Genomic DNA, 115,343 nt, shown 5'->3' with positions numbered 1-115,343 from the left:
CGATCGAAATTGAAGAACGCAGGGCGCGTAATGAGGCTTTGATTGCTGCAGCCAAAAACGAAGGCGGAAACGGCATGAATCTTTTGATGGGGATGAACCTTGGCCAAGCCTTAGGTGGAGAACTCCAACAACAAGTTTCGTCTTCTCAAGGCAAGGAAAAAACATTTTATATTGAGGTGGATGGGAAATATGTCCATGTCAAGAAAGATGAAGAAGGAAATATCGTTCCAGTAGACTGAAGTAAGTGTACGGTATGGTGAACAAGTCTGAAAATTTAGTAACTGCAACCAATTGGAGTTGATTGTTATTTGAGAATTATCAGGCTTTATGGTACAATAAAGAGTAAATTATTTATTAAAGAGGTAAAAATCACATGATTGAAGCAAGTAAATTGAAAGCTGGTATGACTTTTGAAACAGCTGATGGCAAATTGATCCGCGTTTTGGAAGCAAGCCACCATAAACCAGGTAAAGGAAATACGATCATGCGTATGAAATTGCGTGACGTTCGTACTGGTTCAACTTTTGATACAAGCTACCGTCCAGAAGAAAAATTTGAGCAAGCTATTATTGAAACTGTTCCAGCTCAATACTTGTACCAAATGGATGACACTGCTTACTTCATGAATACTGAAACCTATGACCAATATGAAATCCCAGTAGTCAATGTTGAAGATGAATTGAAATACATCCTTGAAAACTCTGACGTAAAAATCCAGTTCTATGGAAGCGAAGTGATTGGTGTGACAGTGCCAACAACTGTTGAATTAGTTGTAACTGAAACTCAACCATCAATCAAGGGTGCTACTGTAACTGGTTCTGGTAAACCAGCTACTCTTGAAACTGGTCTTGTCGTTAACGTTCCAGACTTTATTGAAGTTGGACAAAAATTGATCATCAACACTGCAGAAGGAACTTACGTTTCTCGCGCATAATATAGAAGAGGTAATCACTATGGCAACTGAACAATTAGGTGAAATTGTTATTGCGCCACGCGTTTTGGAAAAAATCATTGCGATTGCAACTGCAAAAGTAGACGGAGTTCACTCTTTTGCAAACAAGAGTATGTCAGATAGCTTAGCTAAGCGTTCTTTGAGTCGTGGGGTCTATCTTCATACTGCGGATAATGGCGATGTGACAGTGGATATTTATCTTTACTTGGAATATGGTGTAGGGGTTCCTACCGTTGCTATGGCTATTCAAAAGGCTGTGAAAAGTGCTGTCCATGATATGGCAGATGTAAGTTTGTCGGCTGTTAATGTCCATGTTGCAGGTATTGTTCCAGAAAAATCTCCAAAACCAGATATGGCTGATTTATTTGACGAGGATTTCCTCAATGAGTAAGGTAATGGTAGACTCAAGACGTGATTTACGTGAGCGCGCATTTCAGGCATTGATGAGTCTGGAGTATGATGGAGATATAGTTGAAGCTTGTCGCTTTGCTTATCTACATGATAAGGAAGAAGAGGAACAAGTTGAACTTCCAATCTTCTTGCTTAATCTAGTTAATGGCGTTATGCAATCCAAAAGTGAGCTCGATGATAAGATTACTCAGTATTTGAAGGCTGGTTGGACCTTGGATCGTTTGACTCTGGTAGAGAAAAATATTCTGCGTTTAGGTTTGTATGAGCTACTAGAATATGACGAGACACCACAGCTTGTTGCAGTTAACGAGGCTATTGAGCTGGCGAAAAAATTCTCAGATGAAAAATCAAGTAAGTTTATCAATGGGATTTTGAGTCAATTTGTTACAGAAGAATAAAAAAGCTGAGATTCTTATCTCGGCTTTTTTCTGTAAGGAATCTAAAAAGAATGCAGATGGAGCTAGTGGTGAAGTAATACAAAAGATCAAAACCCTTTTACGTGAAGCTAGTCCTTCAAAAAATAGCAAATTATTAGATGCTAAGCTAGGAGTCTTTCTTGACAATCATTATGAAAACGTTATAATTTTATTAGATTAATATTAGGAGGATGTTTTTTTATGAAAGCAACGAAAGCTACCGTAACCATTTTTTCTGCATTGGCATCAGTTATTATTCTGACGAGCTGTGCTCCGAAACCAACAGAAAATAAGACAACAGAGAGCAGTACATCGGATAATAAGATTTCGATGACCTATGAACAGCTTCGTTCGAGAGAAAATACCATGTCTACTCTTTGGTATCAAAAGGCGGCTGAAACCAAGGCTTTGTATTTACAAGGCTATAATGTTGCAACGAATCGTCTGAAAGAATTATTAAAAACACCGACAGAAAAACCATATTCTATCGTCTTAGACTTGGATGAGACTGTACTTGATAACAGCCCATATCAAGTGAAAAATGTAAAGGATGGCACGGCATTTACACCTGAAAATTGGGATGTTTGGGTGCAAAAGGCGGAGGCTAAAGCTGTTCCAGGAGCAAAGGACTTTCTCCAATTTGCCAATGAAAATGGTGTACAAATTTACTATGTTTCTGACCGCGCAGCTAGTCAGGTAGATGCAACCATTAAGAACTTAGAAAAAGAAGGCATTCCTGTTCAGGGGCGTGACCATTTGATGTTCTTGGAAGAAGGCGTCAAGTCAAAAGAAGGACGTCGTCAAAAAGTTCAAGAGACAACAAATCTAGTTATGCTATTTGGGGATAATTTAGTCGACTTTGCAGACTTCTCCAAAAAGTCTTCTGAAGAGCGTGACAAGAAATTGGACGAACTTCAAAAAGAATTTGGTGAAAAATTCATTATCTTCCCTAACCCAATGTATGGATCATGGGAATCCACAGTTTACAAGGGCGAAAAATTAGACGCCAAGGGTCAAGTTGAAGAACGTGAAAAAGCCTTAGAAAGCTTTGATAAATAGTCTGAGAGCTTTTTGAAAGATTAGACATAAAAAGACAACCTCTTTTTTGAGGTTGTCTTTTTTGGGATAAAAATCAAATTCTTTTTCCAGGTAATAGACTAACTGGTAGGAAATAACCAGTCGTTTGAACTTCGTTGCCAGCAATCTTTTTGAGGAGTAGGTCTACAGATAGACGAGCTATATCTCTCAGTGGTTGCTTGATCGTTGCCAGCTGTGGGTAGTAGTTCTCCACAAAGTAGGTGCCATCGTAGCCAATGATTTTTAAGTCTTCGGGAACCTTAATGTCCAGCTCTTGAGCGACCTTCATAATTAAGATGGCTGTCAGATCGTCTGATGTAAAAATGCCATCAGGTTTGGTCTGAGTCAGAATTTGCTTGATTTCCATTTCCTTTCGGACGGGAGAAAAATCACTGGACACATTGATAATAGGTGCATCAGGTAGGACGGAAGCAAAGCCAGCATGGCGCAGGCCGGTTGGTGAGTTGGAATTGTCATTGCCAGTAATCATGATGATGTTTTGCGCACCAGCCTTGACCAAGGTTTGAGCCGCCAGCACTCCGCCTCCGTAGTTGTCTGAAGAGACGACAGGGATATCCGGCGAAAGATTGCGGTCGAAGGCAATAATTGGCGCAGTCACGCGATTGTAGTCCTCAATGCCTAGATTGTGGCTGCCGGAAATAATGCCGTCCACCTGATTGGCTTCCAGCATCTCAAGGTATTCACGCTCCTTGTCTGAGTCATGCTCACTATTGCAGATGATGGTTTTATAGCCCTGTTTAAAGAGCTCGTGCTCCAATTTACCAATTAATTCTGCATAAAAGACATTGCTGATATTAGGGAAAATAAGCCCGATTAGCTTAGCTGATTTTCCTTGGAGGCTGCGCGCCAGATTGTTGGGTTTGTAGGCCAACTCTCGCATGGCTGCCTCAACCTTAGAAATCGTTTTGTCGGATAAATAGCCTTTTCTGTTGATGACGCGAGAAACAGTTGTGGGGCTGACTCCTGCAAGTTTTGCTACATCAGTTAGCTTTGCGACCATAATCTAATTCATAGTAAGTACCGGTTGGATTGCCCTTGGTAATAGCAATGCCTGTCTGGTCTTCTTTCGGGAAGACACGGCCGGAAAATACTTTCTCTCCTTTATTGATGAAAATTTCAAAAATTGATTTATCTATAAATATACTAGCATTTGTTGCTTCTTTGTCAATATTACAGCTTCGGCTGGTTCCAAAGTCTAGAGCAAATGGCTCACCCGCCTGACTACGATCAACCTTTACTAGACCTGCTTTGAGGTCAAAATTGATGCGTAACCCCTTGCCATCCTTGTCTGCAAAGAGAACGATTTCGTGTTCGGTATCCGCAGCGAGATTCAGTTCTAGTTCGTAGCTGTTCTTGCTTTCTGACAGAGCAGTGAAAGGCTGAGATTCTGCTTGTAAATCCTTGATAGCAGGCACTGGGTATTGGTAGAGCTTGCCGTCTTTCAGACTTAATTCCTTGACGAGAGAGAAAACACCTTGATGGTCGAAGCGGTCAGAAGGGTACTCCACATCAGGCAATCCCAGCCAGCTGACAGCGAGTGCACGACCGTCAGGTGCATTGAAGGCTTGGCTGGCATAGCAGTCGAAACCAAAGTCCAGATTTTGGATAGGGCTAGGATCAATCATAGCAGCTTTATTTATGTCAAACGATTGACCTATTTTATACATGTTTGGATAAATATTACCATAATCCAGTACGTTTTTAGACAAACCTTGAGGACAATAAAGCAGGACTGGTTGGCCATTAATAAATACTAGGTTAGGGCACTCCATCATATAGGCCGTTTTGTCATTGGCGAAGTCTAAATCGCCGACGATTTCCCAGTTGGTATAGTCGTCATCAACAGCCTTGTAAAGCTTGACATAGCCTTGCTTGTCTAGATTTTGTCCTCCGACAATGGCATAGAACTGCCCTTTGTAGTTAAAAATCTGTGGATCGCGGAAGTGGTCAGTGGCTTCAGCAGGTTGCTCAATCAAGACCTTATTAATTTTTTCCAGCTTACCTGATTTATCTAACAAGGCGCCAATCTGATAGGGGTGACGTACCCAATTCTCATCACGAACATTGCCGGTGTAGAAGAGAAAGAGCTTGTCGTCAAACTGCATGGCAGAGCCAGAGTAGGCACCGTGGCTGTCTAGTGCGGTGTCTGGCAGTACACGGAGCCCGGTTTCAGTAAAGTGAACTAGGTCATCGCTCTCCAGCTGAACCCAGCACTTGAGACCGTGAGCTGCTCCGAAAGGAAAGTTTTGGTAGAAAACGATCCACTTGCCATCAAAATAGGAAAAACCGTTGGGATCATTGAGTAGTCCAGTCTGAGGTTCCACATGGTAGCTGGCCCTCCAAGGGGATTTTGCAATATTTTCTTTAATCTGCTGTACTTCATCCTGAGTCCAGTCTTCGTAGCGTCTGTAGCGTTTTTCAGTCGTCCAAGCCAAACTTTATTCCTCCGTCATGTGTTTTTCTTACTACTATAGTAAACGTTTTCTGCCTAAAAATCAACTTTAAACATATAAAAAAATAAAATTTCTGCAAAACGCTTGACATATTTTTGGATCATGGTAAAATAATATTCGTAAAGGTGATAAAATCGCTTTCAAAAAAGTTTAATAAATTTAATAAGGAGATTTTTGCAAATGGATTATTCAAAAGTTGCAAAACAGGTTATTGATGCTGTTGGAAAAGATAATCTTGTGGCAGCAGCACATTGTGCAACTAGATTGCGCCTTGTGTTGAAAGATGACAGTATTATTAATCAAAAAGCATTGGACGATAATGCTGATGTTAAAGGGACTTTTAAAACAGATGGTCAATATCAGGTTATTATTGGTCCTGGTGACGTAAACTTTGTTTATGCTGAGATTATAAAAGAAACTGGTCTTAAAGAAGTTTCAACTGATGATTTGAAGCAGATTGCTGCTAGTGGGAAGAAGTTTAATCCGATTATGGCTTTGATTAAACTCTTGTCCGATATTTTTGTACCAATTATTCCAGCCTTAGTTGCAGGCGGTCTTTTGATGGCTTTAGGTAATTTCCTTACCTCTAAGGGATTGTTTGGATCTCAATCGCTGGTCCAAATGTATCCAGCTATTAAGGGCCTTTCTGATATGATTCAGCTCATGTCTGCAGCCCCATTTTGGTTTTTACCAATTCTGGTAGGTATTTCAGCAGCAAAACGCTTTGGTGCTAACCAGTTCCTAGGTGCATCTATTGGTATGATTATGGTTGCGCCTGGTGCAGCAAATATCATTGGTTTGACGGCAAAAGATCTTATTGGTAAAGCATCGACAATTGGTGCCTATACAGAATTTTGGGATATTTTTGGCATGCATGTTAAGCAAACAAGCTATATTTACCAAGTTATTCCAGTTCTAGCTGCTGTATGGATTCTATCTTACCTTGAAAAATTCTTCCACAAGAAGTTACCGTCAGCTGTAGATTTCACCTTCACTCCATTGCTATCTGTTATGATTACTGGGTTCCTGACATTTACAGTTGTAGGTCCAGTAATGCTATTGGTATCTAATGGTATTACAGATGCAATTGTTTGGCTCTACAACACAACAAGCTTTATTGGCATGAGTATCTTTGGTGGAACTTATTCATTAATTGTAATGACTGGACTTCACCAATCTTTCCCAGCCATCGAAACGCAATTGCTTTCTGCTTGGCGAAATGGTAGTGGACATGGTGACTTTATCTTTGTTGTTGCATCTATGGCCAACGTTGCTCAAGGTGCAGCTACATTTGCAATTTTGTTCTTAACTAAGAATGCTAAAACCAAAGGTCTTGCATCATCTGCAGGTGTCTCTGCCCTCTTGGGTATTACAGAGCCGGCTCTCTTTGGTGTAAACTTGAAATATAAATTCCCATTCTTCTGTGCCCTTATCGGATCAGCAGTAGGAGCTCTCTTTGCAGGTCTTTTCCAAGTTGTTGCGGTGTCTCTTGGTTCAGCTGGTTTTCTTGGCTTCCTTTCAATTGATGCTCATTCAATTCCGTTCTATTTCTTATGTGAAGTTATTGCTTTTGCGATTGCCTTTGCTTTGACTTATTTCTACGGTAAGACAAAAGCAGCAGATGTTTTTGCTGCAGAAGCTACTGTTGAGACAGCTGTTGAAACAGTAGAAAAAGAGCTTGTTGAAGAGCAAGTAGTTGAAAATGAAAATTCTCTCCAAAACGAAACAATTCTAGCTCCAGTTGCTGGGGAAGTTGTCGCTCTTGCAGATGTTAATGATCCAGTATTTTCAAGCGGAGCTATGGGGCAAGGTTTAGCAATCAAGCCAAGCGAGGGAGTTGTCTATGCTCCGGCTGATGCAGAGGTTACGATTGCTTTTGCGACTGGACATGCATTTGGTCTTAAAACTTCTAATGGTGCAGAAATCTTGATTCACGTTGGTATTGATACGGTATCAATGAATGGTGAAGGTTTCAATCACACTGTAGCACAAGGTGATAAAGTCAAAGCAGGTGATGTTCTAGGAACATTTGATTCAGCTAAGATTGCTGCAGCTGGTCTCGAAGATACAACTATGGTTATCGTGACGAATACTGCGGACTATGCTTCTGTAACTCCAGTAGGTCAAGGGATAGTAAGCAAAGGTGATGCTGTTATTGAAGTAAAAGCCTAAAATTTAAGTATAATATAGAAAAACAGATATTCAAATTTGGATGTCTGTTTTTTTGTATTTTTCTTTCAAAAATACAACCTTGTAGAAAAAAATAAGGATAGAAACTCAAGCGATTACATTTGTAAATTTTTTTAAAAAATTTGAGCATAATTTATTGACAATCCTTTTGTACCATGGTACAATTACAAATGTAAACGAAAATAAAAAACAAAATATCGTTTGCAATTCTTGAAAATGAAGAGGTATAAATATGAATAACAATTACAACAATTTTAATAATATGGATGACTTATTTAATCAATTAATGGCTGGAATGCGTGGTTACAATAGTGAAAACCGTCGTTACCTCATTAACGGCCGTGAAGTGACGCCAGAAGAATTTGCACAATATCGTGCTACTGGTAAACTACCTGGTCAAGGAACGGGTGAACAGGATTTACAAACTGCTGGTCATGGACCTAAGCAAGATGGCATCCTGGCTAAGCTGGGTCGCAATCTGACTCAGGAAGCGCGTGATGGAAAGTTAGATCCAGTCATTGGGCGTAATAAGGAAATCCAAGAAACTGCTGAAATCCTTTCTCGCCGGACTAAGAACAATCCAGTTCTGGTCGGCGATGCTGGAGTTGGTAAGACAGCTGTCGTAGAAGGTTTGGCTCAAGCTATTGTCAATGGTGATGTACCAGCAGCTATCAAGAATAAGGAAATCATTTCTGTTGATATTTCTGGTCTGGAAGCTGGTACCCAGTATCGTGGTAGCTTTGAAGAAAATATCCAAAACTTGGTCAATGAAGTCAAGGAAGCTGGCAACATCATCCTATTCTTTGATGAAATCCATCAAATTCTAGGAGCAGGATCTACCGGTGGAGATAGTGGCTCTAAGGGACTAGCGGATATTCTCAAACCAGCGCTTTCTCGTGGTGAGTTGACAGTTATCGGAGCTACTACTCAGGATGAGTACCGTAATACTATTCTCAAAAATGCAGCTCTAGCTCGTCGTTTCAATGAAGTTAAAGTCAATGCACCGTCTGCCGAAGATACCTATAAAATTCTTCAAGGTATCCGAGACTTGTACGAAAAGCACCACAATGTCATCCTGCCAGATGAAGTACTGAAAGCTGCTGTGGACTACTCTGTTCAGTATATTCCACAAAGGAGCTTGCCAGATAAGGCAATCGACCTTGTTGATGTAACGGCAGCCCACTTGGCGGCTCAACATCCAGTGACTGATGTCCATGCGGTTGAACATGAGATCGCTGAGCAAAAAGACAAGCAGGAAGCCGCTGTTGAAAAAGAAGATTTCGAAGCAGCTCTGAATGCCAAGACTCGTATCGAAGAACTAGAAAAGAAAATTCAAAACCACACTGAGGATATGAAGGTGACTGCAACAGTCAACGATGTGGCAGAATCTGTTGAACGTATGACGGGTGTACCAGTATCTCAAATGGGTGCTAGTGATATTGAGCGCCTCAAGGGCATGAATGACCGTCTCAAAGCTAAAGTAATCGGCCAAGACAAGGCTGTAGAAGCTGTGGCTAGAGCTATCCGCCGTAACCGTGCAGGTTTTGACGAAGGAAATCGCCCAATTGGTAGCTTCCTCTTTGTTGGTCCAACTGGTGTAGGTAAGACTGAGCTTGCTAAGCAATTAGCTCTAGATATGTTCGGTACTAAAGAGGCCATCATCCGTCTGGATATGTCTGAATACTCTGACCGGACTGCTGTTTCCAAGCTGATTGGTACCACTGCGGGTTATGTTGGCTATGATGACAACAACAATACTTTGACCGAGCGTGTTCGTCGAAATCCATACTCTATCATTCTCTTGGATGAGATTGAAAAGGCTGATCCGCAAGTGATTACCCTTCTCCTTCAAGTTCTGGATGACGGCCGTTTGACAGATGGTCAAGGGAATACAGTTAACTTCAAGAACACAGTCATCATTGCGACTTCCAATGCTGGATTTGGCTATGAAGCTGGCTTAGAAGAAGATGCAGAAAAACCTGATCTGATGGACCGACTCAAAGCTTACTTCCGTCCAGAATTCCTCAATCGTTTCAATGCGGTTATTGAGTTCTCTCATCTCAAGAAAGAGGACTTGATGGAAATTGTGAATCTCATGTTGATTGAAGTAAATCAAACCTTGAGCAAGAAAGAAATTGATCTAGCTGTATCTGATGCAGCTAAGGAATTCCTGCGTGACGCTGGTTATGACCAAGTCATGGGTGTTCGTCCACTCCGCCGTGTCATTGAGCAACAAATCCGTGACAAGGTGACCGATTTCCACTTGGATCATTTAGATGCTAAGCACTTGACAGCTGATTTGGAAGATGGTGTCTTGGTTATTAAGGAAAAGGAGGGGGCTGAGTAAGTCCCTTTCTCTTGAACTTTTAAAAAAGACCAGCTATTAGTGGTGATAGAAAAAGTCCTTTGAAATCGTCTTTAAAGCCTTTTGTAGTCAGGTCGAAAGAACAGTCCTCTCTTGTAAAAAAAGGAGAAATTTGTTATAGTAATGAAGACATGAAAAACGAAAGGAGACGACTATGGGATACCAAATGATTATCATGTTTGTGGTCATGGCTGGATTGATTTTCTACATGAACCGCACACAGAAAAAACAAGCGGAAAAACGCATGGAAAGCTTGAACAAGCTCCAAAAGGGTTATGAGGTTATCACAATTGGCGGTTTGTATGGAACTGTTGATGAAGTGGATACTGAAAAACGGACCGTTGTTTTGGATGTTGATGGCGTTTATTTGACTTTTGAATTAACAGCGATCAAGACAGTCTTACCACAAGCTGAAGCAGAAGTTGATCCTGAAGCAAAAGTAGCGATTGAGGCTGCTGGCGTGGAAGAATCTGCTATCGAAGAATAAGAAAAAGAATCTGAGGATCTCGGATTCTTTTTTTACCTTTTTATCAGAGTCTGTAGTTTGGGGACATTTCTTGAAAATTAAAAGAGGAAAGCCTATAATATAAGAAGGTAAGGCCTTTCAAAGGGGTAAGAGGTTAGAATGAGGAGTTTTACGAAGCTTCTTAGCCTAGTTTTGGGAGACTGATGTCAAAAAACTTGCTAAAACAACACTTTTATTAGATTTATGATATAATAAAATGATTAAAATTTAGGATAAAGCTATGTTTCACTTAAAAAAGAAGGAAAAAGTAACCATCCCCCTACAGGTGCCAAAGCATATTGGGATTATTATGGATGGAAATGGCCGTTGGGCTAAGAAGAGACTGCAACCACGCGTGTTTGGACATAAGGCGGGTATGGAGGCTTTGCAGAATGTCACCATTGCAGCCAAAGAGATGGGCGTCCAGGTTTTGACGGTCTATGCTTTTTCAACAGAAAACTGGTCTCGACCAGAAAAAGAAGTCAAATTTATCATGAACCTGCCTGTTGAGTTTTATGAGCGTTATGTGCCAGAATTGCACAAAAATAATGTGAAGATTCAAATGATTGGTGATGTGGCTAGATTACCTAAGGCTACATATGATGCCTTGGTTAAAGCAGAAGAGCTGACCAAACTCAATACTGGCTTGATTTTGAACTTTGCCTTGAACTATGGTGGACGGGCAGAATTAACTCAAGCCATTCGAAATATTGCTCAAGAAGTTTTGGATGCCAAGTTTAACCCAGGTGATATTAGCGAGGAAATGATTGGGGATTATTTACAGACTAGTACCCTGCCTCGTATTTTGCGAGATCCGGATTTGATCATCAGGACTAGCGGGGAATTACGCCTCAGTAATTTCCTTCCTTGGCAAAGTGCCTATAGCGAATTGTACTTTACAAAGACCTTGTGGCCGGATTTTAATGAAAAATCTTTAAAAGAAGCTATCGAAGAATATAGTAAGCGCCAGAGACGCTTTGGTGGTGTTTAGGAGAATATATGGATAAGGATTTACAGACGAGATTGATTTTTGCGGGAGTGGCTCTTGCAATTTTCCTTCCTTTGGTCGTATTAGGAGGGGTCGCTTTTCAGATTGTTGTAGGTATTTTAGCCATGTTGGCAGTACATGAATTGCTCCGAATGAAGGGCCTAGCGACGACAACTCTTGAAGGTATGTTGGCTATGCTGGCGGCCTTTGTCTTAGCAGTTCCGATTGAGTATTATTTTACCTTTTTGCCAATTGATGGCAATGTAATAGCCTATACTCTGGTCGTCTTTTGCTTATTGGGTTCTATTGTCGTTGGTAGCAATTATACTTTTGATGATGTGGTCTATCCGATTGCAGTTAGTTTCTATGTGGGATCAGGTTTTAATGCCCTTTTAGATGCTCGAGTTGCAGGCCTAAATAAGGTGCTTTTGGCTCTTCTAATTGTTTGGGCAACAGATAGTGGTGCATATCTCTTTGGTCGCCGTTTTGGTATGAAAAAGCTAGCTCCAACAATTTCACCCAATAAAACTGTTGCAGGTGCCCTCGGTGGTATCGCGTCTGCGATGGTAGTCACCTTCATTTTTGTTTTGATTGATGGAAGTGTGGCAGCTCCGCATAATCGCTGGCTTTTGGTTTTATATGCGATTTTCTTTAGTATAGCTGGACAGTTTGGAGACTTGGTGGAAAGCGCCATTAAACGTCATTATGGTGTCAAAGATTCTGGTAAGTTTATACCTGGCCATGGTGGTGTTTTGGATCGCTTTGACAGTTTGCTCTTTGTCTTCCCTCTGATGCGGATTTTAGGTTTATTCTAATCTGTTTAAGATGTGCAGAGTTGGAGATGAGTGGCTTCTTCTGCCTGGAATAAAATTTAATGAAAAACAGAGTACTGGGAGACACTCCCAGCCTCTTTGATTTAGACTCCAGTAGTCAAGATTTAGAAAGGAATGTGTGGTAAGGAAAGTATGGGAATTATGGGACTCCTCACCTTCATCATTGTTTTTGGTATTATTGTAGTGGTTCATGAGTATGGACATTTCTACTTTGCCAAAAAGTCAGGCATTCTCGTTCGAGAGTTTGCCATTGGAATGGGACCGAAAATCTTTTCTCATATTGGAAAAGATGGAACAGCCTATACCATTCGGATTCTTCCTCTAGGTGGCTATGTGCGCATGGCCGGCTGGAGTGACGATACAACTGAAATCAAAACAGGAACACCTGTCAGTCTGACTCTGAATGAAGAAGGCAAGGTTATTCGAGTAAATCTATCTGGCAAGAAAATTGATCAGACAGCCCTGCCAATGAATGTGACAAGTTTTGATTTTGAAGATAAATTAGAAATCACTGGTTTGGTTCTTGAAGAAAGTAGAACCTACTCAGTTGATCACGATGCAACTATTGTTGAAGCAGATGGGACTGAAGTTCGTATTGCGCCTTTAGATGTTCAGTACCAAAATGCAACAATCTGGGGCCGTTTAATCACAAACTTTGCTGGCCCTATGAATAACTTTATTTTGGGTATCGTGGCCTTTTGGATCCTAATTGCTCTGCAAGGTGGGGTTCAAAATTTGGACACAAACCATGTACAGGTTGCTCCAAACGGCGCCTTGGCTCAAGCTGGTGTAAAAAATAACGACCAGATTCTAAAGGTTGGTCAGACAGAAATTTCAAACTGGGATGATTTGACTCAGGCAGTTGAAAAGGAAACGAAGGATCAAAAGAATCCCAAACTTAATCTGACGGTTAAAAGCGGAAACGAGACCAAAGATGTGACAGTCAGTCCTAAAAAAGAAGGGGACCGTTACTTATTAGGTGTCACGCCAGGCATGAAGTCGGATCTGATGTCCATGATGGTAGGTGGTCTGACCATGGCCTGGGATGCGGCCTTCCGTATTTTGAATGCTTTGAAAAACTTGATTTTCCATCCTAGTCTTAATCAACTGGGAGGACCGGTTGCTATCTTCCGTGTCAGCAGTCAAGCGGCACAAGCTGGTCTGGATCAGGTGATTAGTCTATTGGCTCTGCTATCAATCAATATTGGTATTTTCAATTTGATTCCGATTCCAGCTCTTGATGGTGGAAAGATTGTTCTCAACATTATTGAAGCAATTCGCAGAAAACCGCTCAAGCGCGAAACAGAGACTTATGTAACCTTAGCCGGTGTAGCGATTATGGTTGTGCTGATGATTGCTGTGACCTGGAATGATATTATACGTACATTCTTTTAAGTAAGGGCAAGTGAAGATAAAACGTAGATTGCTAAAGGGCCTTCACTGCCTCCAAATGTAATTAAAGGAGTTTTTATGAAACAAAGTAAAATGCTAATTCCAACCTTGCGTGAAATGCCAAGTGATGCGCAGGTTATCAGTCATGCCTTGCTTTTGCGGGCAGGCTATGTTCGCCAAGTGTCAGCGGGAGTTTATTCTTACCTGCCATTGGCCAACCGAGTTATTGAAAAGGCTAAAAATATCATGCGCCAAGAATTTGAAAAAATTGGTGCAGTAGAAATGTTGGCGCCAGCTTTGCTAAGTGCAGATCTTTGGCGCGAGTCAGGTCGCTACGAGACCTATGGTGATGACCTTTTCAAGTTAAAGAACCGTGAGGGATCAGACTTCATTTTGGGACCAACCCATGAAGAAACCTTTACTGCCCTAGTGCGTGATTCAGTGAAATCTTACAAACAATTACCGCTGAATCTGTATCAAATCCAGCCAAAATACCGTGATGAAAAACGTCCTCGCAACGGTCTTTTGCGGACGCGAGAGTTCATCATGAAAGATGCTTATAGCTTCCATGCGAACTATGATAGTTTGGATGTGACTTATGATGAATACAAGTCTGCCTATGAAAAGATCTTTACTCGTAGCGAAATTGATTTTAAAGCTATCATTGGAGATGGCGGAGCTATGGGAGGAAAGGATAGCCAAGAATTTATGGCGATTACTCCTGATCGAACAGACTTGGATCGTTGGTTGGTATTGGATAAATCCGTTGCAAGCTTGGATGAAATCCCTGTAGATGTTTTGGAAGCCATTAAGGCTGAGCTAAGCAACTGGATGGTTTCTGGTGAGGATACTATCGCTTACTCTAGCGAGTCAAGCTATGCAGCTAACCTTGAGATGGCAACAAATGAATACAAGCCGAGCAATCGTGTAGCAGCTGAAACCGAACTGGTTCGTGTGGAAACACCAAACTGTAAGACTATTGATGAAGTTGCAGCCTTCCTACAAGTTTCTGAGGAGCAAACCATCAAGACCTTGGTCTACATTGCAGATGAAAATCCGGTAGTGGCTTTGCTTGTAGGAAACGACCAGCTCAATGAAGTCAAATTGAAAAACCACTTAGGGGCTGACTTCTTTGAAGCGGCAACAGAAGCAGAAGTCCAAGAATTGTTCGGAGCAAACTTTGGCTCTCTTGGTCCAGTTAATCTGCCAGAAGAAGTGACCATCATCGCTGACCGTAAGGTTCAAGACTTGTCCAACGCTGTTGCTGGAGCCAATGAAGATGGCTACCACTTGACAGGGGTAAATCCTGGTCGTGACTTTACTGCTGAATATGTCGATATCCGTGAAGTTCGCGAAGGAGAAATTTCTCCAGATGGTAATGGTGTTCTGAAGTTTGCACGTGGGATTGAGATTGGGCACATCTTTAAACTAGGGACTCGTTACTCTGACAGTATGAATGCGACAGTTCTAGATGAAAATGGCCGAGCAGTTCCCCTTGTGATGGGTTGCTATGGTATCGGTGTTAGTCGTCTGCTCTCAGCTGTCATGGAACAGCATGCCCGCCTCTTTGTTAATAAAACTCCTAAAGGTGAGTATCGTTATGCTTGGGGAATTAACTTCCCTAAAGAATTGGCGCCATTTGACGTTCATTTGATCCCAGTCAATGTCAAAGATGAAGAAAGCTTGGCTTTGACCGACAAGATTGAAGAAAGTTTAGTTGGAGCTGGCTATGAAGTCTTAGTCGATGACCGCAATGAGCGGGTCGGTGTTAAGTTTAGCGATAGCGACTTGATTGGTCTGCCAATCCGAGTAACCGTTGGTAAGAAAGCTGCTGAAGGTATTGTAGAAGTCAAAATTAAAGCAAGTGGCGATACCATTGAGGTCCATGCAGATAACTTGATCGAAACCTTGTCTATTTTAACGAAATAAGATAAACTGCCAGTTTTGCCTGGCAGTTTTCTTTTGCTTATTGGACTTGAAAATGCTATAGTAAGAAAAAATGAATCGGAGGACGAAATCATGGGATTATTTAGTGGTTTGCTGGGCAATGCTTCTCAAAAAGATATTGATAAAGTTGAAAGAGAACTAGAAAATATTTTAACGCCAACGGAAAATGTGGAACTGGCCTTCAGTCTTATTCGAGATTTGATTGTGTTTACAGATGGGCGCTTGATTTTGGTTGATAAGCAAGGGATGACGGGCAAGAAAACGGCTTATAAGTCTTATCCTTATCGCTCTATCAGTCGATTTTCAGTGGAAACGGCTGGCCACTTTGACCTTGACGCTGAGTTGAAAATCTGGGTATCCAGTGCTGAAGAACCAGCCGAAACCTTAACTTTCCGAAGCGATAAGAGTGTTATTGCTATTCAGAAGGCTTTGGCAGAAGCAGTATTAAGATAAATAAAGGCGGTTTCAACCGCTTTTTTTGTAAACAAAAACTAACCACAGCTGAATAGCTTGGTTAGTTGATCGTTAAAGACTGTTAGTCTAGAGAAGTAGCAATCTAGTTGTCTTCACTAGGGAAAGATTCACCAAAATGCAGTTCAGAGTATGGGGTCTCAAAATTACCTCCATCATAAGTTACCCTTACTGAAGTCATTCCGAAGTCAACGATTATTGGTTTTGCAGCTGTTATGAAGACGTAGCTATTACTGTTTTGTTTTATATCATAGAGTTTTACTGCTCCGTAAATGGAATCGGCAGAATAGCTATCTCCATTTTTAGTTGATTTGGTTATTTCAATGGTCTTCTTAGAAGGAGAGTAGGATAAATTATAGACTTCTTTTTTTCCGATGCCTTGAGTAATAAAAGTTTCGTGATCGTCACTTTTTGCTTGATAGTGAATAAAATTTTTATCAAAACTTTGCTGAGCGTTGTGCTTAACGAGAAATAAATTTACTCCCCATGCAGCTAAGCCTAAAATAAGAAGAGAAGCGACACCAATAAGAACAGTTTTTTTAGTTAAGTGCATAAAGACTCCTTGAAATTTATAGTAAAATAGAACAAAAGTTAATAACTGGTATTAGAAAATATACTAAAATTTATGAACAGGTATAAGTTTAAAAATTAATCAGAAAGCTTTTTTATTCTTCTTCGAGTCCTTGCCCCTTCAAATAATCAAAGACAACTTCTGGTTTATCTTGAAGTTTCCTGAAGAAAGTTTGACTACTTTCAGAGTCACTTGCTGATTGAATCAACTGTTCTTGATCTATTTTGCTGAGATCAAAGTCAAAAATGGCTATAGCGTTTTTCTTGTCTTCAGAAATTTTAAGATGAATTTTAAGTCCTTTTAGCTTTTCTTGATTTTCAATCATGGAACTTTTCTTAAGATCTTCACTATAAGATTTCTTTAATTCTTCAACACTCATTTTTTGACTTTCTTCAGGGATAGCCTGGCTGGAAATGAGTTGGAAAGATAGGATCTTGTCTTTAGTATAGAAAAGTTTGACTGAATTAGTATAATGCTCATCGATTTTTTTAGAAAAAGTTTTCGTCTGTGTCTTTTCTTCTTTGGTTTTACTTTGACTCTGACTTTGCTTGGGTGTATTTTCTTGCTTATTCTGACTGGTCGTGCTACAAGCAGTTAGGGTCAGTAGACAGATGCTAGCTAGTAAGATTTTCTTCACAGTTAAGACTCCTTTAGGTAAATGTTTTTTCTATTATATCATAACTTAGGATCAAGAAAAAAGTCTTGATAATTATATGGGGAGCTGAGCATTGCTCTGTCCTTTTTCTGTCGAAAAAAGTGCTGATTTATGGTAAAATAAGGTCACTACTGTACGAGGAAATGTCATGTCAAACAAGTTTGAAATTTTAATGAATCAGCTAGATATGCCACTGGAAATGAGAAATTCAGAGGCCTTTTTGAATGCAGAAATCGAGAAGGTTTTGCTCCACAAGGTCAGTCGGGTCTGGGAATTTCATTTTTCTTTTGCGGATATTCTACCCATTGAGATTTTTAGGGAATTGCAGAAGCGCTTAGATCAAGAGTTTTCGAAGACAGGCAACCAAGCTATTTTTGAAATTCATTGTCAGGCGCCTCAGATATCGGATGAGCTCTTGCAGGCTTATTACCAGCTGGCCTTTGAGGAAGGTCCATGTGCCAGCCATGGATTTAAGAGCCTTTATCAGGATTTGCAGGTTCATTTGGATGGGGACAAGTTGCTAATTGAAGGACCATCAACCATTGATACTGAGCATTTTCGCAAGAATCACCTACCAAATCTCAGTCGCCAGCTAGTCAAGTATGGTTTTCCTCAGCTGGCCTGTCAGGTTCAGCACAGCGATGAGTTAACCCAGCAACAGGCAGAGAATTTCCAGGCAGAAAATGACAAGATTGTTCAAGAAGCTAATGAAGAAGCTCTCAAAGCCATGGAATCTCTACAGCAAATGGCGCCACCGCCAGAGGAAAAACCAGCCTATGATTTCCAAGCTCGCAAGGCTGCGGCTAAACCAAAGCTGGACAAGGCAGAGATTACCCCTATGATTGAAGTTCAGACTGAGGAAAATCGTCTGGTCTTTGAGGGAATGGTCTTTGATCTGGAGCAGAAGGTTACTCGGACCGGCCGGGTCTTGCTTAACTTCAAGATGACAGACTATACTTCCAGCTTCTCCTTGCAGAAATGGATGAAAAACGAAGAAGAAGCCAAGAAGTTTGACATGATTAAGAAGGGTGCTTGGCTCCGCGTACGTGGAAATGTGGAGATGAACAACTTTACCCGTGACCTGACCATGAATGTACAGGATGTGCAGGAAGTTACCCACTATGAGCGCAAGGACTTGATGCCTGAGGGGCAGAAGCGGGTCGAGTTTCACGCCCATACCAATATGTCTACTATGGATGCTCTGCCTGAGGTAGAGGAAATCGTTGCAACGGCTGCCAAATGGGGCCACAAGGCTGTCGCCATTACCGACCATGGCAATGTGCAGAGCTTTCCCCATGGCTACAAGGCTGCCAAGAAGGCTGGTATCCAGCTGATTTACGGTATGGAAGCCAATATTGTAGAAGACCGGGTACCCATCGTCTACAATGAAGTGGATATGGAGCTGAGCGATGCGACCTATGTAGTCTTTGACGTGGAAACAACGGGTCTTTCAGCCGTCTACAATGACTTGATTCAGGTCGCTGCCAGCAAGATGCACAAGGGCAATATCATCGCTGAGTTTGATGAGTTTATCAATCCTGGGCATCCCCTGTCGGCCTTTACTACGGACTTGACTGGGATTACAGATGAGCATGTCCGCAATGCCAAACCACTGGAGCAGGTGCTCAAAGAATTTCAAGAATTTTGCAAGGACAGCATCCTCGTTGCCCATAATGCCACCTTTGACGTGGGCTTTATGAATGTCAATTATGAGCGTCATTGCCTGCCGAAAATTACCCAGCCAGTCATTGACACGCTGGAATTTGCCCGCAATCTTTATCCAGAGTACAAGCGTCATGGTCTGGGGCCTTTGACCAAGCGTTTCCAGATTGCTCTGGAGCACCACCACATGGCCAACTATGACGCGGAAGCGACGGGCCGTCTCCTTTTTATCTTTATCAAGGATGTGGCTGAAAAGCATGGTGTGACCAATCTCAAGGATCTGAATACGGATCTTGTCGATGAGAATTCTTACAAGAAGGCTCGGGTCAAGCATGCGACCATTTATGTAAAAAATCAGACGGGACTAAAAAATATTTTCAAGTTAGTCAGTCTGTCCAATACCAAGTATTTTGAAGGCGTACCGCGGATTCCACGGACCGTTCTGGACGCCCATCGTGAAGGCCTGATTCTGGGCTCTGCCTGCTCAGAAGGCGAAGTCTATGACGCTGTTGTCTCTCAGGGGGTGGATGCGGCTGTCGAAGTAGCCAAGTATTATGACTTTATCGAGGTTATGCCACCGGCTATCTATGAGCCACTGATTGCCAAGGAGCAAATCAAGGACCAGGAAGAACTGCAGACTATTATTCGCAATCTTATTGAGGTCGGAGACCGCTTGGGCAAGCCTGTCCTTGCGACGGGGAACGTGCACTATATCGAGCCGGAAGAAGAAATCTACCGGGAGATTATCGTCCGGAGTCTCGGTCAGGGAGCCATGATTAACCGGACCATTGGTCACGGTGAAAATGCCCAGCCGGCTCCGCTTCCTAAGGCTCACTTCCGGACCACCAATGAGATGCTGGACGAATTTGCCTTCTTGGGCGAGGACTTAGCTAAGAAGCTAGTCATCACCAATCCGAATCAGCTGGCGGAGACCTTTGAGCCGGTAGAGGTGGTCAAGGGCGACCTCTATACACCTTTCATTGATAAGGCCGAGGAGACGGTTGCCGAGCTGACCTATCAAAAAGCCTTTGAGATTTATGGTAATCCGCTGCCGGATATCGTAGACTTGCGGATTGAAAAAGAGTTGACCTCTATCTTGGGGAATGGCTTTGCCGTGATTTACCTGGCTTCACAGATGCTGGTGCAACGCTCCAATGAGCGGGGCTATCTGGTAGGCTCGCGTGGGTCTGTCGGATCTAGCTTTGTCGCGACCATGATCGGGATTACCGAGGTCAATCCTCTATCACCCCACTATGTCTGTGGCAAATGCCAATACAGCGAGTTCATTACGGACGGCTCCTATGGTTCTGGCTTTGATATGCCGGATAAGGACTGTCCAAAGTGTGGCCACAAACTTAGCAAAAATGGGCAAGATATTCCGTTTGAGACCTTCCTTGGATTTGACGGGGACAAGGTACCCGATATTGATTTGAACTTCTCCGGAGAGGATCAGCCTAGCGCTCACTTGGATGTGCGTGATATCTTTGGTGAGGAGTATGCCTTTCGGGCTGGTACCGTTGGTACCGTTGCAGCTAAGACAGCTTATGGATTTGTCAAGGGCTACGAGCGCGACTACGGGAAGTTCTACCGAGACGCCGAAGTTGAGCGTCTGGCGCAGGGAGCGGCTGGAGTTAAGCGGACAACTGGACAACACCCGGGCGGAATCGTTGTTATCCCTAACTACATGGATGTTTATGACTTTACACCGGTCCAATATCCAGCCGACGATGTGACAGCCGAGTGGCAGACTACCCACTTTAACTTCCATGATATCGATGAAAATGTCCTCAAGCTGGACGTTCTGGGGCATGATGATCCGACCATGATTCGGAAGCTTCAAGACTTGTCTGGTATTGATCCTACTGATATTCCTATGGATGATCCAGGTGTCATGGCCCTCTTTTCTGGAACAGATATTCTGGGTGTGACTCAGGAGCAAATCGGCACGCCGACTGGTATGCTGGGGATTCCAGAGTTTGGGACCAATTTTGTACGGGGCATGGTTGATGAGACCCATCCGACCACCTTTGCCGAGCTCTTACAGCTATCTGGTCTCTCTCATGGTACGGATGTTTGGCTGGGCAATGCTCAGGACTTGATCAAGCAAGGGATTGCGGACCTGTCTACCGTTATCGGTTGTCGGGACGACATCATGGTTTACCTCATGCACAAGGGCTTGGATCCTAAGATGGCCTTTACGATCATGGAGCGCGTGCGGAAGGGCCTCTGGCTGAAGATTTCTGAAGAAGAGCGCAATGGCTACATCGCAGCCATGAAGGAAAACAATGTGCCAGAATGGTACATCGAGTCCTGTGGAAAGATCAAGTACATGTTCCCCAAGGCCCATGCGGCAGCCTATGTTATGATGGCCCTGCGGGTGGCCTACTTCAAGGTGCATCATCCGATTTATTACTACTGCGCCTACTTCTCTATCCGGGCCAAGGCATTTGATATTAAGACCATGAGTGGCGGACTTGATGCTGTCAAGCGCCGAATGAGCGAAATCGCTGAAAAACGCAAGAACAACGAGGCTTCCAATGTAGAAATTGACCTTTATACGACTTTGGAAATCGTCAATGAAATGCTGGAGCGGGGCTTCAAATTTGGAAAGCTGGATCTCTACAAGAGCCACGCGACCGAGTTTCTCATCGAAGGAGATACACTTATTCCACCGTTCTCTGCTATGGACGGTTTGGGTGACAACGTTGCCCGCCAAGTGGTCAGAGCACGGGAAGAAGGCGAATTCCTCTCTAAGACAGAGCTCCGCAAACGCGGTGGTCTCTCTAGCACCCTAGTCGAAAAAATGGACGATATGGGAATCCTGGGCAATATGCCTGAGGATAACCAGTTGAGTCTGTTTGATGAGTTTTTCTAAAATAATTCAAAATGATTTTAAGTTGTCTATGAAGCGTGAACTTAAGGAAAACTTATTAGAAGAAGTTTTGAGTTTTCTGATTGTCAATCTTCTAACTACTAGCCCGGAAGCGCAAATCTTGTATCTGGATCAGGAGTAAGAAAGGGGAAAAAATGAGATTTAGTATTGTAGCAGAAGATAAACCAGCTCAAAAATCGTTTAGTTATCAATTAGAGCTAGACACGGATACGATCATAAAAGTAACCGGCTTGGTCTGCTCCACTGTAGTTATGGTAACTCTCTTGTCTCTCTTTAAAGATTAGATCAAAACCTCTATTTTCAAAAAAAGGAAAATAGAGGTTTTTAAGTTTTATAACCGCTTCTAGATGTTTTCATTGAACCTGGATTGTGTTACAATTTTTAGTGTGTAGAATTTCGTAAATGAGCTGATAAATCAGTGAGTTTTTATTGGTAATCAGAAGAAAAGAGGAGAAGAGTGTGGCGAAATATTTAGTAGGTCCTTACAACAATAGTTGGAATTTTATGGATGCTTATAACAAAGCTCAGAATGGGGACATCATCGAGTTTGAAGATGGATACGCTTTTCAATGGCCGACCAATCAGGAAATTGTAATTGATAAGGAGCTACATTTTGTAGGGCAAGTGGTTTCTAATCCAAATGGCAATGGCCAAATCTTTAAGAATACCATTGAAGCGGCTTTCCGATTTGTAGCAGGAGCAAAGGTCACCTTTGAAAATTTGTGTTTTAAAATCACGGGGAATTATTCTACCCTCCTGTTATGGAGTGGATCTGAAGTCACTTGTAAGCAGGTTTGTTTTGAAATTAGCACCCAAAACAATCAGAACTTTTTTCTATATGCAGACACGCATTCTAAACTAATCTTAACTGATATAGAAATGAAGGTTCCCGAAAAACACGATGCTTCAATCGGTATTGTGGCTTCAGAATTATCAATCAGTCATTCAAGGATTTTGTCTAGAATCGATCTATCAGATGGAGCTAGGTTGACCTTAGAAACCGTCGACCTTGAAAAATATGATATTAATACGATCAGTGCGACTAACTCAGAAGTGATTCTCAAAAACTCTACTGTTAAAGGTGGGAATCTTGAAATGGATTATCCACCAGTTTGGTTAGATAATGTAGTCTGGAAATCTGAGAACTGCAAAATCGAATTGCCTGGTGGGACTGCGGTTTGCCTTAATAATAACGTTCAATTCAATTCTGATTCGGATTGCATTACGTCCTTGAATTCGTACGGAAGTATGCTTCGAGCTCATCAAGCCACTTTCACAGAATTTTTATGCATTTATGACCTATCGTTCGCGGCTTTGACAGGAGAAACTACTTTCCTTGCGGAAAATGCTCAAAGAATTTCATTCGGTGCTTTTTCGGATAGTGTAGTGATGGCGGACCAGATGGTCTTCCATAAAATTGCCGATCCAAATATTCGACTTCAAAGTTCTGCCTATGTAAAGGCAGACGCCGTTACTTATACACAGGGAGATGCGCGTGATCTGATAACTGAGATTGAGGATGGCTGTGATTATCTTGTAGGCAGAGAAGTGGCTAAAGCTAATCCGCAAACACCTTCTTCAGGCACTGCATCTGATGCAACTGTTCCAACTACTACAGCAACTGCTTCTGAACAAGAAAAGAAACGCGATGCACTGGAAGAACTCAATAGCCTGATTGGTCTTGAGAAGGTCAAACATGAGATCAAAAAAATGATCAACATGGTAGAATTTAACAAAAAGCGGATCGCAAATGGCAAGGCTCCTGAAAAGCAAACGCTACATGCAGCCTTCATGGGAAATCCTGGTACAGGGAAGACGACCGTTGCCCGCCTCTTGGGAGAAGTTCTCTTTGAGGCAGGTGTCCTTTCCGGTAAGGAATTTCGTTTTGTCGAAGCGACTGAGTCAGACTTAATCTCCTCTAATGTTGGAGGGACAGCTGAGCAGACCCAGGCTCTTCTTGAAAAAGCTCGTGGTGGGATCCTCTTTATTGATGAAGCTTATAGTTTGGATAAAAAAGACAGTGATGTCGACTTTGGGATCGAGGCCATCAATACCATCCTTAAATTTATGGAGGACAATCGTGATGAGATCATGATTATTTTTGCCGGCTATACCAAAGAAATGGAGGAGTTCTTAAAGACTAATCCAGGACTCCGTTCGCGTGTCCCTAATAACTTCATCTTTGAGGATTTCACCGGAGATGAAATTGTCCAACTGGGTGAAATGATCTTGAACAAGGGAGACTATAAGCTCGAAGACCGCGATTACTATGCTCGTCATGTCAAGCGGGCCTACGATGGATCATTGGATAAGAGCAATGGTCGCTGGATTCGTAATCTAGATGAGCAATTGACCAAGACTATGGCAGACCGAGTGGTGGCTCAAGGTTCAGATGATATCGAGACCATCCTTAATATCGACATTGATGCTGTTCTCAATCAAGGCAAGTACCAGGTAGGGGCAGACAAAGAAGAAGATGGTATGGTAGCTCTCAACCGCTTGGTTGGAATTGCAAAAGTGAAAGAGCAAGTCGAACAGTTTGTAGCCATGGCTGAGTTCAATCAAAAACGAGCAGAGCAAGGTGGTCTTGTGGAAGATACAACGCTGCACTCGCTCTTTCTTGGAAACCCTGGTACAGGGAAGACGACTGTTGCTCGCATTTTGGGGAATATTCTCTTCCAAAAAGGGGTCATCAAGCAGAAGAAATTCATCGAAGTATCTAGAAGCAATCTGGTTGGTGGCTACCAAGGCCAAACAGCCTTAAAGACGCGTGAAGTCTTAGAAAGTGCGCTAGGTGGGGTCCTCTTCATCGATGAAGCTTACACGCTCTACACTGGTCAGAATGATGATTTCGGGAAGGAGGCCTTGGATGAAGTCCTCAAATTTATGGAGGATCACCGTCGAGATATCGTCATTATCTTTGCTGGTTATACTAGGGAGATGCATGACTTCTTGCAAGTCAATTCAGGATTGCAAAGTCGGATTCCAAATGTCTTTGACTTTGAGGACTATAATCCAGATGAGATTGTAGAGATCGGTCTCATGGGATTACGCAAGCAAGGCTACCAAGTCAATGAAGCTCTCTATGGAGAAATTGTGAAAGGAAATTATTTGCGTGCCAATGACCACAGTAACGGTCGCTGGGTTCGAAATCTCAACGAAAAACTTTTACGACAAGTATCAACTCGTGTAACACGTGAAGGAAGTACAGACTACAATTCCATTTTGGATCAAGATTTGGAAGCCTTGAGGGAGAATGGAAATTCAGAACATCCTCATATGGTAGATGACCAAGGCTATGTCATTCCCTAATCCTCAGCTTTCAAAAATCCAAACGTCTGAAACATTCTTGATTCAGGCGTTTTTCTCATCGTAGGAAGTCTTGTATAAGCTTTAAATAATAGACTTGATTTTTAATATTCTAGCAGAGAAAAAAGTATTCAAGGCAGAGAAAAAAGTATTCAAGACGGAAGGAAAGGCACTTTCTGTTGTAAGGATTCTGCAGGAGGCGTGTACTTATGGTATACTAGGAAGAGAATATTGCTTATTAAGGAGAAAAAAATGGTTTTACCAAATTTTAAAGAAAACTTAGAAAAATATGCTAAATTATTGGTGGCTAATGGTATCAATGTGCAGCCAGGGCACACGGTAGCGCTCAATATTGATGTAGAGCAGCGTGAATTAGCCCACTTGATTGTCAAGGAGGCTTATGCTCGGGGTGCTCACGAGGTCATCGTCCAGTGGGCGGATGATTTGAGTACGCGGGAGAAATTCCTCCATGCGCCGATGGACCGCTTGGACAACATCCCTGACTATAAGGTGGCTGAGATGAACTATCTTCTAGAAAAGAAAGCCAGTCGTTTGGGTGTCCGTTCATCTGACCCAGGTGCTTTGAATGGCGTGGATGCTGAGAAATTATCAGCTTCTGCTAAGGCCTTGGGACTAGCTATGAAACCGATGCGAATCGCAACCCAATCCAATAAAGTCAGCTGGACAGTCGCTGCAGCAGCTGGTACTGAGTGGGCTAAGAAGGTCTTTCCAAATGCAGCCAGCGATGAGGAAGCAGTAGATCTTCTCTGGGATCAGATTTTCAAAACCTGTCGGGTCTATGAGGATGATCCAGTTGCGGCTTGGAAGGCTCATGAAGAAAAACTCAGCTCAAAAGCGAAGATTTTAAATGAAGAGCAATTTTCTGCTCTCCACTACACAGCGCCGGGAACTGACTTGACATTGGGCTTGCCTAAGAACCATCACTGGGAGTCAGCTGGCAGTCTCAATGCTCAGGGCGAATATTTCATTGCCAATATGCCGACAGAAGAGGTCTTTACAGCACCGGACTTCCGTCGAGCTGATGGTTATGTGACCAGTACCAAGCCTCTCAGCTATAATGGCAATATCATCGAAGGCATCAAAGTGACCTTTAAGGATGGCCAGATTGTAGATATTACCGCTAAAAAGGGTGACCAGGTTATGAAGGATCTTGTCTTTGAAAATGATGGTGCGCGTGCTTTAGGTGAATGTGCCTTGGTACCAGATCCAAGCCCGATTTCTCAGTCAGGCATTACTTTCTTCAATACTCTCTTTGATGAAAATGCATCTAATCACTTGGCTATCGGAGCTGCTTATGCGACTAGTGTAGTGGGCGGAGAGAATTTCTCCGAAGAAGAGCTGGAGGCAGCAGGTCTCAACCACTCGGATGTCCATGTGGACTTTATGATTGGCTCTAACCAGATGGATATCGACGGTATCCGCGAAGACGGTAGCCGTGTAGCAATCTTTAGAAATGGAGACTGGGCAATTTAAGATGACAGGACTTATTTTTGTATTGATTTTCACTTTGCCGGCTTGTTTACTGACGACAGCTGTAGCAGTCATATTGACGCCGTTTGAGAAGCCCAAACAATGGAAATTAAAATTGTTGGTCAGCTTAATCGGTGCCCTTCTTGGCTTGGTTGTCTTTTTCCCTATCTTTAAAATTTTTGCTTCCTTTGTTGGCTCAGTAATTTCCTTGGCCATCCTTTGGTTGGTTCAACGATTTAAAAAGGAGGGTTAGGTCATGCTTGGAAGTATGTTAGTTGGTTTTATCATTGGTCTAATAGCTGCCGCAATTACCAATAGAGGCGAGCGGATGGGATGCATCGGCAAGATGATTTTGGGCTTACTTGGAGCATGGATAGGTCAAAGTCTTTTTGGGACCTGGGGGCCTCTTCTCCATGACACAGCTGTAGTACCCTCTATCTTAGGTGCAGTGATTCTATTAGCAATTTTTTGGAGTCGAGACAGTTAAACTTTGATTCAAAAATCCCTTGAAATTATTTCTAGGGATTTTTTGGTAGATATGAAATGTAGTAGATTACTTTATAAGAACCTTAACAAAAATCCAAAAAGAAGCAGAGAAAAATTTGGGATAGTAGGTACAGGTACTTTCTACGAACAGATTTTTACAAGAACACATTAAAAAATAGAAGAAAGGATTTGACTTCCTTCCTTCTTTTTTGTTGCAGAGCTTACTGTCAATCGAACCGTGAAATAAATGCGTAGAGTGTTTAATCTTTCTTTTCTTTAACGTATGCTTTGATTTTATCTTTTAGTCGATTTTGAGCTTTTATATTTATTATATCTGTTACTTCATCACTATCATAAGGATCGATGAAATCTATGAGAGCTAAATCGTCTGACCATTGTTTAATATTAATAGGTTCGAAGAATTTTAAAAATAGAGCTTCGAGCATGAGACTATTGATTTCTTCTTGTGTAGGAATTGGTGGTTCATATTGTTTTTCTATATATTTCTTATATTCATCAAGATCATAGTTTTCCATTGATAGTGTTAGTTTTGTTTCAACTTCATCTATATGTTCTTTTATAATATTTAAATTATTTTCTTGTGTTTGTTCTATTTCTAGTCGTTCGTGTTCTGGCAGGAGTTTCAATAAGTATGGGCGAACTGCTTGATGTAGTTCGTATAATTGAGCGTTGGTGAATACTTTGGTTTTAGATCGATCAATTAATCTTGTTTCAGCTTTCTCCCAAATACCTAGTTCTTTTAATGTTCTAACGAACTTAGTTCTCATTTTCATCAGTGTTTTTTGATCTTTTTTTAAATTTAATTTTGTACATTGTTCATCTATAAATTGGGTTAGTGTTGTATATTGCATTTTGCTTTTCTCCTTATTTTTGTATATCGATATAGATAAATTATATATCGAAACCACATAAAAGTCAATCAAAACAACGAATCGATGAACAAAAAAGTCTTGACAAGATGTATTGTGTGCTGTATAATGTTAAATATAATAAACTAGAAAGTGAGGTGAAAAAAATGAACGTCCTTAGAATGACGAATATTGAGTTAATTAGAGAAAGAGATGTTCTTTCGGAAGCTCTAGAATCAACTATTGAAAATCGTAAAAACTCAGATAATAATGTACGTAAATACTATAAAATGAACGATTTATCCGAATCAAAAAAATGGGCAGATAAACGGGATGAATTTATTAAAGAAGCCCGTCGTTTGAGAAATCAACTGTTAACTGTGCTAAATGAACTTTCGAATCGAAGATTGAATTGATCATTCAAACATGATATAATAAAAACATCCAATGAATTAATAAAAATCCAAAACAACCATATAGAATTGCTTCGTTTACACCTGAATAAATAAGTTTTTAATGTCATATTTCTATCCTTACTTAAAAATTCCAAATATTTCTTCACCAATTATTTTTCTTTGATGCTTAAGCGCAATATAAGATAATAAAATTTCTATTTTCGTCTGGTTCTCCTTATATACGATATTTACACTATTCACTATTAGTGAGTTTTTTAAAAAGTATTATATCATAATGTACTAGACAAGAGGGAATTCTTAATAAATTTGATGAAGCAAGAAAAGTTTTATCATTACTCGCTACAAAATTTGGTACAAAAAACAAATTGACATCAAAAAAGCCTTGGTTTACAAGGCTTTTTTTCTATATTTCTATGCCCCCTGCATGAATTTGTAAGAACTTTTCATATTGAAAATAAACAAAAATGTTGAAATATAGCTGATTTTAGGGAAATACTTTTAGGTATTTTCAATGTCAGGATTTAAAAATGGGGCAAAAGTGGGGCAAAAACAAATTAACGAAAAAAATATCGAGTTCGTGCATCAAGTAAATGATAAATTGCAAGAATAAGTGCAACATTTACTCGAACTCATCCTCTAGAGCTTCACTAGCAGTTCTGTAAGCTAAACATTTTCGTGGTCGGTGATTGATATCATATAAAGCCTTGGTTCCCAAAGCTTTTTTATGTTATAAACTCATTAAAAGAACCCCCAGTTAGATTTGGAATATTTTTTATTCTGTGTCACATAAAAATAAATAAAATGAATGGCTATAGCTAGAGCGAAGATGGTTGCAATACTCAACACTGTTATAGGATTAGAAGCGAAAAGCAAAGAGAGAATCAAGGCAACCAGATAGAGTGTCGCTTGAGCACAGTAGTAACTTCTCGGATAGCGAAGATAGTTTTTGTTATAGGGCCCATTTGCTAGGACAGCAGCTTGGAAGAGGCCAATTCCGATATAAAAGAAGCTGATTGCAACGAGAAGATTAGCCTCGGGATTCAGGAGATAACCCATCGAAACTGTCATCAACATAAGCCCGATGAAAATAGGATAGTGACTATAAATTACAAATAATCCCTTTTGACTAGATCCTTCATCAATAGCATGGTCAAATTCGCCAAAATAAAACAAGAACAGGGAAAGCATGATAACGAAATTGAGAACCGAATAAATCGAGAAATTCTCGACTGTAAAGAAGCTAGCTAGCCCAACAACCATCTCTCCAAACGTAATAATGACAAGAAGGGAGACGCGCTCGATTAAATGGGGAAGATTTACCTGGAAATGCTCATCTTTAGTAATCAAGAAAATTGGCACAATAAATGTTAGCAGAATACTAGCAATAAAGATATAGACTCCAACGTAAATAGGAAAAAGAGCTGCCAGATAGACTCCTAAACTTCCTAGACCTGTTAACCATAGAAAACCTTTGATACTTTCCCGATCAGTATTATCGGTTGATTCTCTAAAAAACTCAACCAAATATTGAAAAAATAAGGTAAGGGTCAATGTACCAACAGCCCAACAGGTATAATAGAACCATTGTTGCCAATTGTATCCAATCATATTGGACATAAAGAGCATAAGTCCCATGTTGATAAACATGATTACCATGTTAAATAACGAGTTTGTTCCATAGCGATTGGTATAAATGGTTTGAATCATCCAGGAATTGATGATAACCATGACAGAGATGAAGAAATCAAGTAAAGAATCCCAAGCCACAACACCGCTATGAAGAGGGTGAATTAAAGCAGTTGCTTTTGAAATTGCAAAAACAAACACTAGGTCATAAAATAGTTCTGAAAATTCTACACGTTTATGTTTAATAAGAGTTGTCATCTTAAGTCCTTTCTATTCTAGAAGTACAATTTATTATAACAGAAAATGGTAATGAGAGAAAAAGGATATGCTTAAATAATTTCATGTGGCGCGAATTGTAAAAACCTTGGACACATTTACCTCATGTACCAACTTACAGGCGGAGTGTTTGATGATTGGTAATAAAGAATGGGTGTTGAAACATTCAAGTTATTATCATACTGAGAAAGATGGAACAACAAAACGAGTTGAGTTCAATGCAACTAAGCAACCGGAAGAACTGAAGAATAAGATTATACAATAGAAAAAGCGAGCCTAAAACTCGCTTTTTTTATTTAATCTAATAGCTCCTTATTTTCAATTAAGAGTTCTAGTGGAGATTTATCTCTTGCTTCAATAAAACCAGGTTCATATTGGGTATGAAGTGTTCTTTTCTGAGAAGTTGGATCAATATACAACTCTTTTCCATCTTCTGTGTATAGTTGGTTGCCTCTTGTTAGGTAAAGTAAATCCTCTAAGTACTGTCCATCAGTATGTAGGAAATGCTCGATGTATTTAACAGCTTTTAAGATTTCACTTACTTTATCAGAGTATTCATTAGATTCAAGAACACTCTTTTCTAACTCAATCTCTTTACTCGTTCCAAAGAGTTGGGTTGGAGTTGCATTAAAATATTCTGCTATCTTATCCAAATTTGCAAAGGTAGGATAGCTTTTTTGTTTTTCGTAATCAGAGATGGACTGTTTACCGATTCCTAAATCTTCAGCTAGTTGAGTTTGGCTTACTCCTTTTTCTATGCGTAGTCGTGCCAAATTGGGTCCAAAATTTTGAATCATAAAGGTCATGGGAAACTCCTATTTTTATTTTTAACTTATTTTATCACCTATAAACTTACAAATCAAGTTTTTAGTTGACTAACTAAAATATTTTTTATAAAATATATTTATAACTTAAAAATAAGTTATAAACGATAAAAATAGCTCATAAGTTTAGGAACAGTGAGTGAGGAGGAAGTTGAGGACGAGACTATGACTTACGACTATTCGAAGCCTTGGAGCTAGAAATTGTGTGGACAAGGACAAGGGACGAGCCTGACGGGAAGTCAGGCGAAGTCCTGCAGACTGCCGTCCAGACAATTTCTAGCCAAGCAAAAGCTGGCTATTCTAACAGCCAGCAAAAAGGGACACTTAGGGCAACGCCCAAAGAACGACGGAACGAGCAATCGTTGATTTGACGGTGTTTCTGAAACCTAAAAAATCTAAAAGAAGGGGGGACAATTTTGTTGGTTTCTATACAAGATTTAAGAAGTATTCAAGAACGATGTGATGTAGGAGAATTAGTACAGCGGTTAGATGTCAGTATTGATAGATTAACGGTTATCTGGGATACAGACATTGGTTCCCTAAGACAAATTTTTAAAAATCTGAAACAGGCAATAAGTACAAGAGTTGATTCATTTGAAATACATGATAACGTACGAGATGATGTATTTACTTTAGCTAAAGATTTTAATGAGTATGATTCAATCAATATTATATTTTTTCAATTATCCACTTATGGAAATGAACAATTGATTCGAATTGATTTCAATCCTAATACTTTAAAAGAATTTGATGGAATGAAAGTATGGAGGCAATTAATGTACTTTGCTAGATTGAATTCATTGACAGTACGTTTGTCTCGTTTTGATTTGGCATTTGACATTTTCAATAGGCCTGAAATCGTTAATTTGCAACATATTAAAGGTGGTGTTACCCATAAGGTCTTCTATGGTAGAGGGGGTGAATTAGAGACGAAATATTGGGGTTCTAGCGGTAGTAATGTACAAGTTAGGTTATATGATAAGAATAAAGAAATCATTGCTCACAAGCGCGATGAGAAGCTAGATTTGGCTGTAAATCCGTTTTGGTGGAGACTGGAATTCCAACTTAGAACCAAAGCGATTGGTGAGGAGATGGTCCAAGATGTTATGAATCGACTTGATAATTTCGGATTTTATAAGCTAGAACATATTCGAGTGGAGCAAAGAGCATTTACAATTATCTTTCTCAACAATCCTGAACTGTTATCATTGGCTTTTCCAAATTTAAAATCAGACAGCATCAAAAAGAAAAAAACAAGAGTCCGCAAACTATTGAGAGAAGAAACGAACCAATTTGCGGAAGAATTAAAAGAAGTATTAATACAGAATCTCCCTAAATTAAATGCAGAATTACAACTACTTGTAGGCGAGTTTCTGAATTTAGAAAATAAATAAGGAGGATAACTATGGACAATAATTTAATTAGTAACAAAGAATTAATTGAAATGGGCTATCGCCCTCATACAGCAAATGATATCATTCATCAGGCAAGAGAATTACTTGTCTCACGAGGCTATACATTTTATAATCGCAAACGTTTGATGGTTGTTCCAAAAAGTGTTGTAAATGAGATTCTAGGAACTGAGGTGGCGTAATATGGCAAGTGTTCGTTATCGAAAGCGAGGAGATAGTAATTTATGGACCTATGAAATTCGTAGCGAAGGGAAAACTGTTGTTCATAATAGCGGTTTTAAAACAAAAAAACTTGCAGAGTCAGAAGCTGAACCGATTCTGCAAGAACTTCGTTTAGGAAAAAGAATTTCTAGAGATATTTCTCTTGTAGATCTGTATCAAGAATGGCTTGAACTAAAAATTCTACCGAGTAGTAGGTCGGAAGAGACAAAGAAAAAATATCTTCTCCGTAAAAACACAATTGAAAGATTATTTGGAAATAAAAAAGTCACTCAAATTCGTGCGAGTGAATACCAAAGAATTATGAATAAGTATGGACAAACAGTTGGTAGAAATTTTCTTGGTAGATTGAATACTGGGATTCATCAGAGCATCCAAATGGCAATTGCAGACAAAGTTCTAATAGATGATTTTACACAACATGTCGAGTTATTTTCATCCAAAGAACAACAGATGACAGAAGAGAAATATTTACATACAGAAAAGGACTATCTGGATTTACTTTTAGCAGTAAAGAGAAAATTTGATTACCAACGTTCAATTGTTCCTTATATTGTCTATTTTCTATTAAAAACAGGCATGAGGTTTGGAGAGTTAATAGCGTTAACTTGGAATGAAGTTGACTTTGACAGAGGACTGCTAAAAACATATAGGAGGTTTAATACCCTTTCTCATAAATTTGTTCCTCCAAAAAATAAAACGTCTATTCGGATGGTACCGATAGACGAAGAATGTATTAAGATATTACAAGTCCTAAAAATTGAACAGGAGAAGGCTAATAAAGAGCTAGGAATCAAGAATAGGTATAAAATGATTTTTCAGCATTATGGATATATTCACTTGGTACCAGATATTGCAAGTGTCAATAAAGCTTTGAGTGTTCTTTTAAATGAATTAGATATTTATCCAATTATCACGACAAAAGGAGCACGTCATACCTATGGAAGCTACCTCTGGCACAAAGGATTTGACCTTGGAGTTATTGCAAAAATTCTAGGGCATAGAGATATTTCAATGTTAGTAGAAGTATATGGACACACTTTAGAAGAGAAAATTTTTGAAGAATTTAATCAAATTAGAGATGTTTGGAAAGATTGCTCATAAAAAAATGTGGGGCAAATGATGGGGCAAATCAGTTATAGACAAGCAAAAAAGCCTTATAAATCAAGGCTTTTTCCTGTTGATTTAGATGCCCCCTGCAGGGCTCGAACCTGCGACCCATAGATTAAGAGTCTACTGCTCTACCAACTGAGCTAAGGAGGCAACAGAAAAAGCTGTATTGGTGCCGGACCTTCACGATTTGTATTGAACCCGCGCAATTAAGCAGGTGGGCAACTCGCTCTAACTGAAGCTGCTTCCGCGTGATACGGCCTGCATGCTGTTAGAAGTCTTTTGTTTCCCTAATAATACAAAAAATAGTCGGTCAACACTTAAGTGTGAAGTCGTACACCACAGCGTTTCTATAATTATAATACCATAAATTTTGAAAAATTCAAGAGAAAAACATGATTTTTTGCAAACGATACCATCATTTTTTGAGCTGATCAATCTTATCCTTTGTCATTCCAAGGGCTCGCTCGTATTTGCCGTTTTCGTTAGGCGTGAAATAATTGGCGTCTTTTATCTTATCGGGCAGGTAGTCCTGCTTGACCCAATTGCCAGGATAGGAGTGAGGGTAGAGATAGTCCTGTGCGTTGCCTAATTCCTTGCTTCCGGCATAGTGGCCATCACGTAAGTGGCGTGGGATGGGCAGATTTCCATTCTTTCTTAGGTCGGCCAAGGCCTTGTCCATAGCCACGTAGGCTGAGTTGGACTTAGGAGAAAGTGCCAAATCAATGACAATATTGGCAATAAGGATACGGGCTTCAGGAAAGCCAATCCGCTGAGCCGCTTCTAGAGCTGTAACGGTATGGACTTGGGCGTCAGGATTTGCTAGGCCAATATCCTCGTAAGCAATAACGGTCAGGCGTCGAGCTAGGCTAGGCAGATCTCCTGCCTCAACGAGCCGAGCTGCGTAGTGGAGGCTGGCATTGACATCGGAGCCACGGATGGACTTCTGCAGGGCAGAGAGGACATCGTAATGGCCGTCCCCGTCCTTATCCATGGTGATGTAGCTCTTTTGTAGGCTGTTTTCCATGACATCAAGTGTGATGTGGCGAATGCCCTTGTTATCTTCTGGGGTAGAGAGTACGGCTAAATCCAGTGAATTATAAGCAGAGCGCAGGTCTCCGTTGGTAGAGATGGCAATGAAATCCAGAGCATCATCGTCTAGCTCCACTGGGAAATCAAATCCTCTTTCCTTATCTGTCAAGGCTAGCTGAATGGCTGTCCGGATGTCGTCGTTGCTGAGGGGTTCAAGCTCAAATATCTGAACCCGACTTCGGATGGCTGGGGTGACAGAAAAGAAAGGATTTTCTGTCGTCGCTCCAATCATGATGACCAGACCGCTTTCTAATAGTGGCAGGAGAAAGTCTTGCTTGGTCTTGTCCAAGCGATGAATCTCATCCAGTAGGAGCACCAGTCCGCCGGAAAATTTCGCTTCTTCAGCGATCTCTTGCAGGCGCTTCTTGCTATCTACCGTGGCGTTAAAGGTCCGAAAGGCGAACTTGGTTGTGCCGGCAATAGCTGAGGCGATGGAGGTCTTGCCGATGCCGGGTGGCCCGTAGAGAATCATCGAGGACAGGCGGTTGGCTTCAACCATGCGACGGATGATTTTCCCGGGTCCGACCAGATGTTGCTGGCCGATGATCTGATCAATATCGGTAGGACGCATGCGCAGGGCGAGGTTTTCTGGCATAAGATTTCCTTTCTGCAAGTGTTTTTCTTGGCTTTTTGTGTTACTATTGTAGATAGTAATATTTTATCACAATGAAAAGAGGAAATCATGGCTAAGTACGGTTTTTTGGAGATATTGGACGAGGAAATGGGGAAGAGCTTTCCTTTTGACTATGAGATAAACTGGGACAAGAAGAATCATGCAGTCGAGGTCGCCTTTCTCCTTGAGGTGCAAAATCCAGGCAGGATTGAGACGGTTGATGCTGAGGGCAATGCCTCGGCTGAGGATATTTACTTTGAGGAAGCCGTGCTTTTCTATAATCCGACCAAGTCTCGTTTTGAGGCAGAGGATTATCTGGCTGCCTTGCCCTATGAGCCGAAGAAGGGGCTGTCACGGGAGTTTCTGGCTTATTTCGTGGATTTCCTAACCCAAACAGCTGAGTCTGGCCTAGATGCACTCATGGACTTCTTAGCAGATCCAGAGGCGGCAGAGTTTGAGATAGCTTGGAATGCTGAGGCTTTTGAAAATGGCAGAGCAGATTTGATTGAGACGGATTTCTATTCATATCCGAGGTATTAGGAGGCGCTGATGGCAAATGCAAAAGGGCTAGATTTATTGCACAAACAGCTGGAGTTTTCTGGCTGTAAGATTGCCTTGCTTTGTGATAATAGGCTACTGACCATCTTGCGAGACGATATTTCAACCATCCCTTGGCCCAATATGTGGGAGCTGCCGGGTGGTGGCCGCGAGGGCGAGAACCCCCTTTGAATGTGTCCAAAGAGAGGTTTTTGAAGAGCTTGGTCTGAAGCTTGAAGAAACGGATATTGTCTGGGCTAAGGAATATCAAGGAATGCTTGATCCAGACAAAACCTCTATTTTTATGGTGGGAACCATCACTCAGGAAGAATGTACCAGTATCGCCTTTGGAGATGAGGGACTGGCTTATCAGATGATGGATGTAAGCCAGTTTTTAGCAGATGAAAACGTTATTTCGCAGTTGCAGGACAGGTTGAGCGATTATTTGGAGGTGCGAGTATGATTCATATTGAGCGGGCAGGAGCTGAGGATCTTGAGACCATTATTGCCATTCAGAGAGCGAGTTTTAAGGCCGTTTATGAGAAATATCAGGATCAATACGACCCCTATCTGGAGGAGCGTGAGCGGATTCGCTGGAAACTGGTTGAGAGTCCCAATAGTTTTTATTATTTTGTCAAAGACGACGAGAAGATTCTTGGCTTTATTCGCTTGAATACAAATGATGAACAGACAGCGGGCTGGATTGGAACAGTGGCGATTTTGCCAGAGCACCAGAATAAAGGATATGGCTCTGAGGGGCTCTCTCTGATTGAGGGGACATTCTCTACCATTATGAAATGGGATTTGTGTACGGTTTTCCAGGATAAAGGCATGGTGGCTTTTTATGAGAAAAATGGCTATCATCAGACCCATACTGAGCCCGAAAAAGAGGGCATGGATATGGTCTATATGACGAAGACAATGAAATAAACAAAGAAAGGATTGTTCAGTTAAATTTCTAAACTGAACCCGCCCTAAATACTGTGCCAAAAATAAAAGTTTCTCTTAGACGCAAATGTCGTCAGAGAATTTCCTATTTTGGCTTTGTGTTATACGGGCCTGGTATTTTTAATGATGGAAACTTGGCAGGAATTAACGATTGAAGTGAAGCGTGAGGCGGAGGAAGCAGCCTCGAATATTCTGATTGAGCTGGGCAGTCAGGGTGTGGCTATCGATGATAGCGCAGATTATCTGGGGCAGGTTGACCAGTATGGTGAGCTTTTTCCAGAAGTTGAGCAGAGTGAGCGAGTGAAGATTACGGGCTACTACCCAGATTCGGTGAATATAGAAGCTGTTGCGGCCCAGGCCAATGAGCGACTGGCTGAGCTGGATGGCTTTGGCTTGGAGACAGGAGATATTCAGCTGACTCGGCAGGAACTGGCTGAGGAAGATTGGGCGGACAACTGGAAGAAATACTTTGAGCCGGCTCGGATCACCCATGACTTGACTATTGTGCCGTCCTGGACGGAGTACGAGGCAACAGCTGATGAGAAGATTATCAAACTGGATCCTGGTATGGCCTTTGGTACGGGGACTCACCCGACGACCAAGATGAGCCTCTTTGCTCTGGAGCAGGTCTTGCGGGGCGGAGAAACGGTGTTGGATGTGGGTACAGGCAGCGGCGTCCTTTCCATTGCCAGCTCTCTCTTAGGTGCTAAGGATATCTACGCCTATGATTTAGATGAGGTAGCGATGCGCGTGGCTCAGGAAAATATTGAGCTCAATCCTGGTATGGAGAATATCCATGTGGCGCCGGGAGATCTTCTTCGAGGTGTAGAAATCGAGGCGGATGTCATTGTTGCCAATATCTTGGCCGATATTCTCATCCATCTGACAGAGGATGCTTATCGCTTGGTCAAGGATGAGGGTTATTTGATTATGAGTGGGATCATTTCTGAGAAGTGGGAAATGGTGCGCGAGTCAGCAGAAGCAGCAGGATTTTTCTTGGAAACACATATGATTCAGGGCGAATGGAATGCCTGTGTCTTTAAGAAAACGCAGGACATTTCAGGCGTGATAGGTGGATAGATGCAGCAGTATTTTATAAAAGGAAACCCTCAGTCTCCTCTGGTGATCACGGATAAGGACACGGCCAAACACATGTTTTCGGTCATGCGGCTCAAAGAGAACGATCAAGTCACACTGGTCTTTGATGATGGCGTGAAACGACTGGCTCGGGTGCTAGACCCCAGTCAGCAGAGCTTGGAAATCTTGGAGGAGCTAGCGGATAATACCGAGCTGCCGGTTCAAGTGACCATTGCTTCAGGCTTTCCCAAAGGAGATAAATTAGAGTTTATCACCCAAAAGGCAACGGAGCTAGGAGCCAGTGCTATCTGGTCTTTCCCAGCTGACTGGTCGGTGGCCAAGTGGGATGGCAAAAAGTTGGCTAAAAAGAGTGAAAAGCTGGAGAAAATTGCTCAGGGAGCAGCAGAGCAGAGCAAGCGCAATCGGATACCAGAAGTTCGGCTCTTTGATAAAAAGGCAGACTTTCTAGCTCAGCTGCCTCAATTTGATACCATCGTCGTGGCCTATGAAGAATCGGCCAAAGAAGGAGAATCTGCAGCTCTAGTCCGAGCTCTGTCAGGCTTATCAGCCGGCGCAAAAGTTCTATTTATCTTTGGACCTGAGGGCGGTTTATCGCCAGATGAAATAGACGCCTTTCATCAAGCAGGTGCTGTATCAGCAGGTTTGGGTCCACGTATCCTGCGGGCTGAAACAGCTCCGCTTTATGCCTTGACCGCAGTCAGTGTTTTGTCTGAACTAATGAACTAAAGGATACTGTATCTCATCGGATGAGGTACAGTATTTTTGATTTCTGCTGTCTTTTTATTAAAACAAGCCAGGCTCTTTGTACTGACCCCAAAAGTTAGATTTTTTCTGTCTAACTTTTTGGGGTGCAGTTCATCTTTGCATAAGTGTTTTCTTATTGCCTTAAAAATGATAAAATAATAGGCAAGAAATTGGAGAGAATGAATGCCAAAAGAAGTGAATTTAACGGGCGATCAGGTCGTCGCTTTAACAAGGAAATATTTAGCAGCTGAGGATGTGGCTTTTGTTCAGAAAGCCTTGGTATATGCAGTGGACTGTCATAGCGGGCAATTTCGCAAGTCGGGAGAACCCTATATTGTTCATCCTATTCAGGTAGCTGGGATCCTGGCCAAGCTTAAGCTTGATGCAGTTACAGTTGCCTGTGGTTTTTTGCATGATGTGGTAGAAGATACAGATGCTAGCCTAGATGATTTAGAGCGTGAGTTTGGTCCAGATGTCCGGACGATTGTAGACGGTGTGACCAAACTGGGGAAGGTCAAGTACAAATCCCACGAGGAGCAGCTCGCTGAGAACCACCGTAAGATGCTGATGGCCATGTCGGAGGATATCCGGGTTATCTTGGTTAAGCTGGCTGACCGTCTGCATAATATGCGGACGCTCAAGCATTTGCGCAAGGACAAGCAGGAGCGGATTTCGCGCGAAACCATGGAGATCTATGCGCCTTTGGCTCACAGACTGGGGATTTCCAGTGTCAAGTGGGAGTTGGAGGACTTGTCTTTCCGCTATCTCAATGAAGTCGAGTTTTACAAGATTTCTCACATGATGAAGGAAAAACGCCGTGAAAGAGAAGCCTTAGTCGAAGAAGTCGTGAGTAAGATTGAGACTTATGCAGCTGAACGCCATCTACATGGAAAGATTTATGGGCGACCTAAGCATATCTATTCGATCTACCGTAAGATGCAGGATAAGAAAAAGCGATTTGATGAAATCTACGACTTGATTGCTATTCGTTGCATTTTGGAAACACCAAGTGATGTCTATGCTATGCTAGGCTATATCCATGAGCTCTGGAAACCAATGCCGGGCCGCTTTAAGGACTATATTGCCAACCGCAAAGCCAATGGTTACCAATCCATCCATACGACGGTTTATGGGCCTAAGGGACCAATCGAGTTTCAGATTCGGACCAAGGAAATGCACGAAGTCGCTGAATACGGGGTTGCAGCTCACTGGGCCTATAAGAAGGGCATCAAAGGCAAGGTCGATAGCAAAGAATCTGCTATTGGAATGAACTGGATTCAAGAATTGATGGAATTGCAGGCAGAGTCTGGCGATGCTAAAGAATTTGTGGATTCGGTCAAAGAAAACTATCTGGCTGAGGAAATCTATGTCTTTACGCCTGATGGCTCTGTACGTGCTCTACCCAAGGATTCAGGGCCAATCGACTTTGCTTATGAGATTCATACCAAGGTCGGGGAAAGGGCAACAGGTGCCAAGGTCAATGGACGCATGGTTCCATTGACGACCAAGCTTAAGACAGGTGACCAGGTTGAGATTATCACCAGTGCTAATTCTTTTGGTCCCAGTCGGGACTGGATTGGCCTGGTTAAGACCAGTAAGGCTCGCAATAAAATTCGCCAATTTTTCAAAAACCAAGATAAGGAATTATCCATCTCTAAAGGTCGGGAACTTCTGCAGGCTCAATTCCAAGAAAATGGCTATGTAGCCAATAAGTACATGGACAAGAAGCATATGGAAGAGGTCCTGCAAAAGACCAGCTATAAGACAGAAGAAGCTCTGTTTGCGGCTATTGGTTTTGGTGAAATAGGAGCTATTTCGATTTTCAATCGTCTGACGGAAAAAGAGCGCCGTGAAGAGGAACGGGCCAAGGCTAGAGCTGAGGCTGAGGAATTAGTCAAAGGCGGCGAGGTCAAGGTTGAAAACAAAGAAACTCTCAAGGTCAGACATGAGGGAGGTGTAGTCATTCAGGGGGCATCTGGTCTACTGATTCGGATTGCCAAATGTTGTAACCCTGTTCCAGGTGACCATATTGTTGGTTACATTACCAAGGGTCGTGGTGTGGCTATCCATCGCTTGGACTGTATGAACCTTAAGGCTCAGGAAAATTATGAGCAGCGCCTGATCGATGTCGAGTGGGAAGAAAATAATACGACCAAAGAATACACAGCCCACATTGACATCTATGGATTGAACCGGACTGGCCTTCTCAACGATGTGCTACAGGTCTTATCGAATACAACTAAAAATATCTCTACTGTTAATGCCCAGCCGACCAAGGATATGAAATTTGCCAATATCCACGTTTCTTTTGGTATTGCTAATCTATCTATGCTAACGACGGTAGTGGATAAGATTAAGAGCGTGCCGGAGGTCTACTCAGTTAAGCGGACCAATGGATAAGTATGCGGACGAAGTTGCTGTGTAGGATAGAGGATATCCAGATGGAAAGGGAATAGAAGCAGAGAAATGAAAATTGTCATTCAACGTGTAAAACAAGCTCAGGTGTCGATTGAAAACCAAGTACACAACAAAATTTCGTCTGGCTTGCTTCTCTTGGTGGGAGTCGGGCCTGATGATGGTCCAGATGACTTGGACTATGCTGTTCGTAAAATCGTTCATATGCGGATTTTTTCCGATGCTGAGGGCAAGATGAACCTGTCTGTTAAAGATATTGAAGGGGAGATTCTCTCTATCTCTCAGTTCACCCTGCATGCGGATACTAAGAAGGGAAATCGGCCGGCTTTTGTCAAGGCGGCGCCACCCGAATTAGCCAGTCGTCTCTATGACGAATTTAATCAGCTACTGGCGCAAGAAGTACCAACCAAAACGGGTGTTTTTGGAGCAGACATGCAGGTAGAGCTAATCAATGATGGTCCAGTAACTATTATTCTGGACACGAAAAATCGCTGAGAAGAAGTATGAAAAGGAGTTTGAACACTAGTGTTCAAACTCCTAATTTTTTTGCTTCTGTAGCAATGAATGTATAATTTCCTAAAACATTTCTAAAAACCATCAATCATTTCTTGAGGAATGATTTCTTTGATGGTCGTCACTAGCTGGTTGATAAGCTTTATGGCTTCAGCGGGCTCAGTGTAGAGTTTTTCAAAATAGGCATGTATAGTTTCTTCAAAATGCTGAGGTAATAGCGGGCAGTTGGTTTTTGCATACTCCAGCATTCTCTTTTCTCCAGGATGCGTCTGTTCGTTTAGGGAGAAGAGCAAGTCAAAATAGGAAGCAAAAAATTCACTGCTGCGGTGATTGATACTGAGCAGGTCTTGACGCTTGAGCGCTTTTTCTATTTGTTTGGAGAAAGCTGGCATGGCTTGATCGAGTAGAAGGAGCTGCTTCTTAATAATATTCTTTTTCAGTTCAGCTGGATAAGGTCGTCTGTACTTGTTTTGAAGCGCCTCATAGCGACCATTTCGGTCGTAGATGATTTTGCTGTGGAGCAGATTGTGCCACATACAGGTGGTATAGGCATTCTGAGCTTGGTGGTCTATAACTACAGTCTGCAGGTCTTTATCGAAGCTGTCCAGTGTACGGTAAATGAGCTCGATTTCGATGTTATTCTTCAGCACACAGTCATCTTCTAGTTCCCAAAACTGATTGCCGATTTCCATGTAGGAGCAGTACTTGCTGAGGATATTGCGTCGAGTCAGGGGAGCAATGGAATCTGTCAAGTAGATATAAACATCATAGTCTGAGTCTTTGTCAAAATGCTGTCCAGCACGAGAGCCGCCGAGAACAATAGCTTCCACTTGATCTAGCTGGGCAAATTCTTTAAAAAGTTCTTGTGGCATGATTTTTCCTCACTGATTTTTGACATCATTTTAGCAAAATGTAAGTGGAATGGCAAGAAAATGGAAGCAGTAAAAATCTTGGGTTTTATACCTTTAAAATCTATCTTTTTTTAGAAACAATTTAGAATTACTTAATAAATAATTGAAGTTTGTTTTATATAATGATGGTAAAGAAATGAGAGAAAGGAGTTTCTAATGATGGTAAGTCTTATTCAACAAATGACGAATGCTCTGATTCAAATTGTTTTGTTTATGTTGCTTCCTTTTATTTGGTGGTTTGTGACAGCTAGAAGAAAAAGTTCATTTTTAGATTGGATAGGCTTTAAGCCACTAAAAGATACTGGCAAGCATAAGATGTGGCTCTGGATATTTCTTGGTTTGCTAAGCTTCACTATCTTTTCATATTTAGTACTGTATACTATTGTAAAAGATCTTAAAACTGCAACTTCAAGTTTTTCTGGCCTCGGCTTCCAAGCCTTGCCAGCTGTTCTGATTTATAGTCTTTTTCAAACTTCCCTGCCAGAAGAACTACTATTCAGAGGTTTTCTTTTAAAAAGATTCTCTACCTGTTTGCCTTTTGTAGTGGCCAATACCATACAAGCTGCTCTTTTTGGGCTCCTTCATGGTCTTATGTTTATAACAGAGGTTTCTTGGTTGCAAACCCTAGTCATTATTTTGTGTACTGGTGGCATTGCAGCTTATCTAGGTTTTGTCAATGAAAAGAAATCAGGCGGTTCTATTTTAGCCAGCTGGATCATGCATGCCTTAGCCAATGTGGTTACAGGTATGCTATCGGCTTTCTTGTTAATTTAATTGGCTAAGAATTTCACCACAAATCAAAAGTTCCGATTTATTTCATGAATCGGAACTTCATTTTTTAAGAAAAGCGAGTGCAGTCTTTTGAGGGAAAAGTCAATTAAGTATAGTTGTTTCTAGTTATTTATAGGACGGTCGACCTTCATTTGATCAAAAACATAAAGGAAGAAGTCCTTCGAAACTTCGAAATGTCCGTATCTTAGCTGGGAGGCGTATTGACGCCACTGAGGATGCTGGCGGACTTGCTCAATGAGGCAGTCTTTGACCGGCTGATAGTAGCTGACATCTCGCCGAAATGGGACAAAGCCTTCAAACATCTCTACTTGGTAGGCAGTATCATCTAGGATCTTACCAACTGCTGTAAAGGCCTGCAGTTTTTCTTGATCATTCATCTGATATTTAGGACTGTAGTAGAGAAGGTAGTCTCCTTTTTTCATTCGGTTTAGTGGTGCTTTCTTTCCATGGCAGACTTGACAAAAACCACCTTCCACACCTCTTAGTACATGTTCTTTTGATACGACGCCAATCCAAAATCTAGTCATTTGCGGTCTCCAGTTCTATTAAGAGTTGATTCAATATCTCTGTTTTATCTTCTAATTTTCCAAAGAATGCCTGATCAATACCTTCAACTAGAGGAAGGGCTTGATTGACCTTTTGCAGCCCCTGTTTTGTCAGAAGTATGATGTTGGCACGGCTGTCCTTGGGATGGACTTCTCGCATGATTAAGTCTTTTTTGACCAAGAGGCGGATGATTTGGGATACAGTCATGACATCCATGTCAGAAAAGCGGGCGATATCGGTCTGACTCACCCATTCTTGCTGACGCAGGAGTGCTGCAAGAGTAGTCAAAACGACAAACTGGGGATGGGTCAGATCAATTGTTTTCAGTTGGCTTTTAATCAGCCCATGCCACTTGTGGTAGGCGCGGATAAAGAGGAGGCCAGTAGACTGTTGGGAATCATTTTTATAAATTGAATTAAAATCAAGTTCTCTCATTTTTATATCACCTTCAAAATAGTAAGCATACTTATTATATACCTTTTCTATTATCTTGTCAAAAAAAGCCCTTTGAATTTCAAAGAGCTTTTAGATCTTTTCTACATAAATCTGTTGGGCAATAGGTTGAGCTAGTTGGATTTCTTGCCCATCCACTTCAAGAGAATAGAGGTGGCTAAAGTCATCATAGCCTAGAAAACGAATTGTTTTGCCTACTTGAAGGCCATTTCTTTCCAGATAGGTCAAGAGATCGAAGTTATCATGAACACGGGCCAGTATATAATCGCCTTTTTCTTTTGCCTTTTCTAAAGTAAGTTTATGTTTTTCAACTAGGAGTTCTCCCTTAGCTGGAATGGTTCCTCCATGGGGGCAAGCTTTGGGATAATCCAACAACTGGTCCAGCCTTTCAACAAAGTGGTCGGAAACAGTGTGTTCTAAAACCTCGGCTTCCTCATGGATTTCCTCTGTGGTATAGCCTAGATGGTGGACTAGAAAAACTTCAATTAGCCGGTGTTTACGATAGAGGTCTGAAACTAATTTTAGACCCAAATCGGTTAAGAGGTAACCAGCTTTTTTGTCCTTGATGAGTAATTCTTCAGCTAGTAGCTTCTTCATCATCTCTGTTACGGCTGGTGGAGAGACTTGCATGAGCTGGGCGATTTCTTTATTAGTGATTTTATTGTGTCTGGTTCCAAGTTCATAGAGACATTTCAGATAATCTTCTTTATTAGGTGTCATGTTGTACCTCGAGTTTTCTTATTATTAGTATAGCAAAAAATGGGGCAAGAATACAGTCAAGTGGTCCTTAGGTAGAAAAAGGAACGACTTTAGAAAAAATTCTGGTATCCTATAGAAAGGCAGTCTTCTAGTTTGACGGAAGAAATAAAAAATGCATATAATAGATAAAAAAGACGGGAAGGAACTTGCCAGTGGCAAATAAAGTAGAGAATCAAAAAAAGTGGCTGGAAGAGCTGGGCTGGTCACATGAGGCAGTGGAAGAGATCTGCCGAAACATTGGGAAAGCGAATGTTCAAGTTCCTTGGCAAGAAGCTAAACTTTTTGGTAGTGAACTCTTTAAAGAGTTGTGGAAGTTGGAAAGTCGCCAGGCTTCTCCTCTCCAAGCTCAGAAATTACTGGGGATTGCCCTAGCCTGTGTGGAAATGCCCAAGGAGTTAGAAGGGGAGCCGGATGAAGTAGTTTCGCTTCTAGAGAAGTTCAGTCCGGATTTGGCACCTCATGATAGTTTTTGGGGAACTTTTGCTAAAACGGTACAGACTGCCTTTCCAGCGGATGATTTCAGTCAAACAGATGGAAATCAGGAATTAAAAAGCCAGATCCATCAATTTCGCTATCTGATTTCCTGCCAACAAGCCCAGTGGGTGCGAGAGCATTATAGAGCAGAGGGAATGACAGATGCAGAAGCCTTGGCCAGCTATTTTAAGTCTCGGCCAAGTATGCCTTATAGCTTCAATGAGTCCTCTCGTTTGCATAATAAAGCCTATATAGATAAGCTTTCGGGCCGGGTATTTTACCCAGATGGTCAAAAAAGCCAAGTCAATATCAAAATTTTACTTGATTTTCATACAGAATTTATTTTAGATCAGCAAGGTCGCTTCCTCAATATTCTAGACCCAGAAGGGGCTAGCCAAAATGGCCTTGTTAATGGTGCTAGCTTTAACTATGGCAATCGCAATCGGCCAGGCAATCGGGCTTCCCATACTCGCTATGATGTTAAAACACCTGCCGTTTGGGACCCTCTTTTCCGCAGAAAAGCGATGGCTAATGGAGGCAAAAAATTTAAGGCACCACAAAATAATCGTGGATCAATGGGGTATCTCTCAGCTAAAAGTGTCTATGTTCCAAGGAAAGAGAGTATTCAAAAGGAAGTCAAAAAGGAACTTGCCCGTTTTAAAAGCCTCTTAAATCGACCAGCCTTCTTTGTCCGTTGCTGGGCTTGGCTACGCCAGTTTTGGAAAAATATTTTCAGATCATAAGAACCAAATGATAGAAAATTTTATAGGGGGATAAAGGAGAGCTGTTTTCAAAAGAAAATTCTTTGTTCAATCAATAAGGATAAGGCATCTTAAATTGACTTGTCTGGAAAGGAGCAATCCTTCTCAATTGTCCCTCTTAAAAGAAGCATACCAAAGCTTGGTAGGCTTCCTTACTTGCGAAACTTTCTATTTTTGTTTATAGTAGTTCTATAAGCTTTCTTGGAGGCGTTTGCATGAACAAAAAACTTTTGAGCTTGAAACTATTGGGAAGCCCCAGTGTTTTTCTTGATCAGGAGGAAGTATTCTTCCCTTTTGCTAAAATAAATGCCTTGATTTACTATCTTCATATCAATGGAGCAGTTAATCGAGAAGAAATTGCAGGAATCCTCTGGGAAAATAAGGACAATCAGTCTGCTAAAAAAAATCTACGTAATACCATCTACCAGGCCAATAAACTCTTAGGTGGGGATTGGATTATTGCGCCCAACAGGACCGTTTTGTCTCTTAATCCAAACTTCAAAATTGAAAGTGATGTGGAGACTTTTATAGCTAAACCAGAAGAGCATTTGTCTCTCTATCAAGGCGATTTTTTGCAGGGATTCTATCTCAAGGATAGCGAAGCATTTGATTATTGGGTTTCCAAAATGCGGAATCAGTATGAGCAACTTTATGTCCAAGCTTGCTACCATCAGCTTGAAAAAGAAAAGGACCGGCTGAATCTAGAAGAAGCCGAGCAAAATCTGCGTCGTTTGATTAGCATGGATGAGTTTGATGAAAAGAATTATCACCTGCTCATGAAGTTCTACCGAGACAATGATCGTCCAGGTAAAGTTATTGAGACTTACTATAAACTAGTGAATCTCTTGGATAAGGAACTGGGAATCAGTCCCAATGAGTCTATTCAACAGCTCTATCACGAAGTTCTTGCTAAAGACCGGAGTGAAAGAAAAACCAAACAGTTTCTTCGGAATACGGACCATTTTTTTGGTCGAGTAAGTGAAATCCAGCGGTTGGAATCTTATTTTTCTAAGATTTTAGGAGAACAGGAGGCGCGTGCCCTAGTTTTAGTGGGGGGTACTGGCATAGGGAAGCGGACAGTGACTCGTCAGGTGTTAGCCAATCAGACCAAGTACTTTCAAATTGTTATGGCTGAGTGTTTTAAGGAAGAAATGGAGTCTGAGCTTCAGCCTTGGCGTGGTCTACTGGATGGTTTGGGTGATTTGGTCATTCAGCATCAGATTCTTACAATTAGTCAGTGGCAAGTTATTTTGGAAAGCTATTTTCCAATCTTAACAGGAGGAATTTCTGGAGTTGAGTTAGATGCAGACAAATTAGCTCAGTTTGTAGTCGATATTCTGCAGAAAATTTCCAAGAAGAAAGCTCTGGTAATTTTAATTGAGGATTGTCACTGGATGGATGCAGCTAGTACTGCAGTCTTGGAACAGGTCATGAACCATATGTATGATTACCCAGTGGCCTTTGTGTTGACAAAACACCTCAGCACTCCTTCTTATTTGGAACATTTTTTCAGTCATTTGCTGGTTCGTGATAAGATTGATTTTATTGAGCTACAGCCCCTCAATTTTCAAGATAGTGTAGCTTATCTACAAGCTCAAAAGGGCATAGAAGCTCTTTCTGAGGAAAAAGTCAAAGACATTTATCGAGTTAGCCAGGGGATTCCATTCTTCCTGTCAGAATATGCTGAGCAACTCTTGAGAGGAGAAAAGTTTCAGCCATTGACGCCGGCTATTAAGGCTAAGCTGTCTTTGAAACTGGATCATCTTAGTAGTGGGGAAGAGGAGCTACTGGACTATCTAGCTTGTTTCAGAGAACCTGCGTCACTTTCCTTTTTGACCAAGTTACTTGCTTTGCCTGTGGAAGACTTGGTTGAAATTATTGAGGCTTTGAGACAAAAGCGACTCTTAATTGAGGTGGAAGAAGAGGACAGACTGGTAGTGAATTTTAGCCAGGAGCTCCTACAAATCTATGCTTATGAGCGTTTGTCAATAGCCAAGCGTCGGATGTTGCATCATCAGATTGCCCAGAGTATGGAAGAATGCTTGGGAGAATCTCTTTATCATTCCCAGTTGCTCAATGAAATTGCCTATCATTATAAGATGTCTAAGCAACCGATCAAGTCTTTAGAGTACGAGTTGCATTATTTGGAAGCTACTTTACAGTTTCACCATGAGCTCTTTCCAATTTACTCACGGGAGTTTGGTTTTATTGAAAAGACTGAGGATAACAACCAGGCTGCTGTTCTGGAGCAATTTGATCGAATTCGTCAGGAAATAAAGGACTTAGAAAGCAAACATCAAAACCATAAGGATTTTCAATTGCTAGTGCTTCGTTTCCTCTATCTGGAAGGGCGCTATGCTATTCGGACAGGAAATTACCAGCAGGGGATGGACAATATCCAGCAGGTGATTGCTTCGGCCAAGGAACTACAACAAATGGAGTTCCTTCTGGAAGGTTATCGGCAGATGATCTATTACTGTATTCAGACGGAGAATATTCCTGAAATGCGTTATTATACGGAGCGTGCTCTGGATGCTTCAGTCCAGGCCAATAATCACGAAGCCATTGCTGTCAATCTTCGGCTGAAGGGGCTATATCATCTCATGATCGGAGATGAAGAACAGTCGCTTCACCATCTCTATCAGTCTATTGATTGTTTCAGCCTAACAGACTCGCTTCGCTCCAAATATTCGATTCAGATTGCAGCAGCTCTAGATTATCTGGCGGAGATTGAGCAGATTCGCGGGAATTTTACAACAGCCTTGGCCCACCAGAAAGAAGCAATTGATCTAACAGAAAACAAAATAGCAGAGCCATCAATATTTGCCTTCTATATTGGATTAGGCATGACCTATTATCAGCTGAGAGATTATCAACAGGCAGAGGCAATCCTTTTGAAAGCTAAAAAAGCTATGGAATCTCTTAGTTTTCCTTGGAAGGAGACTCAGTTAGAAGTCTATCTAGGATTGATTAGTTGTGAAAAAGGAGACTATCAGCCAGTCTTGGACTTGCTGAAAAAGAAAGAAGAATTGATTAGCCGATATGGCAATCCGCGAGACAAGGGCTTAATTTACTACCTGATGGCAGTGATTAAGTATCAACTTCTGGTAGGGGATTTGAAAGAAAGTAGTTTTGAAGAGCTACTGAATCGGGATTTTGATTATTACTATGATACGGCTAAAAGCCATCTTAATTTTTATCGGGACCGACATCAGTTGAAAGAACTGGAAAGCTTGCGCTTGAGACTGTCTCAATAATCAAATGCAAAATAAAAGGGGATGAAAGTCATTTTCATCCTCTCTTTTTATTCTGATAAAACTATTAATCATGTATTTGAGCCCAGACCTGGGTCAGATAAAAGATAAAGCTGGCAGCTAGGTTGGCTGTATGGTTGTCAATATCGTGGGGTGGAGAAACTTCTACCACGTCAAAACCAATTAGTTTTCCTGAAGCAGCGATATGCTGGAAGACCAGAACGGCTAAATTTGGATCTACGCCCAGCGACTGAATAGCACTGACACCAGGAGCGGCACCAGCAGCAAAGCAGTCAATGTCAATGGTCAAATAGACTTGTTCCTTGTCTGCAAGAAAGGCATCAACAACCTTGCAGACTTCCTTGTGGCCCATTTGGTAGATATCTAGTCCAGTCAGGAACTGGATGGCTTTAGACTTGGCTACAAAATCAAAGAGAAAGAGGTTATTATTGTGTTCTTGGATACCTAAAATGAGATAATTAAAGACTTGTTTTTGAGCTAAAGTTTCGTCAAACATCTGGCGAAATCCAGTACCGGAATTGGGACCAGTCTGGTCATAAGGGCGAAGATCAAAATGGGCATCCATATTGATGACGGCTAATTCTTGCTCGGGTTTTAGTGAAGACTTGAGTCCGAGATAGTTTCCGTAGGCCGTTTCGTGTCCGCCTCCTAGTACGATGGGACGAAGATTGAGCTCCCGCAGGCGCTTGACAGCTTTTGCTAGACTGCTTTGGAGTTGTTCAAGAGACCGATTGGGGCCATCGATATCACCGACATCAAAGACACGGACGTTTCGACCTAGATGCCAAGGCAGTTTGGCCAACTGAGTACGGATAGATTGTGGTCCTTCAACTGCTCCAACCCGACCGTGGTTGATATAGACTCCTTTGTCGCTCTTGAAACCAATTAAGGCAAAGTTGACTCCCTCAAAAGGTTTTAAGTTTGGGTCATTTAAATTCAAGAATTCGATAACCATACCCCATTTTGCAGCGTATAAATTATCTTCGACCCCACGTTGATAATAGCTGTTATCTAACTGATAATAATCTTCTAACATAATCTTTTCCTTTTCCATAACGATATTGCGATTTTATTATAAGAGTTTCCACTAAGGCTGTCAATGACTTTCTGCGGGGAAAGGAGCTTAGTGGAGAGGGAATTGTTTACAAGAAAGCCACTATAATGGCGAGAAGTAATGCAGTCCATGTAGCGTAGCGTATCTTAGCGTTAGACCGGTAGCCCTCTCTAACCTTTGGCCTTTTCGAAAAGAGATAAGCAATATAAGCTGCAATTGAAAGAAAATAAGCATATGGTGTCCATCCAGAGCTAAGGATTCGGCCATTTTTAACCGTTGGTACAAGCAGAATTAAAGCTGTAAGCATGCACCAAACAGGTAAAAGAGTGCTCTCTTTGCTATTGCAAATATGGAGCATCAGTTGTGCTAAAAAGCCGACGGAATAAAGGATAAAAACAGCGATGCACAGATAAAAAAGCACAATGAGAAAACTATCGTCCTGTTTAACAATAGGCTTGCCTATTAGGAGATTTAAAAAAGTAAATAAAATGGTTTTTAACATATGCCAAATGAGGTAGGCCATTGCTGGTAAAATGATTAAGACAAGTGGATGTAGAATTGCAAAATAGTCTACTTTGGAGGCTTTTTTCATTGTTACTTTTCTCCTTAATCAAACTCTTTCTGGCTTCTAAGATTGCCCTTGAAATTTTCATTTTATTTGGCCTTGCTTAATGGCACTAGCGACTTTATTATAAGAGTTTCTACTAAGGCTGTCAATGACTTTTAGCTGAAAAAGAAAGCCCTGCTGAACAAGCGCGGGCTTCTTTTATTCGCTTTTCTGACTCAAAGAAGATCCAAATTTGACAAGGTAAGTCACTGCTGATAGGACCTAAGTTCATCAAAAGAGCTTTAGACCTTCAAAAATCAATTTCAAAGAGTATCAGATTTAGAATTGAATGCTTAAGTCCACAGCCTTTTCAACTGCTGCTAGGAATTCATCACTTTCAATCAGCTCAGAGGCCTTGTTGAGCTCTTCATAGATTTCGATGTCCTTATCAAATTCGATAAAGCGGACATGCTGACGGAAGAGGTCGTAGGCTGGTTTGGTTCCCTTACCAAGTTTATGGTTTTCTGGTTTCAGATCCAGAGCTTGGCAGGCTGCCATGATTTCTGTTGCCACGATGCGGCGGGAATTCTTGAGAATCTCAGCTGCCTTGCGTGCTGCGGTTGTTCCCATGCTGACAAAGTCTTCTTGGTTTTCACAAGATGGGATAGAGTCTACGCTGGCTGGATGAGCCAGAACCTTGTTCTCAGAAGCAAGAGAAGCACAAGCATATTGGGTAATCATAAAACCAGAGTTGAGTCCTGGGTGTTTGACCAAGAAGGATGGTAGCTTGCTCAGTTGGCTGTTAACTAGACGTTCTACACGGCGCTCGGATACATTTCCGATTTCAGAAATAGCGATACCGAGGAAGTCGAATGGCTGAGCCATTGGTTCACCGTGGAAGTTACCGCCTGAGATAACATGGCCTTCTTTGGTGATGATAGGGTTGTCTGTAACGGAGTTGATTTCAATCTCAACTTTGGTTTTCACATAAGCGATAGAGTCCTTGCTAGCGCCATGAATCTGCGGGATACAACGCAGTGTGTATGGGTCTTGAACACGTTGTTGAGTAGCTACGGTCGTATTGCCACTGCCCTCTAGAAGGTTGCGGATATTCCGGGCTGTAGCTAGCTGACCGCTCTGAGGTCGAATGGTATGTAAGTCTTCTTCAAATGGACTAGTAATACCATTGTGGACTTCCATAGAAAGAGCGCCGGCGACATCTGATAATTTAAGCAATTGGATGGCATCATAGGTAGCCAGAGCTCCGATACCTGTTAGGACAGTCGTACCGTTAATCAGCGCCAACCCTTCCTTGGCAGCTAGAGCAATTTTTTCAATCCCAGCCTTGTCCAAAGCTTCTTGGCCAGAGAGCAATTGGCCTTGATAGTATGCGTGGCCCAGTCCTAGCATAGGAAGAACCATGTGAGCCAATGGAGCTAAGTCACCAGAAGCGCCCAAAGAGCCTTTTTCTGGAATGAATGGCACGACGCCTTTATTGAGCAGTTCCAGAAGCTTTTCGACAGTAGACAGACGAATACCAGAGTAGCCTTTTACCAGAGAATTAATCCGGATTAACATGATAGCACGAACTGTGTCTTCTGGTAGGGGATCACCAAAGCCTGAAGCGTGGGTACGGATCAGATTTTCCTGTAGTTGAGTCGTATCTTCTGGTGAGATACTAACGTTACAGAGAGATCCAAATCCAGTTGTAACACCATAGACTACCCGTTTTTCGCGGACAATGTCGTCCACGATTTTGCGGGAAGCCTCCACAGCTTTCTTAGCTTCTTGGTCGATTTCGCAGGTAGCTCCATGACGGGCTACTGCGATCACATCTTCTAAAGTAAGGTGTTCGCCATCCAAATTTATTACATGTGTCATACGATTTATTCTCCTTTTATTCAAGAACTTTATTTTTACAAATCAGTACAATATAGATATAGTATACTGCACTTGCGATAAGGACACCTATGAGACCATAGATATAGTTCATTGGGTTTTCACCCCAAATCATGACAAGGCTGACTAAGACTGCTAGGATTGGGATTACTGGACCAAATGGAACGCGGAAGACTACTTTTTTATCTGGATATTTCTTTCTCAATACCAATACGGCTAGAGCAGTCGGGATGTATTGGAAGAAACGGAAGACTACGCTGAGAGCTGCTAGTACTTCAAATGTTCCTGTAAAGAGCAATGCGATAGCTAAAACACCTGAGATGATGATAGCAAAGATAGGTGCGTTTTTAGAATTGGTTTCAGCAATTTTTTTAGGCAACATACCTTCATTGGCAATAGCTGCTCCAAAACGCGGTACCATGATAGATTCACCGATGTTGAGTCCGGCAATAGAAATAAGGGCTCCAATAGAAACGATCCATGCCCCAGCAGGGCCAATCATTTCAACAAAAGCGTCTTGCACAGAAGCATTTGTTTGTAGGATACGACTACCTAGCATAGCAATGGTTCCTGCAATAATGAGCATGTAGAGAACAGATACAATGCTGATAGACCCTAGAATGGCGCGTGGGACATTCTTTTCTGGATCGCGCATTTCACCAGCAACGATAGACATAGTTTCAAAGCCGATAAAACCATAGAAGATATAAATAGCTGTACTTGAGATAGCCTTCATGATATCTGCGCCAGGTTCTAGCTGAAGGAAGGGAGTAAAGTTTCCTTTGTCAATTCCACCTTTGATGAAGAAGATGGCACATGCTGCAAATGCAATGATTGGAATCAACTTAGCTACGGTTGCAGCTAGTGTGAAAAACTTAGAGGTCTTTAAACCAGCAATATTCATCAAGCTGAGCAAGACAATTAAAGTGATACTAAGGACTAGTTCATAAGGGGTAAAAGCTGGGAAGGTAATGACAAAGAGTCTTGCAAATCCTGCAGCCATAGCGGACCAAGCGATGATGGTAACCGCCCAACCCAGAAAGCCTACGTTAAATCCGACAAAGTTACCAAATGCTTCCTTGGCATATTGGAAGGCTCCACCATTTTTATTGAAATAACCTGCAGTTTCTGCCAAGCAGACTGCTAGCAGAATAACAAGGAGAGCAGTCCCTAACATGACAGCTAGAGAAGCAGGTCCAAGTCCTTTGTAAATTTTTTGAGGTAGGAGGAAGATACCAGAGCCGATAACGGCATTAATACCATAAAGAGTTGCACCGGCAAAGCTGAATTTCGCTTTTTCCTGCTCTTGTGTGTTGAGTTTGTTTGCATCCATAATAATGTTTCTCCTTTAGAGATATGAGGATCCCTTCCAAGTAAAGATAGGGTGGTGGCAGACCAATCTTGGAGCATCACTGTATCTTTACTTAGTGGGGATGTGGTTTAAACCAGCCCAAATGGCAAGAGGAGAGCCTTTAGATTGGTTATATGAAAACATTATATGCAGCTCAGTTTCCTGAGTCTCTTTTTCCACTATCAGAAAATTTCCTTCCTCCATATCAAGTGGTGGAAAGTTATCTCCAATCACTGTTAGATTTGTCAAAGCATAGATAAATTGAATCTCTTCGTCTCGTATGAGAACTTGCTTATTGGAGACGGCAATCATCTGTCCCTGATAGTAGTCGCTGTAGATTAAGTTAAAGTCGGTACAAGTCCCGCGACTTGTGATAGAATCACTCCCTTCGAAGAAATAGGGGGTAAAGGGAGCTAGAACCGTTTCCTCTTGTCGACTAGCATTGAGCAGGCGCAGAGGATGGTCTAGGCTCATAAGAATACGGTGAAAGCCACTCAAGTCAGAAAACACACTTTCAGCTGCTTCCACAGTTGCTGTTGAGAGTCGATAGTCAAATTCCCGCCGGCCATAGTGGCCGGTGGACGGGGAAAGATAAAGTTGTTTTGTCTTTCCTCCCGACCAATTGGAAACTTGAAAATCGCTTGATTTTAGAAGAGTTATATTTGTCATTTTTGGTATTTATTAGAACAAACCGCTGATATTTCCGTCTTTGTCAACATCAATCTTTTCGCTTGCTGGTACCTTAGGCAGCCCTGGCATGGTCATGATTGCACCAGTCAGAGCAACAATGAAGCCTGCACCAGCAGAAACTTTAAGCTGGCTGATAGTCACAACAAAGTCTTTAGGCGCTCCAAGTTTTTTAGCATCGTCTGAGAAGGAGTACTGAGTCTTGGCCATACAGATAGGATAGTTGGAGAAGCCCAGCTCTTCTAGTTGTTTGAGCTCGCGTTTAGCGGCAGGAGTCAGGCGAACGCCCTTACCTCCGTAGACCTTGGTAACGATCTTGTTTAACTTGGTTTCAATGGAGTCCTCTTCATTATATACAAATTGGAAGTGATTGTCTCCTTCGGCCAGTTCAACGACTTTTTCAGCCAACTCTTTACCGCCGGCTCCGCCATTTGCCCAGACATCAGAAATCACGACATCAACTCCCCGTTTTTGGCAGGCATCATAAACTGCTTGCAATTCTGCTTCGGTATCCAGCGGGAATTTATTGATGGCAACGACTGCTGGCAGGCCATAAACATCTTGAATGTTTTCCAAATGTTTTTCTAAGTTTGGTAGACCATCTACAACGGCTTGGACATTTTCTTCAGCCAAATCACTCTTAGCCACACCACCGTGCATCTTGAGAGCGCGGATGGTAGCGACCAGAACTACAGCCGATGGACGAAGACCAGATGTACGACACTTAATATCGATGAATTTCTCAGCACCTAGGTCAGCACCGAAACCAGCTTCTGTAACTGCATAGTCGGCATATTTGAGAGCCAGCTTAGTAGCTAGGACACTGTTACAGCCGTGAGCAATGTTAGCAAAAGGTCCGCCGTGAATCAAGGCTGGTGTTTGTTCCAGAGTTTGAACCAAGTTTGGATGGATGGCGTCTTTGAGCACAGCAGCCATAGCGCCACCAGCTTTCAAGTCCTTGGCAGTTACTGGCTTACCTTCAAAGCTGTAGCCAATGATAATCTTTTCCAAACGGTTCTTGAGGTCAGTAATATTTTCTGACAGACAGAGAATAGCCATAACCTCAGAAGCAACTGTAATGTCAAATCCATCCTCACGCGGAACACCATTGACCTTGCCCTGCAAGCCGTCCACGATGTGGCGCAGCTGCCGGTCATTCATATCCACTGCCCGCTTCCAAGTGATGCGACGAGAGTCGATGCCTAAGGCATTGCCATGGTGGATGTGGTTGTCAATGAGGGCCGCCAGCAGGTTGTTGGCAACACCGATGGCATGGAAGTCACCAGTGAAGTGGAGGTTGATATCCTCCATCGGTACAACTTGAGCGTGACCACCGCCAGCAGCTCCACCCTTGATACCAAAGACAGGTCCGAGTGAAGGCTCCCGCAGAGCGATAACGGCTTTTTTACCGATAGCAGCTAGAGCATCAACCAATCCGACAGAAGTCGTTGTCTTGCCTTCTCCAGCTGGTGTCGGAGAAATAGCTGTCACGAGAATCAGTTTGCCGTCTGGCTTGTCTTTTAAGGCTTCCAGCTGACCGGCACTGATTTTTGCCTTGTAATTTCCATAAAGAGACAAGGCATCTTCAGCAATTCCTAGCTTTTCTGCCACCTCTTTGATGGGCTTCATTTGAACCGAATTCGCAATTTCAATATCTGATAAAACCATATTGTTACCTCTTGAGAAAGGAAGTCCATTCATGGAAGAGAGTGGACTTCTCTTCCGTTTATCTATTAGACGACTTTCAAAATTTCTTGATAAATTTCATCTGCTAGAGAGCAGCCTTTTTGTAGGAGTTCTTCACCCTTGCTGCGGTAGTCTGCGACAAATGCTTCGTCCTTGACACCTGATAGGTTGATGAGGACATTGAGCCAAGCCCCTTGCAGGCCAGCCTTTAGATTCAGAGCTGCGACTCCCAGGTCGCTGGCAGCATTGGTGTTGGATTTGCCGACGGCCTTTTGAGTTGTTTGCAGGGCAGCCAAGATGTCTTCCATCATGCCATAAGGTGACTTGGTCGCTTCCTTGAGGGCTTGTTGCATCGCTTCCCGACGGGCAGCCTTGTCTTCCTCTGTTTCCTTAGGCATATCAAAGACGGCGGAGACTAGATTGAAGGCTTCAGTGTCCTTGTCAATAGCTGCGAGCAGGCTTTCTTGGAGTCGAGCACTTTCTGCGTGTACTTGAACAATTTCTGCTTCAAATTCTGCGTATTTTTTCTTACCAAGGGTCAATTCACAGACCATCTTAGTCAGGGAAATGCCGTTTGCTGCGGAAAGAGCAGCGGCAGAGCCACCTCCTGGTGCAGGAGCATCTGAGCCTAGGACTTGGGCAAATTCTGTCAAACTTAAATCTACTAATTTCATAGGTTTCAGTCCTCCTAGCCCAGCAAATGGTTTTCCAGAACTTGCTTGCCGTAGTCAAAGTCTTCGATTTGAAGATAGTATTCTGCTGCGTCAATCAAAGCCTTGGCTGGAGCCAAACCGATGACTTCTGAGCCGAGGATTCCAACTCCGTAGCGCTTAGCTTCAAAGCGAACAGTTTCAAAGACACGATAGAGTGGGAATTTTTCCAGATTGACCATGTTGATAGAAACCTGAGCAATGTTGCGGTCTTCCAGCATAACGCCGATCGCTTTACAGTACTTGTAACCACCGCTTGATCCACGGATGATTTTGGCAATATTGTTGGCAATTTCTAGATTGTCTGTATCCAAGTTGATGTTGTAGGCGATGAGCGGCATTCTAGCACCAACAGCAGTGACACCAGCGGTTGGGTGAATCTTTCTTTCACCATAGTCTGGCGCCCAGTCAGCTTCCAAGAGTTTTTCTGGCATGCCTTCAAACTGTCCTTTACGAACCTTAGCCAAGTTCTTACGCTCTGGACGAGTCGCTGCATCTTCATAGAGGAAGATAGGAATACCGAGCTCACGGTTGATCCGCTCAGATACGGTCTTCGCAATTTCTACGCATTCCTCACTTGTGATGTCCTTGATCGGTACAAAAGGCAGGACATCTGTTGCGCCCATACGAGGGTGTTCGCCTTGGTGCTTAGTCAAGTCAATATTTTCAGAAGCGTATTTGACCAAACGAAAGGCAACTTCCTGAATGTTTTGATCGTCACCGACCAGGGTAAAGACGCTGCGGTTGTGGCTGGCATCAGAAGAGTGGTCCAAAAGTGTTACGCCTGGCACGCTCTTAGCTACTTCCACTAGACCGTCAATGACCGCTTGGTTGCGGCCTTCAGAAAAGTTAGGAATACATTCAACAATTTTTGCCATAAGATATTACCTCGTGTTATATGTTATTAAAATTTACAAAGTAGATAAAGTGGAACTTCCAGCTGAGCTAGATGTGAGATCTAGCTCAGTTCAGAAGTTGGGGGACAAGTTTTTCCTATTCGAACAATTTCTTAACAGATTCTTTGACCAAATCTTCGTCAGTTAAGTATGGAATAGTGATGTGATCTGTGCCTTGGTGGAGACGGTTGTACTCGATAGCTGTCTCAATAGCATGCTCATTACGTGCCCAGTTACGACGAGCAACTCCTCCGATTGTATCCCAAGCGATAGCAGATTTAATGATTTCATCGATACGTTCACTACCGTCTAGAACCAAGCCAAAACCTCCGTTGATCGCTTTACCGATACCAGTTCCGCCACCGTTGTGGAGAGCTACTAGACTCATACCACGAGCAGCATTACCAGCATAACATTGCACGGCCATGTCGCAAGTAACATTAGATCCATCTTTAATATTAGAAGTTTCACGGAATGGAGAGTCAGTACCAGATACGTCGTGGTGGTCACGGCCGATCATGACAGGACCAATCTTACCTTCGCGGACTAATTCATTGAACTTGAGGGCGATATTGACGCGTCCCATACAGTCTTGGTAGAGAATCCGAGCCTGGGTTCCAACAACCAACTGGTTCTTCTCAGCATCGCGGATCCAGTTGTAGTTGTCACGGTCTTGGTAGCGGCGGTTAGGGTCGATCACTTCCATAGCTGCATGGTCAGTAGCGACTAGGTCTTCGTGCTTACCGCTCAGACATACCCAACGGAAAGGACCGTAACCATAGTCAAAGAGCATTGGACCCATGATATCTTCTACATAAGATGGCCAGATGAAGCCGTCTTTATCGTCAAAGCCATTCTTAGAAATTTCCTTGATGCCAGAGTCATAGACTGCCTTCATAAAGGCATTACCATAGTCAAAGAAGTAAGTACCGTTGCTAGTCAAGGTCTTGATTGCCTTGAAGTGACGTTCCAAGGTTTGGTCAACCAGCTTAGCAAAACTTTCCTTGTCTTCAGCTAGGAGGCGAGTCCGTTCTTCAAAGCTGATACCAGCCGGACAGTAGCCACCGTCGTAGACATTGTGGCAAGAAGTTTGGTCAGATAGTAGATCTACATGGATATTGTTCTCGTTGACGTATTCCAAGAGGTCTACAATGTTACCATGGTAGGCAATGGAAGTTGATTCACCAGCTTCCAGAGCTTTCTGAGCTAGCTCGATTGCTTCTTTTGGACTTTCGGCTAATTGACTAATCCAGCCTTGGGAGTGACGAGTTTCAATCCGAGATTGGTCTACTTCAGCTACGATTGCCACAGCTTTAGCAATTTCGGCTGCTTTCCCTTGAGCTCCACTCATACCACCTAGACCAGAAGAGATGAAGAGTTTGCCGGTTAGATCACCATCATCTGCTACACCCAGTTTCAAACGTCCAGCATTGAGGAGGGTATTGAAAGTACCATGGACGATACCTTGTGGGCCGATGTACATCCAACCGCCGGCTGTCATTTGACCGTAGTTGGTGACACCCATTTCTTCTGCAATTTCCCAATCTTTCATATTGTCGTATTCGCCGACTAAGAGGCCGTTGGTGATGATAACACGTGGAGCTTCTGGTTTGGATTTGAAGAGACCAACAGGGTGACCAGATTCTACAACCAAAGTTTGATGGTCGGTCATCACTTCCAGATATTTTTTAATCAAATTATACTGCATCCAGTTAGCGCAGACAGATCCAGTTTCCCCATAAGTAACCAATTCATAAGGATAGAGGGCGATTTCAAAGCTCAGGTTGTTGTCAATCATGACCTGCATAGCCTTAGCTGCGGTACAGTTTCCTTTATACTCGTCAATTGGTTTACCATAGATACGTTCTTTTGGACGCCAGCGGTAACCATAAATCCGTCCGCGAGTTTTCAATTCTTCCAGAAATTCTGGAATCACTTCTTCGTGGAATTTTTTTGGAATATAGCGAAGAGCATTTTTTAGAGCGATTTCTGTTTGCGCCTGAGTGAGACGGAAGCCCCGGTCAGGTGCACGGCGGATGCCTTCTTGGAAAACCGTTTTTTCAGGCAAGACATCGTCTAATTTGACGGTCATTGCTGCTGCAATTTCATTTTCACTAAAGTATGACATGAAGATTCCTCCTTATTAAGTCAAGTATAAAATATGTTTCGACCTTATTTTATAAGACCCCCGTCCATAAAAAGTCAAGAAAAAAACATAAAATAGAAAAAAAGAATTTTTCCTATTTTTTAAAAGCTTTTGACTATAATTTGACGATAGTGTATTATGATGAAAAGCAAGTAAAAATGTTAGAAATAAAATGGAGGAAGAAACATGACTGCTGATTTACTATTAACTCACTTTAATCAAGTCTTTTGTCCTAACGATCTTGGGCATCCCCTTTTCGGAGCGGAGATGAAGGAAGCTCGAGTGTTAGAAGACGGCTACATTGCAGTCAAAGACGGCAAAATCTTAGCTGTAGGCAGCGGAGAACCAGATGCTAGTCTGATTGGACCGGATACTAAGATCCAGTCTTATGAGGGTAAGATTGCTACGCCCGGCTTGATTGACTGTCATACTCACTTAGTCTACGGCGGTAGCCGGGAGCATGAATTTGCCAAGAAATTAGCCGGTGTTCCTTATCTGGAAATTCTTGCTCAAGGTGGCGGAATTCTCAGTACAGTTCGAGCAACGCGAGAAGCTTCTTTTGAAAATCTGTACGATAAATCTAAGAAGTTATTGGACTATATGTTGCTTCATGGGGTGACAACGGTTGAGGCCAAGAGTGGCTATGGTTTAGATTGGGAAACAGAGAAGCGTCAGCTAGATGTTGTTGGAGCTTTGGACCGTGACCATAATATTGACCTAGTTTCAACCTTTATGGCTGCCCACGCCGTTCCACCAGAATATAAAGGACGTTCTCAGGAATATCTGGAACTCATCGTTGAGGAAATGCTGCCTCGGGTAAAAGCAGAAAATCTAGCTGAGTTCTGTGATATTTTCTGTGAAAAAGGCGTCTTTACAGCTGACGAGTCACGCTACTTACTTTCTAAAGCTAAGGAAATGGGCTTCAAGCTTCGTATCCATGCTGATGAAATCGAGTCTATTGGTGGGGTAGATGTAGCGGCTGAGCTAGGAGCAACCAGTGCGGAACACTTGATGATGGCGACAGACGAAGGTATTCGCAAGATGGCAGAAGCTAAGGTTATCGGGAATCTTCTGCCGGCAACTACCTTCAGTCTGATGGAAGATACCTATGCACCAGCCCGCAAGATGCTGGAAGCTGGTATGGCTATTACCCTGACCACCGACAGCAATCCAGGCTCTTGTCCGACAGCTAACCTGCAGTTCGTTATGCAGCTGGGCTGCTTTATGATGCGTCTGACGCCAGTGGAAGTCCTCAACGCTGTAACCATCAATGCGGCCTACTCAGTTAACCGTCAAGATAAGATTGGTAGCTTTGATACTGGCAAGCAGGCTGACATTACCATCCTAGATGCTAAGAATATTGACTATCCACTTTATTTCTTTGCGACTAACCTGACCCATCAGGTCTACAAGGCAGGAAAACTAGTTGTCGATCAAGGAAGAATTGTTTAAGCTTTCTAAAAACGAATCGTATTTTTCAGACTCTCTCTGGTGACAGGGAGAGTTTTCTTTTGTAGTGTGTCAGATCTTAAGAAGCTTTGTTTCGTAAGTGAGAAAGAAATAATCTTAGGATCAGTTCTAACAAAAGTTTCAGACTCTCTTTTTTCAAAATTAGACATAAAAAGACCACTCAGTTTGAGTGGTCGTGATGATTATAAGTTTTTTACTGCTGCTATTGCCGCATCATAGTCAGGTTCAGTGTTGATATTGTCGACATATTCGGCATAGGTCACAGTGTTGTTCTCATCCAGAACGAGAACTGCGCGGGCCAAAAGGTGCCATTCATTGATGAGGACAGCGTAGTCGCGACCGAAAGAATGGTCGAAGTAGTCAGATAGCATAACAGCATTCTCAATGCCTTCAGCAGCGCACCACTTGCCTTGTGCAAAAGGCAAATCAACTGAAACTGTGATAACAACGGTATTGTCCAAGTCAGAGAGTTCTTGGTTGAAGCGACGAGTCTGAGTCGAGCAGACACCAGTATCGATAGATGGGATGATGCTCAGAACTTTCTTTTTGCCAGCAAAGTCAGCCAGAGTTTTCTTTGATAGATCCGTTGCTGTCAGGCTAAAATCATGGGCTGTGTCACCGACTTGTAGTTGTTTTCCAGTAAAGGTTACAGGATTTCCAAGAAAAGTTGTCATAAAAGTCTCCATTCATGTTTGATAGCTTCATTGTACTCCGAATAAGTATTTTTTTCGAATAATTTGACTGGAAATTTGAGAACGCCTACATTTCAGCCCAATTTTTTCTTTGCATAAAAAGGTTAGGATTGCTTCCTAACCTTTTGTTATTATTTGGCCAATCCTTCAGAAATTTTATCCAGATTGTATTTCATCATGCTGTAGTAGCTGTCTCCATCTTCGCCTTTTTCAGCGATTGAGTCAGTGAAGATTTTAGCGTAGATTGGGATATTTGTGTCTTTAGAAACAGTCTTCATCGGACGGTCGTCTACACTTGATTCGACAAAGAGAGATGGGACTTTGGTCTTGCGCAGTTTTTCAACTAAGCTTTTAATTTGGTCTGGAGTCCCTTCTTCTTCGGTGTTGATTTCCCAGATGTAGGCCGATGGCACATTGTAGGCCTTAGAGAAGTATTTGAAGCAACCTTCACTGGTCACAATCATTTTCTTTTCTTCTGGGATGTTGTTGAATTTCTCTTTGGCTTCCTTATCCAATGCAGTTAGCTTTTCTACATAAGCTTTGAGATTTTTCTCGTAAGTAGCCTTATTGTCAGGGTCTTTTTCAATCAAGCGTTTGGCAATATTTTGCGCATAGATGATCCCATTTTCCAAGTTTAGCCAAGCATGAGGATCTTCTTTTCCTTTTTCATTTTGGCCTTCTAGGTAAATGACATCAACGCCTTCACTGACAGCATAGTAGTCCTTGTTTTCTTTCTTCTGGGCATTTTCTACCAATTTAGTGAACCAAGCATTACCACCAGTTTCAAGGTTGATACCGTTGTATAAAATGAGGTCAGCCTTAGAAGTCTTTTTGACATCTTCGGGCAGAGGCTCATATTCATGCGGATCTTGACCGACAGGGACAATACTGTGCAGATTGATTTTATCGCCAGCGATATTCTTGGTGATATCTGCGATAATTGAGTTGGTTGCAACGACATTTAGCTTGGAAGAGCTAGAGTCAGTACTGCTTTTTTGACTAGAGCAGGCTGCTAGGCCGACAAAAGCCAGCAAAAGCAGAACTAAGAAACGACATTTTTTCATTGGAAATCCTCCATAAATATATTATTTTACTTTTCTTTTTAAATACCGCTGTTTTGGTGCGATAAAAAATGAAACCAAAAAGATCAGGGCAGAGGTTAGAACGATACTAGAACCTGCTGCAACATTAAAACTATAACCGATGAAGAGGCCTAAAACAGATGCACCAGCCCCCAAGGCAGATGACAATAAAATCATGGTCTTGAGACTCTTGGCATAGAGATAGGCTGTCGCAGCTGGTGTAATCAGCATGGCCACAATCAGAATCGTTCCGACACTTTGCATAGCTGTGACAGAAACCAAAGTCAAGAGAATCATCAGCAAATAGTGGTAAAAATTAACCTTCATTCCCATAGCTTGGGCCAAAAGCGGGTCAAAGGACGTCAGCAAAAGTTGCTTGAAGAAAATACTAATGACCAGCAGCACCAAAATACCCACGCCAATACTAATCCACATATCAAGGTCTTGTACCGCCAAGATATTCCCAAAGAGAATATGGAAGAGGTCGGTCGAACTCTTGGCAACGCTAATCAAAATGATCCCCAGAGCCAGGAAGGAAGAAAAAGTAATTCCGATAGCCGTGTCACTTTTGATAATAGAATTGCCCTTGATATAAGTGATAATAATGGAAGCTAGTAAGCCAAAGGTAATGGCACCGATGAAGAAATTAATCCCCAAAATAAAAGACAGGGCCACACCGGGCAGCACCGCGTGAGAGATGGCATCCCCCATGAGTGACATGCCCCGCAGAATGATAAAGCAGCCAACGGCACCGGCCACCACTCCAATCACAATGGCTGTAATCAAAGCATTTTGCAGGAAATGAAAGTCATGTAAGCCTTGAATAAATTCCTGAATCATCCTAGGCACCTCCATTCATAAAGAGCTGAGAGCCGTAGGTCTGCTGCATATTTTCTTTGGTGAAGGTACTCTCGGTTGATCCGAAAGCGACGACTTTTTTGTTAAGTAGCAAGACCTGATCAAAATAAGCGACCACCTTGCTCAAGTCATGGTGGACAATCAAAATCGTCTTCCCGTCTTTTCTTAGCTGACGGAGTGTTTTCATAATAATCTCTTCGCTGACCGAGTCAATCCCAACAAAAGGCTCATCAAGGAAAATATAATCCGCTTCTTGGACTAGGCAGCGCGCAATCAAGACCCGTTGGAATTGACCGCCAGACAGTTGACTGATTTGACGTTCAGCAAAATCCTCTAAACCAACGATTTTTAGAGCCTGGTTGACCTTGTCCCAGTCAGAAGTCTTTAATCTTTGGAAAAGCTTTATCTTAGGATAAAGCCCAAGAGAAACACACTCTTTTACCTTGATAGGAAAGTTATAGTCAATATTGATTTTTTGTTCTACGTAGGCAATTCGTTTTAGTTCTTTGTCTAAGGGCTGACCATCCAGTAAAGCTTGGCCTTGGTGGTCGACAATTCCCAATAAACCTTTAATAAGGGTGGATTTTCCAGCCCCGTTTGGGCCGATAATTCCTGTAATAGTAGGGCCTTTTATAGTTACGTTTGCCTTATCTAATGCCAGCTGGCCCTGATAGCTGACACTTAGGTTTTGTATCTCAATCATGTATATCACCCCCACTGTATTAATATACCTTAACATAAAAATTAAGTCAAGTTAATTTTGCAAAATATGGGAAATATTTAACAAAGATTTGAAAATCAAAGCTATTTTTGATAAGGTTATATCAAAAGTATGAAAGTGAGAAAAAGATGACACGACTGCAAGATGATTTTTATGATGCAATAAATGGCGAATGGGCCAAGACAGCTGTTATTCCCGACGATAAACCAGTTACAGGTGGCTTTATGGACTTGGCTGAGGAAATTGAAGATCTCATGCTCTCTACGACTGACAAATGGTTGGCTGGCGATGGAGTACCAGAAGATGCTATTCTGCAGAACTTCGTTGCTTACCATCGCCTAGCAGCGGATTATGACAAGCGGGAAGCAGCAGGGACTGAGCCAGCGCGTGCTTATATTGATGAGATTCGCAACCTAGCGTCTTTTGAAGAATATGCTTCTAAGATTGCAGACTTTGAGCTGGCAGGTAAGCCGACTTATTTCCCATTTGGTGTAGCGCCTGACTTTATGGATGCTCGGATCAATGTTCTCTGGGCGGATGGCCCAGGCACTATTTTGCCTGATACGACCTACTACGCGGAAGACCATCCTCAGAAAGCAGATCTTCTTGCAAAATGGCGCAAGGCCCAGGAAGACTTGCTAGCAAAATTTGATTTTACTGAAGAGGAAATCAAGGATATTTTAGACAAGGTTTTGGACTTGGATGCTGTTTTTGCCCAGTATGTTCTCTCTAATGAGGAGAGCTCTGAGTATGCTAAGCTCTACCATCCTTATAAGTGGGACGATTTCAAAGCCTTGGTGCCGGAATTGCCTTTGACAGATATCTTCACCAAGTTAATCGGTCAAGAACCCGACCAAGTCATTGTGCCTGAGGAACGCTTCTGGAAAACAGCTAAAGATATTTATACAGCTGCAAACTGGGATAAACTCCATGCTCTGTTGATTCTATCTGCGGTTCGCAATACAACCCCATATCTAACGGATGACATCCGTGTCTTAGCAGGTGCTTATCAACGTGCTCTATCGGGAACTCCTCAAGCCCAGGACAAGAAAAAAGCTGCTTATTACCTAGCTCAGGGACCTTTTAATCAAGCAATCGGTCTTTGGTATGCCGGTCAGAAGTTTTCTCCAGAAGCCAAGGCTGATGTAGAGCAGAAAGTAGTGACGATGATTGAAGTTTACAAAAACCGCCTAGCTCAGAATGACTGGTTAACACCGGAAACTCGTGACAAAGCCATTGTCAAACTTAATGTCATCAAGCCTTATATTGGTTATCCAGACGAGTTGCCTGAGCGTTATTCTCGCAAGATCGTGGATGAAAAGCTGACGCTCTTTGAAAATGCTCAGAAGCTGAGCCAGATTGATATTGCGTACAGCTGGAGCAAGTGGAATCAACCGGTGGATTACAAGGAATGGGGCATGCCAGCCCACATGGTCAATGCCTACTATAATCCGCAGAAAAACCTGATTGTCTTTCCAGCGGCGATCCTGCAGGCGCCTTTCTATGACCTGCACCAATCCTCATCAGCCAATTACGGTGGTATCGGAGCGGTCATCGCCCATGAGATTTCTCATGCCTTTGATACCAATGGCGCTTCCTTTGATGAAAATGGTAGCCTTAACAACTGGTGGACGGAGCATGACTACCAAGCCTTTACCGAGCGGACTCAAAAGGTCATTGATCAGTTTGAAGGTCAGGATTCCTATGGTGCTAAGGTCAATGGCAAGCTGACCGTTTCAGAAAACGTGGCAGATTTGGGCGGTATTGCAGCAGCCCTAGAAGCAGCAAAGAAAGAAGCTGATTTCTCTGCTGAGGAATTCTTCACCAACTTTGCTCGTATCTGGCGGATGAAGGGACGCGAAGAGTATATGAAGCTCTTGGCAAGCGTCGATGTCCATGCTCCAGCCAAGCTTCGGACCAATGTGCAGCTGCCAAACTTTGAAGACTTCTTTACGACCTTTGATGTGAAAGAAGGAGATGGCATGTGGCGGAGCCCAGAAGAGCGTGTGATTATTTGGTAACAAACAAGTCATAAGACGACATAATGACCTGACTAAAGGAGCTTAAGATAAAGTTCTTTGGTCAGGTTTTTATTTGTAGCTACAGAGATAAATTTTGATGATCAAATTATGCTATAATAGGAAATATCTGGAAGAAGGAGATCCTGATGTGGAATTCAAGGAAGAGCTAGGACAGAAAATTCAATCTCTAAGAGAAGAAAAAGGCTTGAGTCGTCAGGCCATTTGTGGGGAAGAAGACATTTTGACAACGCGGCAGCTACAGCGAATTGAAAAAGGCCAGTCTCTGCCTACCATCGCAACAGCTCTCTATATTGCTGAGCAACTGGAGGTATCACTGGATAGACTAGCAAATAGAGAGCGATTCGAATTGCCATCAGGCTATCTTGAATTGAAGTATCGCTTGGAAAAGCTTTATCACTATGGCGATGGAGAACGTCTTCAACAGAGAGAAGAGCTGATCGAGGAAATCTATCGGAAGTATTTCGATCAGCTCCCTGAGGAAGAACAACTTTATCTTCAGATTAAGCAGGCCAAGAACGATATGATTTTAACGGAAAATATTGCCTATGATCAAGGCTTAATAGATGAATATCTGGATCAGGCTTTGGCCAAAGAAAAATTGACGGAAATGGATCTAGAAATCATTGATTTACGCCTGTTGGCTCTTGGTTTGAAAGATTTTGATAAGAAGGAGTTTACTTGTTTGCTAAACAAGTTACTTGTGGCAGTAGCTGATTATCCGACCAATGGATTGGAAAAAATTCAGGCCAGAATCATTTTTGCGGCGGGGGTCTTGTCTCACTATCAAGAATATGACCGATTACCCGAAATATTAAGAGTCCTAGAAGAGCTGATGTTGAGGCGAAACGACTTTCAAGATCGTGTCTTTAGCTATGCGCTTCAGTGGAAAATCGCCCTCTTCTTAGAAAACAATCTCGAAAAAGCTGAGGACAACTATCAAAAGGTAAAGTTAATGCTAGAGCTATTGCCAGAAGATGTCCTTAAGGAGAATATGAGGCTGGACTGGGAGCAGGATATAAGCCGCTATAGTAAAATTGATGAATAAACAACAGAACTCTGTGAGTCTAGGAACTCATAGAGTTTTTTAAATAGGACATGAATGTCCTCACACTTCGGTTAAATGATCTCTTATAATAGTGGGAGTAGAAAAAAGAAGTTACTTCTTCTTGAGGAAGGAATTTGGGAAAAATGGAAATTAGATTAAAAAATATTAAGAAAAACTATGGCTCCTTTGAAGCCTTAAAAGGAATTGATTTAGTTTTGGAAGAAGGCAAGTTCTATGGTCTTCTTGGGCCCAATGGTGCGGGTAAAACGACTCTATTTAATCTCCTTATTCAAAATTTCAAGCAAAGCTCAGGAGATATTAGCTGGGAAGTTGACGGACGGCCTCTATCCACAAAAGATTTTTATCGCCATATCGGAATCGTTTTTCAAAGCAATCGTTTGGATGAAAATTTAACAGTAGAGGAAAATTTGGTATCTAGAGGTGCCTTGTATGGCTTATCTAAGACCAAGGTCTTGGAGAGAATGAAGGATTTACAAAACTATCTAGATGTTGCATCTATTAAAAATAAAAAATATGGGAGCTTGTCAGGGGGGCAGAAACGCAAAGTAGATATTGCGCGTGCTCTGCTGCCTAAACCATCACTTTTGTTGCTGGATGAGCCAACCACTGGTCTAGATCCACAATCTCGACATGATTTATGGGATGCCATCTATCAGTTGAATAAGAAAGATAATATGACGGTAGTTCTCATCACTCACTATTTAGAAGAGATGGCTGGATGTGATATTCTACATGTTTTAATTTCTGGTAATCTTTATTACTCAGGAGATATTGCTACTTTTATTGAAAAGCATTCGACAACTAACTTGAATTTGCTTTTAAAAGAAGGACAGTCTGTAACATCACTATCGATATCACAATTTATGAACAAATGTCAAGTTTTGTCAGAAAGAGAGATTGTTTTTAAAGATGTTTCTGTTGAAGAAATGATGGAAATTATTTCTGAAAATCAAGATAAGTCTATCATTGAAGCATTTAATGTGGAATATTCAAACTTGGAAGCAGCTTATTTGAATCTATTAAAAGAAACAGGAGGAGAAATGAATGTTTGAGCTAATTTCTAGAAATAGGAAAGTATACACGCGAGATCGTTTGGCGTTTTTCATGTCATTCTTGTCAGTTATTATCTTAATTTTAGTCTATCAAGTCTTTCTAGGACAAATCCAGATTGATGCCATTAAGGAGGCGTTAGGTAGTGACACTGCCTCAAGCGATACGATTAAGATGGTAAACTATTGGTTGATATCAGGTTTGACGACGATTATTTCTATGACCAGTACTTTAGGAGCGTTTGGAGTAATGGTCTCAGATAAAGAAAAGAAACTGAGTGAAGATTTCAAGGTTAGTCCCATTTCTAATTTCAAGGTTGAACTATCCTATGCTATTTTTGCAATCCTATTTGGGATTATCCTCACCATGTTCTCTTGTGTCTTTGCGATTGGGATTTTCAATGGTTTTAGTTCACTTCTAGATTATTCAGCCATGGACTATCTAAAGATTTTTGGAATTGTTAGCTTATCAACAGTTTTATCAGCTACTATTGTTCTTCCTGTATTAGCCTTTATTCGAACAAGTTCAGCTTTTACCACTTTGAGTACGATCGTCGGTACCTTTATCGGATTTATTTCAGGAGTTTATCTTTCTATCGGTTCAGTTGGGGAAACATTGCAGCAGGTTATGACTTGGTTTCCTATGACACAAGTGAATGCACTTTTAAAACAAGTTTTGATGAAAGACTCAATTGCTCAAGTATTTGAGAATGCTCCAAGTTCGGTGGTAAATAAATACAAGGAATCCTACGGAGTAGTATTGCAGAATGCTAGTGGGGATCATCTTTCTAATCAATTCATGCTAATTTATATTTCACTTATTATTGTTGCTCTATTAACACTCCACTTTTTTATTAAAAAGGTTAAGAAATGAAAGAAACCTCAGCTAAAGTTATAGAAAAGCGAATGAATATATAAAAAAGCTGTTTAGGGTTCCCTAAACAGCTTTTATAGTTCTTTGATTTCTTTCATATAGCCAGCTGTAATGATACCAGCGGGGAGTGCAACAATTGCAATTCCTAAAAATGAAGAGATCATTGTAATGATTTTTCCAGTAGTTGATATCGCGTAAATGTCCCCATATCCAACCGTAGTCAGGGAAATCGTTGCCCAATAGAGGGCGTCAAAGAAGGTAGGGAAAGTACTAGGCTCTACGTTGAAAATGACAAGGGCGGAAACAAAGATATATCCAAATGCTAAAACCCCTACAATAATCAGACTGTCTTTCTGTTTTTTTAAGACATTTGTCAAGATCTGAATATTCTTGGAATAGCGGAAAAATTTAAAGATACGCAAGGTACGAAGCATACGTAAAATTTTAAACAGACGCAGACTGTCATTTAATAAAAAGAGTGATGGCAGTATGCAGAGCAAATCAGCCATAGCCAAGAAAGTAAAAGGATAGAGGAGGAAAGAAATCCGTCCTTTCTGTAATTTATAATCGGCAGTGACGAACCTGAGCACATAGTCAATGATAAAAATAATCGTTGTTATAAGATCGAGCCAAATGAAGATTCCTGAATGACTTTTTGAAGTTAGAGGAATTAAACTGACAATAATGGCCAAGATCATGAAAATATCGTAGGCTTCTTCAATAAAGCTTTCCTGCTGGTGGGGCTCAATAATCTGAAATAAAGTCTTTCTCATAATCATAGATCTCCCTTTTTCATATGATTTTAAATTTAATTCTATCTGTTTTTAAAGATAAGTCAAGGCCAATCAACAAAAAGTTTTCCTCATTCTCCATTTTTAGCGTCTTTCAAAATCCTTTGAGAAAGTTACTATAAAAATAAAATCCAAGCTGAAGAAATAGCAAAGTAGAGGTTTTCTTCAAACTTGGATTCAGCGAATAAATTTAGAAGCCTTTGATTAAGGATAAAAATCAGTTCAAGATGTGAGGTATAATCAGAGAAGGTTTATAATATAAAAAATAGTTAGGAAAAGGAATTTTTGCTTAGAAATAACAATTAATGTTATGGTTTAGAAAAACCTGCTGATAATCGTATAAATCCTCTGGATGTAGGGCTTTAGTACCCTCCATTTCATACCGACGTCCTAGTAGTTTATACTTGTTTTCTCCAAATTGATGGAAAGGTAGCAGTTGGACTTGATCGATGGATAATTCATTGAAAAGAGTTGCAAACTGTTCCGCATCTTCTAGAGAGTTATTAAAGTCAGGAATTACTGGAATTCGCAGGACAATTGTCTTTTGATGAGTAAATGCGTAATGTATGTTCTTAACAATCAACTCATTTTTAACACCAGTAATCTTACGGTGATTGACTGAGTTATAGTGCTTCAAATCGGTATAAATGAAATCAACATATTGGATGAGATCAACAAATTTTTCGTGTTCTACAAAAGCCGTTGTTTCTATTGCGGTATGAATACCTTTCTCCTTAGCTGCTTTAAGGATAGCTTTGGCAAATTCAAATTGAGCAAAAATTTCCCCGCCAGATAAGGTCAATCCACCGCCGGATTCTTCATAAAAATCACGGTCTTTTAAGACTTCATCTATAATCTCAATAACGCTTCTTTCTTCTCCCATAGTGATGTTTTTTTGGGTAGTAGCATCAAGCATAGGCTCAGGTTGCATCCTCTGTGATTCTGGGTTTGAACACCAAGGGCAGCGTAGTGGGCACCCCTTTAGGAAAACTGTTGTTCGGATTCCGGGGCCATCATGAATACTGAAATGTTGGATATTGAAAATAATTCCTTTTGTTGTTTCCATACGCAACCCTCCTTTTAATACAACTATTATAACTTATTTACGCAACAAATACAATTACGAACGAAACTATTTTTTATTTTATTTTTATAAAATCTTTTGTTAAAATATAGGTGAGGTAATGAAAATGGAACGTTTAGATAAAATTGTGAAATTAGTCTCTGAATATGAAAAGATTGATGTTAATACACTTTCTGAGAAGCTACAAGTTTCTAAAGTAACGATTAGGAAAGACTTAGATAAATTGGAATTAAAAGGTTTATTGCGTCGTGAACATGGGTATGCTGTCTTGAATAGTGGGGACGACCTTAATGTCAGATTGTCTTTTAATTACGATACAAAGCGAAGAATTGCCAAGAAAACTGCTGAACTAATTAGTGATAATGAAACAATTTTGATTGAATCAGGATCTACTTGTGCCCTTTTAGCAGAAGAGATTTGCCGTAGCAAGAGGAATGTAAAAATCGTTACCAATTCCTACTTTATAGCTGATTATGTTAGGAATTATGATTCGTGTAAAATCATTCTTTTAGGTGGAGAATTCCAAAAAGACTCTCAAGTGACTGTTGGTCCGCTTCTTAAAGAAATGATCCACTACTTTCATGTTAAATATGCTTTTGTAGGAACAGATGGCTATGATGAAGAACTTGGGTTTACAGGGAAAGATTTGATGCGTAGTGAAGTCGTTCAATATATGTCTGAAGTGGCCGACCAAGTTGTAATTCTTACTGATTCAAGTAAATTTGGGAAAAAAGGGATTGTTAAGCGTTTCGGACTTAAGCAGGTGTCTCAAGTTGTAACAGATAACGGAATTTCAAATGTCGCTGTTGAGCAATTAGAAAAGGCAAGTATTAGAGTTGTGAAAGTTTAGGCTTGAAGGAGCGGACGATGAGAAATGAAAGAAAAAAGCTTCTGGCTAAATTAGCCTATCTTTATTACATAGAAGAGAAGAGCCAGGCAGAAATTGCAGCAGAAACAGGAATCTATCGCACAACTGTTAGTCGAATGCTGGCTGAAGCAAAGAAAAAAGGGATTGTCAAGATTGAAATAGATAACTTTGATACTCGCTTGTTTCAGTTAGAAAAGTATGTCAAAGAGAAATATGGATTAAAAGGTATAGATATAGTTGCGAATGTGCTTGATGAATCAACTGCTGAATTAGAAGAAAGGCTAGGTCAAAGTGCAGCAAATCTACTTCGAGGTCTACTAGATGATCATATGAATGTAGGATTTTCGTGGGGAAAAAGTCTCAGCCTGTTGGTAGAACATTTGAATCCGCGACATTTGAAAGATATTCATTTTGTTCCGCTAGCTGGTGGCCCCAGTCACATCCATGCCCGGTACCATGTTAATACTTTGATTTATAATATGGCAAGCAAATGTCATGGAGATTGTAATTTTATCAATGCGACTATTATTCAGGAAAAGGAAAATTTAGCAAAAGGAATTTTATCATCAAAGTATTTTGAAGATCTCAAAAAGAGTTGGCAGGATTTGGATATTGCTGTCGTAGGAATCGGTGGTTTTGCAGATGAGAACAATCGTCAGTGGTTGGATATGTTAACAGAACGAGATTTTTCTGTTTTAAAAAGTGAAGGAGAGGTCGGAGAAATTTGTTGCCGTTTTTTTGATAAAAATGGAAAACCGGTATTTGAGGAATTACAGGAAAGGACAATTGCTATTTCCTTATCTGAACTTAAACAAATACCAAATACTTTGGGATTTGCTTATGGATATACCAAGGCGACAGCTATTCTATCTGTTTTGCGGGCTGGTTATATTAATCATTTAGTAACAGATGAAGAAACAATATTAAAGGTGTTATCCTTAGATGGAGATGGTAGTTTTATCTAGTAGGTTAAAGAAAAATAGGATAGTAAAAAAAGAAAGAACTTAGTTCTTTCTTTTTTTAGCAGCAATACGCACAAATGTGCAAAAATATTTAAATTAGAGTAAATGTGCTATAAATTATTGACGAATATGTTTAAAGGTGATAGATTTAAGTTACAAACATAATAAAAGCGCTTTCATATGAAACAAATAAACGTTGTTAAAAGTTGACTGGAAAAGGAGCAAGTTATGGAAGTTATTGTTGCAGATCAAATTATCATGGGACTTATTTTAGATGCCGGTGATGCCAAGCAACATATTTATCAGGCTTTATCACTAGCTAAAGATGGAAAGTTTTTAGAGTGTGATGAACAAGTTAAGTTGGCAGACAAGTCGTTGCTTGAGGCTCACAATTTACAGACTCAATTTTTAGCACAAGAAGCAGGGGGGACAAAAACAGAAATCACAGCACTATTTGTCCATTCTCAAGATCATTTGATGACTAGTATTACAGAGATTAATCTCATTAAGGAAATCATTGATTTGAGAAAAGAACTACAAGAAAAAGCTTAACTTATTAGGAGGATATAATGATGATCAAAATTGGTTTGTTTTGTGCAGCAGGTTTTTCAACAGGAATGTTAGTCAATAATATGAAAATAGCTGCAACCGAAAAAGGGATAGAGGCTGAGATTGAGGCATACTCACAGGCTAAGCTGGCTGATTATGCTGCGGACTTGGATATCGCTTTATTAGGACCTCAGGTTGCTTATACTCTAGACAAATCGAAAGCTATCTGCGACAGTTGCCATACTCCAATTGCAGTGATACCGATGGCTGATTATGGTATGTTAGATGGCAAAAAAGTGTTAGATCTCGCTTTGAGTTTGTTAGATAAGTATCAAGATCAAGGAGCTTAGTTATGTCTAAGATAAATACACAAAAAATAATTGCACCCATAATGAAGTTTGTTAATATGCGTGGAATTATCGCATTAAAAGATGGTATGTTGGCAATTCTGCCTCTTACTGTTGTTGGAAGCCTATTCTTGATTGTAGGTCAATTACCGTTTGAAGGACTAAATCAAGCTATTGCTGGTGTGTTTGGGTCAGACTGGACTGAACCATTTATGCAGGTTTATTCAGGAACCTTTGCTATTATGGGGCTGATTTCTTGTTTTTCAATCGGTTATTCTTATGCCAAGAACAGTGGTGTGGAGCCCCTTCCTGCAGGTGTACTGGCTTTATCTTCCTTCTTTATCCTTTTGAAGTCCTCCTATATTCCTGAAAAAGGCGAGGCGATTGCAGATGCGATTGGCAAGGTTTGGTTTGGAGGGCAAGGAATAATAGGAGCAATTCTAATTGGTCTAGCGGCTGGTAGCATCTATACTGTTTTCATTAAAAAACATATTGTCATTAAAATGCCAGAGCAAGTTCCACAAGCGATTGCTAAGCAGTTTGAAGCTATGATTCCAGCTTTTGTTATTTTCTTACTTTCCATGATAGTTTATATAGTTGCCAAGCTAGCAACAGGTGGTGGTACCTTTATTGAGATGATTTATGATGTTATTCAGGTACCTCTACAAGGCCTTACGGGTTCTCTTTATGGAGCTATTGGTATTGCATTCTTCATTTCTTTTCTGTGGTGGTTTGGTGTTCATGGGCAATCCGTTGTCAATGGCGTCGTAACAGCCTTACTATTGTCTAACCTGGATGCAAATAAGGCTTTACTTGCTGCAGATAAGTTGTCCGTTAGCCAAGGTGCTCATATTGTGACCCAGCAGTTCTTGGATAGTTTTCTTATCTTATCGGGATCCGGTATCACTTTTGGAGTAGTCGTAGCCATGCTCTTTGCTGCCAAGTCTAAGCAGTATAAGGCTCTTGGGAAAGTTGCTGCTTTTCCAGCTATCTTCAATGTCAATGAACCCGTTGTCTTTGGTTTTCCAATTGTAATGAATCCGGTCATGTTCCTGCCCTTTGTTTTGGTTCCAGTTTTAGCTGCTTTGATTGTATACATGGCGATTGCAGTTGGATTTATGCAACCATTCGCAGGTGTGACTTTGCCTTGGAGTACACCGGCTATTATTTCAGGTTTTATGGTTGCTGGTTGGCAAGGGGCAGTCATTCAAATTGTTATTCTAGCCATGTCCGCCTTTGTCTATTTCCCATTTGTGAAGTTTCAGGATAAGATTGCCTACAATAACGAGTTGAAAAATGAAGAGTAATCTGATTTTGATGGATAAAAACACGAAAGTTTCTTGGCTCAGATGGCACAAATGTGCAAATAATCTTTAATTTAATTATAGCTTATAAATGATTGAATTCTTGGATATTGCATGTTACAATACTTACGAAAGAAATAAAAATAATTTCATAAGAAAGGACGCAGCAAAATGATCCAAGTAAAAGAAGTAGAAAGAACAACAATAAAAACAGACTATTTTGGTAGTCTGACAGAGAGAATGAATAAATATCGTGAAGATGTTTTAAATAAAAAGCCCTACATTGATGCAGAGCGCGCTGTCCTAGCTACCAAAGCTTACGATGAGCATAAGGAAAAGCCAAATGTGTTGAAACGTGCTTACATGCTCCAAGAGATTTTGGAAAATATGACGCTTTACATTGAAGATGAAACGATGATTGTTGGTAATCAAGCTTCATCTAACAAAGATGCGCCTATCTTCCCAGAGTATACTTTAGAGTTTGTACTCAATGAATTAGATCTTTTTGAGAAACGGGACGGAGACGTCTTCTATATTACAGAGGAAACCAAAGAGCAGCTCCGTAGCATCGCTCCTTTCTGGGAAAATAATAACCTCCGTGCTCGAGCTGGCGCTTTACTTCCAGAGGAAGTTCAGGTTTATATGGAAACTGGCTTCTTTGGCATGGAAGGAAAGATGAACTCTGGGGATGCCCACTTGGCGGTCAACTATCAAAAACTCCTGGCTTATGGACTGAAAGGTTTTGAAGAAAAAGCTCGCGTAGCTAAAGAAGCTTTGGATTTAACCGACCCGGCTAGTATTGACAAATACCATTTTTATGATTCGATTTTCATCGTAGTCAATGCGGTGAAAGCTTATGCGGAGCGTTTTGTTGCTTTGGCCAATCAGCTGGCTGAAAAAGCAGATCCTAAGCGTCGTCAGGAGCTCTTAGAAATCGCTAGAATCTGTTCTAAAGTACCATATGAGCCAGCATCAACCTTTGCTGAAGCTGTTCAGTCTGTTTGGTTTATCCAGTGTATTCTTCAGATCGAGTCCAACGGACATTCACTCTCTTATGGTCGCTTTGACCAGTACATGTATCCTTATGTCAAGGCAGATTTGGAAGCTGGACGTGAGACAGAGGCTAGCATTGTGGAACGCTTAACCAATCTCTGGATTAAGACGATTACCATTAATAAAGTGCGCAGTCAGGCCCACACATTCTCATCTGCGGGAAGTCCCCTTTATCAAAATGTGACAATCGGGGGCCAAACGAGAGATAAGAGAGATGCAGTCAACCCACTTTCCTACCTTGTCTTGAAATCTGTAGCTCAAACTCATCTTCCTCAGCCGAATCTGACTGTTCGTTATCATGCAGGCTTAGATGCTCGCTTTATGAATGAGTGTATTGAAGTCATGAAGCTAGGTTTCGGTATGCCGGCTTTCAATAATGATGAAATCATCATTCCGTCCTTTATCGCCAAAGGCGTTTTAGAAGAAGATGCATATGACTACAGTGCTATCGGCTGTGTGGAAACTGCTGTGCCTGGTAAATGGGGCTACCGTTGTACAGGTATGAGCTATATGAACTTCCCTAAGGTGCTCCTCATCACTATGAACGATGGAATTGACCCAGCATCTGGCAAGCGCTTTGCACCAAGCTTTGGTCACTTTAAAGATATGAAGAGTTTTGCTGAGCTGCAAACGGCTTGGGACAAGACCTTGCGCCACTTGACCCGCATGAGTGTCATCGTGGAAAATTCTATTGACCTGTCTCTTGAAAGAGAAGTGCCGGATATTCTCTGCTCAGCTTTGACAGATGACTGTATCGGACGAGGTAAGCATTTGAAAGAGGGCGGAGCTGTCTATGACTATATTTCCGGTCTTCAAGTCGGTATTGCCAATCTATCAGACTCATTGGCGGCTATCAAAAAACTGGTCTTTGAGGAGGGTAGGCTGACTCCAGCTGAACTATGGCATGCACTTGAAACGGACTATGCAGGTGAGCGTGGTAAAGAAATCCAAGAGATGCTGATTCATGATGCACCAAAATATGGTAATGATGATGATTACGCAGATAAGCTAGTGACAGATGCTTACGATATTTATGTGGATGAAATCGCTAAATATCCAAATACTCGCTATGGTCGCGGTCCAATTGGCGGTATCCGCTACTCTGGAACATCTTCTATTTCAGCCAATGTCGGTCAAGGTCGTGGTACTTTGGCGACGCCAGATGGCCGCAATGCCGGAACACCGCTTGCTGAAGGATGCTCACCATCTCACAATATGGATAAGAACGGTCCAACCTCTGTATTGAAATCCGTTTCTAAATTGCCGACGGATGAAATCGTTGGTGGCGTCTTGCTTAATCAAAAAGTAAATCCTCAGACTTTGTCTAAAGAGGAAGATAAACTGAAACTAATTGCCTTGCTTCGTACATTCTTTAACCGTCTGCATGGCTATCATATCCAATACAATGTCGTTTCTAGGGAAACCTTGATTGATGCACAGAAGCATCCTGAAAAGCACCGCGATTTGATTGTTCGCGTTGCAGGCTACTCTGCTTTCTTCAATGTGCTTTCTAAGGCGACGCAAGATGATATTATCGGACGGACGGAGCACACATTGTAGAAGAGGTCCAATTTATGGAATTCATGCTTGATACCTTAAATTTAGATGAGATAAAAAAATGGTCGGAAGTCCTTCCCTTGGCGGGAGTGACTTCTAATCCGACCATCGCAAAAAAAGAAGGGAAGATAGACTTCTTCGAGCGGATTCACGCCGTTCGAGAAATTATAGGAGAAGGCCCGTCTATTCATGTGCAGGTTGTTGCCAAAGATTATGAGGGGATCTTGAAAGATGCTGCTAAAATTCGAAAAAGATGTGGCGATGCTGTCTACATTAAAGTTCCGGTCACACCGGATGGGTTAGCGGCTATCAAAACTCTCAAAGCAGGAGGTTATAAGATTACAGCGACAGCTATTTATACAACATTTCAAGGTCTCTTAGCCATTGAAGCGGGGGCTGACTATCTTGCTCCTTACTATAACCGAATGGAAAATCTCAATATTGATTCAGATGCTGTCATTAGCCAGCTGGCTAAGGCTATTGAGCGAGATCATTCCGCCAGTAAAATATTGGCGGCCTCCTTTAAAAATGTTGCTCAAGTCAATCGAGCTTTTGCTTATGGTGCCCAAGCCGTTACAGCAGGTCCGGATGTTTTTGCAGCAGCCTTTGCTATGCCGTCCATTGCTAAGGCGGTAGACGACTTTGCAACAGATTGGTCTGACATTCATAGTCAGGAATATGTTTAACAAAGAATAAATTGTTTACCCATAACAAATTGAAAGAGGTGCCTTATGAGAATATTTGCAAGTCCGTCTCGTTATATTCAAGGAGAAAATGCTCTGTTTGAGAATGCCAAGCAGATATTGAAGTTGGGGAATCGCCCAGTTCTTCTCTGTGATGATGTGGTATATGGTATTGTTGGTGAAGCTTTCTCGAAATATTTAACACGTTATGGATTCCATGTTTTTAGAGTTGCATTTAATGGAGAAGCCTCCGATAATGAGATTAATCGAGTAGTTTCTCTAGCAGAAAAAGATGGGGCTGATTTGGTGATTGGTCTCGGCGGTGGTAAGACCATTGATAGTGCGAAAGCCATTGCAGACCTGTTAGAAGTGCCAGTGGTTATTGCGCCGACCATTGCTTCTACAGATGCACCAACCTCTGCTTTATCAGTTATTTACACTGATGAGGGAGCATTTGAGAAATATATTTTTTACAGTAAGAATCCAGATTTAGTTTTAGTTGACTCAGCTGTCATTGCTAAAGCCCCTAAACGTTTATTAGCCTCTGGAATTGCAGATGGATTAGCAACTTGGGTGGAGGCTAGAGCGGTTATGCAGGCTAATGGTGTTACCATGTTGGGGGACAGGCAGACTTTAGCAGGAAATGCAATTGCGAAGAAATGTGAAGAGATTTTGTTTGCAGATGGCTTGCAGGCTATCGCAGCCTGTGAAGCTCAAGTTGTCACGCCGGCTTTAGAAAATATCATTGAAGCCAATACGCTTCTCAGTGGCGTCGGCTTTGAGAGCGGAGGTTTAGCAGCAGCCCATGCTATCCACAACGGCTTCACAGCTCTCACAGGTGATATTCATCACCTGACCCACGGTGAAAAAGTTGCCTATGGAACCTTGACCCAGCTCTTCTTAGAAAACCGACCTAAAGAAGAATTGGAAAAATATATTCGCTTCTATCAAAAAATTGGTATGCCGACCACTCTGAAAGAAATGCATTTAGAAAATGCTAGCTATGAAGATTTGCTCAAAGTTGGTCAGCAAGCGACGATTGAAGGCGAAACCATCCACCAGATGCCATTTGAGATTTCAGCTTCTGACATTGCAGGTGCCATCCTAGCAGTCGACCAATATGTCAGGGATTTGGATAAATAAAAGTAAAATACAAAACAAGCCACCTTTCAACCATAGGGCTGACAGTGTGGCTTGTTTTTTGGTGAGATTACCAGATGTAAGGAAAAACTCGGTATCTAACCTTTTGGCAATAAGCTTCGTATTTTTTCCCAAAGTGATTGCTTAAAGCTTTTTCTTCTACTCTAAGTCGAATGCTATATCCTACCACGAGTAAAATAAGACTGATAATGATTGTAAGAGGATTTAGTGATGTAATCGATAGACCAAGGATAGACAAGATACTGCCAGTATAGGCAGGATTTCTTACAATAGAATAAGGGCCATGGTCTACTAATTGTTGACTATCGGTTGTTTAAACGGCCAGTGTGAAGTTTTTTCCGAGATAATTGACCGCATAGATCCGCAATACGAACCCTGCTAGGGAGATGAGGATTCCAAGATAGATAGTGAGGCTGGGTAAGTGGGGAACAAAGTCGAGAAATTGTCCGTTTATCAAAAATAAGCAGCAGATAACACAGCCGATAATGATGTAGCGGCTCCCTTTATCTGCAGAGTCGTTTACATTGTTTGACTTAGTTTTATTTTTAATCCACATTTCTGTGCTAATAAAAATAACAAAGAAAACATAAGTTAAAATAGTTTGTAAATTCATGATTATTCCTCCGGTCAGAATTATACAAATTTTAATTTTAGAGGTCAATCAGAGACTAACGCTTTAGAGATGAGTTATAGTTTTTGTCAGTGAAAACTGGATTCCGTCTTTCAAAATCCTTTGAAAATGGTATAATAGTAACATCACAAAAGTTGGAGATAAATATGAGTACTTATAATCATAGAGAAATCGAGCCTAAGTGGCAAAAATACTGGGCAGAGCATCATACATTTAAAACAGGTACGAACAAGGACAAGCCTAACTTTTATGCGCTAGACATGTTTCCTTACCCATCAGGAGCGGGGCTCCATGTAGGGCATCCAGAGGGTTACACAGCGACAGATATCCTTAGCCGCTACAAGCGAGCTCAGGGCTATAACGTCCTTCATCCTATGGGCTGGGATGCCTTTGGTTTGCCAGCTGAACAATATGCCATGGATACAGGCAATGACCCGGCTGACTTTACAGCGGAAAACATTGCCAACTTCAAGCGCCAAATCAATGCTCTGGGATTCTCTTATGACTGGGATCGGGAGGTCAATACTACTGACCCTAACTACTACAAGTGGACTCAGTGGATTTTCACCAAACTTTACGAAAAAGGTCTGGCTTATGAAGCAGAAGTGCCAGTAAACTGGGTGGAAGAGCTGGGAACGGCTATTGCCAATGAGGAAGTTCTGCCAGACGGCACATCTGAGCGCGGTGGCTATCCAGTTATCCGCAAACCCATGCGTCAGTGGATGCTGAAAATCACAGCCTATGCAGAGCGTTTGCTCAATGACTTGGAGGAGCTGGACTGGCCAGAGTCTATCAAGGATATGCAGCGCAACTGGATCGGCAAGTCAACCGGTGCCAATGTAACCTTCAAGATTAAGGACACAGACAAGGACTTCACCGTCTTTACGACTCGTCCGGACACCCTTTTTGGTGCGACCTATGCTGTTTTGGCTCCGGAGCATGCTCTTGTTGATGCTATTACAAGTGCCGAACAAGCTCAAGCAGTTGCAGACTACAAACATGCAGCCAGCCTCAAATCCGACCTGGCTCGGACTGATTTGGCTAAGGAGAAGACCGGTGTCTGGACAGGAGCTTATGCCATCAATCCTGTCAATGGCAAGGAAATCCCCATCTGGATTGCCGACTATGTGCTTGCAAGCTACGGAACAGGAGCTATCATGGCTGTTCCTGCCCACGATGAGCGCGACTGGGAGTTTGCTAAGCAGTTTGACTTGGAGATTATTCCGGTTCTAGAAGGTGGCAATGTTGCTGACGCTGCTTATACAGAAGACGGTCCGCATATTAACTCTGGCTTCTTAGATGGCTTGGACAAGGCTACCGCTATTGAAAAGATGGTTGCTTGGCTGGAAGCAGAAGGTGTCGGAAACGAAAAAGTCACCTATCGCCTGCGCGATTGGCTCTTTAGCCGTCAGCGCTACTGGGGTGAGCCGATTCCAATTATTCATTGGGAAGATGGCACTTCAACAGCAGTTCCAGAAAGTGAACTGCCACTTGTCTTGCCTGTAACCAAGGATATCCGCCCTTCTGGTACTGGTGAAAGCCCTCTGGCCAATCTGACTGACTGGCTGGAAGTGATTCGCGAAGACGGTGTCAAAGGACGCCGCGAAACCAACACCATGCCTCAATGGGCTGGTTCTAGCTGGTATTACCTGCGTTACATTGACCCACACAATAATGAGAAATTAGCAGACGAAGAGCTGCTGAAGGCTTGGCTGCCAGTTGATATTTACATCGGTGGTGCAGAGCATGCCGTGCTCCATCTTCTCTACGCTCGCTTCTGGCACAAGTTCCTCTATGATCTTGGAGTAGTACCTACCAAAGAGCCTTTCCAGAAACTCTTTAACCAAGGGATGATTCTTGGGACTAGCTACCGTGATCACCGTGGAGCACTTGTGGCGACTGACAAGGTAGAAAAACGTGATGGTTCATTCTTCAACATCGAAACGGGAGAAGAATTAGAGCAAGCACCTGCTAAGATGTCTAAGTCTCTGAAGAATGTGGTCAATCCAGACGATGTAGTAGAGCAATATGGTGCCGATACACTGCGTGTCTATGAAATGTTCATGGGTCCGCTGGATGCATCTATCGCTTGGAGCGAGGAAGGTCTGGAAGGCAGCCGCAAGTTCCTGGATCGGGTTTATCGACTTCTTAACTCTAAGGAGCTGGTCACTGAAAATAGCGGAGCATTGGACAAGGTCTACCATGAAACAGTCAAGTCTGTCACAGAGCAACTTGAGGAGCTCAAGTTTAACACAGCCATTGCCCAGCTCATGATCTTTGTCAATGCAGCCAACAAGGAAGAAAAACTCTATGTCGAATATGCCAAAGGTTTCATTCAATTGCTGGCGCCTTTCGCACCACACTTGGCTGAAGAACTCTGGCAGTCACTAGCTCAAACTGGCGAGAGTATCTCCTACGTAGCTTGGCCAACTTATGATGAAAGCAAGCTTGTCGAAGCAGAGGTCGAAATCGTAGTTCAAATCAAGGGAAAAGTTCGTGCTAAACTGGTCGTAGCCAAAGATCTGAGCCGTGAGGAACTGCAGGAAATCGCTCTGGCAGATGAGAAAATCAAGTCTGAAATCGCCGACAAAGAAGTCGTGAAAGTCATTAGCGTACCAAATAAACTTGTTAATATCGTTGTGAAATAATTTTTTAGAGGCTGGGACAAAAGTCCTAGCCTCTCAATTGTCTTTGGATTGTCGAGCAAGACGCAGTGGTTGAGTGGGCTCTACTACGCTGATTTCATCAGCTTTTACAGCCCTACTCAACTGTGCGGAGGTGGGACGACGAAATCGAATTCTAACGAATTACCGATTTCTGTCCCACTCTCTATTTTTTATCGTTCACTTTTATTAAGGCTAACAGCTGTAGAAATTTGTAGAACTGGTATCAGAAAGCCCTGCTCACGCTTCTTCTTTCACCTTGGATGTGGTATAATAGCTGAAAAATTATGTAAAGGAAAGAAGCTAATGGGAAAAATACAGTCAAGTACAATTTCGGCAGCAGATGCAATCAGTGAGTTAGTTGATCTTGATACAAGTAATGCGCAAAATCAACAAGTTGAATTTTCCTATACGACTGGAATTGCTGGAATGGAAGCTGGGCGTCAGGCCTGCAATCAAATGTTGCAGGCTGTCAGTGATTTCAGCTCAGCTGTTCTAATCCAGGCCAATAAAATTCCAGAGATTGCTGCTAAAATAGAAAAACGCGACATAGAAGAAGCCAAGCGCTGGGAGAGTTAAGATGAAAACTGATAAAAGTGAAAAAGAACGTCAGGAACTCCATGAGAAAATTTTACAAGTAGAGCAAAAAGAAGATGAATTTATGCTTCTCAAACGTCAATATGAAAATTCTCTGGGGAATTTTGCAACAGATTTTCAGTATTTAACAACTCAAATGGAAAATCTTCTTTATGAACACCCGCAAAATGCTACTGCTCTCAGTCGTGATTTAGCGGATGCTCAGTCTCTTAACCAACAGGTCAAGAACTATGTGGATGTTCAGATGGATGAACTGGGAAAACTCAGTCATCAAACAAGAAATGCTATGGAAGAAGAGCGAGAAAAACTGATTAAAGAAAGGAATAGTCTGCCGTGGGAGTAAAATATAGTGCAACGGATTCTGCCCAGCTGATCCAAGCAATGGGCAATAATTTGCAAATCGCTAATCAAGTCACAGATCGGCTGTCAAGTGGTTGTGATCACTTGGTTGCTTCTTTAGAATCAGGTGAACTTCAAGGTGCTGCTTATACAGCTGGTAAAGGCCTATTTACTGAGATTATCATCCCTGCTATCAAGAAGCTACAAGAGGCTATTGATGATATTCAGGGAGAGCTTGCTTCCTATAAAAGTGCTGATTCCGAGGTGGCTGGATATGGCGAATTGGACTTGGATCTACTGAAGGAACAGCTGAAAATAAAAAATGAGCAACTGGCAAAAGTAGAAAAGCAGATTGCAGATAATCAAGATTTTTTCCGTAATGCAGGAGCTCTGCTGACAGGTAAGCTGGGAGACCTTTTATCTCAGACATCTGCTTTAATGGAAGTTGAAACTCAACTAAATATCGGTATTCGAGAAATTCAAGAAAAAATAGATAAACTAGAATGGTTTGTGGCTCAGGTGTCTCAGTATTTCTCAGATAGCCTGCAGGTCTTGGGCTTAGCTATTCAGGGGGCAAGTCAGCTCAGCCAGATATTGCTGGATAGCGATGGTAATTATTCAACTGAAGGCTTGAATATGAGTTGGGTAGAAGAAATCAAAAAGGCAAAGATTCAGACTATTTCAAAGAAAAGATATCTGGAACCTAAAGAACGACTGATTCAAGAAGCTTCTCGCAATATGATGCTATCGGATGAAGGTGATGCTTATTATCGTAGCCAACTCAAGGAAAAATTAAAGGGTAAACCTCGTTCAGAATGGGATAAAATTGTTGATGATTATAACCATACTCTAAAAATTGACAATGAAGGAAACATAATTGATATAATTGATTTTAGTGATTATGATAGTTCTTTCTACGTTGTAAATAAGAATGGTCGTTACGATGAACAGTATACTAACCAGATCAATGAGGAATTACATAAACTAGAAGCAGAAAATGCTGAAGCTAATTTAGGAGCAGTGGCTCAGGGGCTTGTAGAAATTTTAGCTGGTATTGGTGTTTACTTTGGAGGAACAGTTGCTGAGGCTGTAGGTTTATTCTTTGGGCTAGAATCTGCTGGAACTTCTGCAATTGCTGGTATAGCAGTGGCTGATTTGAGCTATGCTTTTGGCGGAAGTTTAGTAATAGATGGTGCCAGAAATATAGGTACAGCTATTGTTAAAACGAATATAGCCAATGGCAAAATTAGCCTAAATACAGCTAGCAACTACGACAGCTGGCAGGCCAATAAACCGACGAGTAAGACTTTTGGGACTGTTGAAGGAAAGATTGGAAGTAGAAAAGGGAATATTCGTGTGGATGCAGAACCAAACAGTGGTAAAATTCAGGTTCAATCTGGAAGTGGGAAAGCTGGGTATACATTGAATGAGGATATTCCTTATACCCGAATAACTGATGCTCAAAGTGCTAGAAATTGGCTTGATTCAATATCCAAATTGAAAAAACTGTCAAATTATGAGAAAAATCAATTAGTTAGATATATATTGAGAGCTGCTGAATTCTTAGGAACGTAGGAGTAAAATATGAGATTATATATTAAAGGTGATTACACCAAAGAAATTCCGTTTGATTATTTAGAACTAGCGAAGAGAATGTGGTTTGATACTAAAGATGGTAAGCGAGTAGATTTTTCTTATTTTGGAAATACTCGCCCATTTAAAACAGACCCAACTATTCACTTGAAATTGAATAAGTGGATGCATGATAATAGATGGAATAATGTTCGGTTGAAAGAAGGGATTACCAACGAATTTGGAAGTCATATATATGAAAACCTTGAATTAGATTTTGAAGATAATCCAGCAACAGACTATCGAGAAAAAGGAGACTGTCTACGTTTAGCTTCTACCCACCTTGATCTTCTAACTGTTGATAAACGTGCCTTCTATATTATGGCGATTGAAATTGCGACTGCTATTGATGGTCAGATTAGCGAAGATGATAAAGAGAGCTGGTTAAGTGTGGAGGAATTTAAAAAACGGCATGAAGATATCCTTTCGATGAGTTATGAACAGGCTAATGAGATGAGCCTTGAAGAAATTCCGTTTATGGATGATGTTCGAGATCCAGTTTGGGAAGAAGACGACCGCAGGAATGAAGAATACATTAAAATCTATGGAGAAGTGGAGTTAGACGAAGAGGAAGACGAGTGAGACTATATCTTAAAGGCAACTACGAAACTAGTATTTATCAAAACTGTATGGAATATCCTTGGAAAATGTGGTTCAAAGAACGTAAGGGAGTGAAAGTTGGTTTTTCTTATGCACTTGATGATAATTTTTATTTGAGTTTAACTCTAGATAAATTTTCTTCAAATGATGAGCGTTGGGGAATGACTGATTTTAGAATAGGAAAAGACTCTTGGGCGACTTTTAAGCGTGAAAATTTAAATTTAAATTTTGAAAATTCTTATGAAAGTGATGGGCGAGAAAAAGGAGACTGTCTTCGAATAATCACGACTCATAAGGATATTCTAACGGTTGATAAGCGAGCACTCTATATCATGGCGATTGAGGTAGCATTTGCTATTGACGGTCAAATCAGCGAAGACGACAAAGAAACATGGCTGAGTATTGAAAAATTTAAAACGAAACATGCAGGCCTACTGAATTTGACCTACGACGAAGCAGTCGATATTAGTTTAGAAGAGATAAAGGTTTTGAAAGCCATCGACGAGCCCCTCTGGGAAGAATTGGATAGGAAGCGCGAGGAGTATATCCGAATCCATGGAGAAGTGGAGTTGGATGACGAAGAGGAAGACGAGTGAGAATTTATATCAAAAGTGATTTTAAGCAAAAAATAACATTTACTACTAGAGAGCTAGTTTGGCAGATGTGGTTTAAGGAATGGCGTGGTCATCCAATTACATACTCAAACGTCGGTGATGATGAGATGCTACAAGACGATTTCTTTTTTGGAGTTCAATTTGATAAATGGCGATTTAATGATAAACGATGGAATCATATACCATACGACAAGAGCGATCCTTGGAATTCGTTTTCTGATGAAAATATTCAATTGGAATTTGAAAAAACTTTCATTACAGAGTGGAGAGAACGTGGAAATTATTTACGTATCGCAACATCTCATATAGAAGTTTTAACAGTAGACAAACGTGCCTTATATATTATGGTAGTTGAGGTTGCGGGTGCAATTGATGGGTATATCAGCGAGGATGACAAAGATACCTGGGTGGATGTAGAGACTTTTAAGGAGTCGCACAAGGATGTCTTATCATTAACCTACGATCAAGCAACTGATATCAGCGTGGAGGAACTGAAAAGTATGAAACCTATAGAGGATCCCTTGTGGGATGAAGAAGAACGACTTCATGAAGAATATATTAAAATCCATGGTGAACGTGTTTATGACGACGAGGAAGAGGATTGAAACTATATCTTAAAGGCAACTACGAAACTAGTATTTACCAAACCTGTATGGAATATCCTTGGAAAATGTGGTTCAAGGAACGTAAGGGTGCGAAAGTTGGTTTTTCTTACGCACGTGATGATGATTTCTATTTTAGCGTTAGTTTGGATAAATTTTCTTCCAATGATGAGCGCTGGGGAGCGACTGATTTTAAAATAGGAGATAATCCATGGAATTCATTTAAATATGAGTATCTAATATTGGTTTTTGAAGATTCCTATGAAAGTGATGGGCGAGAAAAAGGAGACTATCTTCGAATAATCACGACTCATAAGGATATTCTAACGGTTGATAAGCGAGCTCTCTATATCATGGCGGTTGAGGTAGCATCTGTCATTGACGGTCAAATCAGTGAAGACGACAAAGAAACATGGCTGAGTGTTGAAGAATTCAAAACGAAACATGCAGACCTGCTGAATTTGACCTACGACGAAGCAGTCGATATTAGTATAGAAGAGATAAAGGTTATGAAAGCCATTGACGAGCCCCTCTGGGAAGAATTGGATAGGAAGCGCGAGGAGTATATCCGAATCCATGGAGAAGTGGAGTTGGATGACGAGGACGACGAGTGAGACTATATATCAAAGGCTATTACACTAAAGAAATTCCGTTTGATTATTTAGAACTAGCGAAAAAGATGTGGTTTGAATCTAAAGATGGTAAGCGAGTAGATTTTTCTTATTTTGGAAATACTCGCCCATTTAAAACAGACCCAACTATTCACTTGAAATTGAATAAGTGGATGCATGATAATAGATGGAATAATGTTCAGTTGAAAGAAGGGATTACCAACAAATTTGGGAGTCATGTATATGAAAATCTTGAATTAGATTACGAAGATAATCCAGCAACAGACTATCGAGAAAAAGGAGACTGTCTACGTTTAGCTTCTACCCACCTTGAACTTCTCACCGTTGATAAACGTGCCTTCTATATTAGGGCGATTGAAATTGCGACTGCTATTGATGGTCAGATTAGCGAAGATGATAAAGAGAGCTGGTTAAGTGTGGAGGAATTTAAAAAAAGGCATGAAGATATCCTTTCGATGAGTTATGAACAGGCTAATGAGATGAGTCTTGGAGAAATTCCGTTTATGGATGATGTTCGAGATCCAGTTTGGGAAGAAGACGACCGCAGGAATGAAGAGTACATCAAAATTCATGGTGAACGAGTTTATGACGACGAGGAAGACGAGTGAGATTATATATCAAAAGTGATTTTAAGAAAAAAATAACCTTTACAACAAGAGAGTTGCTCTGGAAAATGTGGTTTAAGGAATGGCATGGTCATCCTATTACATACTCAAACGTCGGTGATGATGAGATGTTACAAGATGATTTTTACTTTGTAGTAAGTTTTGATAAATGGCGTTTTTTTGACTCAAGATGGAATAATATTCCCTCTTATGATTTAAAAAATCCATGGAATTCCTATAAATATGAAAATATATCCCTTGAATTTGAAAAAACTTTCATTACAGAGTGGAGAGAACGTGGAGATTATTTACGTATCGCAACATCTCATATAGATGTTTTAACAGTAGATAAACGTGCCTTATACATTATGGCAGTTGAGGTTGCGGGTGCAATTGATGGGTATATCAGCGAGGATGGCAAAGAGACCTGGATGGATGTAGAGACTTTTAAGGAGTCGCACAAGGATGTTCTTTCACTGACTTATGATGAAGCGGTTGAAATTAGTTTGGAAGAATTAAAGACAATGGTACCGGTAAGAGACCCTCTATGGGAAGAGGAAGAACGGCTTCGCGAAGAATACATCAAAATCCACGGTGAACGTGTTTATGACGATGAGGAAGAGGATTGAGAATTTACATCAAAAGTGATTTTAAGCAAAAAATAACCTTTACGACAAGAGAGCTTGTTTGGAAAATGTGGTTTAAAGAATGGAATGGCCATTTGATTACTACTTCTAATGTGGGTGATGATGAGATGCTACAAGACGATTTCTTTTTTGGAGTTCAATTTGATAAATGGCGATTTAATGATAATGATAAACGATGGAATCATATACCATACGACAAGAGCGATCCTTGGAATTCGTTTTCTGATGAAAATATTCAGTTGGAATTTGAAAAAACTTTCATTACAGAGTGGAGAGAACGTGGAGATTATCTACGTATCGCAACATCCCATATAGATGTTTTAACAGTGGACAAACGTGCCTTATACATTATGGCAGTTGAGGTTGCGGGTGCAATTGATGGGTATATCAGCGAGGATGACAAAGAGACATGGTTGGATGTAGAGACTTTTAAGGAGTTGCACAAGGATGTTCTTTCACTGACTTATGATGAAGCAGTTGAAATTAGTTTGGAAGAGTTAAAGACAATGGCACCAGTAAGAGACCCTCTATGGGAAGAGGAAGAACGCCTTCGCGAAGAGTATATCAAAATCCATGGCGAACGAGTTTATGACGATGATGAAGATGATTTTTAAAAGGAAGCTATGATACGAGAGTCTGATTAACACAGAAGCCCATCATGTCCTGTATTTAAACTACATATTATGAACAAGACCTTGAGAATATTTTCTCAAGGTCTTTTGCTAGATTTTTAAAACATTTATTAAGCCAATCAAATTGATTGCTTAATTAAGAGCAAGCCAATGGCGCAAAAGAGGAAATTTTCATTAGAAGCTTCAAGCCCGTATTCTACTTACAAAATAGATAATAAAGGTGTATACTAAAAGCAAGTAAGAATAGAAAGCAGGATTGTTCTATGAAGAAAACTGTCTATACAAAAGCTGGGGAAGTGGGTCTAGTAGAAGTGGAGCGTCCACAAATTGAAGCACCGGATGATGTCATTCTCCGTATCGTTCGGTCCTGTGTCTGTGGCTCTGACTTATGGAGTTACCGCAATCCAGACATCGAAAAAGGCCATCAAAATAGTGGTCACGAAGCTATCGGGATTGTCGAAGAAATCGGTGAAGGGATCACGACGGTTAAGCCTGGTGATTTTATTATTGCTCCCTTTACTCATGGATGTGGGGAATGTGATGCCTGTCGGGCAGGATATGACGGTACCTGTGATCGTCATGTTGGTAATAATTGGTCTGATGGTGTGCAAGCAGAATATATGCGCTTCGAATATGCCAACTGGTCCCTGGTCAAAATCCCAGGGCAACCCTCAGATTACACAGAAGGCATGCTAAAATCTCTCTTGACGCTGGCTGATGTCATGCCAACAGGTTACCATGCACCGCGTGTTGCTGACGTCAAGCCAGGTGATAAGGTAGTTGTCATTGGTGACGGAGCGGTTGGACAATGTGCAGTGATTGCTGCTAAAATGCGTGGAGCTTCCCAAATCGTCCTCATGAGCCGTCATGAAGACCGACAAAAGATGGCGCTAGAGTCAGGAGCGACAGCTGTTGTAGCTGAACGTGGTCAAGAAGGAATTGCCAAAGTCCGTGAAATCCTTGGAGGAGGAGCAGATGCAGCTCTCGAATGCGTCGGGACAGAAGTAGCTGTTGACCAGGCACTGGGAGTTCTTCATAATGGTGGTCGGATGGGCTTTGTTGGAGTTCCTCATTATAACAACCGTGCTCTTGGATCGACCTTCGCCCAAAACATTACAGTGGCAGGCGGAGCAGCCTCTGTTACCACCTACGACAAGCAAATCTTGCTGAAAGCTGTCCTGGATGGGGACATTAATCCAGGACGTGTCTTCACTTCAAGTTATAAACTTGAAGATATTGATCAAGCCTATAAAGACATGGATGAACGCAAGACCATTAAGGCTATGATTGTGATTGATTAGAAAAGAGTCTAGTAGAATTGTTGTCTACTAGACTTTTTGTTAGAGTAATTCTTAAATTGCTGTTGAACCTTTCTGTCTGTTCCCCATGAAAATGAATTTACGGGCCAATAAGAGTTAAGCTTACATTCGAAAAGAGCTTCTATGAAGTCTATTATTATCTGTGTGAAAACGATAGAGTAAGTTTATCAGCTTGTTGGCCTTTACTGATTAAGATTTGTAGATAAAGAAGCTCTTGTGGCATAGATAGATTTAGGAAAATAAAAAATATCAAAAAAATTATCACTAATTATTGACAATGTTTCGAAAAGCTGTATAATAGATAATGTAACAATTGCTATTACAACAAAGAAAGGATGCTATGAATATCTTTAACGGATTCAAACAACTTTTTAAACAGAAAGAGGAAAAAATAATGACAAACTTCTCAGATTTACAAGCAAAACGTCGCTCCATCTATGCTTTGGGCAAAGATGTAGAACTTACAAACCAAGAATTGATTGATACCATCCAAGGAGCAATTCTCCAAACACCAACAGCTTTCAACTCACAAACATCACGAGTTGTGATTCTGTTGGATGAAGAGTCAGATGCTTTCTGGAATGAGATTGCTTACTCAGAACTTGAAAAAGTGACTCCAGCTGAAGCCTTTGAAGGAACAAAGGAACGCTTGGCAGGTTTTGCTCAAGCAAAAGGAACCATTCTTTTCTATGAAGATCAAGACGTTGTCAAAGGTCTTCAAGAGCAATTCCCGCTTTACGCTGAGAATTTCCCAATTTGGTCAGAGCAAGGCCACGGAATTGCCCTTTATGCGACATGGTTGGCTCTAGCTGAGCAAAATATTGGTCTCAACGTGCAACACTATAACCCCTTAGTAGATGCACAATTGGCTGAAAAATATGATATCCCGGCCAACTGGAAACTCCGTGCTCAAGCACCATTTGGAGCAATCAAGGCACCAGCCTCTGACAAAGAAATCCAAACAGAAAACCGCTTCAAGGTATTTGGGAACTAATCAATATAAAAAATCCCATCTGGAACTAGATGGGATTTTTAGTTTTTTCACAATAATTTAAAAAGTGGACAGGAAAGACCATTTCGGAGTATCGAGAAGAGATTCAGAAACACTCCTAAAATCAGAGATATTTTTTATAAGCATCAGATAATATCATCTGGTGTTTTTATTTTTTTAAAGAATTTCAACTTTTTTCTTGACAAGTGAGTAAACACTCACTATAATAGCTCTTGTGATTTAAAAAGTGAGTACGTACTCACCTAGGAGGAGGCATATGAAAAAATTGCTACATTTACAAGATTTGGATAAGTCTTTTGGTCGTCAAATGGTTTTGAATCATGTCAGCTTTGAATTGCAGCCGGGAGAAATTATAGGCTTAATTGGTCCGTCTGGTGCTGGTAAATCAACCATGATTAAGACCATGTTGGGAATGGAAAAAGCTGATGGAGGCGAAGCTTTAGTTCTGGATCATACTATGCCCAATCGTCATATTTTAGGAGATATTGGTTATATGGCCCAGTCAGATGCCTTATATGAGGCTTTGTCAGGCCAAGAAAATTTGGAATTTTTCGGTCAGCTAAAAGGGCTATCCAAAAGAGATTTGACAGTTGAAATTGCCCACGTGGCTCAAGTTGTGGATTTGACAGAGCATTTGAATAAAACGGTATCCGGTTATTCTGGAGGAATGAAACGGCGTTTATCTCTGGCCATCGCACTTCTGGGGAATCCTCAGCTCTTGATTTTGGACGAACCGACAGTTGGAATCGACCCTTCTCTTCGAAAGAAAATCTGGAAAGAATTATTCGCGCTTAGAGATAATGGGGTTGGGATATTAGTTACTACCCATGTTATGGATGAAGCAGAGTTGACGGATAAGGTCGGTTTATTATTAGGCGGAAAAATCATTGCTTTTGATACACCGCAACACTTAAAAGAAAGTTATCAAGTTTCAAGTATTGAAGAAGTATTTTTAAAAGCAGAAGGTGAGTAAAATGAGAACAATAGCGATTGCAAAAAAAGTCATCAAAGAATTACTTCGTGACAAACGAACTCTAGCCCTGATGTTTATAGCACCTGTTTTTATCATGTGGTTGATGAACCTCATGTTTTCAGCTAGTACAACCGTGAATGTCAAGTTAGCAACACAGGATCTACCAACTGGTTTGGTAACGAAAATGGATGAGCTCGATCATGTGGAAGTCGAGACTTATCAAGGCTTAGATCAAGCCAAAGAAGCGCTAGCAAATGAAAAAGTCGATGCTGTGATTTCTTATAAAAACGGTGAGTACCAGGTCGACTACGCAAACACAGACGCCTCCAAAACGTCTATGATACGACAAGTGTTACGAACGAGTATCGCCAGTGAAGGCACCGATCAGTTAGTATCTCGTGTTAAACAAGCTCTTCCACAATTGGACTCGGACGCAAAAACACCAGAAATCAAGGAGTCTTACCAGTATGGAGATGAAAATACAAGCTTCTTTACCAATATGATTCCGGTTTTGATAGGTTTTGTAGTTTTCTTTTTTGTCTTTTTGATTTCAGGTATGGCGCTTTTGAAAGAACGCACCAGTGGAACACTAGAACGTTTGTTAGCAACACCAGTGAAACGATCTGAAATCGTCTATGGCTATATGTTGTCTTACGGTATTATTGCGATTTTTCAAACGGCAGTTGTCGTTTTAGCAGCAATTTGGCTACTAGATGTAGAAGTTGTAGGAAGTATTTTAAATGTTATAATAGTTAATGTGGAACTGGCTCTTGTAGCACTAGCTTTTGGAATTCTCTTGTCTACTCTAGCAAAATCAGAATTCCAAATGATGCAATTTATTCCTCTCGTGATTATGCCCCAACTTTTTTTCTCAGGAATTATTCCATTGTCATCCATGGGAGAATGGGCTCTAACTGTGGGGAAATTTTTGCCATTAACCTATTCTGGTGATGCAATAAGCCAGATTATTCTTTACGGGCACAATCTTGGTGATATTTTGTCAAATCTTGGTGTTTTAATGATTTTCTTGATCATTTTAACAATTCTCAATATTGTTGGATTGCGTCGTTATCGTAAAGTTTAGAAATCAACATAAATAATGCTAAAAAGGTGTGAAGATTAGATGGATAAGACTGTTTTTGAATCGTTTGAAGATTACTTAGAAGAAGCGAATTACCCTCAAGGAAAGAAAAAAATCATGCAGGCAGCAGTGGATCTCATATCAACCAGGAGTTACCATGGGACCTCAACTCTTCACATAGCTAAGCGTGCTGGACTAAGCCAGGCAACTTTGTTTAAGTATTTTAAGACGAAGGATGATTTACTGACGGCTATTTTACATCCTGTAGTCCCAGGCATTTTCGGTAGTTTTTTTGAGGAACTCTTAGCTTTTGAAACGACAGAAGAGAGGGTTCGTTATCTCGTCCATGATCGTATGAGCTATCTCAAAAAAAATCGTGCTTTGATGAAAATCATTCTGCAGGAGAGTTTTGCAAATAAAAAACTAAAAAATGAACAGATTTTTATCTGGAATGCTATCCAAGATAAACTTCGAGTACTTCATAAGGAATTGCTAGCAGATCCACGTGTAAATCCAGAGTTAACGATTCCTCAAATGGTTCGTATTTGTGTTGGTCCATTGTTGGCTTACTTCGCTCAGCTTTATATCGTTAGCGACAATGGAGAAATAAAAGAGGAAGACTTAGACTTATTAGAAAAACAGATCTTAGGTGGCTTGTGGAGATAATGCTTGCATTGTATTAATGAAGTTTAAAATTTAGCTTTGAGAAATATTTTAATAATCTCTCTCTTCTATTAAATAGTAGAACTTTTCTCATTTTCCTATTTTTCCTTGTATTAGCTTAGGGTTTTATTTATAATGATTATAAATAAGAAACAAGGGAGAATAATATAAATGGAAGAGCACAAAATTGATAAGAACTTTAGTGGTCGGCTGAATATCTTGAGAGCTGGGGTTTTAGGAGCCAATGATGGTATTATTTCTATCGCAGGAGTAGTAATCGGGGTGGCCAGTGCGACGGACAATGTTTGGATTATCTTTCTGTCTGGTTTGGCAGCTGTCTTTGCAGGGGCCTTTTCTATGGCAGGCGGGGAGTACGTGTCTGTTTCTACTCAAAAGGATACAGAGGAGGCTGCTGTTGCCAGAGAGCGTGAGCTTTTAGAGAAGAATCCAGATATTGCAAGGCAGTCTCTCTATGCTGCCTATGTCCAAAATGGTGAGTGTGAGACTTCTGCTCAGCTTATGACCAACCGGGCCTTTCTCCAAGATCCGCTGGAGGCCCTAGTGACGGAAAAGTATGGTATCGAGATCGAGGAGTTCACTAATCCTTGGCATGCGGCCATCTCTAGTTTTTTAGCTTTTGCAGTTGGTGCGCTTTTTCCTATGATTACCATTATCCTGCTTCCTGCCCATATCCGTATCTGGTCAACAGTTGTGATTGTTGCCTTGGCGCTTTTGGGAACGGGCTATACCAGTGCTAAACTAGGCAAAGCACCGATCAAAAATGCTATGCTTCGAAATCTTGTGATCGGTCTTCTAACCATGGCGGTCACTTATCTGGTCGGACAGATTTTTGCGATTTAATTTGAGAGAAAAATTAAAACGAGCTTCCCTCTTCAACAAATTATAGAAGAAAGAGTGGCTTTTTAGGAAGTTATATGGAAGGTGTTGTTAGCGCCTTCTTTTTTTGTTATAGTGGAGCTAGCAAAGAGATTTACTAGAAAAGAATGAGGCAGATAGATATATTTATGAAAAAAATGGACGAAATTGCGGACTTTGCTCCCTTACCTTCAGCAGCCCAGCTGGCTTATCATCGAGATGAATTGGCGGCTTTTATCCATTTTGGTATCAATACTTTTTATGAGCAGGAATGGGGAAATGGTCAGGAAGATCCTCGTCTTTTTAATCCGACGAAACTGGATACAGATCAGTGGATTAGGATTTTGAAAGAGACTGGATTTAAAAGAGTAGTTGTTGTAGTCAAGCACCATGATGGTTTTGTCCTTTATCCGAGTCGCTACTCTGACTATACGGTGGCAGCTAGTCCCTGGAGAGATGGCAAGGGTGATCTATTAGCAGAAATTTCTCGCTCAGCAAGCAGGTATGATATGGATTTAGGTCTTTACTTGTCTCCTTGGGATGCTCACAGTCCGCTCTATCATATTGAGACTCAAGAAGCCTATAATGAATACTATCAGAAGCAACTGGAAGAAATTCTAAGTAATCCGCTTTATGGCAATAAAGGGAAATTTGTAGAAATCTGGATGGATGGGGCGCGAGGTGAGGGTGCACAAAAGCTTACCTATGATTTTGGATCTTGGTTTGAGATCATTCGTCATTACCAAAAAGACGCTCTGATTTTTTCGACAGAAGCAACTGAACTACGTTGGATAGGAAATGAAAGAGGTCGGGCTGGGGATCCTTTGTGGCAGAAAATTCGACCTGAAAGACTAAGTGAGAATACTCCATCGGCCTATCTCTGTCATGGGGATCCGCAAGGGACACAGTATTCCTTAGGAGAAGCTGATGTCTCCTTGCGCTCGGGCTGGTTTTATCATGCTAGTCAGCAACCAAAATCTTTGGCTGATTTGCTGGATATCTATATGGATTCCGTTGGCCGAGGGACACCGCTCTTACTCAATGTCCCGCCAACTAAGGAGGGGCTATTAGCTGAAGAAGATGTCCAGCGCTTGAGGGAATTTTACCAGGTCATTTCAGATTTATATACGGATAATCTAGCCTTCCAGGCCAAGGTGAGCTGTAGCAATGAAAAAGAAGGCTTTCCATCTAGTCATCTGACAGATGGACGGGAAGACACTTTCTGGGCGCCAGCTTCAGACGAGTCAGCCTATGTCTTAGAAATTGACTTGGGCCAGACTCGTAGCTTTAATCTCGTTGAAATTCGAGAACCCATTGCCAAAGGTCAACGGATTGCAGGCTTTACCTTAGAAGTGAAGCAAGAGAATGGCTGGATTGTCTTTGCTCATGGTCAGACCATTGGTTACAAGCGCCTACTCTTAGGACAAATGGTTGAGGCTCGCTATTTAAGATTGACCTTGACAGATTTTCAAGCTCTTCCCCTTTTGAACAAAATTGTAGTTTATAAGACACCGGCTGTGCTGGAAAAGAAAAATACGGTTGCTGGTTTAGAATTTTCAAAAATAAGCTCTCCTCTTATCGGAGGGCAAACCCTTTCGATCAGCCTCAGCCGTTTGGACAAAGTGGAGGATAGAGAGAAAATTCAGATAGTCACAGAGCCTGGTACTGGAACGCATGGGACGGCTTATCTGGATCAGGTTTGGGAAATCACATTTGACTCTGGAGAGCAGACGAAAGAAATTAAGCTATCGACTTTAGCTTTTACAGGTCAGGAAGACTTAGATTTATATCTTTGTGCTTGCCGAGAGGACGGTCGGCAAAATCGGGTCAAAATTGTGGTCAAGCCAAGCTCAGAATAAAAACGCGGAACTTTTGTTCTGCGTTTTTTGTATATTATTCTTTAGAAGCATTTGGTAGCCAAGACAAGTGGAAGTCTAGGCGCTTAGCAGCTAGTAGTTCTTCATGGGAAATTTGTTGCAATGCCTGCCCATCTAACTCGGTCTTGGTCACGAACTGGAAGTGAGGGTAGTTGTTATGAGCATAAATGTCTAGCCATGTTTGACTTTGTGGCAGATACAGGCGTAGATGGTTGAAGAGGGGAATACCTAGGTCGTAAAATGGTTTTCCAGGACAGGTCGGATAGAGCCCGATGGCGCTCCAGATGTACCAAGCAGAGAGGCTGCCATTGTCTTCGTCACCAGGAAAAGCTTGCCAGCCAGGTAGGAAGCCTTGCTCTCTCAGGCTTTTAATAAGTAGGCTCGTATACTCTGGTTTACCACTGTAGCGGAAGAGATAGGGGATGTGAAAGCTGGGCTGATTTGAAATGGCTAGTTGACCAAAGTGTGCTGTAGCCATTTCACTCATTTCGTGGATTTCATAGCCATAGCCTGTTACCTCATAGGAAGGCTGGTCCTGGCAGAGCTTGGTTAGATAGTCGGTGAAGGCTGTTTGCCCTCCCATTAGTTCTTTCAAGCCTTCAATATTATGGAAGACACTGAGTGTATTTTGAATAGCTGAGCATTCTGCATAATCTCTACCCCAAGTGTATGGAGAAAAGTCTGGCCGGAATTGTCCGTTTCGGTCTTTGGCTCTTATATAGCCCGTTTCTGGATCGAATAGATGCTGGTAATTAAGAGACTGCTGAGAGTATCGTTGAGCTACTGGTTCTTGTTGGAGTTTATTGGCTAGACTGGCAATACAAAAATCACTATAGCTATAGTCTAGGGTATGGCTGACACTTTCATGGTGGTCAGAAGGCAGATAGCCTAGGGTTTGATAGTCCGAAGCTCCTTGCCTGCCGTATCGTTTAGAAGAGTCTTCCTTTTCTGCTGTCTCTAACATGGCTTGGAAAAGATCTTTTTCTAAGTCAGGTATGAGATTTTTAGCAGTAGCATCTGCAATGACACCGTCTATCAAGGTGCCTGGCATCATACCCCGTTCGTCAGGAGCAAGCCACTTTGGTAAAAATCCTGTTTCTTTGTAGAAATTCAGAAAGCCTTCTAGAAAGTCATGATAGGTATCTGGCGCCATAAGGGCCAATAGAGGAAAGCTAGTACGAAATCCATCCCAAAAACCGATATTGGTAAAGAGTTTCCCTGGCTGAACAGTCTGGTGGGTAAAATCCCAATGGATTTCTTGACATTCTGCATCAAGCTCATAAAAGGTTTGAGGAAAGAGAAAGAGCCGGTAGAGAGCCTGGTCAAACATCCGCCGGTCTACCTTGCCTTGGTCTACAATATCAAAACGATGGAGAAAGGCTTCCCAGTCTTGTTTAGTTTCTTCTTTGAGTTCGTCAAAGGAAGACTGGGGTAGATTGATCAGGGCTTGTTCTTCTGATATAAAAGATGTGGCTAAGGAAAATTGCACTTGCCCTTGCTCGAAATCTAGGACAAGGTCTTGGTCTAAGAAACTCTGTTTTTTGATAGGCTGATCAAAGCGCAAGCAGACATACATGTCTAAAGGTCGTTTGGCGGGCTGAGTTTCTTCCTTGAGGCTGCCTAAGAGAGTGTGGGCATCTACTTGCTGGAAAATCGTCATTGCTTCACTATGGAGAATGAGACTGATAGGTTGCTCTCTCTGGTTGGTCAGCCGGAAACGAGCTCCGTAGCGACTAGGGGTCAGCTCAGTGCTGATGTGGTAGCGGTTGGAGTTGATTTTTAGATAATGAGGCTGGAAAATACTCTCGTCTGGTCGATAAGAAGACTGGCGGTGATAAATATCTGAATGCTGTATCTTTTCTGAGACAGGAGTTATGAGAAGCCACGAGTAGTCACCAATCCAAGGGCTGGGTTGGTGGGTCAGACGGATGCCTTGGAAAATAGGTGAGTCTGGATTAAAAAACCAAGATCCGTCTGTATGGCTACTTTGAGGTACGAAGTAGTTCATACCAAATGGTGCCCCTGTATAGGGTAGGGTATTGCCATGTGAAATGCTATGAGAATTGTCCGTTCCATAGCGGGTATCAATTGTTTCTAGTATTGGTTTCATATAAAATCTCCTTGCAACGAAGCCTATTTTTCTAGATTATATCATGAAAAACGATCCTATGGATAAGGCAAAAATATAATATCGAAAGGCCTTTAGTTTGTGTATATATTTTAAAAACGGTTTGGCCTATACTAGAGGATGTAAAGGACTATGAAAAAGGAGAGAATAATGGTTTATTCAAAAGAGATCGTTGGGAAATGGCTGGAGTCGGTTGCCCAGTTAGCCCACGAACATCCAGCTTGGGTATCCGTTTTTGAGCGTTGCTATACAGATACCTTGGATAATACAGTAGAAATATTAGAAGATGGCTCAACCTTTGTTTTGACGGGAGATATTCCAGCTATGTGGCTACGAGATTCGACAGCTCAGCTCAAGCCCTATCTCTTTGTAGCTAAGGAAGATCCGAAAACTCGTAAAACGATTGCTGGTCTGGTCAAACGTCAGATGACACTGATTTTAAAAGATCCCTATGCTAATGCATTTAATATCGCGGATAACTGGAAGGGACATCATGAGACAGACCATACGGACTTGTCTGGTTGGATTTGGGAACGCAAGTATGAAGTGGATTCCCTCTGCTATCCTCTACAATTAGCCTACCTCTTGTGGAAAGAGACAGGTGAGACGAGCCATCTCGATGCTACTTTTGTTGCTGGTGTTAGAGAAATTCTTCGGGTTTGGACGGTAGAACAAGATCACCGGCGCTCTTCTTATCGTTTTGTTCGTGATACGGACCGCAAGGAAGACACACTAGTTAATAATGGGCAAGGACCTGAATTTGCTGTGACAGGTATGACTTGGTCAGCCTTTCGTCCAAGTGATGACGCTTGTATTTACAGCTATTTAGTGCCGTCAAATATGTTTGCAACAGTCGTCTTGGGTTATGTGGCAGAAATCTTTGAAAAATTGAATCTGGTTGGCGCTGAGGAGATTGTCCCTAATGCACAGCGCCTGCAAAAGGAAATCAAAGAAGGAATTGAAAACTACGCCTATACTAAAAATGCCAAAGGTGAAAAGATTTACGCTTTTGAGGTAGATGGTTTGGGGCATGCTAGCATTATGGATGATCCAAATGTACCGAGTCTTTTGGCAGCGCCTTATTTAGGCTTTTGCTCGATAGATGACGAAGTTTACCAAAATACACGTCGCACGATTCTTAGTCCTGAAAATACTTACTATTATGAAGGAGAGCGAGCTGCAGGAATAGGAAGTTCACACACCTTTTATCGTTATATCTGGCCGATTGCCTTAGCAATTCAAGGTTTGACCACGCACGATAAGGAAGAAAAACGTCGGATCTTAGACCTCTTGGTGGATTGTGACGGAGGCACAGGTGTCATGCATGAGAGCTTCCATGTGGACGACCCGACCAAGTATTCTCGTGAATGGTTCAGCTGGGCAAATATGATGTTCTGCGAATTAGTATTAGACCATTACGATTTAAGAATTGACGTATAAAATTTTAAAAATAGAGGTATAAAATGGAAAATATTACCGTACATATTATTTCTCACAGCCACTGGGATCGAGAATGGTATCTCCCTTTTGAATCCCATCGGATGCAGCTGGTAGAGCTTTTTGATAACCTTTTTGATCTTTTTGAAAATGATCCAGATTTCAAGAGCTTCCATCTAGATGGACAAACCATTGTTTTGGATGATTATTTGGAAATCCGTCCTGAAAATCGGGCCAAGCTGCAACACTACATTGACGAAGGCAAACTGAAAATCGGGCCTTTCTATATCTTACAGGATGACTATCTGATTTCTAGCGAAGCCAATGTCCGCAATACCTTGATTGGTCAGCAGGAGTGCAAAAAGTGGGGCAAGTCCACTCAGATTGGTTATTTCCCAGATACTTTTGGGAATATGGGGCAGGCACCTCAGATGTTGCAGCAATCAGGCATTCATGTAGCAGCTTTCGGTCGAGGAGTGAAGCCAATCGGATTTGACAACCAAGTCTTAGAGGATGAGCAATTCACTTCTCAGTACTCTGAAATGTACTGGCAAGGTGCCGATGGTAGTAAGGTTCTAGGTATCCTTTTTGCCAACTGGTATAGCAATGGGAATGAAATCCCAGTCGACCCTGAGGAAGCGAAGATTTTTTGGGAGCAAAAATTAGCAGATGTGAAGAGCTACGCCTCTACAAACCAATGGCTGATGATGAACGGCTGTGATCACCAGCCAGTTCAGCGCAACCTCAGTCAAGCCATTCGATTAGCTAATGAACTTTATCCAGATATCAACTTTGTACATAGTTCTTTTGATGACTATGTGCAAGCGGTGGAAGCAGCTCTTCCTGAGGAATTGTCTACAGTTCAAGGCGAATTGACCAGCCAAGAAACTGACGGCTGGTACACTCTGGCTAATACTTCCTCAGCTCGTATCTATCTAAAACAAGCCTTCCAAGAAAACAGCAACTTGCTAGAGCAGGTAGTTGAGCCACTAACCGTTATCACAGGCGGTCACAATCACAAAGATCAGCTGACTTATGCTTGGAAAACCCTTTTGCAAAATGCTCCGCACGACAGCATCTGTGGCTGTAGTGTAGACGAAGTTCACCGTGAAATGGAGACCCGCTTTGCCAAAGTTAATCAAGTGGGAGAATTCGTCAAAGGCAACCTGCTAGAAGAATGGAAACGCAAATTAGATAGCCATCAAGCTGAGAGTGACCTGCTCTTCACTGTTGTCAATACTGGTCTCCATGATAAGGTCGATACCGTTTCTGTGGATGTTACTTTTGCGACCTGTGATTTCAAGGAAGCGCATCCGACAGAAGCCTACCGGAGAATGGCGGAGCTGACGATTCCAGACTTGATTGTTAAGGATTTGGATGGTCGTCCTGTCGAAGCCAAAATCGAAGATTTGGGAGCTCATTTCCAATATGATCTTCCGAAAGATCGTTTCCGTCAGGCTTATATTGCTCGTCAGTTGCGCGTGACTTTGCCGCTTCATCTAGCACCTCTATCTTGGAAGACCTTCCAGTTACTCCCTGGTACAAAAGAAGAACATGAAGGACTCTACCGCAATGGCGTGATTGATACTCCGTTTGTGACTGTTAGCTTTGATGAAGACTTGACCGTTTACGATAAGTCAACTCATGAAGCCTATGAAGATTTCCTCCGATTTGAAGATCGGGGCGATATTGGAAATGAATATATCTACTTCCAGCCAAAAAATACAGAACCGATCTATGCAAAACTGGCTGGTGTTAAGGTTTTGGAAAACAATGCTCGCTACGCTAAGGTGGAATTGAGCCATGAATTGACCTTGCCAGTAAGCGCTGATGATGTGCTTGAGCAGGAGCAAAAAGGTATTGTCGAATTTATGACTCGCTCAGCAGGTCGTTCGTCAGAATTGACAACCATGATCTTAACAACTGAGTTGACAGTCTTTGTGGACAGTCCGCAACTGCGCTTTAAGACCCGTTTTACTAATACTGCTAAGGATCACCGCATCCGTGTTCTTTTCAGAACCCACAACAGCAGTAAAACTAACGATTCAGACAGCATTTATGAAGTCGTTCATCGTAATAATCAACCAGCTGCTTCATGGGAAAATCCAGAAAATCCACAGCACCAGCAAGCTTTTGTCAGTCTTTATGATGACCAAAAAGCAGTCACAGTAGCTAATAAAGGTCTAAATGAATATGAGATTTTAGGCGATGATACGATTGCCGTAACCATTCTGCGGGCAACTGGTGAGCTAGGCGACTGGGGCTATTTCCCAACACCAGAAGCCCAATGTCTACGTGACTTCCAAGTTGAGTACACTGTGGAATGCCACCAGCCGCAAGAGCGCTTTAGCGCTTATCGTCGGGCTAAAGCCTTCCAAACGCCGTTTACAGCTCTACAAATTTCCAAACAAGAAGGAAGTGTTGTAGCAACTGGACAAGCCCTGGATCACCCAGCTCTCAACATGCCTGAAATCTGTCCAACGGCTTTGAAAGTGGCTGAAAACGAATCAGGAATTGTACTTCGTTACTACAATATGACCCAAGAAGAGCAAGAAGTGACGACTGATTCCCAAACGCTAGTTAACCTTTTAGAAGAAGTAGTGCCTGAAAAGTCAGGAGTTTTAGGACCTCAGGAAATTCGTACAGAACTATTGAAATAAGATTAAACTAAGACTGGGGTGTCTTACCCTAGCCTTAGAATTAATAAAATAAGTAAAGGAGAAAAACATGGTCATTGCAACAGTCGATATAGGCGGAACAGGTATCAAGTTTGCAGCTATATCTAAAGAAGGGGAAATACTGGAAAAGAAAGACCTTGCAACACCTGACAATCTAGGTGACTTGCTGGCTTGGTTGGATTCTTGTCTTTCTCATCGAGAGTACCAGGGCATTGCCATGAGTGTGCCTGGGGCAGTTGATCGAGAAACAGGCATCATTGGTGGTATTAGTGCAGTTCCTTATATTCATGGCTTCTCATGGTATGATAAGCTAGCTTCATACGGTCTGCCAATTCATTTAGAAAATGATGCCAACTGTGTTGGTTTAAGCGAGCTTTTGGCTCACCCTGAGCTAGAAAATGCAGCCTGTGTGGTCGTTGGTACTGGTATTGGTGGCGCTCTGATTCTCAATGGCGGATTGCACCGTGGCAAGCACCATCTGGGTGGAGAATTTGGTTATATGCTCTTGTCTGAACCAGCTGAGACGCTAGGGAATTGGTCACTTCTTGCTTCAACAGGTAGTCTTGTTCGCTCTGTTCAAGCTAGTACCGGCTCGCAAGACTGGAATGGTAAGAAGATCTATGAAGCTGCAGCTGCAGGAGATAAAATTTGTCAAGCTGCAATTGAGCAGATGAACCGAAACCTTGCCAAGGGGCTGCTCAATATCCAATATTTATTTGATCCGGATGTGATTAGTTTGGGTGGCTCTATCAGCCAAAATCCTGACTTTATTCAAGGTATCCGCTCAGCGATTGCTTATTATGTTGATCGCTATGAAGAATATTCGGTTGTACCAGAGATTCTGGCTTGTACCTACCAAGGAGAGGCTAATCTGTATGGTGCTTTAGTAAACTGGTTACAGGAGGAAGGCCAATGGCCACATTCTTAGGATTATCTAGTAAACAAGAAAAAGCTCTTTCCCGTTTAGAAAAGTATTTGAACTTGGGGGAGATTGAAGTCAGTCTTGTCACTGATTCAGCTAGATCGATCAAGGTTGAAGGACGTCAGGGGCGCTATCAAGTTAGTTTTAAGCAACCTCATCAGCTCTATCGAGCTTTGGTGCTTTTATCTGCTGCGCTTGGATCAGGTCAAGACGAAGTGCAGATTGAGGAAGAAGCAGCCTATGAGGATTTGGCTTATATGGCTGACTGCTCCCGCAATGCCGTCTTAAACCTAAGCTCAGCTAAGCAGATGATTGAGGTCTTGGCTTTGATGGGGTATTCCACCTTTGAACTCTATATGGAAGACACCTACGAGATAGAAAATCAGCCTTATTTTGGCTATTTTAGAGGACGCTACACCGTTGCAGAATTACAAGAGATTGAAGACTATGCAGCAGATTTTGATATGAGCTTTGTTCCTTGTATTCAAACCTTGGCTCACCTATCCGCTTTTGTTAAATGGAGTGTCAAGGAAGTACAAGAACTGCGAGATGTTGAGGATATCCTGCTGATTGGTGAAGAAAAAGTTTATGACCTAATCGAGGGCATGTTCCAGACCATGGCTCATCTGCGTACACGCAAGATTAATATCGGCATGGACGAAGCCCACTTGGTCGGACTCGGACGTTATTTGATTCAACATGGTTTCCAAAATCGCAGTCTTCTTATGTGCCAACACCTTGAGCGAGTCTTAGATATTGCAGATAAGTATGGTTTCCACTGTCAGATGTGGAGCGATATGTTCTTCAAACTCATGTCTGCAGATGGTCAGTACGACCGTGATGTGGAAATCCCAGAAGAAACCCGAGTTTATCTGGATCGTCTAAAAGAGCGAGTGACCTTGGTTTATTGGGATTATTATCAGGATAGTGAGGAAAAATACAATCGTAACTTCCAAAATCATCATAAAATCAGCCAAGATATTGCCTTTGCAGGCGGTGCTTGGAAGTGGATTGGCTTTACGCCGCATAATCATTTTAGCCGCTTGGTAGCCATCGAAGCCAATAAGGCCTGCCGGAAAAATCATGTCAAGGAAGTGATTGTGACAGGCTGGGGAGATAATGGTGGAGAGACTTCTCAATTCTCAATCTTACCTGCTCTGCAGATTTGGGCGGAACTAGCTTATCGAAATGACTTGAAGAAAGTTTCAGAACACTTTTTAGTGAGTACAGGGCTTGACTTTGATGATTTTATGAAAATAGATTTGGCCAATCTTTTGCCAGATTTGCCAGAAAATCTTAGCGGTATCAATCCAAATCGCTATGTCCTTTATCAGGATGTTCTCTGCCCCTTGTTGGAACAGCATATCAGACCTGAGAAAGACAAGCAGCATTTTGCCTCCTCTGCCCAGCAGTTAGGAGAAATCAGCAAAAGAGCGGGCGAATATGCTTACATTTTTGAGACCCAAGTCCAGTTAAATGCACTCTTAGCCTTGAAGATTTCCATAACATCTGGCATTCAGAAAGCCTATCGTGAAGGGGATAAGGAAGGTTTGGCAGACTTGGCTGAAAAAGATTTGCCTCAGCTTTACCAAATGGTTGAAGACTTTTCGGACCAATTTAGTCGCCAATGGCAGCAGGAAAATAAGATTTTTGGTTTGGACACAATCGACATTCGCTTTGGAGGTTTACTCAAGCGGATCAAACGAGCACAAGAACGCTTAGAGCAATACATTAGCGGTCAAATCGATCGTGTCGAAGAATTAGAACAAGAAATCTTGCCTTTTAATGATTTCTATAAGGACCAAGGTTTGACAGCGACAACGGCCAACCAATGGCACTTGATTGCAACGGCTTCAACGATTTATACGACTTAGCAAAAAGCCGACCTTTTGGGGGTCGGCTTTTTCATCTCATTTTTATCTATAAATTGGATAAATAATTTGTATAGTTTTTTCTATAATTTGGAGTTTAAAATTATTTTTAAAAAAGCATATAATAGAAATGTGAAAACGGTGTCAACTAAATAGAAAGGGAGATTTGCATGAATAAGTTGATAAAAACATTAAAAGAGAATTTCGTTTTCTTGCTCATGGTTCTGCCAGGAGTTATTTGGTTGATTTTATTCTTCTACATTCCGGTTTTTGGAAACGTAGTTGCCTTTCAGGATTTCCACATTCACCCTGATGGTTTCATTGCCAGTATCTTAAATAGTAAATGGGTGGGATGGGATAACTTCAAATTCCTATTTAGCTCGAGGGACGCATTTATCATTACACGTAATACCCTGCTCTACAACTTTGGATTTATCATTCTAGGTTTGATTGCTGCAGTGGCGATTGCGATTATCTTTAGTGAAATGCGATCTAAGAAGTTAGTGAAAGTGTACCAAACTTCGATGCTCTTCCCTTATTTCTTGTCTTGGGTTATTATCAGTTACTTTGTAGATGCTTTCTTAAACATTGATAAAGGACTGATTAATCACTTGCTTCAAGGTTTTGGAAAGGAAGCCATTAACTTCTATACAACTTTAGGAATTTGGCCGGCTCTTTTGCTCTTCTTGGGTATTTGGAAGGGACTTGGATATAGTAGTGTTATCTACTATGCAACCATTATGGGGATTGACCCGACCTACTATGAAGCTGCAACAGTGGATGGTGCTACTAAGTGGCAACGCATTCGCAACATTACCTTGCCTCAGCTAACACCTCTGATTACGGTCTTGACCATTTTAGCAGTCGGAAATATCTTCCGCGCGGATTTCGGTCTCTTCTATACAGTGACCCGTAACGGAGGAGGAGGATCTCTCTATAGCGTTACCAACGTTTTGGATGTATATGTCTACAACGGACTTTCAGGAACTGGGGACATCACAATGGCCGCAGCCGCAGGATTGTACCAATCCGTTGTCGGTTTAATACTCGTTTTAGTATCTAACTTGATTGTTCGTCGCATAGATAAAGATTCTGCGCTATTCTAGAAAGGAGGAACCAATGAAAAAATCGGAAAAAATCAAAAAAGAAAAAATCGATAACGTTGGTATCCATGCCTTCAGTAAGCCAGCTAACTTATTTTTCAGTATTTTAATCGGGATTATTGCCCTATCTTGTATCTTACCATTTATCTTTGTTATTATGATCTCTATTACAAATGAGTCTGTAATAGCGACAAATGGTTTCAGCTTCTGGCCATCTAAATTTGGCTTTGACGGTTATCTTTTCCTGGTACAATTTAAGGACAAAATTTTAAACTCCCTTTTTATTACTCTGTTTGTGACAGCAGTCGGTACCAGCGTCAATGTCTTCATGACAACGACATATGCCTACGCAATTTCTAGAAGAACTTTTAAATACAAACGCTTCTTCACCGTATTTGCTTTGATTACCATGCTCTTTAATGCAGGTATGATTCCAGGATATATCGTGGTAACTCAGTTGCTACGGATCGGAGATACCATTGCAGCCTTGATTATACCAATGTTGCTCTCTCCGTTTAACATCATCTTGATGCGGACCTTCTTTAAACGGACGATTCCAGAAGCGATTCTTGAATCAGCTAAGATTGATGGTGCAAGTGAAACACGGATTTTCTTCCAAATTTGTTTACCACTTGCTCTACCAGGTATTGCAACAATCAGTCTCTTCACAGCTCTAGCTTATTGGAATGACTGGTTCAATGCCTTGCTTTATATCAAAAATCCAGATTTCTATCCTTTGCAATACTTGCTGATGCAAATCCAATCAAATATGGACTACATTGCAAAATCAGCAGGTCTGTCATCACAAGTTGTTGGTGCGGCTAGTGGTCTGCCTAAAGAAACTGGTCGGATGGCCATGGTGGTTGTGGCAACACTGCCAATTGCAATGCTCTACCCATTCTTCCAACGTTATTTCGTAAAAGGTTTAACGATTGGTGGGGTCAAGGAATAAAAATCCTAAACTTGCTTGTCAAGTTCAGTCTTCCTTGATGCAAGCTTCGTAACTGAGCTTATCAGTTTATTAAATTGTTTATCAAAAAATAAAAATAAAGGAGTTTTTCTTATGAAAAAGTGGCAAAAAGTCGCACTCTTCTCAGCTAGCGCTCTCTTGATTACAGCTTTGGCTGCCTGCGGTAGCAGTAAATCTTCTAGTTCAGAAAATGGTCCAACAACCATTAAGATGTATCAAATCGGTGATAAACCAGACAACTTGGACGAATTGTTGGGAAATGCTAACAAGATTTTGGAAAAGAAAGTTAATGCTAAATTAGAAATGCAATACCTTGGTTGGGGTGACTACAGCAAGAAAATGTCTGTCATTACTTCATCTGGTGAAAACTATGATATCGCTTTTGCTGATAACTATGTTGTAACTGCTCAAAAAGGTGCATATGCTGACTTGACAGACCTTTATAAGAAAGAAGGGAAAGAACTTTACAAAGCTTTAGACCCTGCTTATATCAAAGGTAACACTGTAAATGGTAAGATCTACGCTGTTCCAGTAGCAGCTAACGTTGCATCATCGCAAAACTTTGCTTTCAATGGTCCACTTTTGGAAAAATATGGAATTGACATTTCAAACGTGAATTCATATGAAACACTCGAACCTGTTTTGAAAGCAATCAAAGAAAAAGATCCAAACGTTGTACCATTTGCAATTGGTAAAAACTTCATTCCATCAGAAAACTTTGACTACCCAGTAGCAAACGGTCTTCCATTTGTTATTGATCTGGAAGGTGACACTACTAAGATCGTCAACCGTTATGAAGTTCCTCGATTTGTAGAACACTTGAAGACTCTTCACAAATTCTACAATGCTGGATACATTCCTAAAGATGTAGCAACAAGTGATACCACTTACGAACACAACAGCGATACATGGCTTGTTCGTGAAGAAACAGTAGGTCCTGCTGACTATGGTAACAGCTTGCTTTCACGTGTAGCAAATCGTAAGATCGAAATCAAACCAATTACTAAATTCATCAAGAAAAACCAAACAACTCAAGTTGCTAACTTTGTCATCTCAAACAACTCTAAGAACAAAGAAAAAGCAATGCAAGTGTTGAACGAATTGAACACTAACCCAGAACTCTTGAACGGGCTTGTTTACGGTCCAGAAGGAAAGAACTGGGAGAAAATTGAAGGTAAGGAAAACCGTGTTCGTGTTCTTGATGGATACAACGGAAACACTCACATGGGTGGATGGAACACTGGTAACAACTGGATCCTTTACATCAACGAAAATGTAACTGACCAACAAATTGAAGATTCTAAGAAAGAATTGGCTGAAGCAAAAGAATCACCAGCTCTTGGATTTATCTTCAATACAGAACCAGTTAAATCTGATATCACAGCTGTTACAAATACAATGCAACAATTTGAAACAGCAATTAACACTGGTACAGTAGACCCAGAAAAAGCTATTCCAGAATTGATGGAAAAACTTAAATCTGAAGGTGCTTACGACAGAGTACTGAAAGAAATGCAAAAACAATACGATGAATTTTTGGCTGCTAAAAAATAAGCCGAGGTAAACATTGAGGTTGGGACGTAGATCCCGACCTCCTTGTTTTTTTCTTGTTCGATTGTTCAATTTTGAAAAGAGTAAGGATCTAAAATATGGTATAATTTGTTTATATGATTTTTAGATTGAAGATGAAATAGAAGAGGTAGGATATGGGAAAATTCATTGAATTTATTTTTCAAAAAATTTATATGGCAATGCTGGCATCGGGAATTTTTTTAGTCCTGACTCTCTGTGGTGGTGTCTTATTTGGCCTAGCACCTGCTAGTACGGTTTTAATGACTCTTTTTGCTCAATACCGATATGATTATAAAGCTTATAAGTGGCAAGAGGCTTGGTCCTTATTTAAAGAGAACTTTCTTCTTTCTAACCAGGTTTTTTATACCCTACTTTCAATTGAGGCAATTTTCTTGTATGGCCTCTATCTTCTTGTCCAGCTTCCTCAGTCTATTTTAACTGTGATTATCAGTATTTTAAACCTGCTTTTAGCTCTTCTGTTGCCATTAGCTTACGCGGTTTATTTGAAATTGCAGGTTTATTTCGAGTTATCTTATGTTAATTCGATCAAGCTTTCCTTTATTGGCATGTTTTTGAATATTGGAGCAATGTTTAAGATTGCATTTGGAACGGCCATGATTATAGCAATCTTTTATTACATGCCTGCCTTGGTTTTCTTTGTCTTTCTGGGGGCTTGGCATTTCTTTATCAGTGATTTATTAGAACCAGTCTATCAGTTGATTGCTTCTAGATTAGTGGACAAACCATGAAAAAATTTTGGCTAAATTCCTTGCTAAGAGTCTATGCAATGACCATGTTTGTCATTGTTGGCTTTGTAGCTTTGTTAATCTCTTATGCCAGCTGGCAGTCCAAGGTTCAAGAAGTAACAGAAACTTCTCAGCGTATTTCAACAAGACTTGTTGACGAAGTTGAATCCTACTATCAGCGTGGTGTTCAAATCACTAAAAGCCTTGTAGGCAACCAAGCCAAGTTGGAAGGTGTCTATAATTATTTCACCATGTCGCCATCTGAATACATTTATTGGCGTTTAAATAATGGTCTTCTTGGGATTGTTGAAGTTTCGCTACACGAGAATGTTGCCGATATTTATCTGCAGAATGATTTTGTGGCAGGTTTTGATATTGCATTGCAGGATTATAAGACAGTCTTTGTTTCAACTCGTCAAAAACAAGGTGGAATGCAAGTTGAAGCTAGTAAATATAAGCCAGCTAAGAATGCTTTTCCAATCCCTATTTATGACAGTGTCACCAGCAACCATATCGGGGTCGTTTATCTAACGATTGATTCCCAAGTTTTTGAACAAACGATTGACAACATCCGAAACACAACCCCTGTACTAGTAAAAATAACTTCGCCATTTCAAAAAAATATGCTGACATTTGGGGAAGGGAAAAGTAAGAATTGGCTGGTCAAGGAGACACCTCATGGCTATGGTGTTCAAGTGGCTGTCCCAGAACATTATGTTTTAGAGAGAAGTTTAGTAAATGCCATTGCCATAGTGGGTATTAGTGCAATTCTAACAGGCAGTCTTTATCTGATTCTGCAACGAGTATTCCGCAACTATCAGCGCCAGGTTATTGATTTGGTGGATACGATCCAAGCAATAGGACAAGGAGACAGTCACTTAAGAATTGAGACTGCAACCAAGGAGCAGGAATTGCTCTTAATTGCTGATAACACCAACACCATGTTGGATAATCTTGACCGCAATATTCATGACATTTACCAGCTACAGCTGAGTCAAAAAGATGCCAATATGCGGGCTCTGCAGGCCCAAATTAATCCGCATTTTATGTATAACACTCTGGAGTTTATCCGTATGTATGCGGTTATGAAGAGCCAAGAAGAACTTGCGGATATTATTTATGAATTTAGCAGCTTGCTGAGAAACAATATTTCTGATGAGACGCAGGTAACCCTGGAAAGCGAATTGGAATTCTGTCGTAAGTATAGTTATCTCTGTATGGTGCGCCATCCAAACTCGGTTGCTTATGGCTTTACCATTGCTGAGGAGCTTAAAGGCATGATTATTCCTAAGTTTACCATTCAGCCTTTGGTGGAGAACTATTTTGCCCACGGTGTAGACTATCGCAGAAAGGACAATGTAATCAGTGTCAAAGTCTTGAAAAAATCTGATGCAGTTCAAATCATTGTTCAAGACAATGGCTGTGGAATAAAGGCTGACAAGCTTGCAGAAATCCAGCAAATTTTAGCCAAGCGTCAATTGGAAAATTCGGAAAATAAGGAGAAAAGGACCTCGATTGGGATTATCAATATCCACGAACGTTTCTTGCTTTTCTTTGGAGACCGCTATAGCATTGCTGTAGAGTCGGGAGAAAATAAGGGCGTTCGCTATATTATAGAAATCAAGGATGAATAATAAAACACCATGCATAAAGTATTACTAGTTGATGATGAATACATGATTACCGAAGGTCTGAAAGTTCTCATCCCTTTTGAAAAATGGAATATGGAGGTTGTGGCAACAGCCAATGATGCTGAAGAAGCGCTGGACTATGTTAAAAACCATCCTGTTGATTTGGTCATCACCGATGTCAATATGCCAGGTATGAATGGTCTAGAAATGATTGCCCAGATGAAAGAAAGCCTACCTAAACTCGCCTTTATCATCTTGTCAGGCTATCAGGAGTTTGAATATGTCAAAAAGGCCCTAAATTTGCAGGTGGCTGATTATTTGGTCAAACCTGTCAATAAGGTTGAGCTTGCAGCTATTTTAGAGAAACTTTCCCAGCAATTTGACCAATCTTCTCACCATCAAATGGAAGCAATTTTCCAAGATGGTCTATCAGAGGAGGATTTGACTAGACTGTTAGAAAAGGAAGGAACAATTTGGCTAGGAGCTAGCCGAGTACCTCAAGGTATTGCTTCTACTTCGTATTCCGTATCTGGTCAAAACCTATATCTTTTCCTATCACGTACGAAAGAAGAGAGTCTCTACCAGATAGAGCTGGTGTCTCCTTACAAAGAAAATTTGCAACAATTCAAATTCAATCTTGAGAAAGTTGTTTTTTATGGGACGGTTGGTCTGCAACAGGCAGATCCCCTTTTCCAATACTATGAACCCATGTATCGTGTGATTATTCAGGGGAATATCAATCAGATTTTAGACGAATTAGACTTGCTAAAAGGTGTCGTTTTGAGTCACACACCAAGGATATCGATTACCAAACAGCTCTTTATCCAATTTATGATGGATGTTTATCATTTGTTCGAGCATTTGAAACCAGATGATATGACCAGCATTATCAAGGAGATTGAAGGTATGATGTCCTTTGAGGACCTGCTAGACTATATCAAGCAAAAGCTAACTCATCTATTTGCTCAGTACCGTATGAATGAAAATGTCGCCAGTGTTCTAGAAGTCATTGGTCGTGATTATCAAAAGGATCTGTCTTTAAAGGATATCAGTAAAGACCTCTTTATCAATCCTGTCTATCTAGGACAGTTGATTAAGCGTGAGACCAATTCGACCTTTGCTGAGCTTCTGAATAAGCAGAGGATTAAGGCGGCCCAACAGTTGCTTTTGTCAACCAATGACAGTATTGAAGATGTCTGTTATGCAGTGGGCTACAGCAATGTTGGATATTTTTACAAAGTATTTAGAAAACTCTGTGGCAAGTCTCCAAAGGCCTACCGCCAGCAAGTAGACTAATGAATCAGATAAAGCTAGGGATCTATTTAGAATT

At 41.3% G+C, this 115,343-nt stretch carries 103 protein-coding genes, 1 tRNA gene and 2 pseudogenes (1 of these 106 only partly in view); 76 read left to right on the top strand and 30 right to left on the bottom strand.

What is annotated here, in order from left to right; translation table 11 throughout:
• The 6 genes from AWH02_RS00780 to AWH02_RS00755 form a co-directional block, all read left to right on the top strand.
• Positions 1-239 carry the 3' portion of an SPFH domain-containing protein gene (locus AWH02_RS00780; protein ID WP_060553836.1) on the top strand. 865 nt of this gene lie to the left of the window's left edge, so only the last 239 of its 1,104 coding nucleotides appear in the window; its start codon lies beyond the left edge, outside the window; the stop codon is at positions 237-239.
• Positions 240-373: 134 nt separating this feature from the next.
• Positions 374-934, top strand: a complete 561-nt coding sequence (gene efp, locus AWH02_RS00775) for an elongation factor P (protein ID WP_009754238.1) — start codon at positions 374-376, stop codon at positions 932-934.
• Between the two features lie 19 nt (positions 935-953).
• Positions 954-1,343: an Asp23/Gls24 family envelope stress response protein gene (locus tag AWH02_RS00770; RefSeq protein ID WP_008809845.1), complete on the top strand. Its 390-nt coding sequence runs from the start codon at positions 954-956 to the stop codon at positions 1,341-1,343.
• Positions 1,336-1,761: a transcription antitermination factor NusB gene (gene nusB / locus AWH02_RS00765; RefSeq protein ID WP_045504424.1), complete on the top strand. Its 426-nt coding sequence runs from the start codon at positions 1,336-1,338 to the stop codon at positions 1,759-1,761. The genes AWH02_RS00770 and nusB overlap by 8 nt, the downstream gene beginning before the upstream one ends.
• On the top strand, positions 1,745-1,960 hold the full coding sequence (locus AWH02_RS00760; protein ID WP_060553837.1) for a hypothetical protein: 216 nt from the start codon (positions 1,745-1,747) through the stop codon (positions 1,958-1,960). Before nusB ends, AWH02_RS00760 begins: the two co-directional genes overlap by 17 nt.
• A 20-nt stretch (positions 1,961-1,980) precedes the next feature.
• The gene (locus tag AWH02_RS00755) at positions 1,981-2,838 is read left to right on the top strand and encodes a 5'-nucleotidase, lipoprotein e(P4) family (protein ID WP_060553838.1); all 858 of its coding nucleotides are present in this window, start codon (positions 1,981-1,983) and stop codon (positions 2,836-2,838) included.
• Positions 2,839-2,911: 73 nt separating this feature from the next.
• On the opposite strand, the gene AWH02_RS00750 is transcribed toward AWH02_RS00755, so the two are convergent.
• The gene (locus AWH02_RS00750) at positions 2,912-3,877 is read right to left on the bottom strand and encodes a LacI family DNA-binding transcriptional regulator (protein WP_060553839.1); all 966 of its coding nucleotides are present in this window, start codon (positions 3,875-3,877) and stop codon (positions 2,912-2,914) included.
• Entirely contained in the window at positions 3,858-5,312 is a 1,455-nt protein-coding gene (locus AWH02_RS00745; protein ID WP_060553840.1) for a sucrose-6-phosphate hydrolase, read from the bottom strand. The genes AWH02_RS00750 and AWH02_RS00745 overlap by 20 nt, the downstream gene beginning before the upstream one ends.
• 198 nt (positions 5,313-5,510) lie before the next feature.
• Here AWH02_RS00745 and AWH02_RS00740 point away from each other — a divergent pair, with 198 nt between their 5' ends.
• The 8 genes from AWH02_RS00740 to AWH02_RS00705 all read left to right on the top strand — a co-directional run bounded on the left by AWH02_RS00740 (position 5,511) and on the right by AWH02_RS00705 (position 16,003).
• Positions 5,511-7,502 (top strand): sucrose-specific PTS transporter subunit IIBC, encoded by a 1,992-nt coding sequence (locus tag AWH02_RS00740; protein ID WP_060553841.1) that lies wholly within the window; start codon positions 5,511-5,513, stop codon positions 7,500-7,502.
• 250 nt (positions 7,503-7,752) lie between these two features.
• Positions 7,753-9,867: an ATP-dependent Clp protease ATP-binding subunit gene (locus tag AWH02_RS00735; RefSeq protein ID WP_012130882.1), complete on the top strand. Its 2,115-nt coding sequence runs from the start codon at positions 7,753-7,755 to the stop codon at positions 9,865-9,867.
• A 172-nt stretch (positions 9,868-10,039) separates the two neighbouring features.
• The gene (yajC, locus tag AWH02_RS00730; RefSeq protein ID WP_012130881.1) at positions 10,040-10,372 is read left to right on the top strand and encodes a preprotein translocase subunit YajC; all 333 of its coding nucleotides are present in this window, start codon (positions 10,040-10,042) and stop codon (positions 10,370-10,372) included.
• Positions 10,373-10,631: 259 nt separating this feature from the next.
• Entirely contained in the window at positions 10,632-11,381 is a 750-nt protein-coding gene (locus AWH02_RS00725) for an isoprenyl transferase (RefSeq protein ID WP_008809837.1), read from the top strand.
• 8 nt (positions 11,382-11,389) lie between these two features.
• Positions 11,390-12,193, top strand: coding sequence for a phosphatidate cytidylyltransferase (locus AWH02_RS00720; RefSeq protein ID WP_012130880.1), 804 nt, complete (start codon positions 11,390-11,392; stop codon positions 12,191-12,193).
• 156 nt (positions 12,194-12,349) lie between these two features.
• On the top strand, positions 12,350-13,606 hold the full coding sequence (gene rseP / locus AWH02_RS00715) for an RIP metalloprotease RseP (RefSeq protein WP_197711255.1): 1,257 nt from the start codon (positions 12,350-12,352) through the stop codon (positions 13,604-13,606).
• A 75-nt stretch (positions 13,607-13,681) separates the two neighbouring features.
• Positions 13,682-15,532: a proline--tRNA ligase gene (locus AWH02_RS00710; protein ID WP_060553842.1), complete on the top strand. Its 1,851-nt coding sequence runs from the start codon at positions 13,682-13,684 to the stop codon at positions 15,530-15,532.
• 90 nt (positions 15,533-15,622) lie between these two features.
• Positions 15,623-16,003 (top strand): PH domain-containing protein, encoded by a 381-nt coding sequence (locus tag AWH02_RS00705; RefSeq protein ID WP_045773451.1) that lies wholly within the window; start codon positions 15,623-15,625, stop codon positions 16,001-16,003.
• 103 nt (positions 16,004-16,106) lie between these two features.
• Here the strand turns inward: AWH02_RS00705 and AWH02_RS00700 are convergent, their stop codons facing one another.
• A complete protein-coding gene (locus AWH02_RS00700; RefSeq protein WP_060553843.1) occupies positions 16,107-16,574 on the bottom strand; it encodes a hypothetical protein in 468 nt (155 codons plus the stop codon).
• 112 nt (positions 16,575-16,686) lie between these two features.
• On the bottom strand, positions 16,687-17,229 hold the full coding sequence (locus tag AWH02_RS00695; RefSeq protein WP_012130875.1) for a hypothetical protein: 543 nt from the start codon (positions 17,227-17,229) through the stop codon (positions 16,687-16,689).
• Between the two features lie 166 nt (positions 17,230-17,395).
• On the opposite strand from AWH02_RS00695, the gene AWH02_RS00690 reads away from it, so the two are divergent.
• From AWH02_RS00690 to AWH02_RS00665, 6 genes are all read left to right on the top strand, one after another.
• Entirely contained in the window at positions 17,396-21,784 is a 4,389-nt protein-coding gene (locus AWH02_RS00690; RefSeq protein ID WP_060553844.1) for a PolC-type DNA polymerase III, read from the top strand.
• A gap of 152 nt (positions 21,785-21,936) precedes the next feature.
• Positions 21,937-22,086: a hypothetical protein gene (locus AWH02_RS11050; RefSeq protein ID WP_008809826.1), complete on the top strand. Its 150-nt coding sequence runs from the start codon at positions 21,937-21,939 to the stop codon at positions 22,084-22,086.
• Between the two features lie 175 nt (positions 22,087-22,261).
• Positions 22,262-25,114, top strand: a complete 2,853-nt coding sequence (locus AWH02_RS00685; RefSeq protein WP_060553845.1) for an AAA family ATPase — start codon at positions 22,262-22,264, stop codon at positions 25,112-25,114.
• 249 nt (positions 25,115-25,363) lie between these two features.
• Positions 25,364-26,605, top strand: coding sequence for an aminopeptidase (locus AWH02_RS00675; protein WP_060553847.1), 1,242 nt, complete (start codon positions 25,364-25,366; stop codon positions 26,603-26,605).
• A 1-nt stretch (position 26,606) separates the two neighbouring features.
• Complete coding sequence (locus tag AWH02_RS00670; protein ID WP_048809683.1) at positions 26,607-26,855, top strand: hypothetical protein; 249 nt, start codon at positions 26,607-26,609, stop codon at positions 26,853-26,855.
• Between the two features lie 3 nt (positions 26,856-26,858).
• Entirely contained in the window at positions 26,859-27,089 is a 231-nt protein-coding gene (locus AWH02_RS00665; protein ID WP_045504405.1) for a GlsB/YeaQ/YmgE family stress response membrane protein, read from the top strand.
• 259 nt (positions 27,090-27,348) lie between these two features.
• Here AWH02_RS00665 and AWH02_RS00660 read toward each other — a convergent pair whose 3' ends face one another.
• Complete coding sequence (locus AWH02_RS00660) at positions 27,349-27,960, bottom strand: hypothetical protein (RefSeq protein ID WP_048777210.1); 612 nt, start codon at positions 27,958-27,960, stop codon at positions 27,349-27,351.
• Between the two features lie 179 nt (positions 27,961-28,139).
• Between AWH02_RS00660 and AWH02_RS11025 the strand changes: the two genes are divergently transcribed.
• Positions 28,140-28,373 carry a hypothetical protein gene (locus AWH02_RS11025; protein WP_170116143.1) on the top strand — a complete coding sequence of 78 codons (234 nt, stop codon included), beginning with the start codon at positions 28,140-28,142 and terminating at the stop codon, positions 28,371-28,373.
• A 738-nt stretch (positions 28,374-29,111) separates the two neighbouring features.
• Here the strand turns inward: AWH02_RS11025 and AWH02_RS00650 are convergent.
• Positions 29,112-30,257 (bottom strand): low temperature requirement protein A, encoded by a 1,146-nt coding sequence (locus AWH02_RS00650; RefSeq protein WP_060553848.1) that lies wholly within the window; start codon positions 30,255-30,257, stop codon positions 29,112-29,114.
• Positions 30,258-30,571: 314 nt separating this feature from the next.
• Positions 30,572-31,081, bottom strand: coding sequence for a helix-turn-helix domain-containing protein (locus tag AWH02_RS00645; protein ID WP_060553849.1), 510 nt, complete (start codon positions 31,079-31,081; stop codon positions 30,572-30,574).
• A gap of 206 nt (positions 31,082-31,287) precedes the next feature.
• On the opposite strand from AWH02_RS00645, the gene AWH02_RS10570 reads away from it, so the two are divergent.
• Genes AWH02_RS10570 through AWH02_RS00630 form a run of 4 tightly spaced genes read left to right on the top strand, consistent with a single transcriptional unit; the run spans position 31,288 to position 33,834 of the window.
• On the top strand, positions 31,288-31,470 hold the full coding sequence (locus AWH02_RS10570; RefSeq protein ID WP_002916824.1) for a hypothetical protein: 183 nt from the start codon (positions 31,288-31,290) through the stop codon (positions 31,468-31,470).
• A 45-nt stretch (positions 31,471-31,515) separates the two neighbouring features.
• Positions 31,516-32,493 carry a hypothetical protein gene (locus AWH02_RS00640; protein WP_002896713.1) on the top strand — a complete coding sequence of 326 codons (978 nt, stop codon included), beginning with the start codon at positions 31,516-31,518 and terminating at the stop codon, positions 32,491-32,493.
• An 11-nt stretch (positions 32,494-32,504) separates the two neighbouring features.
• Positions 32,505-32,693 carry a DUF3173 domain-containing protein gene (locus AWH02_RS00635; protein ID WP_000369785.1) on the top strand — a complete coding sequence of 63 codons (189 nt, stop codon included), beginning with the start codon at positions 32,505-32,507 and terminating at the stop codon, positions 32,691-32,693.
• Between the two features lies 1 nt (position 32,694).
• On the top strand, positions 32,695-33,834 hold the full coding sequence (locus AWH02_RS00630) for a site-specific integrase (RefSeq protein WP_002911106.1): 1,140 nt from the start codon (positions 32,695-32,697) through the stop codon (positions 33,832-33,834).
• Positions 33,835-33,920: 86 nt separating this feature from the next.
• Here the strand turns inward: AWH02_RS00630 and AWH02_RS00625 are convergent.
• A tRNA-Lys gene (locus AWH02_RS00625) sits at positions 33,921-33,993 on the bottom strand.
• Positions 33,994-34,258: 265 nt separating this feature from the next.
• Positions 34,259-35,527: a replication-associated recombination protein A gene (locus AWH02_RS00620; protein ID WP_060553850.1), complete on the bottom strand. Its 1,269-nt coding sequence runs from the start codon at positions 35,525-35,527 to the stop codon at positions 34,259-34,261.
• Positions 35,528-35,614: 87 nt separating this feature from the next.
• On the opposite strand from AWH02_RS00620, the gene AWH02_RS00615 reads away from it, so the two are divergent.
• The 7 genes and pseudogenes from AWH02_RS00615 to dtd all read left to right on the top strand — a co-directional run bounded on the left by AWH02_RS00615 (position 35,615) and on the right by dtd (position 41,782).
• Positions 35,615-36,085 (top strand): DUF3013 family protein, encoded by a 471-nt coding sequence (locus AWH02_RS00615; protein WP_060553851.1) that lies wholly within the window; start codon positions 35,615-35,617, stop codon positions 36,083-36,085.
• A gap of 9 nt (positions 36,086-36,094) precedes the next feature.
• Positions 36,095-36,545 (top strand): annotated as a pseudogene (locus tag AWH02_RS00610) (NUDIX hydrolase).
• Positions 36,542-37,012 carry a GNAT family N-acetyltransferase gene (locus AWH02_RS00605; protein WP_060553852.1) on the top strand — a complete coding sequence of 157 codons (471 nt, stop codon included), beginning with the start codon at positions 36,542-36,544 and terminating at the stop codon, positions 37,010-37,012. Before AWH02_RS00610 ends, AWH02_RS00605 begins: the two are co-directional and overlap by 4 nt.
• Before the next feature lie 144 nt (positions 37,013-37,156).
• Positions 37,157-38,110, top strand: coding sequence for a 50S ribosomal protein L11 methyltransferase (gene prmA, locus AWH02_RS00600; RefSeq protein ID WP_060553929.1), 954 nt, complete (start codon positions 37,157-37,159; stop codon positions 38,108-38,110).
• Positions 38,111-38,854, top strand: coding sequence for a 16S rRNA (uracil(1498)-N(3))-methyltransferase (locus tag AWH02_RS00595; RefSeq protein WP_060553853.1), 744 nt, complete (start codon positions 38,111-38,113; stop codon positions 38,852-38,854).
• A 201-nt stretch (positions 38,855-39,055) separates the two neighbouring features.
• Positions 39,056-41,272 (top strand): RelA/SpoT family protein, encoded by a 2,217-nt coding sequence (locus tag AWH02_RS00590; RefSeq protein ID WP_008809805.1) that lies wholly within the window; start codon positions 39,056-39,058, stop codon positions 41,270-41,272.
• A gap of 66 nt (positions 41,273-41,338) precedes the next feature.
• Positions 41,339-41,782, top strand: coding sequence for a D-aminoacyl-tRNA deacylase (dtd, locus tag AWH02_RS00585; protein WP_048775219.1), 444 nt, complete (start codon positions 41,339-41,341; stop codon positions 41,780-41,782).
• 92 nt (positions 41,783-41,874) lie between these two features.
• Here dtd and AWH02_RS00580 read toward each other — a convergent pair whose 3' ends face one another.
• Positions 41,875-42,672: a nucleotidyltransferase domain-containing protein gene (locus AWH02_RS00580; RefSeq protein WP_048775221.1), complete on the bottom strand. Its 798-nt coding sequence runs from the start codon at positions 42,670-42,672 to the stop codon at positions 41,875-41,877.
• A 198-nt stretch (positions 42,673-42,870) separates the two neighbouring features.
• Between AWH02_RS00580 and AWH02_RS00575 the strand changes: the two genes are divergently transcribed.
• The gene (locus AWH02_RS00575) at positions 42,871-43,485 is read left to right on the top strand and encodes a CPBP family intramembrane glutamic endopeptidase (protein WP_060553930.1); all 615 of its coding nucleotides are present in this window, start codon (positions 42,871-42,873) and stop codon (positions 43,483-43,485) included.
• Positions 43,486-43,604: 119 nt separating this feature from the next.
• Here AWH02_RS00575 and AWH02_RS00570 read toward each other — a convergent pair whose 3' ends face one another.
• From AWH02_RS00570 to AWH02_RS00560, 3 genes are all read right to left on the bottom strand, one after another.
• Entirely contained in the window at positions 43,605-44,030 is a 426-nt protein-coding gene (locus AWH02_RS00570) for an EVE domain-containing protein (protein ID WP_060553854.1), read from the bottom strand.
• Complete coding sequence (locus tag AWH02_RS00565; RefSeq protein WP_060553855.1) at positions 44,023-44,484, bottom strand: MarR family winged helix-turn-helix transcriptional regulator; 462 nt, start codon at positions 44,482-44,484, stop codon at positions 44,023-44,025. Before AWH02_RS00565 ends, AWH02_RS00570 begins: the two co-directional genes overlap by 8 nt.
• Before the next feature lie 90 nt (positions 44,485-44,574).
• A complete protein-coding gene (locus AWH02_RS00560; RefSeq protein WP_045504365.1) occupies positions 44,575-45,222 on the bottom strand; it encodes a metal-dependent transcriptional regulator in 648 nt (215 codons plus the stop codon).
• Positions 45,223-45,413: 191 nt separating this feature from the next.
• Here AWH02_RS00560 and AWH02_RS00555 point away from each other — a divergent pair, with 191 nt between their 5' ends.
• Both AWH02_RS00555 and AWH02_RS00550 read left to right on the top strand, forming a co-directional pair.
• A complete protein-coding gene (locus tag AWH02_RS00555) occupies positions 45,414-46,478 on the top strand; it encodes a DUF3114 domain-containing protein (RefSeq protein ID WP_060553931.1) in 1,065 nt (354 codons plus the stop codon).
• 233 nt (positions 46,479-46,711) lie between these two features.
• Entirely contained in the window at positions 46,712-49,753 is a 3,042-nt protein-coding gene (locus AWH02_RS00550; protein ID WP_060553856.1) for an AAA family ATPase, read from the top strand.
• Between the two features lie 64 nt (positions 49,754-49,817).
• Here AWH02_RS00550 and AWH02_RS00545 read toward each other — a convergent pair whose 3' ends face one another.
• The 9 genes from AWH02_RS00545 to AWH02_RS00505 all read right to left on the bottom strand — a co-directional run bounded on the left by AWH02_RS00545 (position 49,818) and on the right by AWH02_RS00505 (position 60,729).
• Positions 49,818-50,807 carry a formimidoylglutamase gene (locus AWH02_RS00545; protein WP_020992718.1) on the bottom strand — a complete coding sequence of 330 codons (990 nt, stop codon included), beginning with the start codon at positions 50,805-50,807 and terminating at the stop codon, positions 49,818-49,820.
• 106 nt (positions 50,808-50,913) lie between these two features.
• Positions 50,914-51,417, bottom strand: a complete 504-nt coding sequence (locus AWH02_RS00540; protein ID WP_060553857.1) for a hypothetical protein — start codon at positions 51,415-51,417, stop codon at positions 50,914-50,916.
• Between the two features lie 294 nt (positions 51,418-51,711).
• On the bottom strand, positions 51,712-53,253 hold the full coding sequence (gene hutH / locus AWH02_RS00535) for a histidine ammonia-lyase (RefSeq protein WP_060553858.1): 1,542 nt from the start codon (positions 53,251-53,253) through the stop codon (positions 51,712-51,714).
• 16 nt (positions 53,254-53,269) lie between these two features.
• Entirely contained in the window at positions 53,270-54,604 is a 1,335-nt protein-coding gene (locus AWH02_RS00530) for an APC family permease (protein WP_060553859.1), read from the bottom strand.
• Positions 54,605-54,691: 87 nt separating this feature from the next.
• The gene (locus AWH02_RS00525) at positions 54,692-55,291 is read right to left on the bottom strand and encodes a HutD/Ves family protein (protein ID WP_060553860.1); all 600 of its coding nucleotides are present in this window, start codon (positions 55,289-55,291) and stop codon (positions 54,692-54,694) included.
• Between the two features lie 12 nt (positions 55,292-55,303).
• Positions 55,304-56,977 carry a formate--tetrahydrofolate ligase gene (locus AWH02_RS00520; protein WP_060553861.1) on the bottom strand — a complete coding sequence of 558 codons (1,674 nt, stop codon included), beginning with the start codon at positions 56,975-56,977 and terminating at the stop codon, positions 55,304-55,306.
• Positions 56,978-57,042: 65 nt separating this feature from the next.
• On the bottom strand, positions 57,043-57,669 hold the full coding sequence (locus tag AWH02_RS00515) for a cyclodeaminase/cyclohydrolase family protein (protein WP_060553862.1): 627 nt from the start codon (positions 57,667-57,669) through the stop codon (positions 57,043-57,045).
• A 14-nt stretch (positions 57,670-57,683) separates the two neighbouring features.
• Positions 57,684-58,583: a glutamate formimidoyltransferase gene (gene ftcD / locus AWH02_RS00510; protein WP_012130840.1), complete on the bottom strand. Its 900-nt coding sequence runs from the start codon at positions 58,581-58,583 to the stop codon at positions 57,684-57,686.
• Between the two features lie 115 nt (positions 58,584-58,698).
• Positions 58,699-60,729: a urocanate hydratase gene (locus AWH02_RS00505; RefSeq protein ID WP_008809790.1), complete on the bottom strand. Its 2,031-nt coding sequence runs from the start codon at positions 60,727-60,729 to the stop codon at positions 58,699-58,701.
• A 204-nt stretch (positions 60,730-60,933) separates the two neighbouring features.
• On the opposite strand from AWH02_RS00505, the gene hutI reads away from it, so the two are divergent.
• Positions 60,934-62,199, top strand: a complete 1,266-nt coding sequence (hutI, locus tag AWH02_RS00500; protein ID WP_060553863.1) for an imidazolonepropionase — start codon at positions 60,934-60,936, stop codon at positions 62,197-62,199.
• A 200-nt stretch (positions 62,200-62,399) separates the two neighbouring features.
• Here hutI and tpx read toward each other — a convergent pair whose 3' ends face one another.
• The 4 genes from tpx to AWH02_RS00480 form a co-directional block, all read right to left on the bottom strand.
• On the bottom strand, positions 62,400-62,891 hold the full coding sequence (gene tpx / locus AWH02_RS00495) for a thiol peroxidase (RefSeq protein WP_012130838.1): 492 nt from the start codon (positions 62,889-62,891) through the stop codon (positions 62,400-62,402).
• A 149-nt stretch (positions 62,892-63,040) separates the two neighbouring features.
• A complete protein-coding gene (gene scaA / locus AWH02_RS00490; RefSeq protein ID WP_045504340.1) occupies positions 63,041-63,973 on the bottom strand; it encodes a metal ABC transporter substrate-binding lipoprotein/adhesin ScaA in 933 nt (310 codons plus the stop codon).
• Positions 63,974-63,994: 21 nt separating this feature from the next.
• Positions 63,995-64,831, bottom strand: coding sequence for a metal ABC transporter permease (locus AWH02_RS00485; RefSeq protein WP_045504337.1), 837 nt, complete (start codon positions 64,829-64,831; stop codon positions 63,995-63,997).
• Position 64,832: 1 nt separating this feature from the next.
• Positions 64,833-65,552, bottom strand: a complete 720-nt coding sequence (locus tag AWH02_RS00480; protein ID WP_012130835.1) for a metal ABC transporter ATP-binding protein — start codon at positions 65,550-65,552, stop codon at positions 64,833-64,835.
• A 146-nt stretch (positions 65,553-65,698) separates the two neighbouring features.
• Between AWH02_RS00480 and AWH02_RS00475 the strand changes: the two genes are divergently transcribed.
• From AWH02_RS00475 to AWH02_RS00460, 4 genes are all read left to right on the top strand, one after another.
• Positions 65,699-67,591: a M13-type metalloendopeptidase gene (locus AWH02_RS00475; protein WP_060553864.1), complete on the top strand. Its 1,893-nt coding sequence runs from the start codon at positions 65,699-65,701 to the stop codon at positions 67,589-67,591.
• A gap of 97 nt (positions 67,592-67,688) precedes the next feature.
• Positions 67,689-68,657, top strand: coding sequence for a helix-turn-helix domain-containing protein (locus AWH02_RS00470; RefSeq protein ID WP_223358709.1), 969 nt, complete (start codon positions 67,689-67,691; stop codon positions 68,655-68,657).
• Between the two features lie 143 nt (positions 68,658-68,800).
• Entirely contained in the window at positions 68,801-69,730 is a 930-nt protein-coding gene (locus AWH02_RS00465; RefSeq protein WP_060553933.1) for an ABC transporter ATP-binding protein, read from the top strand.
• Positions 69,723-70,601: an ABC transporter permease gene (locus AWH02_RS00460; RefSeq protein WP_060553865.1), complete on the top strand. Its 879-nt coding sequence runs from the start codon at positions 69,723-69,725 to the stop codon at positions 70,599-70,601. Before AWH02_RS00465 ends, AWH02_RS00460 begins: the two co-directional genes overlap by 8 nt.
• Positions 70,602-70,675: 74 nt before the next feature.
• Here AWH02_RS00460 and AWH02_RS00455 read toward each other — a convergent pair whose 3' ends face one another.
• Positions 70,676-71,374 (bottom strand): ion transporter, encoded by a 699-nt coding sequence (locus AWH02_RS00455; protein ID WP_060553866.1) that lies wholly within the window; start codon positions 71,372-71,374, stop codon positions 70,676-70,678.
• A gap of 307 nt (positions 71,375-71,681) precedes the next feature.
• The gene (locus AWH02_RS00450; protein ID WP_045504320.1) at positions 71,682-72,458 is read right to left on the bottom strand and encodes a glycyl-radical enzyme activating protein; all 777 of its coding nucleotides are present in this window, start codon (positions 72,456-72,458) and stop codon (positions 71,682-71,684) included.
• 124 nt (positions 72,459-72,582) lie between these two features.
• Here AWH02_RS00450 and AWH02_RS00445 point away from each other — a divergent pair, with 124 nt between their 5' ends.
• The 8 genes from AWH02_RS00445 (at position 72,583) to AWH02_RS00410 (ending at position 80,942) form a co-directional block, all read left to right on the top strand.
• Positions 72,583-73,326, top strand: a complete 744-nt coding sequence (locus AWH02_RS00445) for a DeoR/GlpR family DNA-binding transcription regulator (protein WP_060553934.1) — start codon at positions 72,583-72,585, stop codon at positions 73,324-73,326.
• A gap of 17 nt (positions 73,327-73,343) precedes the next feature.
• Positions 73,344-74,309 carry a sugar-binding transcriptional regulator gene (locus tag AWH02_RS00440; protein WP_060553867.1) on the top strand — a complete coding sequence of 322 codons (966 nt, stop codon included), beginning with the start codon at positions 73,344-73,346 and terminating at the stop codon, positions 74,307-74,309.
• A gap of 225 nt (positions 74,310-74,534) precedes the next feature.
• Positions 74,535-74,858 (top strand): PTS lactose/cellobiose transporter subunit IIA, encoded by a 324-nt coding sequence (locus AWH02_RS00435; RefSeq protein WP_060553868.1) that lies wholly within the window; start codon positions 74,535-74,537, stop codon positions 74,856-74,858.
• Between the two features lie 20 nt (positions 74,859-74,878).
• Entirely contained in the window at positions 74,879-75,205 is a 327-nt protein-coding gene (locus AWH02_RS00430) for a PTS sugar transporter subunit IIB (RefSeq protein WP_060553935.1), read from the top strand.
• 2 nt (positions 75,206-75,207) lie between these two features.
• A complete protein-coding gene (locus AWH02_RS00425) occupies positions 75,208-76,509 on the top strand; it encodes a PTS sugar transporter subunit IIC (RefSeq protein ID WP_045504312.1) in 1,302 nt (433 codons plus the stop codon).
• A 168-nt stretch (positions 76,510-76,677) separates the two neighbouring features.
• On the top strand, positions 76,678-79,119 hold the full coding sequence (locus AWH02_RS00420) for a glycyl radical protein (protein WP_060553869.1): 2,442 nt from the start codon (positions 76,678-76,680) through the stop codon (positions 79,117-79,119).
• 14 nt (positions 79,120-79,133) lie between these two features.
• The gene (locus AWH02_RS00415; RefSeq protein WP_060553870.1) at positions 79,134-79,802 is read left to right on the top strand and encodes a fructose-6-phosphate aldolase; all 669 of its coding nucleotides are present in this window, start codon (positions 79,134-79,136) and stop codon (positions 79,800-79,802) included.
• A 45-nt stretch (positions 79,803-79,847) separates the two neighbouring features.
• Positions 79,848-80,942, top strand: a complete 1,095-nt coding sequence (locus tag AWH02_RS00410) for a glycerol dehydrogenase (RefSeq protein ID WP_060553871.1) — start codon at positions 79,848-79,850, stop codon at positions 80,940-80,942.
• Between the two features lie 67 nt (positions 80,943-81,009).
• On the opposite strand, the pseudogene AWH02_RS00405 reads toward AWH02_RS00410, so the two are convergent.
• Positions 81,010-81,573, bottom strand: a pseudogene (locus AWH02_RS00405) (methyltransferase family protein).
• Between the two features lie 164 nt (positions 81,574-81,737).
• Here AWH02_RS00405 and leuS point away from each other — a divergent pair.
• From leuS to AWH02_RS00315, 18 genes are all read left to right on the top strand, one after another.
• A complete protein-coding gene (leuS, locus tag AWH02_RS00400) occupies positions 81,738-84,239 on the top strand; it encodes a leucine--tRNA ligase (RefSeq protein WP_060553872.1) in 2,502 nt (833 codons plus the stop codon).
• A 321-nt stretch (positions 84,240-84,560) separates the two neighbouring features.
• Entirely contained in the window at positions 84,561-84,833 is a 273-nt protein-coding gene (locus tag AWH02_RS00395) for a hypothetical protein (protein ID WP_046164639.1), read from the top strand.
• A gap of 1 nt (position 84,834) precedes the next feature.
• Positions 84,835-85,194, top strand: a complete 360-nt coding sequence (locus AWH02_RS00390; RefSeq protein WP_060553873.1) for a hypothetical protein — start codon at positions 84,835-84,837, stop codon at positions 85,192-85,194.
• Positions 85,185-86,765 (top strand): virulence protein, encoded by a 1,581-nt coding sequence (locus tag AWH02_RS00385; RefSeq protein ID WP_060553874.1) that lies wholly within the window; start codon positions 85,185-85,187, stop codon positions 86,763-86,765. Before AWH02_RS00390 ends, AWH02_RS00385 begins: the two co-directional genes overlap by 10 nt.
• 9 nt (positions 86,766-86,774) lie before the next feature.
• A complete protein-coding gene (locus AWH02_RS00380; protein WP_060954895.1) occupies positions 86,775-87,404 on the top strand; it encodes a hypothetical protein in 630 nt (209 codons plus the stop codon).
• Complete coding sequence (locus tag AWH02_RS00375; RefSeq protein WP_060954894.1) at positions 87,401-88,018, top strand: hypothetical protein; 618 nt, start codon at positions 87,401-87,403, stop codon at positions 88,016-88,018. Before AWH02_RS00380 ends, AWH02_RS00375 begins: the two co-directional genes overlap by 4 nt.
• Positions 88,015-88,641: a hypothetical protein gene (locus tag AWH02_RS00370; RefSeq protein ID WP_060954893.1), complete on the top strand. Its 627-nt coding sequence runs from the start codon at positions 88,015-88,017 to the stop codon at positions 88,639-88,641. The genes AWH02_RS00375 and AWH02_RS00370 overlap by 4 nt, the downstream gene beginning before the upstream one ends.
• Entirely contained in the window at positions 88,638-89,252 is a 615-nt protein-coding gene (locus tag AWH02_RS00365) for a hypothetical protein (RefSeq protein ID WP_060954892.1), read from the top strand. Before AWH02_RS00370 ends, AWH02_RS00365 begins: the two co-directional genes overlap by 4 nt.
• The gene (locus AWH02_RS00360; protein WP_060954891.1) at positions 89,249-89,878 is read left to right on the top strand and encodes a hypothetical protein; all 630 of its coding nucleotides are present in this window, start codon (positions 89,249-89,251) and stop codon (positions 89,876-89,878) included. The genes AWH02_RS00365 and AWH02_RS00360 overlap by 4 nt, the downstream gene beginning before the upstream one ends.
• Positions 89,875-90,504 carry a hypothetical protein gene (locus tag AWH02_RS00355; RefSeq protein WP_060553877.1) on the top strand — a complete coding sequence of 210 codons (630 nt, stop codon included), beginning with the start codon at positions 89,875-89,877 and terminating at the stop codon, positions 90,502-90,504. The genes AWH02_RS00360 and AWH02_RS00355 overlap by 4 nt, the downstream gene beginning before the upstream one ends.
• Positions 90,501-91,136, top strand: a complete 636-nt coding sequence (locus AWH02_RS00350) for a hypothetical protein (RefSeq protein ID WP_060954890.1) — start codon at positions 90,501-90,503, stop codon at positions 91,134-91,136. The genes AWH02_RS00355 and AWH02_RS00350 overlap by 4 nt, the downstream gene beginning before the upstream one ends.
• Before the next feature lie 281 nt (positions 91,137-91,417).
• Complete coding sequence (locus AWH02_RS00345; protein ID WP_060553878.1) at positions 91,418-92,455, top strand: zinc-binding dehydrogenase; 1,038 nt, start codon at positions 91,418-91,420, stop codon at positions 92,453-92,455.
• 412 nt (positions 92,456-92,867) lie between these two features.
• Positions 92,868-93,467, top strand: a complete 600-nt coding sequence (locus AWH02_RS00340; RefSeq protein WP_060553879.1) for a nitroreductase family protein — start codon at positions 92,868-92,870, stop codon at positions 93,465-93,467.
• Positions 93,468-93,741: 274 nt separating this feature from the next.
• Complete coding sequence (locus AWH02_RS00335; RefSeq protein ID WP_060553880.1) at positions 93,742-94,458, top strand: ABC transporter ATP-binding protein; 717 nt, start codon at positions 93,742-93,744, stop codon at positions 94,456-94,458.
• A gap of 1 nt (position 94,459) precedes the next feature.
• Positions 94,460-95,542, top strand: a complete 1,083-nt coding sequence (locus AWH02_RS00330) for an ABC transporter permease (RefSeq protein WP_060553881.1) — start codon at positions 94,460-94,462, stop codon at positions 95,540-95,542.
• Between the two features lie 39 nt (positions 95,543-95,581).
• Positions 95,582-96,205, top strand: coding sequence for a TetR/AcrR family transcriptional regulator (locus tag AWH02_RS00325; RefSeq protein WP_060553882.1), 624 nt, complete (start codon positions 95,582-95,584; stop codon positions 96,203-96,205).
• Positions 96,206-96,373: 168 nt separating this feature from the next.
• A complete protein-coding gene (locus tag AWH02_RS00320) occupies positions 96,374-97,063 on the top strand; it encodes a VIT1/CCC1 transporter family protein (RefSeq protein WP_048777760.1) in 690 nt (229 codons plus the stop codon).
• 173 nt (positions 97,064-97,236) lie between these two features.
• Positions 97,237-98,937, top strand: coding sequence for an alpha-L-fucosidase (locus tag AWH02_RS00315; protein ID WP_398576982.1), 1,701 nt, complete (start codon positions 97,237-97,239; stop codon positions 98,935-98,937).
• A 34-nt stretch (positions 98,938-98,971) separates the two neighbouring features.
• On the opposite strand, the gene AWH02_RS00310 is transcribed toward AWH02_RS00315, so the two are convergent.
• The gene (locus AWH02_RS00310; protein ID WP_060553883.1) at positions 98,972-101,065 is read right to left on the bottom strand and encodes a GH92 family glycosyl hydrolase; all 2,094 of its coding nucleotides are present in this window, start codon (positions 101,063-101,065) and stop codon (positions 98,972-98,974) included.
• A gap of 168 nt (positions 101,066-101,233) precedes the next feature.
• Here AWH02_RS00310 and AWH02_RS00305 point away from each other — a divergent pair, with 168 nt between their 5' ends.
• From AWH02_RS00305 to AWH02_RS00260, 10 genes are all read left to right on the top strand, one after another.
• Positions 101,234-102,523, top strand: coding sequence for a glycoside hydrolase family 125 protein (locus AWH02_RS00305; protein WP_060553884.1), 1,290 nt, complete (start codon positions 101,234-101,236; stop codon positions 102,521-102,523).
• 23 nt (positions 102,524-102,546) lie between these two features.
• On the top strand, positions 102,547-105,180 hold the full coding sequence (locus AWH02_RS00300) for an alpha-mannosidase (RefSeq protein ID WP_060553885.1): 2,634 nt from the start codon (positions 102,547-102,549) through the stop codon (positions 105,178-105,180).
• A 67-nt stretch (positions 105,181-105,247) separates the two neighbouring features.
• Positions 105,248-106,126 carry an ROK family protein gene (locus tag AWH02_RS00295; RefSeq protein ID WP_060553886.1) on the top strand — a complete coding sequence of 293 codons (879 nt, stop codon included), beginning with the start codon at positions 105,248-105,250 and terminating at the stop codon, positions 106,124-106,126.
• Positions 106,111-107,994 (top strand): family 20 glycosylhydrolase, encoded by a 1,884-nt coding sequence (locus tag AWH02_RS00290; RefSeq protein WP_060553887.1) that lies wholly within the window; start codon positions 106,111-106,113, stop codon positions 107,992-107,994. The genes AWH02_RS00295 and AWH02_RS00290 overlap by 16 nt, the downstream gene beginning before the upstream one ends.
• A gap of 167 nt (positions 107,995-108,161) precedes the next feature.
• Complete coding sequence (locus tag AWH02_RS00285; RefSeq protein WP_008809751.1) at positions 108,162-109,097, top strand: ABC transporter permease; 936 nt, start codon at positions 108,162-108,164, stop codon at positions 109,095-109,097.
• 13 nt (positions 109,098-109,110) lie between these two features.
• The gene (locus AWH02_RS00280) at positions 109,111-110,046 is read left to right on the top strand and encodes a carbohydrate ABC transporter permease (RefSeq protein WP_048774672.1); all 936 of its coding nucleotides are present in this window, start codon (positions 109,111-109,113) and stop codon (positions 110,044-110,046) included.
• A gap of 111 nt (positions 110,047-110,157) precedes the next feature.
• Positions 110,158-111,618, top strand: a complete 1,461-nt coding sequence (locus tag AWH02_RS00275) for an ABC transporter substrate-binding protein (protein ID WP_060553888.1) — start codon at positions 110,158-110,160, stop codon at positions 111,616-111,618.
• A 152-nt stretch (positions 111,619-111,770) separates the two neighbouring features.
• Complete coding sequence (locus AWH02_RS00270; protein WP_060553889.1) at positions 111,771-112,385, top strand: DUF624 domain-containing protein; 615 nt, start codon at positions 111,771-111,773, stop codon at positions 112,383-112,385.
• Entirely contained in the window at positions 112,382-114,016 is a 1,635-nt protein-coding gene (locus AWH02_RS00265) for a sensor histidine kinase (protein WP_060553890.1), read from the top strand. The genes AWH02_RS00270 and AWH02_RS00265 overlap by 4 nt, the downstream gene beginning before the upstream one ends.
• A gap of 9 nt (positions 114,017-114,025) precedes the next feature.
• A complete protein-coding gene (locus AWH02_RS00260) occupies positions 114,026-115,309 on the top strand; it encodes a response regulator transcription factor (RefSeq protein ID WP_060553891.1) in 1,284 nt (427 codons plus the stop codon).
• The last annotated feature ends 34 nt before the right edge of the window (positions 115,310-115,343 follow it).

The sequence above is a fragment of the Streptococcus gordonii genome, from assembly GCF_001553855.1.
GTDB classification, from domain to species: Bacteria; Bacillota; Bacilli; order Lactobacillales; family Streptococcaceae; genus Streptococcus; species Streptococcus gordonii.
The sequence above is the reverse complement of the archived record's forward strand: the minus strand, read 5'-3'. Positions and strand labels throughout refer to the sequence as shown.

What these genes read in the sequence shown, in the direction of transcription:
- AWH02_RS00645 (WP_060553849.1), bottom strand. Translation starts at nt 31,081, where the DNA reads ATGACCTTTATGATTCAAAATTTTGGACCCAATTTGGCACGACTACGC.
- AWH02_RS00480 (WP_012130835.1), bottom strand. Translation starts at nt 65,552, where the DNA reads ATGATTGAGATACAAAACCTAAGTGTCAGCTATCAGGGCCAGCTGGCA.
- AWH02_RS00550 (WP_060553856.1), top strand. Translation starts at nt 46,712, where the DNA reads ATGAACAAAAAACTTTTGAGCTTGAAACTATTGGGAAGCCCCAGTGTT.
- AWH02_RS00505 (WP_008809790.1), bottom strand. Translation starts at nt 60,729, where the DNA reads ATGTCATACTTTAGTGAAAATGAAATTGCAGCAGCAATGACCGTCAAA.
- nusB (WP_045504424.1), top strand. Translation starts at nt 1,336, where the DNA reads ATGAGTAAGGTAATGGTAGACTCAAGACGTGATTTACGTGAGCGCGCA.
- AWH02_RS00560 (WP_045504365.1), bottom strand. Translation starts at nt 45,222, where the DNA reads ATGACACCTAATAAAGAAGATTATCTGAAATGTCTCTATGAACTTGGA.
- AWH02_RS00755 (WP_060553838.1), top strand. Translation starts at nt 1,981, where the DNA reads ATGAAAGCAACGAAAGCTACCGTAACCATTTTTTCTGCATTGGCATCA.
- AWH02_RS00285 (WP_008809751.1), top strand. Translation starts at nt 108,162, where the DNA reads ATGAATAAGTTGATAAAAACATTAAAAGAGAATTTCGTTTTCTTGCTC.
- AWH02_RS00580 (WP_048775221.1), bottom strand. Translation starts at nt 42,672, where the DNA reads ATGCCACAAGAACTTTTTAAAGAATTTGCCCAGCTAGATCAAGTGGAA.
- AWH02_RS00340 (WP_060553879.1), top strand. Translation starts at nt 92,868, where the DNA reads ATGACAAACTTCTCAGATTTACAAGCAAAACGTCGCTCCATCTATGCT.
- AWH02_RS00415 (WP_060553870.1), top strand. Translation starts at nt 79,134, where the DNA reads ATGGAATTCATGCTTGATACCTTAAATTTAGATGAGATAAAAAAATGG.
- AWH02_RS00315 (WP_398576982.1), top strand. Translation starts at nt 97,237, where the DNA reads ATGGACGAAATTGCGGACTTTGCTCCCTTACCTTCAGCAGCCCAGCTG.
- AWH02_RS00520 (WP_060553861.1), bottom strand. Translation starts at nt 56,977, where the DNA reads ATGGTTTTATCAGATATTGAAATTGCGAATTCGGTTCAAATGAAGCCC.
- AWH02_RS00330 (WP_060553881.1), top strand. Translation starts at nt 94,460, where the DNA reads ATGAGAACAATAGCGATTGCAAAAAAAGTCATCAAAGAATTACTTCGT.
- ftcD (WP_012130840.1), bottom strand. Translation starts at nt 58,583, where the DNA reads ATGGCAAAAATTGTTGAATGTATTCCTAACTTTTCTGAAGGCCGCAAC.
- AWH02_RS00725 (WP_008809837.1), top strand. Translation starts at nt 10,632, where the DNA reads ATGTTTCACTTAAAAAAGAAGGAAAAAGTAACCATCCCCCTACAGGTG.
- AWH02_RS11025 (WP_170116143.1), top strand. Translation starts at nt 28,140, where the DNA reads ATGACGAATATTGAGTTAATTAGAGAAAGAGATGTTCTTTCGGAAGCT.
- AWH02_RS00290 (WP_060553887.1), top strand. Translation starts at nt 106,111, where the DNA reads ATGGCCACATTCTTAGGATTATCTAGTAAACAAGAAAAAGCTCTTTCC.
- AWH02_RS00525 (WP_060553860.1), bottom strand. Translation starts at nt 55,291, where the DNA reads ATGACAAATATAACTCTTCTAAAATCAAGCGATTTTCAAGTTTCCAAT.
- AWH02_RS00275 (WP_060553888.1), top strand. Translation starts at nt 110,158, where the DNA reads ATGAAAAAGTGGCAAAAAGTCGCACTCTTCTCAGCTAGCGCTCTCTTG.
- AWH02_RS00325 (WP_060553882.1), top strand. Translation starts at nt 95,582, where the DNA reads ATGGATAAGACTGTTTTTGAATCGTTTGAAGATTACTTAGAAGAAGCG.
- AWH02_RS00410 (WP_060553871.1), top strand. Translation starts at nt 79,848, where the DNA reads ATGAGAATATTTGCAAGTCCGTCTCGTTATATTCAAGGAGAAAATGCT.
- AWH02_RS00380 (WP_060954895.1), top strand. Translation starts at nt 86,775, where the DNA reads ATGAGATTATATATTAAAGGTGATTACACCAAAGAAATTCCGTTTGAT.
- AWH02_RS00750 (WP_060553839.1), bottom strand. Translation starts at nt 3,877, where the DNA reads ATGGTCGCAAAGCTAACTGATGTAGCAAAACTTGCAGGAGTCAGCCCC.
- AWH02_RS00390 (WP_060553873.1), top strand. Translation starts at nt 84,835, where the DNA reads ATGAAAACTGATAAAAGTGAAAAAGAACGTCAGGAACTCCATGAGAAA.
- AWH02_RS00310 (WP_060553883.1), bottom strand. Translation starts at nt 101,065, where the DNA reads ATGAAACCAATACTAGAAACAATTGATACCCGCTATGGAACGGACAAT.
- yajC (WP_012130881.1), top strand. Translation starts at nt 10,040, where the DNA reads ATGGGATACCAAATGATTATCATGTTTGTGGTCATGGCTGGATTGATT.
- AWH02_RS00430 (WP_060553935.1), top strand. Translation starts at nt 74,879, where the DNA reads ATGATCAAAATTGGTTTGTTTTGTGCAGCAGGTTTTTCAACAGGAATG.
- AWH02_RS00565 (WP_060553855.1), bottom strand. Translation starts at nt 44,484, where the DNA reads ATGAGAGAACTTGATTTTAATTCAATTTATAAAAATGATTCCCAACAG.
- AWH02_RS00485 (WP_045504337.1), bottom strand. Translation starts at nt 64,831, where the DNA reads ATGATTCAGGAATTTATTCAAGGCTTACATGACTTTCATTTCCTGCAA.
- AWH02_RS00575 (WP_060553930.1), top strand. Translation starts at nt 42,871, where the DNA reads ATGGTAAGTCTTATTCAACAAATGACGAATGCTCTGATTCAAATTGTT.
- AWH02_RS00420 (WP_060553869.1), top strand. Translation starts at nt 76,678, where the DNA reads ATGATCCAAGTAAAAGAAGTAGAAAGAACAACAATAAAAACAGACTAT.
- AWH02_RS11050 (WP_008809826.1), top strand. Translation starts at nt 21,937, where the DNA reads ATGAGATTTAGTATTGTAGCAGAAGATAAACCAGCTCAAAAATCGTTT.
- AWH02_RS00605 (WP_060553852.1), top strand. Translation starts at nt 36,542, where the DNA reads ATGATTCATATTGAGCGGGCAGGAGCTGAGGATCTTGAGACCATTATT.
- AWH02_RS00320 (WP_048777760.1), top strand. Translation starts at nt 96,374, where the DNA reads ATGGAAGAGCACAAAATTGATAAGAACTTTAGTGGTCGGCTGAATATC.
- AWH02_RS00345 (WP_060553878.1), top strand. Translation starts at nt 91,418, where the DNA reads ATGAAGAAAACTGTCTATACAAAAGCTGGGGAAGTGGGTCTAGTAGAA.
- prmA (WP_060553929.1), top strand. Translation starts at nt 37,157, where the DNA reads ATGGAAACTTGGCAGGAATTAACGATTGAAGTGAAGCGTGAGGCGGAG.
- AWH02_RS00770 (WP_008809845.1), top strand. Translation starts at nt 954, where the DNA reads ATGGCAACTGAACAATTAGGTGAAATTGTTATTGCGCCACGCGTTTTG.
- AWH02_RS00260 (WP_060553891.1), top strand. Translation starts at nt 114,026, where the DNA reads ATGCATAAAGTATTACTAGTTGATGATGAATACATGATTACCGAAGGT.
- efp (WP_009754238.1), top strand. Translation starts at nt 374, where the DNA reads ATGATTGAAGCAAGTAAATTGAAAGCTGGTATGACTTTTGAAACAGCT.
- AWH02_RS00740 (WP_060553841.1), top strand. Translation starts at nt 5,511, where the DNA reads ATGGATTATTCAAAAGTTGCAAAACAGGTTATTGATGCTGTTGGAAAA.
- AWH02_RS00270 (WP_060553889.1), top strand. Translation starts at nt 111,771, where the DNA reads ATGGGAAAATTCATTGAATTTATTTTTCAAAAAATTTATATGGCAATG.
- tpx (WP_012130838.1), bottom strand. Translation starts at nt 62,891, where the DNA reads ATGACAACTTTTCTTGGAAATCCTGTAACCTTTACTGGAAAACAACTA.
- AWH02_RS00705 (WP_045773451.1), top strand. Translation starts at nt 15,623, where the DNA reads ATGGGATTATTTAGTGGTTTGCTGGGCAATGCTTCTCAAAAAGATATT.
- AWH02_RS00675 (WP_060553847.1), top strand. Translation starts at nt 25,364, where the DNA reads ATGGTTTTACCAAATTTTAAAGAAAACTTAGAAAAATATGCTAAATTA.
- hutI (WP_060553863.1), top strand. Translation starts at nt 60,934, where the DNA reads ATGACTGCTGATTTACTATTAACTCACTTTAATCAAGTCTTTTGTCCT.
- AWH02_RS00665 (WP_045504405.1), top strand. Translation starts at nt 26,859, where the DNA reads ATGCTTGGAAGTATGTTAGTTGGTTTTATCATTGGTCTAATAGCTGCC.
- AWH02_RS00335 (WP_060553880.1), top strand. Translation starts at nt 93,742, where the DNA reads ATGAAAAAATTGCTACATTTACAAGATTTGGATAAGTCTTTTGGTCGT.
- scaA (WP_045504340.1), bottom strand. Translation starts at nt 63,973, where the DNA reads ATGAAAAAATGTCGTTTCTTAGTTCTGCTTTTGCTGGCTTTTGTCGGC.
- AWH02_RS00280 (WP_048774672.1), top strand. Translation starts at nt 109,111, where the DNA reads ATGAAAAAATCGGAAAAAATCAAAAAAGAAAAAATCGATAACGTTGGT.
- AWH02_RS00440 (WP_060553867.1), top strand. Translation starts at nt 73,344, where the DNA reads ATGAGAAATGAAAGAAAAAAGCTTCTGGCTAAATTAGCCTATCTTTAT.
- AWH02_RS00710 (WP_060553842.1), top strand. Translation starts at nt 13,682, where the DNA reads ATGAAACAAAGTAAAATGCTAATTCCAACCTTGCGTGAAATGCCAAGT.
- AWH02_RS00515 (WP_060553862.1), bottom strand. Translation starts at nt 57,669, where the DNA reads ATGAAATTAGTAGATTTAAGTTTGACAGAATTTGCCCAAGTCCTAGGC.
- AWH02_RS00570 (WP_060553854.1), bottom strand. Translation starts at nt 44,030, where the DNA reads ATGACTAGATTTTGGATTGGCGTCGTATCAAAAGAACATGTACTAAGA.
- AWH02_RS00530 (WP_060553859.1), bottom strand. Translation starts at nt 54,604, where the DNA reads ATGGATGCAAACAAACTCAACACACAAGAGCAGGAAAAAGCGAAATTC.
- AWH02_RS00660 (WP_048777210.1), bottom strand. Translation starts at nt 27,960, where the DNA reads ATGCAATATACAACACTAACCCAATTTATAGATGAACAATGTACAAAA.
- AWH02_RS00545 (WP_020992718.1), bottom strand. Translation starts at nt 50,807, where the DNA reads ATGTTAGAAGATTATTATCAGTTAGATAACAGCTATTATCAACGTGGG.
- AWH02_RS00690 (WP_060553844.1), top strand. Translation starts at nt 17,396, where the DNA reads ATGTCAAACAAGTTTGAAATTTTAATGAATCAGCTAGATATGCCACTG.
- leuS (WP_060553872.1), top strand. Translation starts at nt 81,738, where the DNA reads ATGAGTACTTATAATCATAGAGAAATCGAGCCTAAGTGGCAAAAATAC.
- AWH02_RS00630 (WP_002911106.1), top strand. Translation starts at nt 32,695, where the DNA reads ATGGCAAGTGTTCGTTATCGAAAGCGAGGAGATAGTAATTTATGGACC.
- AWH02_RS00455 (WP_060553866.1), bottom strand. Translation starts at nt 71,374, where the DNA reads ATGAGAAAGACTTTATTTCAGATTATTGAGCCCCACCAGCAGGAAAGC.
- AWH02_RS00595 (WP_060553853.1), top strand. Translation starts at nt 38,111, where the DNA reads ATGCAGCAGTATTTTATAAAAGGAAACCCTCAGTCTCCTCTGGTGATC.
- AWH02_RS00590 (WP_008809805.1), top strand. Translation starts at nt 39,056, where the DNA reads ATGCCAAAAGAAGTGAATTTAACGGGCGATCAGGTCGTCGCTTTAACA.
- AWH02_RS00540 (WP_060553857.1), bottom strand. Translation starts at nt 51,417, where the DNA reads ATGAAAAAAGCCTCCAAAGTAGACTATTTTGCAATTCTACATCCACTT.
- AWH02_RS00465 (WP_060553933.1), top strand. Translation starts at nt 68,801, where the DNA reads ATGGAAATTAGATTAAAAAATATTAAGAAAAACTATGGCTCCTTTGAA.
- AWH02_RS00265 (WP_060553890.1), top strand. Translation starts at nt 112,382, where the DNA reads ATGAAAAAATTTTGGCTAAATTCCTTGCTAAGAGTCTATGCAATGACC.
- AWH02_RS00445 (WP_060553934.1), top strand. Translation starts at nt 72,583, where the DNA reads ATGGAACGTTTAGATAAAATTGTGAAATTAGTCTCTGAATATGAAAAG.
- AWH02_RS00450 (WP_045504320.1), bottom strand. Translation starts at nt 72,458, where the DNA reads ATGGAAACAACAAAAGGAATTATTTTCAATATCCAACATTTCAGTATT.
- AWH02_RS00720 (WP_012130880.1), top strand. Translation starts at nt 11,390, where the DNA reads ATGGATAAGGATTTACAGACGAGATTGATTTTTGCGGGAGTGGCTCTT.
- AWH02_RS00425 (WP_045504312.1), top strand. Translation starts at nt 75,208, where the DNA reads ATGTCTAAGATAAATACACAAAAAATAATTGCACCCATAATGAAGTTT.
- AWH02_RS00470 (WP_223358709.1), top strand. Translation starts at nt 67,689, where the DNA reads ATGATCAAATTATGCTATAATAGGAAATATCTGGAAGAAGGAGATCCT.
- AWH02_RS00475 (WP_060553864.1), top strand. Translation starts at nt 65,699, where the DNA reads ATGACACGACTGCAAGATGATTTTTATGATGCAATAAATGGCGAATGG.
- AWH02_RS00650 (WP_060553848.1), bottom strand. Translation starts at nt 30,257, where the DNA reads ATGACAACTCTTATTAAACATAAACGTGTAGAATTTTCAGAACTATTT.
- AWH02_RS00395 (WP_046164639.1), top strand. Translation starts at nt 84,561, where the DNA reads ATGGGAAAAATACAGTCAAGTACAATTTCGGCAGCAGATGCAATCAGT.
- AWH02_RS00670 (WP_048809683.1), top strand. Translation starts at nt 26,607, where the DNA reads ATGACAGGACTTATTTTTGTATTGATTTTCACTTTGCCGGCTTGTTTA.
- hutH (WP_060553858.1), bottom strand. Translation starts at nt 53,253, where the DNA reads ATGACACATGTAATAAATTTGGATGGCGAACACCTTACTTTAGAAGAT.
- AWH02_RS00735 (WP_012130882.1), top strand. Translation starts at nt 7,753, where the DNA reads ATGAATAACAATTACAACAATTTTAATAATATGGATGACTTATTTAAT.
- AWH02_RS00435 (WP_060553868.1), top strand. Translation starts at nt 74,535, where the DNA reads ATGGAAGTTATTGTTGCAGATCAAATTATCATGGGACTTATTTTAGAT.
- AWH02_RS00620 (WP_060553850.1), bottom strand. Translation starts at nt 35,527, where the DNA reads ATGCCAGAAAACCTCGCCCTGCGCATGCGTCCTACCGATATTGATCAG.
- AWH02_RS00635 (WP_000369785.1), top strand. Translation starts at nt 32,505, where the DNA reads ATGGACAATAATTTAATTAGTAACAAAGAATTAATTGAAATGGGCTAT.
- AWH02_RS00700 (WP_060553843.1), bottom strand. Translation starts at nt 16,574, where the DNA reads ATGCACTTAACTAAAAAAACTGTTCTTATTGGTGTCGCTTCTCTTCTT.
- AWH02_RS00460 (WP_060553865.1), top strand. Translation starts at nt 69,723, where the DNA reads ATGTTTGAGCTAATTTCTAGAAATAGGAAAGTATACACGCGAGATCGT.
- AWH02_RS00300 (WP_060553885.1), top strand. Translation starts at nt 102,547, where the DNA reads ATGGAAAATATTACCGTACATATTATTTCTCACAGCCACTGGGATCGA.
- AWH02_RS00615 (WP_060553851.1), top strand. Translation starts at nt 35,615, where the DNA reads ATGGCTAAGTACGGTTTTTTGGAGATATTGGACGAGGAAATGGGGAAG.
- dtd (WP_048775219.1), top strand. Translation starts at nt 41,339, where the DNA reads ATGAAAATTGTCATTCAACGTGTAAAACAAGCTCAGGTGTCGATTGAA.
- AWH02_RS00305 (WP_060553884.1), top strand. Translation starts at nt 101,234, where the DNA reads ATGGTTTATTCAAAAGAGATCGTTGGGAAATGGCTGGAGTCGGTTGCC.
- AWH02_RS00295 (WP_060553886.1), top strand. Translation starts at nt 105,248, where the DNA reads ATGGTCATTGCAACAGTCGATATAGGCGGAACAGGTATCAAGTTTGCA.